A 114,747-nucleotide genomic window follows, 5' to 3' on the forward strand; every position below is an offset into this window, starting at 1 on the left:
CCTCCGAAGCGTGGGAATAGACGCCCTGCACGCCGCCATGCGACTTGGCTGCGGAGATGATCTTCATCTGCTCTGGCATATGCTTCTTCTCCGCCATTTCAAAATGCCAACCACAGTCGTTGTGTCTACGGCATCTGTCGGGATCGCGGCAACCTCGAGATGCGCAAGATCGAGCGCCTAGGCACCGGCGGGAAGAATGCCGTGAGGCTCCCCTGGCATATATCCACCTCCGGGCGGCTTGATCCTATTGATACGGGCCTCTGAAGTTCAGGTTCTCAGCCAACGTGCAAAAGCGATTTGCCAACCGGACGAGCTCCTCGCCTTGTTCGGCGATGACCTTGCCGCGCTGCTCTGGCAGCGCGATTGAAAGAGCCTTCCACAACTGGGCTTGCCGTTCACACAGACCAGCCAATTCGGCGCACTCGTCGGCGGTCAATTTCCCGAGGTCGCGTGCCGTCACCGGTCCGATGCCAGGAGGCGTGGTCACCCCCAGGGAAAGATACCCTTCCGGAACGGTGCCTTTGGCATTGGTCACCGTTTTGCGGCAGATGGCGTCGAAGATCTGGTCGACGGCCTGCCTGGCGCCGGCGACACGCGAAGGATGGTCCGTATCGGCCGCGGCATGCGGCAGAAGTTCAAGCCTGGCGCCATGCTTTTCGACGAGATCGAGATAAGGCAGCATCGGGCCGGAGAGAGCACCGGTCGAGGCATCCCTGAACAGATCGGCATCGATGGCGGCATGGCGCACCTGCCCCGTATCCAGGGCATCGCCAAGGGCGGCAACGTCGACAAGCTCGCCGCGATCGTAGTTGACCAGCACCGCGCCCTTGTTCATGCGTGACAGGACATCCGCGCCGATGAGCCCGGCATTGGCGTAGCGCCCGCTTTGCGCGTCCTGCTTGCCCAGACCCACATGGACACTCAGCACATCGGCACCTTCAGCCGCATCGCCAAGGTCTGCCGCATAGGCAAAGCCCTCGGCTTCTATCCAGTCCCGGTGTCGCGGGCGTGCGTGGATCACCACGCGCATGCCGAAGGCGCGGGCAAGCTTGGCCACCTCGCGGCCGATATTGCCATAGCCGATGATCGCGATCGTCTTGCCTTCGAGCTTTTCCGTCGGAAAACCGCGCAGGTCCCTGCCGGTGTCGAACGCGCCGCGCGCCACCCGGTCGTGAAGCGTATCGACCGGGAGATCGGGCAGCACTTTCAGGATCGCCTTCATCACCATCTGCGCGGTGGCGCGGCTGTTGATGCCAGGCGTGTTCATCAGCACGGCGGTGCCGCCCTCGCCACTGCCGCCGCCCCACGAGCGAGAGCCCATATTGCCGGTGCCGGCACCGATCCGCACGCCGGCGAGCGGAAAGACAGTCTCGGCGGGCAGGAAGGTCGCGGCGGCGATGACGGCGTCATAGCGGCCGTCGCCGGCGGCTTCAATCAGTTCTTCCCGGGTGCTGAGGTTTGGCTGGTAGAAGAAATGCACCCGCCCCTTTTCGTGGCCTGCCTTGTCGCCAAGCGCCGTTGCGTGAAAGCGGCCGCCCCTGGCTTCGATATGGGCGCGCACTTCGCTCGGATCAGGCTTGCCGTCAGGGCCGAAGCGCAGGCCGACCAGATCGCAAATCAGCACCGTGTAGGCGCGCTGCGGGTCGATTGGCTCCACAGCCTGTGTATTGGTGTTTGCGGTCACGTCGTTTCCCCATGCAAGAACGGAAAGGCCCGCCGGTACAGCAGCGCGCTCTGAATAATCAGAACCTATCCGCCCGGAAAGGCGTGAGATCGATCGTTGGCGGCAAACCGGCGGCAAGCTGCGACACGATCTTGCCGGTGACGGCGCCGCCGATCAGCCCCTGATGGCCGTGGCCAAAGGCGTAGATGACGTTCTTGGCCCGCGACGCCCGATCGATGACCGGTATGCTGTCGGGCGTGCCGGGACGATGCCCCATCCATCGGGTGACTTCGCCAACCTCCAGTTTCCTGAACATCGGCCGCGCCTGCTTGAGTAGAACATCCGCGCGGTGCATGTTTGCCGGCGCTCGCAAGCCGGCGAACTCGACATTGCCGGCGATCCGCAGTCCATCCTCCATCGGCGACGCGACGAACTTGCGGTCGGCCGAGATGGTCTGGATGCGCAGGCCCGTATCGGCCCCCTTGACCATGATGTGGTAGCCGCGCTCACTCTCCAGCGGAATGCGGTCGCCGAGCTTCCGGGCAAGGTCGCCCGACCAGGCGCCGGCGCAAAGCACCACGGTCTCGACCGGCATGCGACCGCCGCCCTCAAGCCGCAGCGCCGACGGACCGTTGGCGGCCATGTCGAAGCCGAGCACTTTTGCCCTGATGAAGCGGGCGCCCTGACGCGCCGCATGTTCGGCGAGCTTTGCAACAAGGCGCCCGGGATTGGGGCACTGCCCCTGTTCGGGCAGATAGACAGCGCTCTTGAAGATCGGCGCCAAAGCCGGTTCGAGCTGCCGGATTTCGTCGGCATCGAGTATGTCCACCTTGACGCCATGCTCGCGCCTAAGCCCCAGGCCGTAGGCGCCCTTGGACGGGCCTTCCGCCGCCTCGTGGACGAAAAGCTGTCCGCGTTTCTGCAAAAGATCCTCGCAGCCAGCAGCCTTGATCAATGGCTCGTAGCACTCGAATGTATAGCGATGCAGCGAGCGCATCGCGGCCGATATCTCCTCGACGCGGGATTTGCGGCTGGCGGCCAGGAAGCGCAGCAGCCAGGGCAATGCGTGCGGCAGATAGGCCAGCCGCACGATCAACGGCCCTTCCGGATCCATCAGCCATTTCGGCACATTACCGAGCACGCCCGGCATCGAGTTCGGGATGCAGGATCCCGGACAGATGCCGCCGGCATTGCCGAAGGAGCACTGTTCCTCCGAGCCCGGCAGAGCAGGATCGACCACCTCGACGGCAAAACCCTGCTCAAGCAGGTAGTTCGCGGTGCAGACGCCGATGATGCCGGCGCCGATGACCGTCACCTTGCCGCGCGCCGTGCTTGTCGATGTCATGACAATCGATCCGGATTATGCCGATCAGGGTGCGATCGCGCTCGGCGTGCCGGCGCGGAAGGCCGGCAGTGACCGCGACACCATCTGCTGCAGCATGCGGAAGTCGGAGAGATAGGCCATGAAGCGATAGCCCATCTTGCGCATGTCGACGCCATAGGCGACCGAGCCGCAATGGATGCCCGGAATGACACCGGCTTCCTTGCATTTGGCGGCGATGTATTCGATCGCCTCGTAGACCGCCGGATAGCGCGGATCAAAACCAGGCGCCTCGCCCATGGTCACCGCGAGGTCCGACGGGCCGACGAAGATGGCGTCGAGATTGGGCGTCTTCAAGATATCTTCCAGGTTCTTGACCGCCTGCTCGCTCTCGATCATCGCCATGGTGATGATGGTGTCATTGGCATGCTGGAAATAGTCCGCGCCGGCATAGAGCGAGGCGCGTAGCGGACCGACGCTGCGGCCGCCCTTGGAGAAATAGCGGCATGCCTTGACGAAGGCGTCCGCTTCCTCGGCGGTGTTGACCATCGGGCAGATCACGCCATAGGCGCCGGCATCGAGCACCTTGCCGATGATCGCCGGATCATTCCATGGCACGCGCACCATCGGCGTCGTGTCCGTGGTCGAAATCGCCTGCAGCATCGGCACCGCGTCGACATAGTCTGTCGCACCATGCTGGAGATCGATGGTCAGCGCGTCCCAGCCCTGCTGGGCCATCAGTTCCGCCGAGATCGACGATGGAATGCCGAGCCAGCCCGTCACCACTTCGCCGCCGGCGGCCCAGATGTCCTTCACCTTGTTCTTGCGCATAGCCTTGATGTCCTTTTCGATTATCGGGAATGCAAAATCAGGTCCGCCGCTTTTTCAGCGATGGCGATCGTGGTGATGTTGGTGTTGGCGGCGATGATCGTCGGCATGATCGAGGCGTCGACGACCCGCAGCCCTTGCACACCGCGCACGCGGCACTCGGCATCGAGCACCGCCAGCGGATCGTTGTCACTGCCCATCTTGCAAGTGCCGGAGACATGCCAGCCAGACCAGACGGATTGCTTGGCCCAATCGGCGATCAGATCTTCGTTGCCGAGCATCTTGCGGATGCGGTCGGTGGTGCCGAACTTGCGCCTGAGCAAGGTTTCGCGAAACAACGGCGCGTAGTCGAAGAGATAGGCGGCGGATGCCGTCTTGACCCAGTTCCACGGCTTGCGGACGCTGAGCGCGCGGGCCTCGTCGCTGTAGCCGGCCAGGAACCAGGTGTTCACATGCTGCTGGACGTCAGGCGTGTCCATGATCCGGCAAATGCGCTTGAAGCCGTCGACCAGGCGCATGAGGTCGCGGCCGTCGGAGGCCAGATTCAGGTCAACGATCGGCTCGTCGGTCTGGGCCGCTGTCTTCAGGGTGACGGTGCCGCGCGAATAGGATTTGTTGACGCAGACATTGAGGGCGCCCATCGCCTTTCCGAGCGGATGCCAGCCGGCGCGGTTGACGGGCATCAACAGCATGTCGCCTGGATGGCAGTCGGCATAATTCGAGGAGTATCTGACGCCGAGAAAGATGTGGCGCCGCTGGCCGGGCTTCAGGCGCGCCGATTTCTTGAAATGGGCGCCGACCGCCAGATGTGGATGATCGGTCAGGTTCTCGCCGACGCCGGGGCGATCGGCAATGACCTCGATGCCCAGCCGCTTCAACTGCGCCGCCGGACCGATGCCGGCGCGCAGCAGGATGGCCGGTGAATGCAACGCGCCGGCTGATACGATTGTCTCGCCGGCGCTGTAGGTCTTCGTCTGGCCATCGATGGTGACCTCGACGCCGGTGATGCGCGTCCCCTTGGTCACCAGCTTCTCGACGAAGGCGTTGGCGAAGATGTGCAGGTTCTTGCGGGCGCGCGCCTCGCTGTCGAGATAGCCGATGGCCGTCGACACCCGGCGGTCGTTCTCGTTCGACAAGGGAAGCGGGAACGAGCCGTCCTCGAAACTGCCATTGTAGTCCGGCCGATAGGGGTACTCGCCTTCCGTTGCCTTGAGGACCGACTTGGTGAAGCCGGCCCAGTCCTGCGGAAAGACCCGGCGGATGGGAATCCGGCCGGTCTTGTTGTGGAGGTCGCCGTCGAAGTCGAGGTCGCGCTCAAGCTTCTTGAGATAGGGCAGCATGCCGTCCCATCCCCATCCGGTGAGGCCGAGCCCCTGCCACTCGTCATAGTCGTGCGGCAGGCCACGCACCGCGAACTGGCCGTTGATGCTGGAGCCGCCGCCCATCACCTTGGCTTGCTCGAGCTTGGCGGTCTTGACCACTTGCGCGTTCTGCTTCGGCGAACGGTTGAAGACACGCAACTCCGTCCAGTGGTATTTCGGGTCGAAATAGGAAAGGCCGGGATAGCTGTCCGCGATCACCTCCGGGACATCGTCCGGAGGCGTGTCGGGCCCGGCTTCGAAAAGCGCGACCTGCCTGGTGCCGTTTTCCGAAAGACGGTTGGCAAGCACGGCTCCGGCCGAGCCGCCGCCAACGATGATGTAGTCGAATTGCATAGGCGTGCGCTCGCTTCAGGCGTAGTTGGCCCAGATGGCCTTTTGGCGCAGGAACGCCTCGATACCGGCACGGCCCATGTCCTTGCCAAAGCCGGACCCCTTGTAGCCGCCAGCCGGATAGGTGAACTCCGGGCCGCGCCCGTGCTGGTTGATCCAGACCATGCCGGCCTCGATCGAATCCGCGGCCTTGAGCGCCTTCTTCAGGTCTGTGGTGTGGACACTGGCGGCAAGCCCGTAGACCGGGTGCGCCGCCTGGGCGAGGCCTTGCTCGAGGTCGGCAAAGGTGCGCACGGTCAGCACCGGACCAAAGAACTCTTCCTTGAAACCGATATTGTCGTCGGAGACGTTTTCCAGGATCGTCGGCGCATAGAAGCTGCCCTCGTTGCGGCCTTCGAGCACTGTCGCGCCGGTGACCACCGAGGCGCCCTCATTGATGCTGCCACGGACCATCGTATCGATGCGCTCAAGCTGCTTGCGGCTGATGATCGGTGCGAAGGTCGTCGTCTCGTCCCAGGTCGGTCCCGCCTTGATCGCCTTGGTCCGGGCGATGACGCGCTCGACGAGTTGGTCCGCGATCTTGTCCTCGACGATCAGCCGCGAGCCCGCCGTGCAGACCTGACCGGCATTGTCCATGAAGGCAGCAGCGACGCGGCCGGCCACGACATCGATATCGCCAGCATCGGCCAGCACCAGCTGCGGGCTCTTGCCGCCGAGTTCGAGGGTGACGGGCTTGATGCCGGACTGGGCGGCCAGCGTCATGATCGCCGCCCCTGTCTGCGTCGAGCCGGTAAACGAGATTTTCAGGATATCGGGATGGCGCACGATCGCCGCCCCGGTCGTGTGGCCATAGCCGTTGACGACATTGAACAGGCCGGCGGGAATGCCGGCCTTGGCGGCAAGTTCAGCCAAGGCGAGAAGGCTGTGCGGGGTCAGTTCCGAAGTCTTCATCACCACCGCGTTGCCGGCGGCCAGCGCCGGGGCGAATTTCCAGGCGGCGGTGATCATCGGGAAATTCCAGGGAACGATCGCGCCGACGATGCCGTAAGGCTCATGCTTGACGATGCTGAGCGCGTTCGCCTCGGTCGAGGTGAGCGTGCCTTCGATCTTGTCGCAGAACTCGGCGTAGTAGCGCACGACACCGGCGGTGCGCACCGCGTCGCGGGCAATCGTCATCGAAATCAGCCGGCTCGACCCCATCGCCTCCAGCTGTCCGAGATAGGTGGCGTTCTGTTCGATCAATGCCGCGAAGCGCATCAGCACGGCGGCGCGATCGCGCGGCGCGATCTTCGCCCAGCGGCTCTGCGCCAGGGCCTTCCTGGCCGCATCAACCGACTGCTGCACCGCGGCTTCGCCGCCATCGGCGATCATGCCCATTAGCTGGAGATCGGAAGGCCGAAGAACCTCGATCTCCGTGCCCGGCAGCTCAACATACTGCCCTCCAATGTGATGGCCCTTGGGAATGAAGACTGTGGCGGGATCGAAACTCAGCGTCATAGATATCTTTCCTTCTGCGGCCAGCTCGAAGGGTCCGCATGGATTGGTGCGGTCCCGTTGCCGACGATGGCCACTTGACTGTTGTGCGTGAAGCGGCGTGCCTTCAGCACGCCTTCTCGGCCTCACGCGCCTCGAGGAACGGGCGAAGCAGATCCGCCGATTCATGGAAGCGTCCGACAAAACTCTTCAGACGCGGATGTTCGGGATGCAGCAGCACCTTGGACGGTGGCCCTTCCTCCGCGACCAGCCCCTGATCGAGAAACACGACCCGATCGGCGAGCTCGAAGGCAAAGCCCAGTTCGTGGGTGACGATCACCATGGTCATGCCGCTCTTGGCCAGTTCGACCATCGCCTTCATCACCTCGCCGACAAGTTCGGGATCGAGCGCCGAGGTCGGCTCGTCGAACAGCATGACCTTGGGCTGCATGGCCATGGCCCTGGCGATCGCAACGCGCTGCTGTTGGCCGCCGGAAAGCTGGCGCGGATATTTCTCCACATGCTGCGCCAGCCCCATGACATCGAGAAGCTTCAGCGCCGTTTGACGCGCCTGCTCCTTCGGCTCCTTCTTGACGATGACCGGGCCTTCCATGACGTTCTGGAGCGCCGTCATGTGCGGGAAGAGGTTGAACTGCTGGAACACCATGCCGGTCTTCGAGCGTATCCGGTTGACTTCCTGGTTGGGTATCTGTGAACGGCCCTTGCCGTCAGCTTCCTTCTGGAACAGAACGTCGTCGCCGATGACGATGCTGCCGCTGGTCGGTGTGTTGAGCAGGTTGATGCAGCGCAGCAGCGATGTCTTGCCCGATCCGCTGGCGCCGATCAGCACGACCACCTCGCCTTCGACGACCGAGAGGTCGATGCCGTTCAGCACGCGCTTGTCGCCGAACTTCAGGCAGATGCGATCCAGCCGCAGCACCGGCTTGTCGCTCTTCTCCGGCGCGGGGGCATTCGATTGGGTAATGCTCATTTTACGCTGGCCCCGCTCTTTTCGAGTTTCCGGGACAGCAGCGTCAGCGGAACCAGGATAATCAGGAAGATGACGCCAACGGCGGTGTAAACTTCCATCGGCCGATAGGTGAAACTGCTGATGTAGCTGGCCTGATAAAGAAGGTCGGGGACCGTTATCATCGACAGCAGCGTCGTGTTCTTCATCTGGATGATCGACTGACCGGCGAGCGGCGGGATCATCTTGCGAAAGGCCTGCGGCAGAATGATCCGGCGCATGCGCTGGCCATAGGACATGCCGATGGCGGTCGCCGCATCCGTCTGGCCGGGATCGACCGACTGGACGCCGGCGCGCAGGATTTCGGCGTAGAAGGAGCCGACGTAACAGCTGAGCCCAATGAAGCCGGCCCAGAATTTGGTGACATTGATGCCGGCGAAGATCGGGAAAGCGTAGTAGACCCACAACAGCGTGACGAGCAGCGGAATGTTGCGGAAGAACTCGACATAGATCTGGCCGAGGATGACCAGCGGCTTAAACGTGCTCAACTGGATAAGCCCGATGAACAGGCCGATCAGCATGCCCGCACCGATCGTGATCACGGTGAAGTAGATCGTCATCAGGAGGCCCTGCCAGAGCAGCCCGATATTGTTGGTTATGACTGTATAGTCGAACATAGCGTCCTCACTGGTTCGATGCACGTCCAGTGGTGGCCTGACCGCCGCGCTGTGCGGCGGTCAGGCTGTTTACGATCAGAAGCTGAAGCCTGCCGGAAGGATCGACAGATCGATGCCACGGGCTTCCCACGAGCGGGCAAGCTTGCCCTGGGCGAGGCCGAGCGAACGCTCCTGCAGAATCCAGTTGGTCAGGAAGTTGATGAAGCCGGCGTTGCCGGGCTTGCGCGCCACGGCAAGCGTTGCCGGATTGCGCAGGATCGGCTCGGGAAGCGACACATTGCCGATCTTCTGGTTGGTGATCTGCAAAGCGTCGAAGATGGAGAAGACGACGCCATCGGCGCGGCCAGCCTGGAGTTCCATCAGCGCCAGGCCGCGATCTTCCACCGGCGTGATTTTCGCCTTGGGCAGCAAGGCTTCGGCGACGACCTGCATGGTGCTGCCCTTCTGGACGACGACGGTCTTGTCGGGCGAGTTGAGTTCGGCCCAGGTCTTGACCGGCTTGCCGGGAGGCGTCAGCACGGCCCAGGCGTCGGTGAACAGCGGCTCCCACAGATAGTCGACGACGAGACCGCGCTTCGGGTTCGGATTGACGCCGATGGCGATGTCGATCTTGTTGGACTGGAAGTCGGCGGCCAGGTTGCCCCAGGTCGTCTCGACAGGCTCGAGCTTGACGCCGAGTTGGGTCGCGATCTCGCCGAGGAATTCATAGTAGAAGCCGCTCCACTGGCCGGTGGCCGGGTCCTTGATGTAGCCCGGCTCCTCGCCGGTCATGACCGGCACTTTCAGCACGCCGCTGGCGCGGATCTGTTCGATGACAGCGGATGGATTGTCGTCGGCCGAAGCCGCGATGGGTGCCGAGAGCAGGCCGAGGCCGATGGTCAAGGCGGCCATGAACGTACGAATGACTGTGAGTTTCATTTCATTCCCCTTTTGTTGGTTGGTTAGCGGCACAAAAATCCCTGCGAGAGAGGATCGCCTTTCTCGAAGAAGATGGTCTGGGTCGAGGTGATGAAGGCGGCGCCCTCGATCTCGACAATCATCGCCTCCCGGCCTTCGGCCCGGACGCGCTGTTGCAGGCGCGCCTCGAACGGAATGCCGAGTATGTTCCTGGCGTGGTAGGTCTGGTCGGGACCAATCAGCCCCTTCTCCAGCAGAAAAGTCAGCCGCGCCGAGGTCCCGGTGCCACAGGGCGAGCGGTCGAACTTGTTCGATTCCAGAACAAGGAAATGCGTCGCCGAGTTCTCGCTGTCGGCATCGTAGAACAGCACGCTCGGCGCAGCCGCGCCGGCAAACAGCGGCATGTCCTGCGTTGCCGCCTTGATCGCGTCCTTGATCCTGGCGCCCGCCCGCATCAGCGTCGATGCGCCGTCTGGAACAAGCTTGAGGCCGAGCGGTGCTGCGTCGACCAGCGCATACCACATGCCAGCGTAGACGATTGCGGCATCGAGCGCGCCAAGCTCTTCGACGGCAACGCTCAGATGCTCGAGCCCGACATAACTTGGGACATTGGCAATCCGCACGCGGTCAAGCGAGCCGTCTTCATTCCAGATCAGATGAACCGTCACGATGCCGGCCGGCGTTTCCAGCGTGAAACTGTTGCCCATTTCAGCGCTGATCTGCCCGGTGAAGGCCAGCGTCCTGGCAAAGCCGATCGTGCCGTGGCCGCACATGTCGAGATAGACATAGGACGAGATGAAGAACGCGCCATAGTCGGCGGCATCCGACTCAACCGGCACCAGGCCGACCATGGCCGCATGGCCGCGCGGCTCATGCAGCAGTGCCGGGCGGAGATGATCAAAGTGCTGACGAAAATGGTCCCGCTTGTCCCGCACGCTCGAACCGGCAAGCTTCGGGACGCCGCTCAGGATGACTCGCGTAGGATGACCGGCCGTATGGGAATCAATGACGCTGAACGCTGACAAAATGGTGGTCACGAACTAGCCCTCTCCGAAGGCGTCGCGAATGCCGGCCCGCATGCTTTGCCAGATTTCCCGAATGAGGTTTTCGGTCATCGCCTTGGCGCTTTCGCCATCGCCTTCGGTGATCGCGTCGTAGATGCGGGCCGTGTCATCCAGGGAGAGCTGGATGATCTTCGGATCCTTCTCGTAGGCGTGATAGCGATACCTCAAGGCCTGCTTTTCGAGCCCGCCCAGCAGGCGCGTCAGCGTCTTGTTGCCGGCAAGATCGTAGGTCAGAAAGGATCCGCGCACGTCGACGATGAAGAACTGCCGAGCGTCGTTCCTGGACTGCGCCTCCTTCAGTTCGGACAGCAGGATCTTGAACTCGGCTTTCTTCTCGATGTCGGCGGATTCGGCGGCCTGCTTGGCGACCAGTCCTTCCAGCTCGATGCGGCACATATAGACCTCATCGAAGTCTCGCTGCGACATCGGCGAAACCCAGATGCCGCGCCTGGCCTCGCGCATCACCAGGCCATCGCGCTCAAGCAGCCGCAATGCCTCACGCACCGGCGACCGGCTGACGCCGTACCGTTCGGCGACCATTTCCTCGGTCAATCGCTCCCGGGATTTGATGCGGCCGAAGATGATCTCTTCCTCCAGCATCTCGGCGAGATTCTCGGGGATGGCGACCGACAATTTCTGAATGCGCGCTAAAATCATGTCGACACCATACTGTATACAATGTACAGGTCAAGCCATCGCGGTGATTTCTTTTGACGTGCAATCTGCCGGCGGCCTTCCGCGGACCGCCGGGCTGGAAAGGGCCAGGACATGTATCCAGAGACGATCGAGCTGCTGATTGACGGCGCGTGGTGCCGGGGATCGGACGGCAAGTCCGAACCGTTGATCAATCCCGCCACCGAAGAGGTGCTGGCAACCGTGCCGCATGCCACGGAGACCGATCTCGACCGCGCTCTTCTGGCCTCGGCCAAGGGCTTCAAGCTGTGGAAGGCGATGACCGCGATGCAGCGCTGGGCGATCATGGACAAGGCCGCCGATCTGATCGAACAGCGCAAGGACACCATCGCCCGCATACTGACGATGGAGAATGGCAAGGCGCTGGCCGAGGCCACCGGCGAGGTGCAGTTTGCCGCCGATGCGACCCGCTGGTACGCGGAAGAAGGCAAACGCGCTTACGGGCGCATCGTCCCTGCCCGGCTGCCCGGCGTGCGGCAGATGGTCTTCAAGGAGCCGGTCGGACCGGTCGTCGCCTTTGCCGCCTGGAACTTTCCGGCCAGCAATGTCATCCGCAAGATTTCGGGCGCGCTTGGCGCCGGCTGCTCGATCATCCTGAAGCCGGCGGAGGAAACGCCCGGAACCGCCGTGGCCATCGCCCGCTGCTTCCAGGACGCCGGACTTCCAGCGGGCGTGCTCAACATCGTGTTTGGCGAACCCGCCCGGGTCTCGTCCTATCTGATCGCCTCACCGATCCCGAAGAAGGTCTCGCTGACCGGCTCGACCGCGGTTGGCAAGCTGCTGCAGAAGCAGGCCGCGGACACGCTGAAGCGATGCACCATGGAGCTTGGCGGCCACGCCCCCGTCATCGTCCATGAGGACGCCGATCTCGAAAAAACACTCGATACGGTCGTCGCATTCAAGTTCCGCAATGCCGGCCAGGTGTGCACCTCGCCGACCCGTTTCTATGTGCACGAGGCTGTCTATGACCGTTTCATCGACGGCTTTGCCACCCGCGCCGAAAAGCTCAGGATCGGCGACGGCCTCGACGCAAACGTGCAGATGGGGCCAATGATCGCGCCGCGGCGGCTCGATGCCATGGACGCTTTCGTCAGCGATGCAACGGCGAAAGGCGCGACTGTCGTCACCGGCGGCAAGCGCATCGGCAACAAGGGCTATTTCTATGCCCCGACATTGCTGAAGGACGTGCCTGACACGGCGCGCATCATGTCCGAGGAGCCGTTCGGGCCAATCGCCCCGACGACCACCTTCTCAACCTTCGATGGCATGATCGAGCGGGCAAACTCGCTGCCTTACGGGCTGGCTTCCTTTGTCTTCACCCGCAACCTCAGCCTTGCCCAAAAAACCGAAGCGGCGCTGGAAGCCGGCATGGTCGGCGTCAACCATATGATGGTGTCGACGCCCGAAACGCCCTTTGGTGGCGTCAATGAATCCGGCTATGGCTCGGAGAGCGGCATCGAAGGCCTCGACGCCTACCTGCGGACGAAGTTCGTGACGGAAATGTAGTTGCCGCCAGTGCTTCCGCGACAACCGCTCGCTCGACGCACCCCCCGGCAGACGGCCATTTGCGCGCAGGAAGGGCGCGGAGAGGATTCCTCATCGATCAGCGGGGCCTGGGCCTCATCAGCACATTGTCCCACCAGTTATCGGCGATGTGAGGCAGTTCGACGGCAGGTTCCCTGCCCAGCAGCAGCCCCAGCACACGCGGCGGCGTGAGCGGCATTTGCTGGACACGGCACCCGGTGGCGTTGGCGACGGCGCAGGCGACGGCTGCCGGGGGATTGAGGATGGGCACCTCGCCCGCGCCCTTGGCGCCGAGCGGGCCAATGGAAGGCGCGCCTTCGTAGAGGTCGATCTCGACAGGCACGGTATCCAACGCGAGTGGGACGCGATAGGTCTCGAGGCTGTCCTGCCGGATGCACCCGTCCTCGCCGATGGTATGCTCTTCATGCAGCGCATAGCCCAGCCCCTGCGTGACCCCGCCCTGGATCTGGCCGTGGATGGCGCGCGGGTTGAGCGCCCGGCCGACATCCTGCACCACCCTGTAGCTCAGGATTTCGACGTGGCCGGTGTCCGGGTCCACGGCGACCTCGCAATCATGGACGTTGAAGACGGGAATATCGATTGCGTCTATGAAATGGCCCGCCGCGCAGCCGGGCATCGCCGGCACGCCGGGATTGGTGAACGAGCCGCTGCCAACCACTGGACCGGTCAACCGGTGCGCGTGCTGGACCGCCTTGGCAATGGTCATCCCCGATCCCTCGATCCCGGCGATCTCAACCCGACCATTGTGCAGGACCAGCCGTTCCGGCTGGGTCTGCAGCAACTCGCTCGCCGTATCCAGGATCTTGTTGCGTACGTTCGCAGCAGCGGCGAGGCTCGCCGCGCCGACGGAGACGGTCGTGCGGCCTCCGCCGACACCGAGATCGAAACCGGCTGTATCGGTATCGGCATTGCGAACGATCACGTCATTCGGATGAATCCCGAGCTCATGGGCGACGAGCTGCGGCAACGCCTGCACCATCGTGCCCTGGCCAAGCTCGACCCCGGCGGTGATGAGCGTCGCGCTGCCGTCGGCATTGAGGTTGATGGTGGCCGTCGAGGGTCCGACGAAGATGAACCAGGTGCCCACCACGGTGGCCCGGCCGTACAGGCGCCCGCCCGCCAAGGGCTCCTTGCTGGGAGACGCTTCCCGCAGCTTGGCCATCCGATCAAGCATCGGGCCGAGCACATCGCCTTCGAAGACCTGGCCCGTTGCGCCAAGGTCTCCGTCGCCCAGCACGTTCCGCCGTCTGAATTCGAGCGGATCCATCCCGATGGCCTGGCAGATCTCATCCGTATGCCGCTCCAGCGCGAATGTGTTGTAGACACCGTTGCAGGCGCGAAAGGCCCCGTTGGGGGAGTGTTGGTGTAGACGGCACGGCTCGCCAGCTTGACCGAGCCAAGCTTGTAGTTGCCGCCCAGCGTGTGCGCCGTCATCGTCGTGAGAAAAATCTGCTCGCCGCCATAGGCGCCGCAGTCCATCAGCACGACGGCTTCGCGTCCAGCGATGTCGCCGCTTTGGGTCACCGCGGATCGGATCTTGATTTCGGCGTTTTCGCGGCAGAGGCAGGTCAGCATCTCCTCCTGCCTCGAATAGACGAGGCGCACTGGCTGCCCGGATTTGCGCGCCAGGATCGCGGCATAAGGCTCCAGCGTACAGTCGAATTTCTGACCGAACCCCCCGCCCACGGGCGGCACCGTGACATGCACCCGAGAGGCAGGAACACCAAGCAGCTTCGCCGTCATGTTGCGAACCGTCCACGGAACCTGTGTCGACGTCTCGATATGGTAGCGACCGTCCTCGTAGGAAGCGACGACGGCCCGGGGTTCGAGCGAGACATGGTTCTGCCGGCCGACCCGAAAGCAGCTCTCCACGACGACGACGTCATCGCGGGCGAATGCCGCCTCGGTATCGCCCCGGACCACCGTCGCTTCCCAGGCAACGTTGCCGCCACGAGCGCCGCCTTCGAACAGTACCTCGTAGTTCTTCCAGTCGGGGTGGACCAAGCGAGCGCCGGGCGCCAGCGCATCGGCCATGGTGAGCACGATGGGAAGGGGTTCAAGTTCGACTTCGATCGCGCGTGCCGCCGCCTGGGCTTGCTCGTAAGTATCGGCGGCCACCGCGGCGATCTGCTCGCCATGAAAGCGGATGACGCCCGAGGCGAAGAGCGGATGATCGGCGATGCCGATACCGTGCATTCCCGGGGCGTCTTCGGCAAGCGCTATGGCGCGCACGCCAGGCATTTGACGGGCGCGCGTGATGTCGATCTTCAGGATGCGGGCCGACGCGACCTCCGATCGCAGGATCGCCGCGTGAAGCATGCGCGGCAGCATGCGATCGACAGTGTAGCGGGTACGCCCGAGCAGCTTGTCGCGTGCGTCGCGCCGCGGCAGGTTCATCGTGACGTTTGACGGGTCCGCGATTGCCATTGCTCAGCTCCGCTTCGCCAACGCCACGGCCGCATCGACCAGGCGCTCGTAGCCGGTACACCGGCAGATATTGCCGACGAGCGCCGCCTTGATTTCATCCCTCTCGGCCCGCGGGTGCTCCTGAAAGAAGCTCGTGAGGACCATCAGGATACCGGGAAAGCACATGCCGCATTGGACGACGTCGTGCTCTTCCATGATCCGCTGCAGAGGCGATAGCCCGCCCGCCGTCGCAAGCGATTCGACCGTGCGGACCTCTCGTCCTTCGACCATGCCGAGTGGCACCAGGCAGGACACCACCGGCTGTCCATCGAGATGGACGGTGCAGGCGCCGCAGAAGCCCTCGCGGCATGCGACTTTCGCTCCGGTCAGATGGAACTCGTCCCTCAACACGTCGACAAGCGGCGTGAGCGGTTCGGCTCGCGAGACTCGGTCTTCACCATTGACAACGAGACGCAAGGACATCGGCTTGATCTCTTCCGGGGTACGAGCTTCAGGACTGCTCTTGAAGGGCGAGCACGGCGCGGCGCACGAGGCTGGGAAGCACCTTCACCCGATACCAGCCAGGCGCCTCGACGCCTTCCCGGCCCAAGAAATCTCCGCAAAACCGCTCGGCTTGTTCGGCCGCGCGGCGTGGATCGAGGCTATGGCCGACAAGGCTTGTTTCGAGCTGCTCCCAGCGGCGCGCAACGGGTTCGACCGAGCCGACCACCACCCTGGCGCTTTCGACGACGCCGGTCGGGTTCAAGGTCGCCGCCAAGCTCACGATTGCCACGGGGTAATCTCCCGCCTTGCGCAGCGGGAGCCTTATATGCGCCGAGCGCCGCGTCGTGCGTGGAACGATCACGCGGCGGACGAGACGGCCGGGCCCGATGCCTGCCCTCACCTCCAGGAAACGCTTCACCGTCATCCGTTCGGACCCTTTCGCACCTTCGATTTCCAGTTCGGCATCGAGGCATATCAGGGCAGGCACCAGATCAGCCGCGACAAAGGCCAAAGCACAGAGATTTCCGCCAATGGTGGCAACGTTGCGGACTGCAGGATTTGCGGAGTTGGCGGCGGCCTGTGCCAGCGCGCGGCATTCGGGCAAAGACCCAAGCGAGCTTGCCATTTCGGCATGGGTAACGCAGGCACCTATGCTGATCTCGCGTTCGAGAATATCCAGCCGCCGCAACTCATCGATCTTGGAAATCGCCACATAGGACAGGTCGCGCCGCTCGTGCCTGAGCGGAGCCCGCATGATCCAGGTCGCGCCGGCAAGAGCCGCTCCAGCCGACCCGCGATCGGCAAGAGCGGCTATCGCATCGGCCAGCGACGTCGCTGCATGGAAGCGCTCTCCATTCTCTTCGGGCACGCTATTGGGTCCCTCCTGCCGGATGGATCTGAGGATCGCTGCGCAACCTTGGCAATTCCGGTTTCAGCGATCGCCGCCGCGCGTCCGGCCAACAAATTTCCAGGCCAGTGGCAGGACCGCGGTGGCAAGCGCCAGCTTGAGCAGATCGCCGAGGACGAAGGGCGTGAGACCCCAGGCCAGGACCGGCTTGTCCCACCCAACGACGGTGCCCAGCCAGGAAAGTCCGAAGGCATAGATGACGACCGTTCCCAAAAGCATGGACAGCGCCGTCGTGACGATCCTGCGATCCCAGCCGTGGCTGGCGAGGAAGCCGCAAAGTGCCGCGGCGGGCAGATAACCGAGGAGGTAGCCGCCGGTCGGACCGATCATGTAGGCGAGACCGATGCCTTTTTCAGGCGTTCCGGCGAAAACCGGAAGCCCGAGCGCGCCTTCGATGAGATAGAGAGCGACTGTGGCAGCGCCCAGCCGCCATCCGAAACTTGTTCCGATCACCAGGACGACAAAGGTCTGCATGGTCATCGGCACCGGGTAGAACGGAACCTGCGTTTTGGCTGACAGCCACAGCGCCAGCGATCCGGCGATGGCCAGTACACCATTCCTGAGCGCCGTAGTGCGGTCGGAGAATGCCTGTTCTGCAAGCGTGGGATAGGTTGAGGAAATCATGGTCTTTCCTTTCGGTGTTGAGTGATTGCCGTCAGCGGTCGCCGACCAGCATGCGGTAGCGGAATTGGTCGAGGATGACGGCGAGCACCAGCAGCGAGCCGAGCAGCACCATCTGCATGTACGAGCCGATCTGGGCGATGTTCATGCCGTTCTGCAGCAGCACGATGAAGAAGGCGCCGAGAACGACATTCTCCACACGGCCCAGCCCTCCCCGCAGGGACACCCCGCCAATGACACAGGCGGCGATCGATTCCAGCGCGATCGTGCCGCCAAGATTGGTTTCGCCGGACTCGACCCGAGCCGTGAGCAGAAGACCGGCGAGAGAGGCCAGCAGCGCGCACAGGACATAGGCCAGGAACAGCACCTGTTTGGTGTTGACGCCCGAGAGGTTGGCCGCCCTGACATTGCCGCCGACCGCGTAGATGTGAGAACCCAGTTTCGTTCGGTTCATCAAGAGCCAGATGCCAACGATCGCCAGCAAGGCGATCATCACCGGCACGGGAACGCCGAGCACCCGCCCGAAGCCGAAGAAATTGCCGAAATCGTAGGGCAGTCCGGATATCGGAACGCCGCCGGTCAGGAACAGCGCGATGCCCGCACCGACCGACTGCACGCCAAGGGTCATGATGAACGGCGAGACGTCGAACTGGGCGATACCGAGCCCGTTCAGGCATCCGATCAGCAGCGCGGCACCCAATCCCGCACCGGCGCCAAGCAGGATCGCCAGCCAGATCATGTCCGGCATGACCGGCGCGAGCGCGACCATCGCCATCGCCGACACAACCGAAGTCATCGCGATCGCCGTGCCAACCGAGAGATCAAAACCTCCGGTAATCAGGACCAGCATCTGACCCAGCGAAACCAGAACCAGATAGACAGACTGCCTGGCGACGTTGGTCAGGTTCTGGATCGACAGGAACTGGTTCGAGATCAGTGAGAAGACGATCAGCGAAAAGACCAGGAAAAACGGCAGCACCCCGACACGCAGGAACACGAATCTTATGGCCGCCAGCAGAATGGTGGCGCGGGTTCGCGGCACCCCCGCAACCTCGGTTCGGCTGCTCTGAATGGTCATGGCTGGATTCCCGTCTCCGCAAAGAAATATTTCAGGACATTTTCCTCCGCGATCTCGGTGCCGGTGAGTTCGGCCGACACCCTGCCCTTCGAGAACACCAGCAGGCGGTGCGCAAGGTTCATACCTCCGGCAGGTCGGAGGAGATCACCACCACCGCCTTGCCGGCCTCGGCGATCTCCTTGATCAGCCGGTACAGCGCGGCGCGGGTGCCCATGTCGACGCCGACCGTCGGCTCATCGAAGATGTAGATGTCCCGCTCCTCGCCAAATCCCTTGCCGAACAGCACCTTCTGCTGGTTCCCGCCCGAAAGCTTCGAGACAATGCGGCCCATATGGGCTGAAGCAATGCCGACGCGCTCGCCGATCTTGTCGGCCAATGCCCTTGCGCGACGCGGCGCAACAATTCCGAGGCGGCCCACGATCTCGGCCCGGCCAAGCAGGCTGAGCTTGATATTCTCGCGTGCCGTCGCCGCCAGTTGCAGGCCCTCGCCCTTGCGGTCAGGCGGCAAATAGTAGACGCCGCCGCGCAGCATATGCCTCGTCGCCGCATGGGTCACGTCGCGTCCCTTCAGAGTGACCGTGCCTGACCGGATCGGCTGCAAGCCAAGAACGCTGCGCCAGATCCGCGACTTGCCGCTGCCGACCAGGCCGGCAATCCCCAGAACCTCGCCGGCACGCACATCGATATCAACGCCATGGAAGCCGGCGCCGTGCATCCGGCGCAGCGTCATCAGCGTCCTGCCATCCGGCTGGCGGCCGATCTCGGGATAGATCTGATCGATCGCCCGACCGGTCATCAGCTCGACGAGCGTCTTCTCGGAGGTGTCGCGCGCCGATACCGTCCCGATCAGCCGGCCGTCCCGAAGCACGCTGATGTTGTCGGCGATTTCGCGGAATTCCTGGATGCGATGTGAAATGTAGATGATGCCGACGCCGTCGGCCTTCGCCTTGGCTATGAAGGCGAAAAGCTTGCGCGTTTCCTTCTCGGTGAGCGAGGCGGTCGGTTCGTCGAGGATCAGGACCCTGGCCTTGCCCAGAAACACCTTGGCGATCTCAACCATCTGCTGCTCGGCACGCGACAGAGTGGAAACGCGCCGGCGGATGTCGATCTCGAAGCCCAGGTCATGGAACAAAGCGCGTGCGCCCTCGGCCATGGCGCGTCGGTCGGTCAAGGGACCGCGCTTGAGCTCGCGGCCGAGATAGACATTCTCGAAAACACGCAATGTCGGAATCAGCGAGAATTCCTGGAACACCGTGCCGATGCCATGTCTGGCGGCGTCATGCACCGAGCGCAGTTCGACTTCCTGGCCGTCGATGCGCAGCGAACCCGATGTCGGCCTGTAGAGGCCGGAGAGGATCGAGATGAGCGTCGACTTTCCGGCACCGTTCTCGCCGAACAGCACATGAACCTCTCCGCGCTCGAGCCTGAAATCGACGCCATCGAGAGCCTTCACGCCGGGAAACTCCTTCGAGATCCGGGTCATTTCCACGAGTGGAGTGTTTGCGTTGTCCATTTGCCAACCTGGTCGATCCGGTCCCGCCTTGCCTGGCGGAACCGGACAGCGCTTGTCGCGATCAGTTCACGTTGAAGACCGGCTTGTACCCATCCGGCGGCAAGATGTTCGTCGGCGAAACGTCCTTGATATTGGACGGATCGACAACAAAGATCTTCGGACCGACGTGCTTGATGTAGTCCTTGCCTTCCAGGATGCGGACGGCCTGGTCCACGGCAATGCGGCCCTGGATGACCATCGAGTCGGCAGGGGAAGCGAGAATGAAGCCGCGCTTGATGCCCTCATAGACGCCAGGCGTCATGTAGAAGGACAGAAGGTCGACCTTGCCTTGCAGGCCGCGCTCGCGAATGACGCCCTGCGCGGCTTCCGCCGTCACCGCGGTGCCCGCGATGTAGCGGATGTTCGGATTGGCCTGCAGCGCGTCCTCGACGAGCTTCAGCTGCACTTCCTTGCCAGTGTCGCCGAACTTGGGTTCCAGCACCTTGACCGCGGAGCCCTTGACGGCATCGAGGAAGCCCTGGTTCGCCGCGCCCACCCAGCCGGCACCCGCCGGTCCGGGGAACCAGCCCACCTCCACCTCTTCGCTGCCCGCCGGATGTTTCTTGGCCAGATAGGCGCCGGCTTCCGAGCCCATCGTGTAGAAGGACACCAGCGACTTCGCCGAGATGTCCGGCGATGAGATGCCGTTGATGACGTCGATCACCGGGATGTTCTTCTTGTGGATTTCCGAAACGAGATTGTTGAGGCCGTCGGCGGAGATCGCGCCGATGACGACCGCTTGCGCGCCGGCGGCGACGCAATCCTCGATCTGCGAAATCTGCTTGTCGAGCTCGGTGTAGCCGCCGGCTTCGAACAGGTTCATCTTGACGCCGAGCCGCTTGGCCTCCTCCGCCACGCGTAGTCGACACCCAGCCAGTAGGCGTCCTTCATATGCGGAAAGGAAACGCAGATGTTCCAGGGTTTCGACGCCTTGTCGAGCGGCACGTAGGTGACATCGACCGACTTGCCGTCGGCCGCAAAAGGCGGCTCGATCTTGGCCGCGTCGTATGGATACCAGTCGGCGGCATAGGCGGCGCCGGTAATCAAAGTCGCCGCCGTCACAAGCATCATTTTTCCGAGATTTTTCATGTCATTCCCCTTTCTTGTTATCGACCGCCGCCTCGAGGACGGTTCGGCCGCACTTACCCAAATGTCAGTTGAAAACGCTCCTGATCCTGTCGAGCAATGCCGCCCGGTCGGCGCGGGCTTTCAGCGCGCCGTCCATGTCGACCTTGACGAAACGCGTCGGTGTGTTCGGCTGCAGCTGGCCGATCAGGTCCATGTCGGCCGAGACCACGGTGCCGACCATGAAGTAGCCGCCGCCCGAGACCGCGTCGCGGTGCAGGATGATCGGCTCGGTGCCACCCGGCACCTGGATCGAACCGTAGGGATAGCAGCTGTCGACGATGTTGGAGGGATCCGACCCGGCTCCGAACGGCTGGTCGCGTTCGACGAATTGCAACGGCCGGCCGCCGCGGAAGCGATAACCCATGCGGTCTGCCTCGGGCGCCACCTTCCATTGGTCGTCGAAGAAGTTCTGATGCGACTGCTCGGTGACGCGATGCCAATAGAGGCCCGGCAAGACCCGCAGTTCGGCCGGCATTCCCGGTCGCCGACGCAAGGCTTCCGGGACGCTTCGGCCTTCCTTGCCGGAAGTGGCGTTGCCGACAGGCAATTCGTCACCCTTGGCGATGGCGCGGCCCTTGAAGCCGCCCAGCGCGCCGATCGGGTAGGTCGAGCGGCTGCCGAGCGCGATCGGCACGTCGATGCCGCCAGCGATTGCGATGTAGATGCGCGCGCCTGTCTTCAGGAAGCCAAAGCTCAGCACCTGGCCAGCCTTGACGTTCAGCCCGGTCCAGGACGGCTTTTCCTCGCCGTCGAGCTTGATCGGCATGTCGGCACCGGTCACCGCGATCAGCGCGTCGCGGGTGAATTCGAGCTGCGGCCCGATGAACACCGCCTCCAGACCGGCCGCACCCTCGTCATTGCCGACGATCAGATTGGCGGCGCGCAGCGCCAGCCGGTCCATGGCACCGCCGATCGGGATGCCGAGATGGAAGTAGCCGGGACGGCCGAGATCCTGAACCGTGGTCGAAAGCCCCGGATTGAGTACCTTAACGGCCATTGATCATGCCCTCCAGCCTGGCGTTGTAGCCGTCGATGTCCTTCTGGAATTCACGCAGGTCGAAGGTGACGTCACTGATTGCCGGGGCAAACCGGCCGGCGGCGACTTCCTCGACGGTATGGTCGTATTCCTCGCGGCCGATCGGCTTGAACTTGACGATGTCGCCCGGGCGGAAGAACACCATGAAGTCACGGAGGTAGCTGGTCTTCTGCTCGGGATCGAAGATCGGCATCGGCGTGATGCCGAACATCTGATAGCCGCCGGCGCCGCGCACGGAATAGATGCAGGAAAAGCAGCCGCCATAGCCAATGGTGAGCTTTGGTGTATCGGTGCGCGGCCTGAGATATTTCGGCACCTGGATCTGCCGCGGCCGGTCGACCATCTGGTACATGAACGGCAATCCGGCGACAAAGCCGACCATCGACACGAACCAAGGCGAGCCGGCATGGGCGGCGATGAAGTCGTCGACCGTGGCGTAGTTGTTGATGCGGGCGGCGTATTCGAGATCGGTGGCTTGCGGATCCTGGTGCCGCTCGCGGAACCGCATCAGCGTCTCGTGCGTCCAGGGATCCTGGTAGAACACCGGAATTTCGATGATCCTGGTGGCGATGACCGGATCGGTCTTGCTGGCCGCACTTTCGATGGCCTGCACCTCGCGCAACATGTCGTCGGGCCGGATGATGTCGGGATTGAACTTGATCTGGAACGAGGCGTTCGCCGGGCAGATCTCGGTCACGCCTCTGATCTGGCTTTCGCGCACGGCATTGGTCATCGAGAGGCTCTTGAAGAACGCCTCCAGCGACATGCTCTCGTCGCATTCGACGAAGAGATGCTCATCGCCACCGAATGAATAGCGGTTCTTCATCAGGCCACCTCCCTCGCGCCGCCTGCCGAAGCGGCGAATTTTGTTTCCAGCCAGTCCTCGAGAAAACGCGTATGGAAGCGCCCGGCCGCCACGTCGGCATCGGCGGCGAGCGCCTGATGCAGCGGCACGGTCGTTGGAATGCCGGTGATCCTGAGACCGGCAAGTGCCGTACGCAGCTTCGCCAGGCAGGCGGCGCGATCGGCGCCATGCACGATGAGCTTTCCCAAAAGCGAATCGTAGAAGGGCGGCACCGTGTAGCCGGCAAACAGCATGGTGTCGAAGCGGATGCCCTCGCCCTGCGGCACGACGAGCGTCTCGACGGTGCCAGGACCGGGCATGAAACCCTTGTGCGGGTCCTCGGCGTTGATCCGGCATTCGATGGCGTGGCCAGCAATGGAAATGTCTTCCTGCCTGACCGACAGAGGCTGGCCACCGGCGATGCGCAGCATCTCCTGCACGAGATCGAGACCAGTGATCATCTCCGTCACCGGATGCTCGACCTGGATGCGGGTGTTGACCTCGATGAAATAGAAGTCGCGGCTGGCGTCATCGTAGAGATATTCGACCGTTCCGGCGCCGCTGTAGCCGACCGAGCGCGCCAGGGCGACGGCGCTGTCGCACAGGCTCTTGCGCACATCGGCCGGCAGTCCGACGGCCGGGGCTTCCTCCCAGACCTTCTGCCGGCGCCGCTGCAGCGAGCATTCGCGCTCGTAGCAATGAACGAAATTCCTGCCGTCGCCGAGGATCTGCACCTCGACATGACGCGCCTTCTCGATCACCTTCTCGATGTAGAGGCCGCCATCACCAAACGCCGCCGCGGCCTCGGCCGAAGCTTGCGGGAAATGACGCTCGAAGTCCTCAAGGGTGTGTGCGATGCGGATGCCCCTGCCGCCACCGCCGGCGGCCGCCTTGATCATCACGGGCAAGCCGATGCGCTCGACGATCGCCGCCGCCTCGGTGATGTCGGAGACGCGCCCGTCGCTGCCGGGCACAGTGGGCACGCCGGCCCCGGCCGCGACCCGGCGCGCCGCCACCTTGTCGCCAAGCAGCCGGATCGCCGAGGCGTCCGGCCCGACGAATTTCATTCCCGCCGCAACCACGGCTTCGGCGAAGTCGGCATTCTCCGACAGGAAGCCGTAGCCCGGATGGATGGCATCGACCTTCGCCGCCTTGGCCGCCGCGAGCACCGCCTCGATGTTCAGGTAGGATTTCTTCGCCGCCGGCGGCCCTATGTCGATCGCCTCGTCGGCCAGTTGCACCGCCAGCGAGCCGGCATCGGCGTGGCTGTACACCTGCACTGTCCTCAGCCCCAGGGCCTTCGCCGCGCGGATGATCCGCACCGCGATCTCGCCTCGATTGGCAATCAGGACGGAACTGATGGTCATGCCTCGACCTCGGCAAGCGCCTGGCCGGCCATGACCGCATCGGCGTCGTCGACGAGGAAACGGATCGCCTTGCCGTCGATGCCGGCCGTCACTTCATGGAAGGACTTCATCACCTCGACAACGCCGATCACATCGGTGGCGGAAACGGCGTCGCCATCGTTCTTGAACGGCGCGCTGTCCGGCGATGGCCTGCGGTAGAACATGCCCGGCAGCGGCGACTTGATTTCGGCTTTGCTCATTTTGATCCCCTTGCGGCATGGGTCTGTTGGGCGGACACTTCCGTCACCGGTGCGATCCGGATCCCGTTCGCGACCAAGGCGGAACGCATGGTGGCGGCGATCTCCAGGCAACCCGGCGTGTCGGAATGAAAGCAGATCGACTCGAAATCGATGTCGATGTCGGCGCCATCGACGGTGCGGACCTTGCCCTCAAGACAGGCGCGCACGACCTTGTCGGCAATGCCGGCCGGATCGAGCTTGCCGACATGCCGCGTGAACACGATCGAGCCGGAACGATCGTAGTCCCGATCGGCATAGAATTCCCTGATTACCGGTTGGCCGGCTTCGAGCGCGGTGCGATAGGTCTGCGACATGCCCATGCAGAAGACGAAGGCATTGGGCGCCACGGTGCGCATCAGCTTGATGAAGGATCGCGACAACGCCTCGTCTGCGGCGAGTTCCATATAGAGAGCGCCGTGCGGCTTGACATGCTGCAGGACGGCGCCATGACGCCGAGCAAATTCCCTGAGCGCTCCGATCTGATAGACGATGTCGTTGACGATCTCGTCGCTGCTGCCATTGATCTTGCGGCGGCCAAAACCCTGCAGATCCCGATAGCCCGGATGCACGCCGATACCGACGCCGTGCTGGGTCGCGAGCCGCACGGTGGCGTCCATCAGATTGGGATCCCCAGCGTGGAAACCGGCGGCGATGTTGGCGGAGCTGATCAGTTCCATCAGCCTGGCATCGTCGGTGTCGCTCAGCCGCCATTGGCCGAACGCTTCACCCATATCGCAATTGATGTCGACAACCGTGACTGGCACGTTGCTCCCTTTGCATTCGTGCGCCGATCGACAGCGCGGTTCCCGTCTTCTTGTTTTTTTGAACGTTAACGCGGCAGCGCGACATTGGAAAATTCTATTCTCAGAATTTGACTTTCTGATTTCCAGATACCTATAAGCGATGCGGCTGGAAGAGAAAGCGCGCAATACCGCCAGAAACGCGGGCATTCATTGCGACTCGAAAAGGCAATGGCTGCTCAAAGAAATTGCGTGTATCGTATTTTCAGAAAATGCATGCCACCGATATCAGATAAACGGAAAGCCGCGTCCTTTGCCAATCAGCCTGCGCCAGATCCGCTATTTCGTCTCGACCGCAGAGCAGGGCCAGATTTCGCAAGCAGCGGTCGACCTCGCCATTTCTCAGTCGGCGATCACCACGGCGATAAAGGAATTGGAGAGCGAAGTCGGCGCCGACCTGTTCGTCCGCTCTCCCCAGGGCATGGAACTGACCGCCGCCGGGCGACAGTTCCTGTTCCACGCCTATGACATCCTCAACAAGGTCCAGGAAGCGACCAGCCTGAATGTGCCGGCGAACACTCTGGAGGGCAGCCTCACCGTCGCGGCGACCTATACGGTCATCGGCTACTTCCTGCCCAACCACCTGGAGAAGCTGAAGCGAAATTTCCCGAAGCTCGACATCCAGCTTTTCGAGCTCAACCGCGAGGCAATCGAGGAGGGTCTTCTGTCCAACCGGTATGACATCGCCGTGCTGCTCACCTCGAACGTGCTCAATCCGGATCTGACGACCGAGACATTGATGGGTTCGCGGCGACGGCTCTGGGTCGCCTCGAAGCATCATCTGCTGCAGCGGGAATCCGTCGGCTTGAAGGAAATCTCGCAAGAGCCCTACATCATGCTGACCGTTGACGAGGCGGCGCACACCTCACTGAAATACTGGAGCAAGACACCCTATCAGCCGTCGGTCACGCTGCGCACATCCTCCGTCGAGGCAGTGCGTTCGATGGTCGCCAACGGACAAGGCGTCGCAATTCTGTCGGACATGGTTTTGCGGCCATGGTCGCTGGAAGGCAAGCGCATCGAAACCCTGGTGCCCAGCGACCCGATCCCGGCGATGGATGTCGGCCTGGCCTGGCGCCGCAATGCCCAGTTCACCCCCGCCATGGAGGCGTTTCGGTCCTATTTCAGGCAGACGTTCTACATTCCGAACAGTCGTTAGCGCTCGCACGCGGACACAGATTTGAACGCCCTGACCCTCCGCGAGGCTGAACGGGATTTGCTTCGGAAGCAACGACGTCCGCGATCATCCAAGCGAATACGACGCCGGAGTTGCCGCCCCCTTCTTACCCGGCAAATCTGGGCTCGGCTATTCCGGTCACGCCGAGACCGGTGATGGCGAACAGGCTGCCGCGCAGGACACCGTCGCCGGGAAATCGCGGCAGCGGCGGCTTGGCCATCGAGGTCACATACAGGGTGTCGAGCTTCGGTCCGCCGAACATCACGCTGGTGATCTTCTTCACCGGCATGTCGATGACGCGGTCGATGCTGCCGTCCGGCGCGTAACGCACCAGCCTTCCGTCATAGACCAGCGCATTCCACAGATACCCTTCGGCATCGACGGTCGAGCCGTCGGCCGCACCGCCCCGGCTGGTGTCGACGCGGGTGAAGGTGCGGCGGTTGGTGGCCGCGCCGGTGGCGATGTCGTAATCGTAGGCCCAGATCTCGCCGGTCCAGGTGTCGGCGAAATAGAAGGTGCGGTCATCGGGGCTCCAGCACGGGCCGTTGGAGCAGATGATGCCGGAATCGATCCTGGTGACGGAGAAGTCCGGATCGAGCCTGTAGAGACCGCCGGACGGCCCCTCCTCCATCGTGTCCATCGAACCGGCGAAGAAGCGGCCGCGCCGGTCGACCTTGCCGTCGTTGAGACGGTTCATTGGCCGGTCCGGCTCGGGATCGTGGATCAGCGTCACATCACCGGTGGCGAAATCGAGCAGATGGAAGCCGCGCTGCAGCGACACCACCGCGCCGCTGCCATCCTTGCGCAGCGCCATCGAGCCTATCTTCATCGGTACGTCCCAGCAGCGGATCTCACGCCCGTCGGCGGTCGCCCGGAACACCCGCCCGTCGAAACTGTCGATCCAGTAGAGGCGCTCCTGCTCGACATCCCATAGCGGTCCTTCGCCCAGTGTGGTCTTCACGTCCACCACGACTTCGATCTTCATACCGTCCTCCTCTGTTTGATGCCGCGCGGCGATTGGCCACGCCGCGTCAGAAAGCGACCTTGTCGCCGCCTTTCAATGACAGGATCTCGCGCGCCTCGTCGGGCGTCGCCACCTCCATGCCAAGCCCCTCGATGATCTTGCGCGCGAGCAACACCTGTTCGGCATTCGACTTCGCCAGCCTGCCCTTGCCCGCCCAAAGGCTGTCCTCCAGCCCGACGCGGATGTTGCCGCCAAGCGCCGCCGATTGCGCGGCGATGCGCAGCTGGCTGGCGCCGGCGCCCAGCACCGACCAGCGGAACTGGTCACCGAACAACCGGTCGGCGGTGCGCTTCATATGGGCGACGTCTTCCGCGTGGGTGCCGATGCCGCCGAGCAGTCCGAATACCGACTGCACGAAGAAAGGCGGCTTCACCAGCCCTCGATCGGCGAAGTGGGAAAGGTTGTAGAGATGGGCGATGTCGTAGCACTCGAACTCGAAGCGCGTGCCGTTGTCGTAGCAGGTGGCCAGAATGTACTCGATGTCCTTGAACGAATTGCGGAAGACCAGGTCGCGCGTCGCTTCCAGATGCGGCTTTTCCCAGTCGAACTTGAAGGTCTCGTATTTGTCGGCGAGGTGATAGAGCCCGAAATTGATCGAGCCCATGTTGAGCGAGGCAACTTCCGGTTTGAACTGGGCGGCAGGGCGCACGCGCTCCTCGACCTTCATGTAGGGGCTGCCGCCAGTGGTGATGTTGATGGCGGCATTGGTGCCCTGCTTGACGCGCGGCAGGAAGCGGGCAAAGGCCTCCGGCGTCTGGTCGGGCTTGCCGGTTTCCGGGTCGCGGGCATGCAGATGCAGGATCGCGGCTCCAGCCTCCGCCGCCGCGATCGCCTCGGAGGCGATCTGGTCCGGCGTGATCGGCAGATAGGGCGACATGGTCGGCGTATGGATCGCCCCCGTTACCGCGCAAGTGATGATGACCTTGCCCTTGGTCTGCGCGGCACCCGGCTTGCGGCTCGTTTGCGTCATTCTCCGAACTCCTGATCCGATTTTCTTTTATGCGCCGCCAGCGCCATAAGCCGGCGATCACGCCACACCTGCCGTGCGCCGAGACCGTCGCGCGGCAGGCGCTTGCGACGGTCGGCCTCGACGGTCGCCATGACCTCGCCGGCCCAGTCGACGCGACGAAGCATCTGCGGGAAGATGTTCGAATAGATCGACTGATAGCGCTCGACATAGTCGCGCACGCCGCCAGGCGCATTGAGATCGATGGTCTCGAACGGCCCCATGAACGACCAGCGCAGCGCCAGCCCGTCGCGGATGCCGATATCGACATCCTCGACGCTGGCGTAGCCGTCGGCGACGAGCCGAAAAGCCTCCTCCAGCAATGCACCTTGCAAGCGGTTCATGATGAAGCCGTCGAGCTCGCGCTTCATCACCAGCGGGGCGTGGCCGGCATCGACGAGGAAGGCGCGGGTCCTTTCGACCGTCTCGGCGGACGTCCACGGCGCCGGTACGACTTCGGCCGCGGGAATGAGATAGGGCGGATTGATCGGATGCACGACCAGGCAGCGGTGCCGCCCCCGCAGATGATCGGTGAACTTCGACGGCAACAGCGCCGAGGTGGAACTGGCGATGACCGTTTGCGGGCCGGCAAGGGTATCGATCAGGGAGAACACCTCCCGCTTGATCTCGAGGTTTTCGGGCGTGTTCTCCTGGACATGGACTGCATCGGCCAGCGCTTCCGCCAGCTCGGCGACAATGGCGATGCGGCCGAGCACTGTGTCGACGGATTGCCCGCGCAGCAGGTCGTTCGAGGCAAGGTCGCCGAGCACGCCGGCAATGTAGTCGCGGGCACCGCCTGTCGCGGCCGGCGACTGGTCCCACATCCGCACATCATGGCCGGCACGGGCGAAGCTGATCGCCCAGGCCCGCCCGATGAACCCGCTTCCGACAATCGCGACATTGGCCATGGATCAGTTCCTCAGAGTGTTTCGACATTGCCGTCGACGCCGAGCGACTGGCCGGAAATGTTGATCCCGGCATCGGACAGCAGGAAGGCGACCATCGAGGCCACATCATAGGGGCTGGTCATGCGGCGCAGCGAGATGTTCTGCAGATAGCGCCCGGTCATCTCCTCGTGACTGATGCCGAGCTGCTTGGCGCGCGCCGAGATGACGCCCTCGATGCGCGGTCCCTCGATGATGCCGGGCAGGATGGCATTGACCCTTATGCCGTGCGGCCCAAGCTCCTTGGCGAGGCTCTGCGTGAAACCGATGACGCCGAACTTGGCCGCCGAATAGGGCGTGCGGAACGCATAGCCGTGGCGGCCGGCCGCCGACGACATCGACACGATCGAGCCGCCGCCCGCCGCCTTGATCAGCGGCACGGCGCGCCGGGCGCACAGGAACTGGCCGGTCAGGCAGATGTCGATGCAGCGCCGCCAGTCGGCCGGATCGATCTCGTCGACACCGCCTGTCGGCCCGGCAATGCCGGCATTGTTGATCAGCGCGTCGAGCCCGCCGAGCTTTTCCTTCACGGCCTCGAACAGCCGGTCGACGTCCGCGTCGCGCGAGACATCCGCCTTGATTGCCGCGACCAGATCGATCTTGTCCGGAGCGGCGGCCAGCGCCTCGTCGGAAACGTCGCAGACGACGATGCGCGCCCCGAGCCGCGACAGCGTGTCGGCTATGGCAAAACCAATGCCGCCAGCGCCCGCTGTCACCAGCACGCGCTGGCCTTTCAGCCCGCACAGAAATTCGTCCGCAGATGCCGGTGCGCTTGCACTCATGGTCCTGTCCTTCTCATTGCAGCCGCCGTTCGCGCAGCGCCATGACGGCACCCAGAACGACCAGCCCGTAAAGAATTGCCCTTGTGGCGTAGGGAAGCGTGGTGCCGGCCAGCAGCATCTGCAGCGCCGTCAGCAACAATACCCCGCCAAGCATGCCGAGATAGTGGCCGCGCCCGCCGGTGATCAGCGCACCGCCAACCACCACCACGGCGATCGACGGCAGGAGATAGTCGTCGCCCATGCCGAGGCTTGCCTGCCCTGAAAAGCCGGTCAGCATGATGCCGACGATCGCCGCGCAGACGGCCGACAGCATGTAGACCAGGATCAGCGTGCGCTCGACGCCGATGCCGGACAAGCGCGCCGCGCGCAGCCCGTTGCCGATGCCGTAGACCCGGCGTCCGAACGGCGTGCGTCCAAGCAGCAGCACCGCCACGACCACGAAGACGACCATCAGCATGACGACCGGCGTCACGAAGCCGAGCTTGGCCGTCATGAACCAGCGCAGCAGCGGCGAGGAAAACCCGGCCGGTGTTCCCTGCGAATAGAGCAGCGCACAGCCCTGCAGAATGCCGTTGGTGGCGAGCGTCATGACGATCGGCGAGATGCCGAGATAGACGATGCCGAAACCATTGGCGAAGCCGATGGCGCAGGCCATCAGCAATACGACCGGCAAGGCGTAGACGAGCGCCGCATCGGAGCCGTTGACCATGCCGGCCAGGATTATGCCGGAAATGCCGATCGTCCACGGCACGGAGAGATCAAGGCCGCCGGTCAGGATGACCGTTCCTTGCCCGAGCGCCAGGACGGCGAGGAAGGACGACAGCACGAGCAGCGAATTCCAGTAACCCGGATTGAGGATGGCGCGGCCGAGCCAGATCTGCGTGACGATGACGATGATGAGCAGGCACACATAGGCGGGCAATGCATAGCGCAGCGTCTCCGCATTGCGCAGATGGAAGGCAGGGCGCGGCGATGCCGGGCTGCCCTGGTGATGCGATGGCCCGGCGATCCTGAGACGCCGGTCCACGCGCTCGAGTTGCGAGGGCAGTATGCCGGCGCGCCAGGCGGCAAGCCGGGCACGCGCGGCGCGCAATTGCACGGCAAGCACCGATGCATGCGAGATCGAGCCGGCGAGAGCCGCCAGCACGAGAATGGTGCCTTCGGCTATGGTCGAGTAGTAGGCCGATACATTGAGCACCAGCAGGATGTTCACCACCATCATCAGGATATAGGCGCCGAAGACCGTGCCGACCGGACCGCCCTGCCCGCCGCCGAGACGCGTGCCGCCGACGACGACCGCCGCGAACATCGACAACAGCAGCGGATTGCCGACCAGCGGATCGCCGCTGCCGGTCTGGGCGCTGATGAACACGCCGGCAAGGCCGTAGCAGCCGCCGGCGATGACATAGACGGCAAAGCGCACCAGCACGACATTGATGCCGACGGAAGCAGCCGAATCGGCATCGCTGCCAACCGCGTAAAGCGCCGTGCCGAAGCGGGTTCCCTTCAGCCAGAACCAGGCGAGCAGGACGACGCCCAGCACCACCAGCGGCATCGGCAGCCAGTTGGTGATCGCGTCGCCAAGGTAGAACGTGCCGAGATCGGGCGACACGAAGCCGCCGGGCTTGTCCATCACCAGCAGCGTCACACCTTGCAGGATGAACATGGTGGACAGTGTCACCACGATGGGCTGCATGCGCAGCACGGCGATGAAGAAGCCGTTGAAGGCCCCGACTGCCATGCCGACGCCGATGCCGACTGCCGTCCACAGCAGGATGCTGGCGCCTGGTGCCATCGGGTCCATGCTCGACGCCAGCACGACATTGACCAGCGATATCACCGCGCCGGCGGACAGATCGAAGCCGCCCGAGAGGATCACGATCGTCTGGCCGATCGCCGCGAGCGCCGAGGTCGCGCCGCCGCTCGACAGGAACGATACATCGAAATAGGTCAGCGGCCCGGCGCTAATCCAGTCGACGATGAAGAGCAGGATCGCAAGGACGATGGCGGCGATCAGCGCGCCACGATTGCGCATCAGCGCGCGGCGCAGCCCGAAGCCACCGGAAACAGGGGATGGAAGTGCCGAGCTGCTCATGCCGCGGCTTCCCCGGCATGGCCGAGCGCCGGACGCATGATGGCCGGTTCGGTGATGGCGTCACCTTCGAGCTCGGCCGCGATGCGCCCGTCGTAGAGAACCAGGACCCGGTCGCATTGGTGGACGAGTTCGGGAATCTCCGTCGAGTGCAGCAGGATCGAACCGCCAGCGGCCACGTAGTTGCGCATCATCACATAGAGCTCGTGCTTGGTGCCGACGTCGATGCCGCGGGTGGGATCGAACAGAAGCAGGATGCGGCTCTGCGCCACCAGCCATTTGGCGATGGCGATCTTCTGCTGGTTGCCGCCGGAAAACGCTCCGGCCCGAGTCCACAGCGCACGGCGGTCGACCTCGACAGTGGCGAATGCCTCCTCGACGGAGCGGGTCTCGGCTTCCATGTCGACAAGGCCGAAGCGTGTAAAGCGCGACACCACGGGCAGCGTGGCGTTCTGGCTGCCCGACAGTTTCAGGAACAGGCCCTCGGATTTGCGGTCTTCCGGTACCAGGCCGATCGCCATGTTGGGCAGCAAGGCATCGGCGGGCGAACCGAGCCAGACCTTGCGACCGTCGACAAGGATGTCGCCGCGGGTGATTTCGGCCATGCCGAAGCAGGCCAGGAACAAGTCCTGCTGGCCCATGCCCTGCAGTCCGGCAACGCCGAGGATCTCGCCCCGGCGCAGGTCGAAGCGGGCGCCGTCGAGCTTGCTGCCGACCTTGAGGTCGCGCACGCCCAGAACCGGGGGGCCGAATGCCTGGGCACTGTCGGGCTTGGGCGGAAAGGTCTGCTCGATGCTGCGGCCGATGATCTTTTCGATCACGTCGGCGTCCGAGACCGCGGCAACCGGCGCGGTGACGATGTGGCGGCCGTTTCTCAGGATCGTCAGCGTGTCGCAAAAGGCGCGGACCTCGCGCATGCGATGGGTGATGAAGACGATGGTCGTGCCCGCGGCCTTCAGCCCGGCGATGATGTCGCCAAGCCAGTCGACGTCGCGGCCGGCGAGCGTCGAGGTCGGTTCATCGAGCAGCAGGATGCGCGGCTTGCGGTAGACGGCACGCGCGATCTCGATCTTCTGGCGCACCGAAAGCTCGAGCTCGCTCACTTCGGCATCGAGATCGACCGAGAAGCCGAGATCGTCGATGTGACGGCGAACTGCCTTGCGGGCGGCAGTGCGCCGGATCAGGCCGGAGATGCCCACGGGGGCGTAGGGCAGCAGCATGTTGTCAAGGACGGAGAGATCGCGCACCAGGGTCATCTCCTGGAATGCCGTCTGCACGCCCAGCGCATGCGCGGCGCGCGGTGCGCCGTAGCCTATCTCCTTGCCGAAGACATGGACATGGCCCGCACTCGGCCGGACCAGTCCGGACAGCAGTTTCACCAGGGTCGACTTGCCGGCTCCATTTTCACCCAGCAGCGCATGGACGCTGCCGGACGCGATCCGGAACGACACGCCGTCCAGCGCGACGGTCGGGCCGAATGCCTTGCTGATGCCGTCGATCTCGATGGCGGGAAGCTCGGAGTGGTCTGTCATTGTCCTCGATCGCCGGGCTGCGCACTTCTGGGCGACATGCATTAGCGCGGATCGACGATGCACGGACAAGATGTCCGCGCATCGTCGCCATTTGCCTTGGGAGGCTTAGTCTTCCGGCTGGCCGACGAGGGCAGCGCTGAGGCCGATCTCGGGTGTCTGGTCCGAAAAGATCGAAGCGAACCAGCCGGGGTTGGAGACCAGCGACGGTTTGAAGGCGTTGCAGCCGGCCTTCATCTCCGCCCAGGTGCCCTCATCGCACAGCTTGATCGTCTCGTTGGTGACGACCGGCAGCGGCAGGATGGTGGTCTTGGGCACGTCCTTGCCTTCGATCGCCTCGACGGCGAGCTTGAGTGCAAGCGCCCCGGAGTACGGCGGCGAGGCGTAGGAAATGCGGGGCGCGCCGAGCGGCGCATAAGGCGACGCCGCGCCTTCGACTTCCGTCCCCTCCGGCAGCATCTGGATGCGGCCACCATTGGAGCCTTCACCAGCGCAAGGCAGCAGTTCGCTGGTCTTCTTGCCGGCCTCGAGCTGCATGGAGTTGGCGGTGAAGCAGCCGACCTGCATCCACAGCCCGTTGATATCGCTCCAGCTGCGCGTCGCCAGGATCTTCGAAAGTTCGGTGCGAGCGACAGCCTGGCTCCACATGCCGACAGCCTCGCCGACGATCTTGATATCGGGATACTTGGCGAAGACTTCCTTGGCGGCCTTGGTGCGCAGATCGTCGACCGATGTGCCGGGGACGCCGGTCACCGCGATGATGTTGCCCTTGCCGTTGAGCTTCTTGACCAGCCATTCGGCCGTCACCCGGCCCGCTTCCTCCTGGTCGATATGCACGTTGTAGGCGCAGGGCTCGGTGATCTCCGCGTCATAGGCAAAAACCTTGACGCCCTTGTCGCAGGCATTCTTGACCACCTGGTTGAGCGCGGTCGGCGAGATCGGGAAGATCACGATGGCTTCGGCGCCCGCCTGCACCATCGCATTGACCTGCTGGATCTGACGCTGCGCGTTTGGCCCTGCCACCTGGACCTGCAGGTCGACCTTGTCGGCCAGGCTCTTGTGCGACGCCATCGCCTTGACCATGTTGGCGGCCTCGGCCTGCCAGTCATTGCCGATAAAGCTCATGCTGAGAAAGATCTTGTGCTTTTCGGCCGCTTCCGCGGCGGACAGGCCGAAGGCGCAAGCAGCCATGCCGGCCAGCAGCGCGAGCCGCCGGACTTTCAATCCGATACCCATATGAAACTCCTCCCAATCCGAACGACCGAATGCCTCCCAAGGGCACGAAACGTAACCCTTGTCATTCGACGCCAGCGACCGTAACATCATTTGATCAAAGATCAATGATGAAATCGCTTAATATCAAAACCGGCGGTCGTGGGCGCTTGACGCGGCATCCCGAACCTTGCATTCCGGGCACAGGCGATAGGGTCGCCCTTGGGCGGGAAGGTTGACGGGAGATGGCTGGATCGGCGTTCAGGAAGCCGGGGGTCGAGATCACGCCCCTGTCCCGGGAAACCTTGCAGGACAGGGTCTACCGCCACGTCACCGAACTGATCCTCGACGGCAGCATCGTGCCGGGCGAGATGGTGACTGTTCAAAGCCTTGCCGACGCTTTTGGCGTCAGCCCGATGCCGGTCAGGGAAGCGCTGCGGCGCCTGACGGCCGCCAACGCGCTGATGGTGGTTTCGGGCCGATCGATCGGCATTCCGGCACTAAGCCGAGCGCGCCTCATCGACCTCAGGAATGTCCGGTTCGAGATCGAAGCGATCGCGGCCGCATGGGCGGCGGAGCGCATGGACGACAAGGGCGTGGCGCTGCTGCGCCAGCATCTGGATGCGCTCGAACAGGCCAATGCCGCCGGAGACGTCAAATCCTATCTCAGGGCCAATTACGCCTTTCATTTCTCGATCTATCGGGCGGCCGGCTCCGAGAACATGCTCAACATCATCGAGAACCTTTGGCTGCAGATCAGCCCCTATTTCAACATGCTGCACGATTCGGGAAACTACTCGACCGCCAACGAGCACCATCAGGAGATGTTCGCAGCACTGCGCGACCGGGATGCGGAGGCGGTTCGGGCCGCGGTCCGCGCCGACATCGACGCGGCTTTCGACGTGCTGGTCGGCCTGCTGAAGTAGCAAGAATTACCTGATCCTTCTTCACGCTGACGTCGGCGTCGGGGCTTTCACCCGCGGGACCCCATGGCGACTCTGGAGTTCGGCGTAACGGGGATGCATGCATCCACCGTCAGGACGGAGCAGCAGCTTCCTTTCTAGACGAAGGCCATCACGACCACGCCACCCACGACAACCAGGGTTAGTCCAGCGACAAGCATGGGCAGCAACGTATTGCCTGCCTTTGCGCCGCTTGCCGCTTCAGTGCTGAATACAAGGCTTGGGCGCTCTTCGAGCACTTCCTGCTTCTCGATCTGGAATTTCATTTTCGTCTCACTTCGCTTTGTTAGCGTTGCAGGGAGAACCATTCGCCGCGCCGAAGCGGCGCGTCGACATGTCAATGTTCTATCCGTCAACCGATGTCGAAGAGGAGAAGCTACCGGACTTGAAGCATCGGTTCTTTGCGCTCGCGCAAACTGGATGCCACGATGCGTTCGTCGCCGCTGCCATCCGAAACCCCGATTGATGCGCATCAAAGCCGACTGAACGTATGCTGGTTAGTTGAAGCAGACAGCAGTTCGGAGGTGATCATGGCTCACAAGCAAGTGTTGTTTCGTTCCGCGGCGCGCGAAAAGATCCTTCGTGGCGCGACCCAACTCGCCGACGCCGTGCGCGTCACGCTCGGGCCGCGCTCGAAGTCGGTCCTGATCGAAAAGAAATGGGGCGCCCCCATCGTCTGCAACGACGGGGTGACCATCGCCAAGGAATTCGACTTGAAGGATCCCGAGGAGAACCTTGGCGCGCGGATGCTCAGGCAGGCGGCCGAGAAAACCGGGGACATGGTCGGGGACGGCACCAGCACGTCGACCATTCTGGCCCATGCGATATTCGCCGACGGCGTGCGCAACGTTGTCGCCGGCGCCAGCGCGATCGATATCAAACGTGGTCTCGATCGTGCAACAAAACGGGCCATAGAGACGCTCAAGCAGATATCCCGACCGGTTTCGACCCGCCGCGAGAAAGAGCAGGTGGCAACGATCTCCGCGCACAACGACCCGCTCATCGGTGAACTGGTCGGCGAGGCGATGGAGAAGGTCGGCGGCGAAGGCGTCATCACGGTCGAGGAAGCGAAGACCACGGAGACGGTTCTGGAGGTTGTCGAAGGCATGCAGTTCGATCGGGGCTTCCTGTCGCCCTATTTCGTGACCGACCCGGAGAAGATGGAAGCGGTCCTGGAAGACGCGGTTGTGCTCATCGTCGAAAAAAGATCGCTTCGCTGAACGATCTCATCAAGCTGCTGGAAGCCGTGGCAAAGTCGGGCTCGCCCTTGCTGGTTGTCGCCGAGGAAGTCGAAGGCGAGGCGCTTGCGACGCTCATCGTCAATCAGATCCGGGGTACGTTCAAGAACTGCGCCGTCAAGGCTCCCGGTTTCGGCGACCGTCGCAAGGCCATGCTGCAGGATATCGCCATCCTGACCGGCGGCCAGGTTATTTCCGAGGATCTCGGGCTCAAACTGGAAAATGTCACGATGGAGCAGTTGGGGCGCGCAAAGCGCGTGGTCGTCGACAAGGACAATACGACGGTCATCGGCGGCAACGGTGACGCCAAGGCGATCAAGGGGCGGGTGGAACAGATCCGGCGCGAGATCGACGACACGACCAGCGACTATGATCGCGAAAAGCTGCAGGAAAGGCTGGCCAAGCTTGCAGGTGGCGTCGCGGTCATAAAGGTCGGTGCGCCAACCGAGGCCGAAATGAAGTCGAAAAAGGAAGCGCTCGACGATGCCATCAGCGCCACCAAGGCCGCGGTCGCCGAAGGCATAGTGCCAGGCGGCGGGCTTGCCCTGTTGCGCTGCATCGCCACCGTGACCGACGAGGAGCAGCATTGCGAAGGCGACGAGCGGACGGGCGTGCAGATCCTCAAGCGCGCACTTGAAGCACCGGTCCGGCAGATCGCCGAGAATTCCGCGGTCGACGGTGGCGTTGTCATTGCCAAGATGATTGAAGGCACTGGCAATTTCGGCTTCGACGCTGGGCAAAAAGTGTATGTCGACCTCGTCGAAGCCGGCATCATCGACCCGACCAAGGTGGTGCGCATCGCGCTTGAGAACGCCGTCTCGGTCGCAAGCGTTCTGCTCTTGACCGAAGCAACCATGACCGAAATCCCGGAACCGGCGAAAGAACGCGCGCTCGAACCGGAAATGACGATGTAACGCGCGAAGTGTCGTTGATGAGGCGGGAAACTGACGACCGATGATGACTTCGGCGCGGCAGTGGCGCGCTGCCGGCATTCTCATCCAGGTCGACCGTTCTCTCCTGGCGACGGCGTCCGATGTCTCGCCACCAGCGATGACGATGTGCCCTGACGGACCTGCAAGAGATGCAGGCTTTGATGCGCATCAAGGCGCAGGATCGCACCTTCGGTGATCCTGGGACAAATCTCATCGGAGGGCACAAGAATGATCTTCAACACCATCATGGTTCAACTCGATGTCGATTCTCCGGCGGCACCGCGAACGACCTATGCGCTGGAGTTGGCGCGGCGCTTCGAAGCCACGCTGATCGGTTTTGCCGCGGCCGATTCCTATGTATTTGTTCCCGGCGACGATGGCGGCATGGCGGCGGCGGAAATCATGCGTCAACGCCAAACCGAGATCGAGGATCGCCTGAAGATCCTGAAGGAGGAATTCCTGACCGTTGTCGGAGACGAGGCCTCCTGGCGCGAGGAGATCGGCGATCCGACACACTTGCTCGCGATGCATGCCCGCGCGGCTGACCTGATCGTGACCGGAGCGCCGGCCTCGGGAGTTTCCGGTGACCGCCACCGGGTGGTCGATACAGGAACGCTGGTGCTGTCGGCTGGACGGCCGGTGCTGATTGCGGCCGACGGACTTGCCCCGCTCGACCCCAAGAAGGTTGTGGTGGCGTGGAAGGATAGTCGCGAGGCTCGGCGCGCAGTCATCGATGCGCTTCCCCTCCTCACCGGCGCACAGGATGTACTGGTGGCGACGGTCGAGGAGCAGAACCAGAGAAACGCGCGCGAAAGTATCGGCGACGTCGTCCGGTTCCTGATGAGGCATGGCGTCAAGGCGAGATCGGAGGTGCTGGGCGTCGGTCATGCGGACGCTTGCGAAACCGTCATCGAACTCGCCAGCGGCATGGGTGCCGAGCTTGTGGTCGCTGGCGGCTACGGTCACAGCCGGGTCCGCGAATGGGCCTTTGGAGGCATGACTCGCTCCCTGCTCAAGCAAGGCTCGGTCAACCGCTTGTTTTCGAACTGACGATATCGCCGAATACAGGTCGTTTGCCCGAGTGGCGACCGCCTTGCGCTTGCTGATTTGGGGATGCGAGGAAAGCTATGAAGATGAAGGAACTGCCGCTTGCCGAGGTCTACCGGCTGATCGAGCCTGGTCCCGTTGTTCTGCTGACAACCCGGGCCAGGGGCCGCGCCAACGTCATGACAATGTCATGGCACACCATGGTGGAGTTCACACCCCCGACAATTGCCTGTGTCGTATCGAGCGGCGACTTCTCTTTTGCCGCGTTGCGCGACACGAAGGAGTGTGTGATCGCGATTCCGGCCGTCGGGCTGGCGGAAAAAGTAGTTGAGGTCGGCAACTGCTCAGGCCGCGACAGGGACAAGTTCGCGACGATCTGGCTGACGCCACTACCCGCCGAGCATGTCGCTGCGCCCTTGGTGGCTGAATGTTTCGCCAATCTCGAATGCCGCGTCGTCGATACCCGGCTGGTCAACAAATACAATCTTTTCGTCCTGGAGGTTGTGAAGGCGTGGGTTGATCCGGGACAGCCAAGGCCAAAGACCATCCACCACGTTGGAAATGGAGCCTTCGTGGTGGATGGAGAGATCATCCATTTCGAGTCAAGCATGCCTTGAAGCCGGCCACTTGATCGGCATCAAAGAACGCAACGCCTTGCCCGGTCTAGCTTCGGTCCATCCAATCGATACAGGAAAAGAGCGCCGCCGATGAGCTACAAATCCATTCTGCTGAATGTGGACATAGACGGTCCAATCGCGCCGATCACCAAGATCGCCATCGATCTTGCCAGGCGTTCCGAGGCTCGGCTGATCGGCTTCTGCGCAGCAGACGCACCCTTGCCCGTCACAATGGCGCCCGAGGGTGCCGCGATAGCCGCCGAGGTCTGGCAGCAATTGAGGGATGACATCCAGAAACGGTTCAAGGACCTGCATGCCGAGTTTGACAGCCTGGTTGCTGGTTCGGTGGCGACGGAATGGCGCGAAGCGCTCGACAACCCCAACCGCGCCTTGGTCGCGACATCGAGGATCGCGGATCTCATCATCACCGGTGCGGCTCAGGGGGCGTCCTCCGGCGACTCCTATCGGACCGTCGATCCCGGCACCCTCGCGCTGCGCGCCGGCAGGCCGCTTCTGATCGCGTCAAGCGGCGCGGAGCACGCGCCGACAGGTAGGATCGTGGTCGCCTGGAAGGACACGCGCGAAGCGAGGCGCGCGGTGGCCGACGCCGTGCCGCTGATGGCGATGGCAGACGACGTGATCGTGGTCACGGTCGATTCCGAGCCCGGCGACCGGACGACTGCGGGCATAAAGGATGTCGCGACCTTCCTGGGAACGCATGGCATCACGGCTCGCACCGAAGTGCTGAAGGCCGACGACGAGAGCAACAAGCTGATCGACTTCCTGAGCTCAGCCAACGCCGACCTGATCGTGTCAGGCGCCTATGGACACAGTCGCATCAGGGAATGGGTATTCGGCGGCGTTACCCGATCGCTGCTCGACGACACGCGGCTCTGTCGCTTCATGTCTAGCTGATCGTCCGCCCCCCCGACGTGCCGGGGCGTGTTCGTCAGCCACATTCCAGCCACGGGCGTCGGTTTGGGGCGTCGGTTTGGCTTGGCGATGAGGATAGCAATGCCCTATGCGACCGAGGAAGATCTTCCACCGCCTGTCAGGACGCATCTGCCCCTGCATGCCCAGGAGATCTTTCGCGCTGCCTTCAACAGCGCCTGGGACGAATATGCCGACCGAGGCCAAGAGCGTGAAGAAATAGCGCACCGCGTCGCCTGGGCGGCCGTAAAGCGCCTTTATCGCAAGGAAGGCAGGGATTGGGTGCCTCTCCGAACAATTTGATTCAGATCAAACCATCAACGCCGCATTCATTCCATATGATTTGAAATCAATCACTTGACAAGTAAAATGCAGGTTCAATGACCGACATCGTTGCGAGGCTTCTCAATGCGTGTAACGCCATGAGGAACAAGGGAGCGGATTTCCCGACGATCTGGAAGGACATCCTGAAGGGGCACCCTTACGTCGCGGGATCGCCAATCCAGGATAGCGGCGAGGATGGTCCCATGCTGAGAATTCCCCTCATCACCGGCCAGGTTCTCGTCTTTCTCGGTTCAAACTTCTCTCTCCTCTAGCCGTAGCGGCGACCTAGCCGACGCCCTGGGACGTCCCCTGATCGATGCCGATCAAGAAACGTGGCAAGCGGTCTCTGGCTGTCGCAACCTGTCCGTCAAGGTCGGCGGGGCCTTGTCCATGACCTGGGACGGGACTCAATCCGCCGCCAATGTGTTCTCGATGGCCTCGATGGGATGTTTCGCGAGATCCTTGGCCAGCTCGCCAACCAGCTTTGCCTTCAGCGAAGCCTGGAAGTGCTTGCGCAGCTCGCCCAGCGTGCGCGGATCGGCGATCACCACCACATGCTTGAACGCTTCCGCCAGCGCTTCGCGATTGAGATAGGCAGCCACGGCGGCGGCAAAGTCGTCTTCCCGCAAGCGGGAGTCGTCGGGATTGGCCATTGAACTGCGATGCCGCCCGCCCGAGCCCGTGCTAGCCGAGTGCAGCACCGGTTCGGGCAATTCCACCAGGTCGATCCGGGGCTCGGGGCTCTTGTTGCGGAAGAGACGCAGCTTCTCGCCGTCGGTGACCACGACGATAGTGCCATTAGCCAGAATCATTTTATTTCTCCTTTGACATGGTTTGATCGAGGTCCAACGCACTCCCACGCCATCATTGGCGACGATTTTCGTCGCCTCGTGGACTCGAAGGGAGCGCCCTCTTCCTCCACGCGGCGCCCTGCATCGACGCGGCGGCAACTCACGGAAGCCGCCGCAGCCTTGCCGGCCTCATCAGACTATGGAAATCCGATCTTCCACCGCGCGGACGCCCGGCGAGGACCAGGCGGCACGCTCGGCTGCCTGGCGCTCGGACCACGCCCGGACCTTGCCTTCAAGGGTAACCTTGCCATCCAGAACCTTGACGCGGATCGTCTGTGCTTCGGTTTCCGCATCGCGCTTCAGGGCGTTCTCGATGCGCTTCTTGATGTCGGATACCGAGGCTCGTGGAGTGATTTCGATCTGATTGGCAACGCCGACGACGCCTGCCAGGCCGCGCACAGCCTCAGCCGCGGCATTCTTCTGGTACTGCCATTCGAGTTTCCCCGTCAGCGTGATCCATCCATCCTGTACCTTGACCTGCACCTTGTCCCTCGGGATGGAGACATTCCAGGTGATCGCATCGACCGCGCGCCTGGCGATCTCGTCGTCAGCGGTTCCTTTCAAGCCAACCAGCCGGACTTCGATTTCCTCGGCGAGGCCCTTCACACCCTTGACCCTCTTGACCACATTTTCGGCGGTTGTCTTTTCCCAATAGGAAGAAACATGCCCGGTCAGGGTGACGATGCCTTCTTCCACGGCCACCCCGATGTGGGCAGCGTCAATGCTCGGCTCGAATTCCAACTCATCGAGAATGTTCTGACGCAATGTTATATCCGTCATGGTCTGTCTCCTGTTTGTTGAGCGGGCTTTTTCACCCGCAGCGAAACAAAAAAGCACCCTTTGCGTCACTGCTCATTGATCCGGCTCAATGCCCGGTCAAATAGTCAGCTGGCTGGACGACTGGCGCGACCGTCACGAGGTCGCGGAAGTGCCTACAAGCCAATGGTGCCGCATGCTGTCCAGGGTCTCGGCGATGTCATCGGCCTCGATCTTGACGAGATCCGTGTGACCAAACCCCAGGGAATAGTCGAGTATAGAGATGATCGTGGGCCGAACCCTGAACAGTTTCACGGATGCGGCCTCACTGGGCTGGATAGCCGAAATCTGCGGGAAGCGCTGCACCATCATGCGGCCGATTTCCGTGAGTTCGGAAGGTAAGACGACCTCCGTAGCTGTCGCCGCCATCGACAGCCCCTTGATCTCCAGCCAGTCTTCATAGGGTGCGGTCATGGCGACCGAAACGCGCGGGTCGCGAGAGATATTCATAGCCTTCTGCGAGCCGGCTCCGCAGCCGAAATAGAGCAACAGACCGTCATGGACGAACGAAACCACCGTCGCCTGTGGCGCGCCGTCGGAGCGGGTCGTGGCAATCGTCATGTCCATGCAACGTGCCAGGATGGCGATCACCTTCTGCTGAAGCTTGTGTTTCATGACACTCTCCTCATTTGTTCTGGTGTGGCCGGCGTCTTGACCGGCGTCGCCTTCACGCCGCCGGGACCAGCACCGCGGTTCGCCGCAACGGCGCGAAGTCGTCAGGCGTCAGCGTTTCTTTCTCGAGCAGCAGCTTCGCACCGGCGCGCAGATCGGTGATCCGTTCGCGGAGCACATCCCCGGCACTGGCAAAGGCCTCGTCGATCATGCCTCGGACTGCCAGGTCGACCTCGCGCGCCGTGGCCTCCGAATAGTCCTTCTTGTTTGGCAGGCCAGGACCGTCACCTAGCCATTGCAGGCGCTGCTCTTCGAGGACTGCCTGTCCCACCGTCGGGTCCATGCCGAAGCGGGTGACACATTGCCGGGCAATATCCGTGACCTTGGCGAGGTCGTCGGCCGCCCCGGTCGAGACTTCGCCGAATATGACTTCCTCGGCCGCGCGGCCGCCCATGAGGACAACCATGCGGTCCTTCAGCTCACTGACCGTGATCAGAAACCGGTCCTCCGTCGGACGCTGCATGGTGAAACCGAGGGCACCGATCGAGCGCGGGATGATGGACACCTTATGCACCGGATCGGCGCTTCGCGTCGCGACCGCCACCAGGGCGTGCCCCATTTCGTGGAAGGCCACACGCTCACGCTCCTGCGGCTTCAGCAATCGGCTTTTGCGTTCCGACCCTGCGACGATCCGCTCGACCGCATTGGTGAAGTCGTCCATCGTCACCTTGTCGGCGCCACGCCGCGTGGCGATGATGGCCGCCTCGTTGACCAGATTGGCGAGATCGGCACCGGTGAAACCGGGCGTTATCGCGGCAATCTCGTCCGTGCCGACGCCAGGCGCGGTTGAGACGTTCTTGATGTGGACCTTGACGATCGCCTCCCTGCCCTTGCGGTCGGGCCGGTCCAGCACGACCTGCCGGTCGAAGCGCCCGGCGCGCAGCAGGGCTGGATCCAGGATTTCGGGCCGATTGGTGGCGGCAAGCAGCACGATACCAACACGCGGATCGAAACCGTCGAGTTCCGAGAGCAGCTGGTTCAATGTCTGCTCTTTCTCGTCACCGCCGCCATAACCCGCGAACGGACTGCGGGCACGGCCCAGCGCGTCGAGCTCATCGATGAAGATGATGCAAGGCGCGGCCTGCCGGGCCTGCTCGAATAGGTCACGTACCCTGGCCGCACCCACGCCGACGAACATCTCGACGAATTCCGAGCCAGAGATGGAGAAGAAGGGCACCCCCGCCTCTCCGGCGACGGCGCGCGCCATCAATGTCTTGCCGGTTCCAGGCGGCCCGACCAGCAGGATGCCCTTGGGAATCCGCGCGCCGAGGCGACCGTATTTGTCCTTGTCCTTGAGGAAGGAGACGATTTCCTGCAGCTCGGCCTTGGCTTCGTCGACGCCCGCCACGTCTTCGAAAGTCACACCTGTCTTGCGCTCCAGATAGACCTTCGCCTTCGACTTGCCGATATTGATCAGGCCGCCCATGCCTTGCCTGTCGGCGAACCCGCGGAAGAAGAACATCCAGATGCCGACGAAGATCAGCGCGGGCAATATCCAAGAGAGAACTGTCGTCAGCCAGTTGCTGTCGGAAGCGCCGGTGATCTTGACGCCGGCCTTCTCGAAAACCGCAACCGCCGCGGGGTCGACGCGATTGGCAAGGAACGTCTTCTTGCCATCCCGCGGCTCCTTGAACGCGCCCTCGATCATGGTCTCGGTCAGCGTGACGGACGCAACCTTGCCCTCCTCGGTGAGGCGGATCACGTCGCTGTAGGAAAGCTGGGCGGTGTCGCGATAGGCGAACCAGACCTGAAACAGCTCAATGATCAGGATGGCAGCGATGACGTAGCCTATATTGAAGGTGTGTTTGCGATCCATGACATCCAGCCGGAAATTGCATTCATCGGCAAAATGTCACGACCAGCGGGCGCGTCCTTGACGCGCATCAAAGTGCGGATCGCTGCTGGCCCGCATGGTACCGGCGATGATGGGGCACCGGCAAATTGCGGATCTGGCGGCGAAGGTGCGCTTTCTCAGCGATCCGGCGGCATACGGGAGCGGAACGACACATGTGGATGTCCGCGAGACGCATATGTCCTGGGTCTTCCTCACGGACGACCTGGTCTACAAGCTCAAGAAGCCGGTCAGGCATGCTTTCCTCGACTTCAGCACGATCAGGAAGCGGCACTTCTATTGTGGCGAGGAATTGCGGCTGAACGCCCGCCTTGCCGCCGAAACCTATCGGCGGGTCCTTCCACTTCGCCGTGACGCATCAGGCCGTTTGACCCTCGGCGGCGGCGGCCGCGCCGTCGACTGGCTGGTCGAAATGAAGCGTCTGCCGCAAGGCGACATGCTGGACGAGCGCATCGCCTGCGGTCGCTTGGACGCGGCGGATATCGATGAAGTCGCCAAGACGCTGGCGGAGTTTTATGCGCAACGCCGGGCGGAGATTGACGGCGGCGGCGCCTATCTGCGCCACCTCACAGGAGAGCAGCGCATCAACCGCGCCATCCTGCTGCGGCCCGAATTCGCGTTGGCGGATATCGTGTCCGGCGCCTTGGACATGGTGGACGGCTTGCTACAGCAATTGAGGCCGCGGATCGAAGCGCGCATCCTTCGCGGCGCGATCGTCGAAGGGCATGGCGACCTGCGCCCCGAACACGTCTGCCTTTGCCAGCCGCTCCAGATCATCGACTGCCTCGAGTTCAATCGGTCGATGCGCATCATCGATCCCTATGACGAAATCAACTATCTAGGCATGGAATGCGAGATGCTGGGCGCGCCCTGGATCCGGCCACTGCTGGTCAAGGCTCTGCAAAGCCGGCTGCCGGATAGCCCCGACGCCGAGCTGCTGGCGCTCTATGGCGGTTTCCGGGCATTGCTGAAGGCCCGTCTCGGGGTCGCGCATCTCCTCGAGACGCCAATCCGCCATCCGGAAAAATGGCGCCCGCAGGCGATCCGCTACATCAGGCAGGCGGAGCGCGAGATTTTCAGTCATCAATCCCGATCAGATCGGAAATCGAGCCCTGTGCGTGGAGACGCCTGATCGCCTTGCCGACCAGACTGCCGATCGGCAGAATGTCCAAGGGCGCTTGCGGGTAACGGGCTTTGGCGACTGCCGCCGAGTCCACGCTGTCCGTGACGATGATGCGGTCTATTGCCTGGCTGCCGAACAGCACATCGGCACCCTTGCCAAACAATCCGTGCGTGGCGATCGCATGAACAGCCCGCGCGCCGCGCTCACGACAGGCCAGGGCGGCGCGCAGAATCGTGCCACCCGTGCTGATCAGATCATCGATAATGAAAACGGCTTTGTCCGCGACGTCGCCTGCAAACAGTTCGCCGGAAACCACGTTCCGGCTGCGGCGCTTTTCCATGAAGCCGAACCCGATTTCTTTCCCGGTTTCCGCCTCCAGGGCCTCTTTGAGCAATTGCGCGCGCTTTACGCCGCCGCTGTCGGGCGAAAAAATGGTGATCGGCAGATCGCCAGCCAATTTGCCTATCAGCGCGGCAAAGAGCATCCGCGTGTCGAGATGGATGCTCTCGCACCGAAAGGCGTTCTGGAAAGCCGCGAAATTGTGGACGTCGAGCGTCACAATCCGGTCGGTACCCATTGCCTCGAAGAGTTGCGCGACATAGCGCGTGGTGACCGGGTCACGCGCCTTGGTCTGCCGGTCCTTGCGCGCATAGGCAAGATAGGGAACGACCGCTGTTACTCGCGCGGCGCCGTTCTCCTTGCATGTCGCCAGGAAAAACAGGAGCTTGCATAGTCTGTCGTTGGTGGACACGCCGCCACCTCCACCAAGGCTGTGCAGCACATAGACATCCCTGCCGCGCACGCTGACCAGCGGACGCGCCTTATGCTCGCCGTCCTCGAAATCTCGCTCTTCATGCGGATCAAGCTCGATCGAAAGCGCCCGCGCCGCGGCCGCGCCGAGTTGTTCCGAGCCTTTGAGTGCGAAGAAGCGCATGTTCTCTTCTATCCAGTTTCGAACACTAATGGATTGATGCGCGTCAAGGATGCGAGCCGTCGAATGGCCTAAGAGGGGCAATCGACAATTTTCAACCCCTGTACGGGGGAGAACCATGCCGGAGCCGCTACAGACCGCGAGACCCAACCCAGGCGTCAAGCCAATGACGCCGTTGGCGACGAAGCCGCTCCCCGAGAACATCGGGGTGGCAGCAAAATTCCGCGATTTTGCCGATCTCCTCGACAGCCAGGGCGCCGACGGTTTCCGTGCACGGGCCTACAGAAGGGCGGCGGATGTCGTCTCCAGGCTGGAACGGCCGGTGGGCGAGATCCTGGCAAGCGAGGGACGCGACGGTCTCATCGCCCTGCCGGCCATCGGAACGGGCCTGGCTGGCGCGATTGCCGAGATGGCTGCAACCGGGCGCTGGTCCCAACTGGAACGGCTGCGCGGCGAGATGGAGCCGGAGGCGCTGTTTCGGTCGATTCCGGGAATCGGACCACGATACGCGCACAGCCTCGCCGAGGACGGGCAACTCGAGACCCTCGAGGACCTCGAGAACGCGCTCCATAGCGGCGCGCTTCATATCAAGGGCATCGGTCACAGGCGCAAGGAGATGCTGGGGGCAGCCCTCGCCGAACGGCTCGGCAGGGCTCGACTGAGAACGACCCCTCAACCTCAACCCTTGCCGCCAGTGTCGATGCTGCTTGATGTCGATCGCATGTACCGCGAAAGGGCGGCAGCCGGAATGCTTCGCAAGATTGCGCCGAAGCGCTTCAATCCGAAAGGCGAGGCTTGGCTGCCGGTCCTGCATGCGCGACATGACAACTGGCATTTCACCGCGTTTTTCTCGAACACCAGGCTGGCGCACGAACTGGCAAAGACAAGCGACTGGGTCGTGATCTACTTCCAGGCCGAAGGCCAACCGGAGGGACGATGCACCGTCGTCACCGAAACAAGGGGGCCGATGGCAGGCAGGCGCGTCGTCCGGGGACGGGAAGACGAACAGCAACCGAAGGAACCGGTATGATGGAAAAAGCGGACAAGACTGGCGACGGCGAAACGGAACTTGAAGTTCCGCTCGAAACCGTATGCTTCATCATCATGAAGGCGCGCGAGCTCGATGCCAAGGATCCGGTCACCGAACCCAGCCCCGCCTCCAATCCGTCCGACGATCATTCCGCGGCGATACTCGAGGATCATGACGACGACCCGGTTCTCGAAGAATTGCAGTCGCTGATTTCCGATCTTTCCGTCGACGCACAAACCGACCTCGTCGCCCTGATGTGGCTGGGACGCGACGACCAGTCCGCAGACGAGTGGCAAAGTGTCCGCCAGCAGGCAGCTGACGAACACAATAAGCATACCGCCGACTATCTCTGTGGGACGCCGCTGCTTGCGGAGCATCTCGCCGATGGTCTTTCGACACTCGGCTACTCCTGCGTTGAATTTGAGCGTGAGCACTTTTAGTCATCGGGGCGCCCCGCACTGCGGCGTTTCGGTGTCGCCGCCGCGATCCCCGGTGGTCGCGCATCTCTATGGGGCTCCAGCAGAGGACATTTTCTGTCGCCATTGATCCCGATCAAGGAGCCTTCCCTTTGCAGCGGCTTTGATGCTGTCCTTGCCAGGCTGAGCCTGATTTGGCGACGCGGGCGCGATGAACCGCGGCAAAACCGCGGATTCGCGAAGCAATGGACCATTTCGGCGACGACATCTGGCAAGCGGGTCCGCTGACCTCCGGCTCTAGCGCCTCCTGGGAGACCTAAGGTGGAAGGGCGGAGGCGGCGGCACCTGCCGGTCAAACTCGTCAAAGGAGAAGAACCATGGTCGAAACTGCCACCAGACTACCCGTCAAGACAGAGAAGAACCCTGCGCCGGCGCCAGCCGGCAACTGGGCCACACCGTTCGAAAGCTTGCGTCGCGAAGTCGAACGCCTGTTCGACGACTTCCATCCTTTCGATTTTCGCCTGCCTTCGACGCGCTCCCTGTTCGGTCGTGAACTGCCGTCCCTACGCAATCCGGGCTGGCCGGTCGCGCCGGCCATGGATCTGGTCGAGAAGGACAAGGAGTACGAAATCACGGCCGAACTGCCGGGCATCGACGAAAAGAATGTCGAGATCAAACTCGCCAACCACATGCTGACCATCAAGGGCGAGAAGCGCGAGGAAAAAGAAGAGAAGGACAAGGACTACTATCTGTCCGAGCGCCGCTACGGCTCCTTCCAGCGTTCGTTCCAGCTGCCTGAAGGCGTCGACGCCGACAAGATCGAGGCGACCTTCGCCAAGGGCGTGCTGACGGTGAAGCTGCCCAAGACCGCTGAAGCCCAGAAGGCCGAGAAGAAGATCGCGGTCAAGCCTGCGTAACAGTCGTGACCGCTGATCACCCTCAGCGCGTCTGGTCGGCGCGCTGAGCCTCTTCAAGAGAAGACAGTTTGTCGAGCTGCGTCTATTGGGGGGCCAAGCCGGGCCGCGAAACGGGCAACGTTTCCACCTTGGGATGTGTCGCCGCGCGCCATATCAGCGCGATGGTTTGGCAATACTTGCTGGGCTGCCAGGTCGGCGGGACTGATCGCGTGCCTGGCTTTCGGCGATCTCGAGCTTCTTCTGCTCCAACGCCAGCAAGCCTTCGATGATACGCCGCTGTTCCGGATCGGTCTCGCGTGAGAGCAGATCCTGAAAATGGGCGATGTTGGCGCGAGCAATGAATCGGTCCATGACATCCCTCAACAAGGCATTCTACACCCAAGTCCCCGGCCGCCCCAAAACTATTTTTTGGTTCACGTCAATGCCCACTGGCGCCTGGGCTTTCCCACCCTCCCCCGCGCAACCCGTCGAGGCTATATCTGCCGCGGCTGTCTAGGGGGAATCCCATAAGGACCAAACCGGATTTCGCAATTTCAGATATTGCGCCATTGATCTCACAAGCAGAGGCAGATTGCCGTGTCGATCGTGGTGACATCAGCGTCATCATCGAGACCGTCTTTCCGTGCCTCCCCACCCCGAGCAGAAGGCACAATCAACATGCCGGGCCTGCGCAGCAGCGAGATCACGAAATGGCAAACCCTGCGGAACGTGGCGACCCAACAGCGGTAAACTCGAATGCTGATCGCCGTATTGCCGATCGCCGCCCGCAAGGCGTTCCCGTGCACGGCACGCGAGATGACCGGTCGTCGGATTTGACCTGCGTCAAGGATGATTTTGCCTTTCCGCCCCAAGGTGAAGTCATGTGGCACCCGGTATCGAACGCCCCCTTCGATCGAGATTTGGAATTGGCCGTCATAGACAAGGACGGTCCCCACGCACTCGTTTTTCCCTGCAGGCGTGTACTCACGGGCTGGATCAAATCGGCCACGAAGGAACGGCTTGATGTCTCACCCACTCATTGGCGAATATGGGAACCTGCCACCAAGGATGTCTAGCGGCGATATTGGCGCGTTCGTCTACTTATCGTTGTGCCCGCTTTTTCCCTTTTCAGTCGCCTCGATTTTTCTGAGCTTTTCCTCTTCCTTCGCGAGCAGATCAAGCAGTGTCTTCCGCTTGACCTCATCCTGCTCCTCGGCCAAGCGCTGCCGAAAATGCTCGATATTCAGGTGAGCGATCCGCTTATCCACTCATCACATAAGCAGCCGCAGCGGCTTCCCTGTTTGTCTGTGAACCAACATAGCACGGCCAAATTGCAGGTATCGCGACAAAATTCAGAGGTTGCCGCGGTTCGATATCTTCCAACCTGCCAGCGTGGGATCCCGCCAGCATGTGTCAGTTCCACCAAAGGCATGCTCCAGATGGCGCGGGACCCCTGGCAGCTTTGGAAACCACCCTCTCTCTACGAATGCTCCGAGCATCCGCACCCACAACGATGCCGTGCATATGGAGGCTGGCGCCCGTTGATGCAGGTCAATGCCGCCAACGTCACTGCGTGATTTACTTAGTATCTGGCAGTGCGCCCTGAAGGAGGTGCTCGATGTTCAATTTGCGCAATATTTTCGCCGCGGGCTTGATGCTGACCGTTGCAGCGATGCCTGTCGTGGCCGGGGCCGAAGACAAGGATTCCGGTTGGTGGCCCCGCTGGGGGATGGGCCGAATGATGATGGGTCAATGGGGCATGGCCGGCCCGATGGGCGGCTATGATTCAGACCAGATGCTCGATCGAATCGACGGACGCCTCGCATTCCTCAAAACCGAGTTGAAGATCACCGACGAGCAGGCGCCCTCCTGGAATGAGCTTGCCGGCGTTATCCGCAGCACGGCCGAGTCGCATAACGCGTTGATGCAGGACATGATCAAGCAATTCCAGGACGGTGAGTTCCTGAAGAAGCCCCTGCCCGAGCGACTGGCCTACCAACAGACCCATCTCGAAGCCCGTCTGGAGCAGGTGAAGACTGTCAGGGCAGCGGTCGAAAAACTATATGCAAAGCTGAGCGATGAGCAGAAGCAGGCCGCTGACGAGATTGTCCTGCCGATGATGGGCATGGGCATGGGGCGCTCGGGCGAGTTCGGTCCAGGAATGATGTTCAGATAGCCTCCATTGCAACCTGGTCGTGTAGTGCGCTGACCGAGCCGGATTCGGAGGAACTGAACGCATGTTCGTCGCGCATCGCCTTCTGACAGCTCTGCTTGGCATCGCCCAAGCCGGCTCGACGATCTTCCCGATGGGGATGGCCTACAGCAATTGGAGCGACGAGAGCGAAGAGGCCAAGGTTTGCGAGATCATCCTCGACCTCAGCAATCCGCCGTCGCGGGAAGTCGTCAAGTTCATCGCGCTTGCTGGTTACAACAAATTCGACGGGACGGTTCTGGCTGGCTTCCTCATGGCCGCAGCCGACCTCACAGCCAACAGCAAATATCAAATAGTGCGGATTTCAGACGCAGCATTCAGCGCCCGGACGTTCAGTTCGCTGGGCCATCTGGACTACGAAGCCTATGACGACGGTACGGTCATGGCGACGACACGAGATTCTCGCCTCGCCATGGCTTTCATCAACGCAGTTTTTTCTGGAACTTATGAGTTGCGTTTTGCCCGCCCGGACTCAGACACCGAATTGCGAACCTACAAAATTGCGTCCGCTCCAGGGGAACCCGTAGTCGGCAACTTCACGCACTGCCTGGATCACCTTGCCACCGAGTCCAACCGGCTTCGATCATGCGCATCGACAAAACGAAGCCCGCTGCCCGAGGGAGGGGGCAGCGGGCTCAGCCTCACGATGGGTCAGGGAGGACAGCCCCATCGCTCACCCATGTCAGGGGAGGACATGGGCAGACCACACGTAGGAATATCTTCTCATAAATCAAGGCAGGACTCGATTTTTGGGGATCGCCAGCCGTTCATTCCGACTGCTCGCCGTGCCCTCTCGCCTGGCACGCCAGGATGATTTGATCCTGCTCAATGTGAAGATTGCTCCGTACGCCAGAATAGCCAACAGATTGAAGGAGCGATCGCATGACTCACACTTCAATTACGGGATTTACTCACGCTGCCGAGCAGGCGCAGCAATGGGTGAACGAGTTGGCCCGAGACTTGGGCTGGAGCGAACAGAGCGCCTACCGCTTCCTGAAATCCGTCTTGCACACGTTGCGAGACTGGCTGTCGCCCGAGGAGATGGCCGACCTTTCCGCTCAACTGCCGACGCTCATCCGGGGTATATATTTCGAAGGCTGGAAGCCGGACACACCCGCGTGGGAACGGAAGAAGAGCGACTTCGTGATTTGTGTCAGGAACAGCTTCGGATATGAACCCGACGTCGATATCGACCAGGCGATCAAAGCGGTTTTCAAGATCCTCGACCGCAACATCTCGCATGGCGAAATCGTCCAGGTTCGGAACTCGATGAAGAAATCGCTGCGTCAGCTCTGGCCGATGGATTGACCGATGTTCCGCGATCGACAGGAGGCTGGGAAAAGACTTGGGGTCGAGGTCGGGAAACTGGATTTACATCAGCCGGTCGTCCTCGCCTTGCCGCGAGGGGGTGTCCCCGTCGCCGCGGAAGTGGCCAAAGCCCTGAACGCTCCACTCGATCTGATTATCGTGCGCAAGGTGGGTGCGCCGGGTAATCCCGAACTGGCGGTCGCAGCGATCGTCGACGGCAATCCACCGGACATCGTTCTGAACCGCGAGATCGTCGAGGCCTATGCGCTCGACGATGATGAACTTCGCGTCTTGATCGCGAAGGAGCGCCCGGAACTGGAACGGCGCCGGCTCGTCTATCGCGGCGAGCGCGCCCCTCTGTCGATCACCGGAAAGACGGCAATCATCGTGGATGACGGTGTCGCGACGGGGACAACGATGAAGGTTGCAATCCGTGCCCTTAAAAGGCGCTCACCTCGGGAGGTCGTTGTGGCAATCCCTGTGGCGCCGCCGGACACAGTGGCGGAGCTCGCCCAGGAGGCGGACTTGATCGTGTGCCTCAGCCAACCGGCGCGTTTCCACGCCCTCGGTTACCACTACCGCAGCTTCCCACAGCTTACCGATGACGAAGTCACGGACGCACTCGTCGAAGCCAGGCAAGAATACCGCGCTGGTCAGCGAACAACTCGGTCGCGGACGACCAAGCCCGGCGCGGCTTGAGCTCTCCTGGTCACTCTTGAGCAAGCATGACGATTGGTGGGAACCTGGTTCCTTGGGCCGAAGACGCCTTCGCTTGCAGACCACTCGACACATGCTTTCTTCCGGATTCCGATCGACGTTTCAGGTCGAAAAGCGAAAGAGCATAGTACCTAAAACTGGCGGCCGCGCTTCATCGCGCCATCAGGATCGGCAGCGATTGATCCTCAAGCATCGACTTGGTGACACCACCGAAAATCCGCTCGCGCAACCGCGAATGACCATAGGCGCCCATCACCATCAACTCGGCGCCGCTATCGACCGCATGCTGGCGAAGAACGTCAGCGACGGAATGGGTTGAACTCGGCAGTCGATCGACCGTGACCTTCACGCCATGCCGCGCCAGATAGGCGGCGGCATCGGCCCCCGGTTCCTGACCGTGGTGGTGTTCGTCCTCCACCGGATCGACCATGACGAGGCGCACTTCGTTGGCGCCCGTCAACATGTCGAGTGATTCACGAAGGGCGCGCGATGACTCGAGGCGGGCATCCCACGCAACCAGCACCCGCTTCGGCTTCAATGTCGGCCGCGTCCCCGGGGGAACGATCAGCAGCGGCTTTCCGGATGAAAACAAGGCGCCCTCGATCACCTTGCTCTTCAGCGTCTCGCCGGCGAGCAACTCCGGTCCGATCACCGTAATGTCGGCGTAGCGCGCGCGGCGACCAATTCGTTCATCAGCCCAGCCGACCTCCGGATATTCGCTGGAGACATCGGCCGAAAGCGCGCTCTTGGCGAGAAATGCCGACACGGCGGCGGCTCGCTTCTCCAAGAGCTTCTCATCGGCCTGCCGCTCCTTCAGCCAGTCTTCCGAGACGACCGCCGCATATTCTCCGACTGGCGGCGGCGCGGCGATGGCAACGACAAGAACAGCAAGATGGGCGCCGATTTCGTCGCAAAGGTCAGCAGCGAGTTTGAGATCGCCGTCACCCATATGCGGTCCCGTAACCGTAAGTATCGTCCTGAAAGCCATGGCGGCTGCTCCCGATCTTGTGTGAAATTCCATCGCAACGATAACCGGACGGTTCGGCATGCTCATTGCGCTGAATCAAAGATCTCGCCGTGGCCCAATTGATCCGGATCAACATGTGTGCGGGTTGACACGGTACGCTCAACCCATCAACCGGTGGATGCGCAGATGAGACTACCGATCGCACTAGCTCTCGCGACTATGGCCTGCCAAGCGTCCTTGGCGCAGGAAATGAGTTACGGCCAGGCAGAATATCTGAACTCCTGCGCCGTCTGTCACGGCGTCGATGGCAAGGGCGACGGACCCTTGCGCGACCTGCTGATCAAGCGTCCGGCAGACCTGACGCACCTTTCCGAACGCAATGGCGGGACGTTTCCCTATTCGAGGGTCTTCGCGACTATCGACGGCCGGTACGCCATACCAAGCCATGGCGGCCGCGAGATGCCGGTCTGGGGGCGCCACTTCCTTGAGGATGACGCAAAAACCTACGGTCCAAGTGGTGGTGAGGTGGTAACCACGGAACGCATCCACAACCTGACAGGGTATATCGAAACGCTGCAGCATTAGATTCAGGCAGCAAGATCGCCAAAATGACTTGCTTGTGCGATGGATTGGTACACCTCTGAGGTGCCAATCAACTTGGTTCGGGATGGCGATGACTGACATCAACCTCAGGTTGGACGCACGCCTTGGCCGGATCCATGCAAGGCAGCGTCTGGGCATAGAGGACGACCACGAAGCACAGATCTTCGGCCAGGGCTTGAACTTCTTTCACCTGGAGAATTGGTATTCGATCCATGCGGTGATCCGCAACGGGCTGCGCTTAACCGGGCTCTATGGATGCGGGTGCCGCAATGCCGAAAACGTCCAAGTCCGCGCCAACACCATCGTATCGGCAACCTTGCCACGCGGTTTCGAAGGATTCCGGATCCTGCACCTCAGCGATCTGCATACGGACATGAGCGGCACGGCCATGGATCGCGTCACCGAACTCGTCGCGGATCTCGATTATGACATTTGCGTGCTGACCGGCGATTTCCGTGCAAAGACATTCGGTCCCTTCGAAGCCGCCTTGGACGGCGTCGCCCGCGTACGCGCCTCTCTCAAGGGGCCGCTATACGGGGTGCTCGGCAACCACGATACAGTTCGAATGGTTCCAGCCCTGGAGGACATGGGCATTCGCATGCTGATGAACGAACTGGAGGTGATCGAGCGGGACGGAGAGCGCATCTATCTCGCTGGAATTGACGATGCGCATTTCTTCCGGGTCGACAATATTGAAAAGGCGGTTGCCGATGTGCCGTCCGATGCCTTTTCGATCCTGCTTTCGCATACTCCCGAGATTTATCGCCAGGCAGCTCACGCTGGATTCGACGTGCTGCTCGCAGGTCACACCCATGGCGGCCAGATCTGTCTGCCGGGAGGAATTCCGATCACCCTGGATTCGAAACTTCCACGGACCATGGGCGCCGGCGCCTGGATGTACCACGGCATGATGGGTTACACATCGGTTGGCGCCGGCTCGAGTGTCGTCGCGGTACGGCTGAACTGTCTTCCCGAGATCACACTCCACCATCTGGTCCGCGAGGATCAGTAGGGTCTGTCCCTGATGCGCAGCATGTAGAGAAGCCGGGAGACCACGAGTTCACCAATCCAGAACGCGCCGACACCGATCAGAATGTCCCAAACCGAAAATCCCACGAGGTTCTTGACCGCCAGGAAAGCCAATAGAGATTCCGGCACCTGATCGAGGCCTGGCGCCTCAGCACTCGGAGCCAGGCGCAAGCGACGTTTGATGAAGCTCGACAGCATGTCGCCGACCATGGCGGTAAAGCCGATGAGCGCTCCGATTGCAGCGTCGAGCCCCACAAGGGGGCCGCCTATCCCAGCTGCCATGATGGCGAGGACGAGACCGCGAAGGGTCTTTGACCGACCCAGGAGGGGCCGTCCGTCCCAGAACAGCCGACCACCATCGATCGGCCACGAGAGCCGCTCGCCAAGCATTTTCTTGGCGATGACAGGCACGCCGTTCGCGAGGGTCAGCAAGATGAGACACTGAACGATCGGCCAGAAATGAAGCTCAGTCATTGTGCTCTCGAAACGCAGGGGCCGGCGTCATTGCGGAAAATCGCGCGCCTGGCTGTGTGCACCTAGGCCGATCGGATAGCCTTCCTCCGGCAACCCCCCTTCTCTACCAGCTTTTCAAGCGGAGCACCGCTATGGCCGAATACAAAAGAAGCCAAACCGAACAGAAAGTCTCCCATCATCTGATTTGGCTCGGGCCGGAGTGTCGGTCACAGCACGAAAAAGCCAATTGAAGCCAGAGCCATCACCGTCGTGGCAAGCACGCCCCCGAAAACCATCCAGCGCGGCAATGTCAGGTGACCCATGATCCGCGGGTTCATGGCGATCATCATCATGATTGCCATCAGAGGCGCCGCTAGAATTCCATTGACGACAGCGCTCCAGTAGAGGGCCCTGATTGGATCCAGGCCCACGAAAGTCAGGGTCACCCCACCCAGCGTCGCCACCGCGATTACGCCGTAGAAGGCCTTGGCGTCTTCCAGGCGCCGGTCCAGGCCTTCGGGCCACCGAAACATCTCCGCAACAGCATAGGCGGCGGAGCCCGCAAGCACGGGAACGGCAAGCATGCCGGTACCGACAATACCGATAGCGAAAATGGCAAACGCAAAGTTCCCGGCAACAGGCCGGAGCGCTTCGGCCGCCTGCGACGAGGTCTGGATGTGCGTAATCCCGTTGGCATGAACCGTTGCCGCCGTCGCAGTGATGATGACGATTGCCACCAGATTGGAAAAGCCCATTCCGAACAGCGTGTCGCCACGAATGCGCGCCAGTTCCGGCCCGGCAGCGTGTGAGTTGGCGCCAAGCCGTCGACGGTGTTGCCGGTGCTGCTCCTCAACCTCCTCCCCGGCCTGCCAGAAAAAGAGGTAGGGACTGATTGTTGTGCCAAGGACGGCAACAAGCGCCATGGCGTGATCGCCGTCGAAGACGATTTGCGGCACCAGCGCACCATAGAGCGCCGCCCCCCAGGGCACATGGACTGACAGCACCACCGCCACGTAGGCAAGCAGGGACAGGGTCAGCCATTTAAGCACCATCACATAGCGACGATAGCTCACGAAGATTTCCAGAAAGATGCAGATCAGGGCGAAGAAGATCGCATACAAGTGACGCGGGCCACCTATGAGCAATTCAAGCGCCGCCCCCATTGCGCTGAGATCGGCGCCGATGTTGATGATGTTGGCGACGAGCAGGAGAAGAACGGCGAAACGCAGCAGCCAAGGCGAGTAGTGCCGACGCAGATTGCGTGCGATACCTTGGCCAGTCACAGCGCCGATCCCGGCACTGATCCCTTGAGTTACAGCCATAAGCGGATAGCTGAACAGCATGGTCCAGGAGAGGGAGTAGCCGAATTGCGCCCCCACCTGACTGTAGGTGGCGATACCGCTTGGATCATCATCGGCCGCGCCGGTGATCAGTCCTGGGCCCAAGCTTCCGAAGAAACTCGAGCGTTGGCGAAGCGTTGTAGCCGATGCCTCCGACGGTTCCATCGAATGACTCCCCTCCCACGCACCTCTGGTTTCCGCGAATTGGACTGGTTTAGCACGGACAAGCTGCAGGTCGTGAAGAGCTGGGCGCCCTTCGGAAGCCACAAGCGCCTGACATAGCGCCCTCTTCGGTCTCGGTCTTCTGATCGCGCGCGGGGACCGGGACGCACCAGCGGACCGCGTATGAGCACAGCAATCGTGGCTCAGTTTGTCGCAACGACACCGACGACATAGTTCTTTCCGTAAGCCTTGGCGCATTTCGGGCATGTCGTGTAGAAGAAATAGACGTCGCCCGGCTCCGATTTTCGATCGCGCGCGATCTGCCGCATTTCCTCATGCCACTGCCTCGCCCGGCTGTACGGGCCTTCGAACACTTTCGTTATGAAGTCACCGCTCAGCGTGGTCATCTCCTCGCCTGGGACGGTTTTCGAGGCTGAAAACAGATGTTCACTGCTCCATGGCGAGATATCGCGGCTGAGCACGATGAATCGGTCCATGTCCGAAGCACCGGCGTCATCGATATGCCTGTTAACACGCGCGAATACGCTGCCCATGTTCATCGGGACATGCATCACGCTGTGGGTTGTCGCCTTGAGAAACCGCTTGTCCTTGAAGTGCAATTGCTGACCGTCCCAGCCCTCAGGGTTGAACCTCGGGCAGCAACCAGTCGTGTTCACGCTAGCGTCATATCGCGGCGTTTCATTCGTCTGCATCACCGTTCCCCAATTTGGATCGAAGGCCATCCAACAGGGAACGGACCCAGCCCTCATTGATCCTCGTCAACATGGCGAGGGAACATGATTGACACGCGTCGAAGCCGGCTGGCCTCGGTCGCGCGACAAAGCAGGCAAACGAACTCTCAAACAGATATCGCGGCCGGTCTCGCGCGGACTCAAGCCGCCGCCAATGTCTTCTCGATGGCTTCGACGGAGTGTTTCGCGAGATCCTTGCTAAGTTCGCCCACCACCTTTGCTTTCAGCGAAGCCTGGACGTGCTTGCGCAGTTCGCCCAGCGTGCGCGGATCGGCGATCACCACGACATGCTCGAACGCCTCCGTCAGCGCTTCGCGATTGAGATACTCCGCCACGGCCGCGGCAAAGTCATCTTCCCGCAGGCGAGAGTCGTCGGGATTGGCGGTGGAACTGCGATGTCGGCCGCCAGAGCCCGTGTTGGCCGCTTGGAGGGCCGGTTCGCGCAATTCAACCAGGTCGATCCGGGGTTCGTGACCCTTGTTGCGGAAAAGGCGCAACTTCTCGCCGTCGGTTACCGCGACGAGCGTACCATTAGACACAATCATTTTGTTCTCCTTTGAAATAGATTGATCAAGGTCCAGAGCGGTCCCTCGCTGTCGCAGGGCGCTCCAACCCTGCGCGATCAGTGGCCCCATATAATCCGAGGTTCATTTCTTGATGTCGGGGTTGGCAACGCCCGTGCCCGGCCCACAATGATGGGTGCAACCGGTTTCAGTGCGAGCGGAATCCCAAGCTCCTTCTTCACCGTCGTCTCGTTGAGCCAAGGCCGAGACAACCCGATCCAGCATGTTCCCAGACCCCTGGCATGGGCTGCCAGCATGAGATTCTGCCCTGCCAGGCAGCAATCCTCGTCGGACTGCCTTTCGTCATTCGTCGCGCAGATGATGATCAGCGCCGGCGCGCCGTGGAAGATCTCGAACTCCTTATCGGCAAGATGGCCAGCAAGCGGCGAGCCCTTGGGCAGGTTGCTGGCCGCAAAGTGCTTGGCCTCGTCCGATAACGCACGCAGACGCGCGGAGCCGCTCACCACCACAAAGGACCATGGCTGCAGGTTCATGGCACTCGGCGCCAAGATGGCAGCATCGATCAACTCGTGGATCAGATCGTTGTCGATCTGCTCGTCGGTATAGGCACGGACCGCTCGCCGCGTCCGCAATGCTTCCATCAGTTCCATGGCGCACCTTCTGGATTGGTCGTTGAAAAAGGCGGTGCTTAAAGTCTCGTTGTTCTCTGGCATGTGTTCTCGTGGATCGCCTTGCCCTGAATCAATTTGCCGGCCTTCGGCATCGTCCAGGCTGGCGCTCAATTCCGGGCGCCCCGCGTGGTGAACACCGTTTCACTCTCGACCGGATTGAAGCACTTCCACCCATCAGATACGGCACCGAACGAAAGCCAAGCTCATAAGGGCGGCGTCCTCTGACGCCGCCCTTATGTCTGTCGTCAGGCGGGAACGGCCGCGCGCTCAGATACCGGCTTGCGAACGGGCTCGGAGAAATCAAGCACCATCCGTCCCTGAATCCTGCCGGCCTTGAGGTTGGCAAATATTGTGTTGATGTCCTCGAGGCGTCCCTTGGTGATTTCGGCCTTTACCTTGCCGTCAGCAGCAAAGGCGATGGCCTCGTCGAGATCGCGCCTGGTTCCGACGATCGAGCCGCGCACCGTGATGCGCTTCAGCACGACGTCGAAGATCGGTGTCGGAAATTCCCCAGGCGGCAGGCCGACCAGACTGATCGTCCCCTTGCGGCGAACCATATGCAGCGCCTGGCTGAAAGCCGGCGTCGAAACCGCGGTCACGAGAATGCCGTGAGCACCGCCGCCGGTCCCCTTGATCACCTCGGCCACCACATCGGGTGAGCGCGCGTCGAATGCGAGATCGGCTCCGGCGGCCTTGGCCAGAGCGAGCTTTTCGGGTGCAACGTCCAGGGCCACGACCTTCAGCCCCATCGCCTTGGCATACTGGATCGCCACGTGGCCGAGACCACCGACGCCGGATATGGCCACCCACTCGCCTGGCCGGGCCTCGGTTTCCTTCAGACCCTTGTATGTGGTCACGCCAGCGCAAAGGATCGGCGCCATCTGCGCGAAATCGACACCGGCAGGCAGGCGTGCGGCAAAAGGTGCCGATGCAATGACATATTCAGCGAAGCCGCCGTCGCAGCTGTAACCGGTGTCATGCTGGTGCTCGCAAAGCGTCTCCCAGCCGGTCTCGCAGTATTCGCAACGCATGCAGGCATCGTGCAGCCAAGCAACGCCGACCGGATCGCCCTCCTTGAAGTCGGTCACGCCAGGCCGAGCGCCGCGACCACGCCGGCAACCTCATGCCCGGGAATGAACGGCGGCACGGGCTTCACCGGCCAGTCTCCATCGGCGGCATGCAAATCGGTATGGCAAACGCCGCACGCAATCACCTTGACCAGGATTTCCCCCGGGCCCGGAATGGGAACCGGCACCTGTTCGATCGATAGTGGCCTGCCGAATTCATGGACCACGGCGGCCTTCATCATCTTCACCACAGCGCATTCTCCTTGTTTCTCGACTGCGTTTCTTGCTGCCCTGGCGAACAATGGGCCGTGCCACGTCCTCTTTCCTTGACCTAGCGCAATGAGGAAATCTTTCGCCGTTGACCGGGATCAATGTCCGGTCAGCCGAAAGGCGAAAGAGTTGCCCAAGCAGTCGAGGAAAAGAACGTTTCACGTCTCAGCATGGGATCGGTCAACCATGAACAGGCAATGGCACGCAGCGAACGCAATGCCCGCGAACGCGACCATGGACGATCGGATCGCGTGGCACCTGGAACACGCCGTCCATTGCGGATGCCGGGATATCCCCAAGGGCATCCAAAATGAGCTGGAACGGCGCGGAATAGTCGTGAAGGCGCACTCTCCTCACAGCTTTGTCCAGAACGGCCGGCGTCAAGCCGAGCCGGCGGAAAGGACTGGAATCCATGCTCGCACCAAATCCTGAAGCAACAAATCCCGAGATGGAAGATATCCTGAAAATCGGCGCCGGTTCGGGCTGGTGGCCGCGCAAGCGTGCATCCTTGTTGTGGCTAGCACTGGTTGTCCTTGTCCTGGCAACCGGAGGCTGGTGGTGGTCCGTGCACCAGGCTGTGTCTTCGCTCCAGTACCAGACCGTGGCGGCCAGGCGCGGTGGTCTTACCGTATCGGTTTCGGCGACCGGTACGGTTGATCCGATCACGCAGGTCCAGGTCGGAAGCGAATTGTCCGGCAGGGTGAAATCGGTCCTGGTCGACTACAACGCCAAGGTGACCGCCGGACAGGTCCTCGCCGAGATCGACACCGACAAGTTGATTGCCGAAACCAATCATACACGCGCGCAACTCGACGCAATGAAGGCCGACGTCGCGCAGAAACAGGCTGCCTTTACGCAGACCGAAAGCGACCTCGCGCGCCTGCGTCCTCTCGTGCTTCACGACTTTGCGTCCAGGCAGGATCTGGAAGCGGCAGAGTCGGCACGCGACCAGGCCGAAGCTGTCCTCAACAGCGCCAAGGCGCAGGTAAAGGTCTCCGAAGCCGACCTTGCCGCCAATCAGACTGATCTCGACAAGGCAGTGATCCGCTCACCGATCGACGGCATCGTTCTCGATAGAAATGTCGATCCGGGCCAAACGGTCGCCGCCTCGCTTCAGGCTCCGGTTCTGTTCACAATCGCGGGCGATCTTAGCCAGATGCAACTGCTTGTCGACGTCGACGAGGCCGACGCCGGGAGCGTGAAGGAAGGACAGGACGCAACCTTCACCGTGGAAGCCTTTCCCGATCGCCACTTCGCCGCGAAAGTCATCCAGCTTCGCTACGCGCCCGTGACCGTCAGCGGCGTCGTCACCTACAAATCAGTGCTGTCGGTCGACAACGCATCGCTGGCCTTGCGGCCGGGCATGACTGTCGCCGCAGAGATCGTCACCCAGAGGGTCGACGATACCCTGCTGATACCGAATGCGGCATTGCGCTACGCGCCGCCCAAGGCCGCCGAAGCCACCGACAACCGCAACTGGCTTGTCAAGCTGATGCCCCGGCCGCCCACGCAGGCACAGACGCAGCTGAGCGACAACCTTCCGCCAGGTCAAAAGCGCATCTGGGTTCTCAAGGACAATGCCGCCTCACCTCTCCTGATAACGCCCGGCGCCACCGACGGGAACTGGACGCAGGTGCTCGAGGGTGACCTGCAGGACGGCAACCTGCTGATCGTCGATTCAACCGGATCGGATTGAGACATGCCGTCCACCGGTCCCGTTCTGATAAAGCTGCAGGACCTCGCCCGGTCCTACGGGCAAGGCAGCGCGACGGTGAATGCGCTACGCGGGGTCTCCCTCGATATCGCCGAGGGCGAATTTGTTGCCATCATGGGCCCTAGCGGCTCGGGCAAATCGACCTGTATGAACATCATGGGCTGCCTCGACACTCCGACGGGCGGCCATTTCTATTTCCGTGGCCTCGATGTCGGCGCGCTTTCGAACGACCAGCGTGCCTTGCTGAGGCGGCACTATATCGGCTTCGTGTTCCAGGGCTACAACCTGCTGCCGCGCACCTCCGCGATCGAGAATGTCGAACTGCCGCTTATCTACCGCCAGATGGGCGCCCGCGAGCGGCGTACACTTGCGCTCAACGCCATGCGACAGGTCGGCCTTGCCGGGTGGGAAAACCATGCGCCGAACGAACTCTCGGGCGGGCAGCAGCAACGCGTCGCCATCGCCCGCGCCATCGTGACGGCTCCCGCCCTTCTGCTCGCCGACGAGCCCACGGGCAATCTTGATACGGCGCGCAGCCTCGAGATCATGAACCTGCTGATCCGTCTCAACCGGAGCGAGGGCATAACCGTAGTCATGGTGACCCATGAGCCGGACATGGCCGCCTTCGCGCAGCGGATCGTTCGCTTCAAGGATGGAGAGATCGAAACCGACCAATTGAACAGCAAGGCCGCCTGATGTTCCTTGAAACCATCCTGCTGGCCTTTCGCGCCATCCGCCGCAATGCCCTGAGGTCCACGCTGACCGCGCTCGGCATCATCATCGGCGTGGCGGCCGTGACGGCGTTGGTGACCATCGGCAACGGAACCACGCAAAGCGTCGTCTCCGGCGTTTCGCGCCTGGGCAGCAACCTTCTTTCGGTCAGGCCGGGCGAACCGGGCGGCGCTCCCGGCAGCGCGCGCTCGACGGCCAGGCCGTTCGACGCCGCCGATGCCGCGGCGATCGCGGATCAGATCGGCGGGGTGAAGGCCGTTGCACCGATCGCTTCGGCGAAAGTCACGTCCGTGGTCGGAAACGAGAACTGGGAAACTTCGGTCGCAGGAACGCTGAATACCTATTTCGAAGCAGGGCAATGGACAATTGCTTCGGGCCGCCTGTTCACGGACGGCGAATTGCGCGCCGGCAATCCTGTCTGTGTCATCGGCGAGACTGTCCGCCAGCATCTGTTCGGCAAGTCCGACCCGATCGGACAGGCTCTTCGCCTGCAGAGAATCCCCTGCACGGTCATTGGCCTTCTGGCTTCCAAGGGTGCTGGCGCGTTCGGCATGGACCAGGACGACATCGTCATCATTCCTCTGCGCGCCTTCCAGCGGCGGATTGCCGGCAACATCGACGTCGATTTCATCAACGTCGCGGCGCGTGCCGACACGGCGACGGCCAAGGTGAAACGCGACATCGAGAACCTGCTGCGGGAACGGCGCAGGATCGGGACCGGCCAGCGGGATGATTTTTCCGTCTTCGACATGACCGAGATCAGCAGCACGCTGTCCAACATCACCACCGTGCTGACCGGGCTGTTGAGCGCCGTCGCCGCCGTAAGCCTGTTGGTCGGGGGCATCGGGATCATGAACATCATGCTGGTATCGGTGACCGAACGCACGCGGGAGATCGGCATCCGGCTCGCCATCGGAGCGCTGCGCCGCCAGGTTCTGGCGCAGTTCCTGGTCGAGGCGGTGGTGCTATCGCTTTTCGGCGGTTTGATCGGCGTCGCCATCGGCCTGAGCGTTGCGGCCGCCATGGCCGGCTGGCTGAACGTCCCTTTCGTCTTCGAACCGACGGTCGTGGTGGGATCGTTCCTTTTCTCCGGCCTGGTCGGCGTGCTGTTCGGCTACTTCCCGGCGCGCCGCGCCGCGAATCTAAATCCGATCGATGCGCTACGCCATGAATAGCCCCCAGACCCGCGACGCAAAGGGCAAGGTGACGTGGCAGCAGCTCGGCAACGGTCGGTTTGGATCGTCTGACGCTTCATCAACATTCGCCAGAAGCTACTCGAAGGAATAGGTGAAGCCCTCCTCGGAGGCGCCGACGGTCACCTTCGTCATCTTTTCGCCCCCGAGCGACCGGTTCAGCACGCCGCGACTCAATTCCGGCAGAAGCGTGTTGGTCAGGATGGCATCAATCATCCGCCCGCCGGATTCGATCTCGGTGCAGCGGGCCTTGACCAGATCCATGACCCCGTCGCCGATTACCAATTCCGCGTCGTTGGTTGCACGCAGGCGGCGAGCGATCTTGGCAAACTGGTGACGGGTGATGGCTTCGATCATCGAATCCGAGAGCGGGTAATAGGGGATGGTCACCACCCGGCCGAGGAAGGCCGCCGGGAAGACCTTCAGCAGCGGGCTGCGCAACGACGCGTCCAGATCGTCGAGCCCTGCCCGTAGCGTGCCATTCCTGGTCCGGTCCATGATGACTTCGGAGCCGACATTCGACGTGAGCAGGATCAGCGTGTTCTTGAAGTCGATTCGCCGGCCCTCGCTGTCATCCATCATCCCCTTGTCGAAGACCTGGAAGAAGATTTCGTGCACGTCAGGATGGGCCTTCTCGACCTCGTCGAGCAGGATCACCGAATAGGGCTTGCGGCGAACCGCCTCGGTCAGGATGCCGCCCTTGCCATAGCCGACATATCCGGGCGGCGCACCCTTCAAGGTGGAGACCGTATGGGCCTCCTGGAACTCGGACATGTTGATCGAGATGAGGTTCTGTTCGCCGCCATAGAGCGTTTCGGCCAGCGCCAAGGCGGTTTCGGTCTTGCCGACGCCGGAGGGGCCGCAGAGCAGGAACACGCCCACCGGCTTTTCCGGCGCGCCGAGCCCGGCGCGGCTGGTCTGCACACGCTTGGCGATCATCTCCATGGCGTGATCCTGGCCGACCACGCGTTCGGACAGGGTCGCGGCGAGCCGCAGCGCCTTTTCGGTCTGGCTCGACAGCATCCGTCCCGTCGGTATTCCCGTCCAGTCCTGAACGACCGCCGCCACGGCGTTGCGGTCGACCGACGGCAGGATCAGCGGCGTTTCGCCTTGCGCCTCGGCCAGTTCGGCCATCAGTTCGCGCAGCCGGGCAAGATCGGCCGCCGGATCGGATGGAGGGGCGGAGGCAGCGGCCGGTGCCTCCCCGTCGGTCCCGGCGGTTTTGGTTGTGGCCGTCTTGGTCTTGGGCGTTTCGGTCTTAGTCTTAAGTGTTTCAGTCTTGGGCAGTTGGGTCTCAACCGCGTCCGCGCCTGCTGTCTCGGTGTTGGCCTCCGGCGTCTCCACCGCATCGAGCGGCACACCTTCGCCGCGCAGCCTGGCACGCAATTCGAGTATCTCGGCAACCAGCGCCTTTTCCCGATCCCAACGTTGCTGCGCGGCCGCCAGCGTGGCCTCGCTTTCGGCAAGCCCGGTCTCGACCCGTGCCTGCCGCTCAGCCACCTCGATGCCGATCGCGGCCTCGCGGCCGATGATGCCGCGCTCGACCTCCAGCGCCTGCCGGCGGCGCATGATATCCTCGACCTCGGCCGGCGTGGCGTGCTGCGATATGGCGACGCGCGCGCAAGCGGTGTCGAGAAGGCTCACCGCCTTGTCCGGCAGTTGCCGCGCCGGGATGTAGCGGTGCGACAGGCCGACCGCCGCCTCGATCGCCTCATCGAGTATCTGCACCTTGTGGTGCTGCTCGAGAACGCCGGCCACGCCGCGCAACATGAGAACGGCCACCGCCTCCGACGGCTCGTCGATCTTTACCACCTGGAAACGGCGGGTCAGCGCCGGGTCCTTCTCGATGTGCTGCTTGTATTCGGCCCAGGTCGTTGCGGCGATGGTGCGAAGTTCACCGCGCGCCAGTGCCGGCTTCAGGAGATTGGCCGCGTCGCCGGTTCCAGCAGCGCCGCCCGCGCCGATCAAGGTGTGGGCCTCATCAATGAACAGGATGACGGGCGTTTCGGAAGACTGCACCTCGTCGATGACAGCCTTCAGCCGTTTTTCGAACTCGCCCTTCACGCTTGCCCCCGCCTGCATCAATCCGACGTCGAGCATGCGCACGCTGACGCCTTGCAGTGTGGGCGGCACATCGCCTTGGGCGATACGCAAGGCAAAGCCCTCGACGACCGCGGTCTTGCCGACCCCTGCCTCGCCGGTCAGGATCGGGTTGTTTTGCCGCCGCCGCATCAGGATATCGACGATCTGCCTGATCTCCGGATCGCGGCCGACGACCGGATCGATCTTGCCGTCGCGGGCACGCTGGGTCAGGTCGGTCGCGTATTTCGCCAGTGCAGAATCCCCACCCGGAGACCGCCGCGGCGTCTCCGCGGCGGGCACGGCAGTCGAGGCGCCGGCTTCGAGCGAACCTTCCATGACATCGGCGAACCGCGCGATAACCGCGTCGGCGTCGATCTTGTCAAACTCGCCGCTGATCTTCGACAGCAGGCCTTCCAGCACCGGCGTCTTCAGGCAAGCGAGAAGAATATGCGCGCTGCGAACTTCCTCCACGCCGAATTCCAGCGTTGCCAGGTTCCAGGCTTCCTGGATGGCGTGAAAGATGTGGTCGGAGAATTCCTCGATCGACGTGGCGCCGTAAGGCAGCTTGTCGACGGCGCGGGTCATATCGGCCGTGAGCCGGCTCGCATCCACCCCCGCGTCGGCGATTATCATCTGCACATCCGAGCGGTCGGAAAGCACCAGTTGCTCGATGAAGTGGACGAGTTCGACGTAAGGGTTGCCGCGCAGCTTGGCGGTGTCGGCCGCGGCCTTGAAGGCGCGCACCCCGACAGGATTGAGCTTGCCGACCAGTTCCTTGCGTTTGAAGGTCTGCGATGACCGGCGCTGTTCCATCGAACGTGCTCCTGCGATCTGCCAGTCGATAACCTGCCACATAAGCCGTCACTTGACAAAGCGGGCGATGGACCTGGTCTCGATGCCCGGCTCGGCCGGCTCTTTCCATTTGTGGAAAGTCCCGCACCGCCGGCTGCAAATAACCACGGAATCGCACGCCTCCATGCGATGCATTTCACATACAGGGTTCGGCAATCTCGCCAAGGGTTTCGGCACCGAGGCCGCGGTCTGGTCAGCTTTCGTTAATTTTTTGAGCAGCGGTTGAATTGTGGTAAAGTGCAACGCTGTGATAACGTTGGGTCACATACGGTTTCAGGGCCGGTTGCTTGGGGGGTCGGTGTGATCGATGTCGCACTATGGCTTAGTCCGCTCGACGGTGAAAATCCGTCGGGAGAGGATTTGCGCAACGATCCGGCTTTTCACGAGTTGGAGCGCCTGACGGAACCTCAGGTCAAGGTCGTCCATGACGGCCGCAACAAGCCCACCTCGCAAAGCACCATTCCGGTCGACTGGCCCGCGGTTCTCGCAAAGGCGGAGGAATTGCGCGCGCATGGCCGGGACCTGCGCCTGCTCGTCGTCGTGACGCGCGCGCTGGCCAACGAAGAACGACTGGCCGGGCTCGCGCAAGGTCTGACCCTCATTGCGCAGACCTTCGATCAGCATTGGGAAACCATGCATCCGGCACTGCGGCCCAGCGCTTCGCCACGCGATGCCGCCTTGCGCCGTATCAACGCGCTGCTCGACCTCCAGAACGGTCAGGACGGGCTGTTGGCGAACCTGCGGCAAATGACGTTCTTTGCGCCACGCTCGATCGGGCCAATCACGGGACGCGATCTGGAACAAGGCGCGCTCGACGACCGTGTCATGCTCCAGGAAGCAGCCTCGGGGTTGAATGCGGCGGAAAAGGCCGCACTGGTCAGCGCGCACGGACAATTGTTGAACCGGGTGCGTGCCGGATGCGCGGCACAGATAGATCAAGCCGACGCCGAGATGGTCTCGCTCGTGGCCGACGCCCGGGCAGCGATCGCGGCCCTTGATGCGGTTGAGGCCGCCCTCAACGCCCGTCTCGAGGGCGGCGGTGCTCCCGTTCCGGAGTTAAAGCGGTTTCTGCAGCGTTTGCTGACGACCCTCGAACGGAATTCGACCGTCGACGCCGTGCCGAATGGCGCGGTCAAGCCGCCCTCGCCGGCAGAACAGACAATGCCTGCTCGAAACGGTCATGGAGCCGATACTATGGCAAGTATGGCAAGCTACGCGGACTCGAGCACGGGGCTTCCTGACCGGATTTCCTCGCGCGACGACGTGGTGAAATGCCTCGACCTCGTCGTCGCCTTCTATGACCGCACCGAACCGTCGAGCCCGATTCCGCACCTGGCGCGGCGCGTGCGCCGGATGGTGCATATGGATTTCGTTGAACTGATGGAAGATCTCGCCCCGTCGGGGTTGAAGGAATTCCGGCTGCTTGCCGGCGTTCCCGATGCCAAGAAGACGGCTCAGAAGGATGAAAGGTAACAGCACATGCCAGCCGAAAGCAAAGCGAAGGTCATCGAACGAAATCGCGCGCCACGGGTGCAGATCGCCTACGACGTGGAAACCTACGGTAGCCCGACGACGATCGAACTGCCGTTTGTCATGGGCGTGATGGCCGACCTTTCCGGCGCTTCGCAGACCAAGGAAGCATCAAAGTCGGTGCTGGACCGCTCCTTCGTCGAGACCGACGCGAACCGCTTCCCCAAGTTCATGGAGGCGCTCGGGCCCCGCGTCAAAGCCCGGGTGAAGAACACGCTGCCGCAGGCCGAAGGCCAGGAGCGCGACGAGGAACTGGCGCTCGATCTCACCTTCACCAAAATGGGTGATTTCGCCCCGGACAAGATCGCCGAGCAAGTTCCGCAACTGGCCGAGATCCTCAAGATGCGTCGCCAGCTCGAGGAATTGCTCGGCTTCATGGACGGCCGTGTCGACGCCGAAAAACGCATCGCGCAACTTCTGAACAACGAGCCGCTTCTTAGCAAGATCGCCAGCCAGGCAATGTCCGACGACGACAAGGAGTAAACCATGGCCGAACAGCAAAAGACCGCCGCCGTCGCCGCCGAGGCCGAAGCCATAGACCTCGGCGAATTCAGCGGACTCCTAGAGAAGGATTTCAAGGTCAAGAAGGACGACAGCGAGAAGCTGCAGCAACTCGTGCGCAATCTCGCGCTCGCGGCACAATCCCGTTCCGATACCACGACCATCTCGTCCAACGCGATCAAGTCGATCAAGTCGCTTATCGCCGGCATCGACAAGATGCTGACGACACAGGTCAACGAGATCCTGCACGCGCCGGAAGTGCGCGAAATGGAAGGCACATGGCGCGGCCTCTGGTATCTCGTCAACAACACCGAGACGGATCAGAAGCTGAAGATCCGGGTGATGAACATTTCCAAGGAGCAGCTGGCCGACACGCTCGAAGACTATGAAGGCCAGATGTGGGATCAGAGCCCGATCTTCAAGAAGGTTTATACGGACGAGTATTCGATGCTTGGCGGCGAGCCGATCGGCTGTGTGATTGGCGCCTACGAATTCTCGAACCACCCGCGCGACGTCGGTCTGCTGCGCAATATCTCCGGCATCTGTGCTTCGGCGCACACGCCGTTCATCGCGGCCGCCTCGCCGCGCCTGTTCCGCATGGACAGCTGGCAGGAATTGCCGAACCCGCAAGACCTGCAGCAGATCGTCTCCAACCCAGCCTATGCCTCGTGGCAGTCGCTGCGCGAGAGCGAGGACGCTCGCTACATCGGCCTGACCATGCCCCGCGTTCTGGCACGACTGCCATATGGCACCGATACCGTTCCGGTGAAGGGCTTCACCTTCGAGGAAGAGGTGCAGGGCGATCACAACAAATATGTCTGGATGAACGCCGCCTTCCCGATGGGCGTGAACATAAACCGCAGCCACAAGCTCTATGGCTGGGGCACGCAGATCCGCGGCGTCGAGAATGGCGGCACGGTCCTCAACCTGCCGGTGCACAGCTTCCCGACCGATGACGGGTCGATAGCGATGAAATGTCCGACGGAAGTCGCCATCGACGACCGGCGCGAGGCGGAACTGGCCAAGCTCGGCCTGATGCCCATCCTGCATCGGAAGAACACCGATCTCGCGGCCTTCATCGGCGCACACTCACTGCAGGACGACGAGACACGGGCGGGACGGCTGGTCGACCCCGACGCGCAGTCCAATGAACGGCTGAGCGCCAACTTGCCCTATCTGTTCCCGGTCTCGCGCTTTGCGCACTACCTCAAGGCGATTGCACGCGACAAGGTCGGCTCGTTCAAGGAGCGGTCCGACATGCAGATCTGGTTGACCGAATGGATCAACCGCTACGTGCTGGCCAACCCGGCCTTTGCCGACGACAAGGCGCGCGCCAAGCGCCCGCTTGCCGCCGCCGAGGTCCAGGTGGACAGCGTGGAGGGGCGGCCCGGCTACTACAATGCCCGCTTCTATCTGCGCCCGCACTACCAGCTGGAGGGCATCAATGCCTCGCTCCGACTGGTGTCGGAACTGCCGTCCGTGAAGACTTGATCAACAGCAACAACATCTTGGTTTTTGAAAGCGGTGGAGAAAGACAATGCCCACAACCATGAAGATTGATGGCTTTCTAAAAGTTCCGGATATCAAAGGCCCAAGCGTTCGAGACGGCCACGAGGATGAAATCGAAATCCATGGGGTCGACTACAAGATGGTCGCTCCATACGATCCAAATTCGCTCTCGCGCCGTGGCCGCGTTGCCCTGGGCATGATCAAGTTCACCAAGCACTATGACAAGTCCTCGCCCTATCTGAAAAAAGCCCTGTTCGAGAACAAGGCGCTGGACGAAGTGGTGTTCTCGGCACGCCGGACCATCGATGGCGAGACCAAGGACTACCTGGTCGTCACCCTCACCGACGCCTCGATCATGGAATATGACATGTCGCAGGCCGAGGATGAGGAAGACCTGATCGAGGAAGAGGTCAGCTTCGCCTACAAGAAGATCAAGTTCGTCTACGACGACAATGACGAAATCGAAATGGATGTCTATGTCGGCAAGTGAGGGCCGGCGGCCCGGCGCGGACAAGCTGCAGGTTACCGGCGGTTCGCGAGCAAAACGCGAGGCGGTCCAACCCTCTCTCTGGGACCGCCTCGTAAACGACCTGCCGGGCATGGTCTCCGAGATAGACGGGCTGCGCCAGGCCTTGCAGGACGAACTCGGCGTGGACCGGCTGGAGACCCTGGTCGCCGGCAGCGCTCGGCTCATCGATGCCGATGCGGAGCTGACGGCCGATCAGAAGCGGCGCCTGCACCGCCTGGCCTTTCAGACCCAACACCGCGCGGAGATGGAAAGCCGTGGCGTGGTCGTGTCGGCCCGTGTGCTCAGGGAGGCCGTGCGGCGCGACATCGAGGCTCTGTTCAACACCGAGCGTTTCGAGGCTGTTCCGCTTCTGTCCGATCTTGAAAGCGAGCAGGCGGCGGACAACCCGCCGTCGCTCGCCGATTTTCCGGAGGTGCGCCGAAGCGTGGTCAACTACGGCGTGCCTTCCTTCTCGGGACGTTCGTCCCGCGACTTTGATCGCGAAGCCCTGGCGCGCGAGATCCGCTCGGTGCTTGCCACGTTCGAGCCACGTCTCAAGGAAAGCGCGACGAAGGTCGCGGTGACGCTTGGCGACAAGAGCGTGGGGTTGAAGATCGAGATAGACGCGGTGCTGATCATGACGCCGACGCCGGAACGCATGCGGCTGCGCACCACGATCAATCTCGATAACGGCCTGGCGCGGACCGAATTTAGGGAAGCCTGAGATGGATCGGGTCTTCGTAGAATATTACGAGGAGGAACTGACCCATATCCGTGCACTCGCGGCGGAATTTGCCGACATGCATCCGGCGGTGGCTCGCAACCTGTCACTCGACACGGTCCCGTGTCCGGACCCGTATGTCGAGCGGTTGCTCGACGGCGTCGCTTTCCTCGCCGCGCGCACCCGGCTGAAGGTCGATGCGGAACGCTCGCGGTTTTCACGCAGCGTGCTGGACGTCCTCTATCCCGACCTGGTCACGCCGGCGCCGGCAACGGCGATGGTGGTGCTGAAACCCGGCCAGCAGGTCCAGACGATGGTTACCGGCCACGTCGTCAAGCGCAACACCCGGCTGGTCTCCAGCCTGCAGCCCGGCCTTTCGACGCGCTGCACGTTCACCACGGCCCAGGACATCACGCTGTGGCCGATAGCGGTCACTTCGGTAAGCTATTTTCAAGATCGCAGCGCGCTGGCGGCGGGCGGCATAGCGCCGATCGGCGGTGTCGGCGGCGAGGCGGCGCTCCGCATCGTGCTGGCTCGGACCGGAAAAGGCAGGCTCGACGAACTGTCGCTCGACCAGCTTGATCTCTACTTTGCCGGGCGCACCAAGGCACCATTGCTTTTCGACGCGATCTTCGGCGCGTGCTCGGCCGTTGGCGCACGGGCGGAAGGCAAGACCAATCCCATATCGCCCTTGCCGGAACCCGAAATGATCGGCATCAGCGACGACGAAGCGCTGATGCCTCGTACCCGTCCGACGTTCGAGGGGTACCGTCTGCTGCGCGAATATTTCATGATGCCCGAGCGCTTCCACTATGTGCGGATATCGGGGCTGCAACCTGTCGTTCGCAAATGCGCGGCCGGCCTCGAGATCATCTTCATGTTCAGGCGTCCAGTGCCCGAGCTTGCAGACCTGACAGCGGCCGATTTCGAGCTTTTTGCAACGCCGATCATCAATCTCTTCGAGCGTGAGTGCAACGTCATCGAGCTTGACCCGCGCAAGACGCGCCAGGTGCTGCATGCCGACCGCACGCGGGCGCGCGACTTCGAAATCTATCGGATCCTCCGCGTCGAGGACGCCGACACGGAAGGCAACGACGCCGAAATTCCCGAGCTCTTCAGCCTGGGGCAAAACCGCGGCAGTGGCTGGGTCTATTCCACCGAGCGGCGCCCACGGCGCGCGACGGAAGAGGAGCGGCGCGACGGACTGACCCGCACCTCCTACACAGGGGACGATGTTTTCCTGGCGATTTCACGCCCGGTGGAAAGCCAGGCGAACCGGCCGCTGAAGCGTGTCGACATCGTGGCGCTTTGTACCAACCGCGATCTTCCGATCCTCGATGACAATCCCACCTTGACGCTGGAGGCCGGCGACCCGGTCGAAACGGTCCGGCTTCTCGGCGCGTTGCGTCCCCCTCGCCCGGCTATCCCCGCGGCGCTGCCGGCCGGCGCGGCGGGCGAATCCCGCGCCGACAATCTCGCCTGGCGGCTCGTGGCGCAGCTGTCGCTCAACTTTCTTAGCCTTGCCAAGGAAGGTCGCGGCGTCGATCCGCTGCATGCGCTGCTCGATCTTTATGCCGACCGGGGCGATCCGAGCCTTGCCCGCAATGTGCATTCGATCGTCCGCATCGACTCGCGGTCGGTCATCGAACGGCTGCAGATCGACGGGCCAATGTGCTTCGGGCGCGGCACGGAAGTGACATTGCATGTGGACCAGTCGGTCCTGGCAGGGCAGAGCACATTGCTGCTTTCGGCCTTGCTTGCACGGCTGTTTGCCCGTCATGCCGGTATAAACGGCTTTGTGCGAACCCGTACGCGGCTGTTACAGAAGCAGGAGGATGTGCCATGGCCGATGACGCCCGGCAATCGCTACCTGATCTAGACACAGTCGACCCGAAGCGGGCCGAGGAACTGTCCGAGACGTTCGACTTCTTCGAGCTGTTGCGCCGGCTCGAACGCAGGGGCGGGCTGTTCGGCCATTCCGGCTCGCCGGAGCGCGAGCCGGCAAGGCTCGGACAGCATGTGCGTCTCAGCTTTTCGGCCAGGGACGTGGTTGAGTACCGCGAAGCGAAGGACAAGGCCCCGGCCAGGGTTACGGTCACAAATCTCGGCCTGATGGGACCTGAAGGCCCGCTGCCGCTCCATTTGACGCGCTGGGTGCTCGATCGCCTGTCACAGCGCTGGTTCACCGGCGCCGATGCGCAGCAGACCAGTGACACGACATTCCTGGATTTCGTCAACATTCTGCAGCACCGCTTGATCGCCCTGTATTATCGGGCGTGGGCGGATGCCCATCCGGCCGTACAGGTCGAACGCGCGGTCGGTGGGCGCGTTCGCGCCATGCTTGAAGCCATGGCTGGGATCGGACTTCCCGGCACCCAGAACGCCGATCTCGATACGGTGAAGCTTCGCCAGGCGGCATCGCTCGCCAACCAGGTCGACGGCCCGGAACGGCTGACGCTGTTCCTGGCCGAAGCGTTCAAGGTGCCGGTTCAGATCAAGGAGTTCATCGCAGCCTGGATGACCATACCAACCGGGCTCCAGACCCGCCTTGCAAAAGCCTATGCAGGGCTCGGCCGGGGGGCGACGATCGGCCCGCGCGTTTTCAACCGCCAAAGCAGGATCGAACTGCGTGTCGGCCCGCTGGGCTATGAGGACTTCAAGGCTTTCCTGCCGGGAGGCCCACGGCTCAAACTGTTCAAGCAGGCCGTTCGCGACATGGTCGGGGAATCGCTCGACGTCGACCTGCGCATCGTGCTGGCGCGTGAAGCGGTGCCGCCGCCGCGTATCGGAGCGGTCCAGCTCGGCCGGACCGCCTGGCTTGCGCGGCCCGCTGAAAGGGGCGATGCTGACGACATGCGGCTGCGGACAATCGTCGGATGGCGGCCGGAAATGGCGGGGGTCGCGGCATGAGTCTGCTGCTGACGCTGGAGCAAGGGCCACGCACCCAGGCGGTACGGCAGACCCGGCTGGACGAGGGCGAGCTGGTGATCGGCCGCAGCGCGGACGCGGGCTGGCAGATCGACGACCCCGACATGTTCGTTTCACGGGCTCATTGCAGGATCTCGGGCGGGCGAGATGGATATTTCGTCACCGACACATCGAGCAGCGGATTGTTCATAAACGACTCTGACAGCCCGCTCGGTGCCGGCAAGTCGACGCGCCTTCAAAGCGGCATGCGGCTGAGACTGGGCGACTACATCGTATATGTCGACCTGCAGACGCCAACCGCCCAAGCGCCGACAGCCGGCCAGGCGGTTCCCGAACGCCTGCCGCCGGCATCGCGGGTGCCGGTGAGCATCGGCCGCGACGACTTCTTTTCCGCCACGGTCGAAGAAGAGCCGCGGCGGCCACGTCCGGCCGACCTGCCGAACCCGTTCGAGCAGCCGGTCCCGGGCGCGTTCGAGCGGGCCATTTCCAGCCAGCGCAGCTCGCCTGCTTTCGATGATCCGTTCAGCCTCGATCCGGTTTCAACGCCTGTGTCGAAAGGCGCCGCCTATCCCGAACCGGGCGGCGCGGCGAACCCGGCGGACCCCTTCAGCCTCGACCCGGTGCCATCCCCCGGCCGCGCGGCCGACCTCGCTCGTGGAAAGCTGTCCGATTTCAATGATGATTTTGGCTTCGGACCCGCCCCGGCGCCCAGTTCGGCGAACGGCGCCGGCTCGACCGGACAGCGCGAGCACATCGCCCAGCGACCACAATCCGCCAATCCCTGGGATTTGCCCATGCAAGCGGCGGAGGTCCCGGCTCCAGCACGGACAGGTGCCGCTCCCAAATCCAACCGCCCGTCGGCAGCGCCGCCGCATGCGGAGATGGCGCTTCGCACGGCATTCCTGCGCGGCATGGGCGTCGAGGAGGCCGATTTCCCGGGACGCGACAGCATCGCGGAAATGGAGAAGTTCGGTCGCGAATATCGGCTGATGATGGAAGGCCTGATGCAGCTTCTGCGCAAACGGGCGGAGGAAAAGGGAAACGCTCGCGTCGCCCAGACCATGGTCGGCGCCTCCGAAGTCAATCCACTCAAGTTTCTGCCGACGGTCGACGACGCCATCGTGACGCTTATCGCCGAGCGCAGCCCCGGATTTCTCGCCGGCGAAGCGGCAATCGCCGACGCGGTTCGCGATCTGGCGCAGCATCACGTGCGCGCCTGGCGCGGCGTACAGGGCGCCTTGCGGCGGATGATCGACCGTTTCGACCCGGCGGTGATCGAGGAAGAGCTGAAATCGAATTCCGCGATCGGCACCCTGCTTTCGGGGGGCGTGGCGCCAAGCTGTGGGAGCTTTACCAGAAACGCCATCGTGAAATCGCCGAGAGCGCGGAAAAGAGCTTTCTTGGCGAAATCGGCGCTGATTTTCGAGATGCATATGAGGAGGAGTGAGACATGATCGATCGACGCGAATTTGTCATTGCCCTGGGCGCGACGGGGCTGCTTGCGGCTTGCCAGAGCGGTCCGCCAAAACCATCGGTGATCACCGTCAACGTGACCGGCGGGACAGGCATGAACCCGGGGCCAGGTGGCGGCGACCGGCCGGTGACTGTCCTCGTCATGCGGCTGCGCGGCACCGGCAAATTCAATTCAGCCGACTACTTTGCCCTGCAGGGGGATGCCGGCTCCGCGCTGGCCGGTGATCTCATCGGATCCGACCAGATCGCCGTCGGCCCGGGAAAATCCGCGTCCAAAACCATCACCGTCGAGCCGGACGCGACGGCGCTGGGCTTCGTTGCGTTGATCCGCGAGCCTGGCGGCAGGAACTGGCGGACGACCAAATCGGTGTCGCCGGGATCAAAATTCACGATCAATGTCACGCTTGGCAGCGGCGGCATTTCCGCCTAGCGGCCAGAGCAAGGGGAGCTCAATGCAGAGAGTAACGGCATGAGCGATGCAAACAGGGTGCTATGGTCCGAAGGCCTTTTCCTGCGGACCCAGCATTTCCAGCAGCAGGATCGTTTCTTCGAGGCGACGGTGCGCGGCGCGTTGCAGGCCGGGCAGTTGCATACGTTCGGCTTTCAGCAGCTGACGCTGGACCAGGCATTGCTCGACGCCGGCCAGATCTCGATCCTGTCGGCACGGGGCATCTTCCCGGACGGCACACCTTTCTCCATCCCGGACATGATGGATGCGCCGCGACCGCTGCCGGTCACCCCGGACACGGGCGCCGGGCCGGTGCTGGTCGCCTTGCCACTGGAGCCTCCCGGCGGTGTCGGCTTCGATCCGGCACACGCGGCCCCCTCGGGAGCACGATATCATGGGCGGATCGTTTCCGTGCGTGACGCCGTCCAGGGTGGTTCGGACCCTGAGGAAATCGAGATCGCCCGTCCGCAGGCTTTGCTGCTGGCGCCCGGCAAGTCGGTCGGTGGCTACACAGCCTTGCCGATAGCCGACCTCAAGGGGGTTCGAGCCGATGGCGGCGTTTCTTTGGACGAGACCTTCCTGCCGCCGACACTGGTTACCGGCGCGGTGGCCTGGTACCGGCAGTTGCTCCTGGAAGTTGTCACGGGCCTCGACCAGATCGCCGAGGCACATGGCAAGATGGTCATGGGCGGACCAGGGCGCAGCGTCGAAGATCTGCTGATGCTCAATCTCGCCAATGCGGCGCGTCCGCGGCTAGCCCACATGCTGGCGCAGGATGTCTTCCATCCCGCCGAGCTCTACCTGGAACTTGCCGGGCTCGCCGGTTCGATGGCGACCTACGGATCAAGCGCGCGGCGGCTGGGCGAGTTGCCCGCCTACGATCACATGGCGCCTGGCCCCGCCTATTCGGCGCTGGCGGATGCGTTGCGCTCGCTCATCCTCAGCCTGCGTTACATCGAGCCGAAATCGCGTGCGCTGCCTGTCATGCGGCATTCGACCAATGTCTGGAAAATCCGCATCGACAACCCGAAGCTGCTGGTGGCCAGCCGGATCGTCATCCGGGTCGGTTCGGAGCTGTCGGAGGACGCGCTGCGCAAGATATTCGTCAATCAGGCGACTGTCGGCTCGGCCGACCAGTTCGAGGGCCTGTGGAAATCGCGTCTGCCCGGCATTCCGCTGAAACCGCTTCATTCCCAGCCGCGCGAGATCCCTTACGATGGCGATCGGCTTTGCCTCGAGCTGGACCAGAAAAGTGAGCACTGGGCGTCGCTGCTCGATGCCCCCGGCTTCGTCATCGGCGTTTCGGGCGTCTTGCCGAGCGAGCCACAAGTGGACTGCTATTCGGTGAACAGGTGAGATCATGAGCCGCGATGATCCTTTCGGACTGTCGGAGGATCGCGAACGCACCCGCATACGGTTGACCGGCGCGCCGATGCCGCGACCGATGGCGACGCTCTTGCCGGGCGCGGCGGTAAAGCGGTCTCGCACTCACCCGAACGCGCTTGTCAACGCATTCGCGCCCTTGCTCGAATTCGCGCCCGAGCTTGAAAGCGCGCTGCCGCCGGAGAATCCGGAAGCGTTGCGGACCCGATTGCTCGAAGAACTGGTCCGGGCACGCGACACGGCAATGTCGACTGGGTCCTCGATGGAGCGGGCCGACCAGGCAGCCTGGGCCGTGGCGGCGTTGCTCGACGACCTGGCCCTGAACACGCCATGGGGCGGGGCCAGCGCCTGGCCGCGGCAGCCGCTTGTCGTCATGCTGCGCGGCGATGTCGATGCCGGTACGCAGTTCTTCACGCGCCTCGACGAACTGGAACGCCATCCCAACCGCGATCGCGAATTGCTGGAACTGCAGTATGCTTGCATGGCGCTCGGCTTTCGCGGCAAATATCGCGTGCCCGGCCGCTCGGGCGACCGATCGCTCAATGCCGTCCGCGTGGCGGCGGCGCGCTTCCTGCGCGATGCCGACGCCGAAGGCGCGCCATTGTCGCCAAACTGGAAGGGCGTGATCGCATCCGACGAGCCGCAGCGCTTCATCGTTCCGATCTGGGTCATGGCGCTCGGTGCGGCGGTTGTCGCCACCGCAATCCACATCGGGCTCTCGATGGGACTGAGCAGCCAGGCGGTCGAGCTTTCCGCGCTCGTTCGCGCCTTGCCGCCGCCCGCGCGCGGCGACATCAGCCGGGCATCGCCCAAGGTCGATGCCCCGCCACCGGAGAAAGTGGATTTTGCGCTGTTGCCGGAATTTCAGGCCGGGGCGCCGGCCGACCTCAAGTCCGCCCTCAGCGGCACCGAGAGCGTTTCGCTGGCCAAGCTGATCATCCAGGCCTCCAACCCCGAACTGTTCCAGTCGTCACGGCCACAACTGACCGAAGGCTTCGAACCCCTGATCGGTTCGATCGCCAAGGTGATCCTCGCCAATCAGGAGCTGATCGGGAACATCACGGTGATCGGTCATACGGACAGCGTTCCCCTGCAAAAGACCAATCCGCTGTCGACCAACCAGCGACTGTCCGAGGCTCGCGCCCAGACGATCGCCGACATGCTGGTGCAGAACGGAGTGCCGCAGGACCGCGTCCATTCCGAGGGCCGCGCGGCCACCGATCCAGTGGCCAGCGACAGCACGCGCGAGGGGCGGGCCTTGAACCGCCGCGTCGAGGTGCTCGTCGAAAAGAGGCTTTGACATGTTCATCCTGCGCTTCCTCTGGGCGGTTCTGACATCGCGCTGGCTCTGGACGCTGATCGGCATCACGCTGCTTTCCCTGGTCATCTGGGTGTTCGGTCCGATCGTCAGGGTCGGTCCCTACGAACCGTTCGCCTCTGAAAATGTGCGCATCGTCATCATCGCGCTGCTGGTTATCTTCTGGCTGATCTGGCTGATCGTCGCCCAACGCCGGGCGATCCGCGCCAACCGCATGTTCGTCGCCGAGATTGCAGCACCTGTGGCGGAAAAACCGCTCAGCCCCGGCGAAGAGAACGTCGCCGCCGTGGGTGCCAAGTTCGCCGAGGTGATGGCCGAACTGAAACGCCGCAAGCTGGGCGGACGCAAGTTTCTGCGCGAGATGCCATGGTATGTGATCGTCGGGCCGCCGGCCACCGGCAAGACCACGGCCTTGCGGCAGTCCGGGCTGAATTTTCCGATCGACCTCACCGACGACCTGCAGGGGGTCGGCGGCACGCGCAACTGCGACTGGTTCTTCTCCGAAAACGCGGTTCTGATCGACACCGCCGGCCGCTATGTCCAGCAGGAGAGCCAGCCCGATGTAGACGCCGCGGAATGGCTGGGCTTCCTCGACCTTTTGAAGAAGCACCGGGGCCGCCGCGCCCTCAACGGCGTGATCGTCGCGCTTTCGATCGACGTGCTTTCGGAGGGCGACGAAGCCATCAAGGCCCACGGCCGCAAGATCCGCCGCCGGTTGGCCGAGCTCAACGACCGGCTTGAAATCCGCCTTCCGGTCTATCTGATGCTGACCAAGGCCGACCTGATCAAGGGTTTCGAGGCTTTCTTCGGCGGCTTGTCCACCGCCTCGCGCGAGCAGGTATGGGGAACGACCTTCGCGCTGGATGCGCGCGTGGATGCCAAGACCATCGAACGAGAGATCTCGACGCTGGCGACGGAACTCGAACGACGGCTGGTGCCGCGCCCGGAGGACGAGGACAAGCTCGCCGCCCGCGCCGAGATCTTCAGGTTTCCCGCCCAACTGTCCAGCCTGTCCGAACCGATCCAGGTATTGGTCGAGGCGATGTTCGGCGAAAGCCGGTATGAAGAGGCTGCCTGGCTACGTGGCCTCTATTTGACATCGGCGACGCAGGAAGGGGCGCCCATCGACCGCCTGACCGCGGCGCTGTCGTCGTCCTTCGGCCTGCCGCCACGACGAGCCCTGCCCGCGCCAAGGGTCGAGAAACGCAGCTTCTTCCTGAAGAACCTGCTCACCGAAGTCATCTTCAGGGAAGCCGGCCTCGGTACGTTCGACCCGCTGGCACAACGCCGCCGGGCCTGGATCTGGCGCGGCGCCGCCGCCGCATGCGCGGCGGCGGCCTTGCTGGCCGGCGGGCTGTTCACCTGGTCCTATTTCGACAACCGCAACGCGATCACGGCCCGGGCAAGCCAGTTCGAGGCACTGCAAACGCCGCTGACATCCGTGGCCGCAATCCCGGCATCGGTGGAGCAGCCCGCCATGGACAGCGCCCTCGAAGCCATGGACGCGGTGGCAAATGCCCGGACAGCACCGCCGGGCAGCGCCCAGGATCTGCTGGGTCCATCGGCTTCGGCGGAGTTGGTGCGGGCACAGACCGACACCTACGACCATGCCCTGCGCAACGTGCTCGAGCCACGCATGGTCGCGCTGCTCGAGGCTACCATGTGGCGGCAGATCCGCGATCCGGATTTCATGCTGGGGGCACTGAAGACCTATCGCATGATGACGGGTCTGTCGCAGATGGATCCCGATTTTGCGCAGAACTGGTGGGTGAACAGCCTGCCCGAATTCGCGGCCGCAGCACCATTTCCGACCGCCGATGCCGAAGAGCATCAGCTTGCCGCCATCCGCCGGATGGCGGTCGATGAAAGCTATATCGCGCCCGACCAGGCCCTAGTTGCCGAAGCGCTGAAAACGGTGTGCACGATCTCGTTGCCGGCGCGTGCCTACAAGCAATTGCTGGCCGATCCGGCAGTGGCCGGGCTCAAGGAGTGGATCCCGGCCAATTTCGCCGGCCCCAATGGCGGCAAGGTGTTTGCGCGGCGTTCCGACAAGACACTTCGCGTCGGCATTGCCGGGGCATTCACCTATTCCGGCTTCCACGACGCCATTCTCGACCGCATCGACGATGTCGCCGCCCAGGCGGCGCTCGATCGCGCGGTTTTCGCCGGCGGCTGCTCGGAAAACGCCGAGACCTCGGTCTCGGCGCTGTCCGAGGATATCCTGAAGCTCTACTATGACGACTACATCGCTCAATGGGACAGCTTCCTGCGTGACATGCGGCTCGCGCCATTGACCGATCTCAACGTCGCCAGCGAAAATCTGAAAGACCTATCTAGTGCCGATTCAGCGCTGAAGCGGCTGCTGACGGCGGTCGTCCAGGAGACCGAACTGACGCGCTCCGACGAGGCGCCCGCCGACGACAAGGCGGCAGCCAAGGGCGCATCCAAACTGCTCGGCAAGCTGGGCAAGCTCGGCAAGCTGGCGACAAGCGGTGCGAAGCTGCTTCCCCGCGCCGGATCGGCAACCGAGGTGGACCTGACCGGCAATCTGGTGGCCGAACATTTCAAACCGCTCAAGAGCACCATTGCCGAGGTCGACGGCCAGCCGCCGGCACTCGATGCCGCCGTTGTCGCGCTGACCGCGCTTTCGAACGTGCTGCAGACGGTCACCGCGAACCCCAATCCGCAGGATGCCATCAAGAAGCAGGGCGGCCTTGCCGAACTGACGGGCGCGGTCGCCAGGCAGGCACAGATCCTGCCCGACCCGATCAACGCCTGGCTGGGCGGGATTGCCGGCGACACCAGCAATTTGACCCAGAAGGCGGTCACTTCGGAGCTCAACGCCATCTGGCGGGCCGACATACTGCCTTTCTGCCAGGCAGCGCTGAACGACCGCTATCCATTCAGCCCCGACAGCGCGGTGGACGTCAATGTTCGTGATTTCGCCCGCTTGTTCGGACCGGCCGGAATGATCGACGGTTTCATCAATGACCACCTAATCAACTATGTCGACACCACCAGCCAGCCATGGAAATGGCGCGCCGATTTCGGCCTCGATCCTTCGGCGCTGGCGGCGTTCGAGCAGGCCAGGCATATCCGCGACGATCTCTTTCCCGGCGGTACAGGGCCTGTGATGAGCTTCACGCTCGAACCGAAGGACCTGTCTCCCAACGTCACGCGGGTCACGCTCAACCTCGATGGCCAGACCCTCGTCTATTACAACAACGCAACGCGACCACAGCCGATGACCTGGCCCGGCAAGGATGGCACCGGGGTCATCTCGCTCGCCTTCCAGCCGATCGATGGATCGCCGGAAATCATGCTCAACGAGACGGGCAGCTGGGCATGGCTGAGGATGTTGCGCAGCGGCCGCTTCGCCGGCACCTCGCTGTCCGATGTCTACAGCCTGCGCCTGGGAACGAAAGGCATGTACGCCGATTTCGAACTCAAGGCCGCCAGCGTCGAGAACCCCTACAATTTGCAGATGTTCAAGAAATTCTCATGTCCGCCGCAGATATGACCTTGCCCGGCTTTTACGGCAAAATGCCCGCCACCGGCGATTTCGTGACGCGGCGGCTGTCGGGCGACTTTGTTCGCGGCTGGGACCGCTGGCTGGCGCAGCATCTCGTCCCGCTGTTCGGCTCGGAAATCTGGCCAAGCACAACCGCGCTGCGCTTTCTGGCGGGTCCGGCATCCTTCGGCGCATCGGCCGGCATCATCTTGCAGAGCTCCGACAGGGTTGGCCGGAAGTTCCCCTTGAGCGTCGTTGCGCAGCTTTCTGAAGCCCCCATTCTGCTGGCCGACGCCGAGGCGTGGTTTTCCAGCATCGAAGAGGCGGCCATCGCGGCCCAGAACGGCGGGCTGACGCCCGACGAACTGGATGCCGCGCTGGCCGGACTGCCGGTGCCGCCCGTCGAGGCGGGCGAAGAGATCATCAGCGACCTGGTGATGTGGACAGCCCGTTCGGACATTTTCGACATCGATCCGCAATCGCCGCAAGCGACGCTGGAGCAAGTTCTCGCCGCCAGTTGGGAAGCCCAGTCGATGCAGGGGCAAATCTGATGTTCGTCAGCCAGAACACTACGCCCTTTCTCGCCGAGACCTTCCCCTACCAGGACAAGCATTGCGTGAAGTTCTGCGTTGCCGTGATCCGGGCGACATACGACGTCGATGAACAAGGCAACTGCACACCCAGCAAGGAGCAGTCCCCTTTCGTCTACGCCGACACCCATTATGGCGACCCGGAAGTCACCTCCATTCGCGTCGAGACCGACTTCGCTCCGATCAAGCCAAAATGCGAGGTTTTGCTCGACGCAATGGTGGTCGCCCCGCAAGGGAGGCCGGCGGAAGCGATCGAAGTGCGCCTGGTCGGGCCGGGATTGGACAAGCGCGCGGTGGTCACCGGCCAAAGGCGCTGGTTCCGGGGCGGGCTCGGCATCCAGGCTTCGCGGCCGGCGCCCTTTGTCTCAATGCCGCTGGCATGGCACCTCGCATTCGGTGGCACCGATCGCACCGATCCTGATCCAGCGAAACACCGCAGCGACGCAGTCAACCCAATCGGGTGCGGCTATCTTGTCGGCCAAAGCAACATCGATGGCACACCTCTACCCTGTGTGGAGCACCCGCAATCGCCGATGCGCATTTGGAACGATCGGCCGCGTCCCATCGGCTTTGGGCCCGTCCCACGTTTTGCCAAGGAGCGCGCGAGATATGCCGGCACCTATGACAAGCATTGGATGGACAATGTGCTGCCCTTCCTGCCGCAGGATTTCGACGACCGCTACTTCCAGGCGGCGCCCCAGGACCAATGGGTCGACAGGCTGTCGGAAGGTATGATTTTTGGCTGCTTGGGGATGAACGAAAGCGGCAAGTTCAAGGTGAAGCTGCCGGCGATGTCGGTTCCGGTGCGGTTTATGTTCGACGACAGGACCGAGCACAAGGTGGCGGCACCCGATACCCTGACCATCCTGCCGCACGAGGGGAGGATCGTTCTGGTCGGGCGAGTAAGCACGAAGTTGCCTCGGAAATTTGTGAAACTGCAGCAGGTGAAGGTGGGGAGGGAGCCGGAGCCGATCTATCCCAAGCCGCATTACGCTGGGTTGAAGGAAGCCGTGGCGGCGTTGGCTGGAATGCGCAAGGGAAGATGACCGCGGTCTCCTGCATAAGCCTCGTCTGCCCAGTCGGTTATATGCCGGCAAGTGCCGCTGCCGCGATGCGGGCGAGCATCTCGGTGTTCGAGGAATTGCCGTATCGGGACAGCGGCGGACAGCCGATTCGCGGGGCTATGGTCGACGCTATTCCGCCTCAGGCGCGCGGCCGAAGTCGTTTTGCGGCGCTGGCCCGGCTCGCTGTCGAGCATATCGATGAGAAGGTTGGGGCCTCTCTTCCCTGGGGCGAGATGCCGTTTCTCCTGTGTACGCGCGACGCCGGCATGCCCGGCGCGCGCTTCAACGGAATTCTGTCTGGGCTTGCGGTTCCGGGCGGGAAGCCATTGGTTGGGGCGCGCGCATTCCAGGTCACCCATGGCCAGATTTCGGTTTTCGTCGCGATGGAACAGGCGCGCAGGCTGCTGGATGAGCGCAATGTGGAAGCCTGCCTCATCATGGCGGTAGACAGCCTGATCGACGCGCGTGCGCTCGGCTGGCTCGACAGCCGGATGCGACTGAAGACGAGCAAAGTAACGGATGGCCTCATCCCTGGCGAGGCGGCTTGCATTCTGGTCGTCAGCAGACGTCCTATCGTTGACGGGTCCTTGCGGCTGCGAGGGTTGGGCCTCGCCGCCGAAACCGCAACCGCCAGCAATGAGGAACCCTTCCGGGCCGATGGCCTCAGCGCGGCACTGAAAGCCGCACTCGGCGAGGCTGGCGTCCGGATGCACGAAATCGCGTTCCGCCTCAGCGATGTCGGGGGCGAATCTTACGCATTCGAAGAGCTTGTGCTGGCGCAGATGCGCAACATGCGCCAGACGCGACCGGAGCAACCCGTGTGGCACGCGGCCGACTGCATGGGCGATTGTGGGGCTGTCGCTGGCCTGATTCAGTTTGCCTGGGCGGAGCAGGCATTCAAGCGCGGCTATGCGCCCGGCGCACTCGCGGCGCTGCACGGGAGTTCGATGGCGTTCAGTGGCCGCGCCGCTGCCGTGGTCTCGGCGTAGGAGTTCCAGATGACGAAGAATGTCTTTGCCGGAATGTGGGAAATCGCCGCCGAGAATGGCATGAACAAGTCCATCGCGCGGTTCCCGGACGTCTGCATGTCGCCGCCCTCGCCGCCGGCCGGGCCGATCCCGATCCCCTACCCTGATACCTCGTTCTCCAACAATCTGAAGTCCGGTTCCAGCACAGTGCTGATCGGCGGCAAGGGCGCAGCACTGGCGCAGAAGTCTTATTACAAGGAGTCGGTGCTCGGCGACGAGGCCGCGACGCGCACCTTCGGCGCCAATGTCGTGACGCACCAGATTACCGGCAACACCTACTTCCAAGCCTGGTGCATGGATGTGAAGTTCGAAGGCAAGAACGTCTGCCGGCACGTCGACATCACCACCAGCAATCATGCGTCGCAAATGACGACAACGCTACCTCTTCCGACAATCGAGTTTGCAAACCTGGCTGCGGCTCAAGCACAGATCGACGCTGACAAGTGCCCCTGCTGCGGCGAAGCCCTTCACGAGTGGCAAAGAGATCCGAACAGCCCAAATACACCGAAGTCGGGTTTCAAGGCGATGACCTCAAGCCAGTTCTGGCAAAACCGCGTAGGCCGCATGCCTTCTGCTACGGATGCTCAGAAGGCTCTCAAGACGAATATGCAAAATGCTCTCGACGGTTTGAAGCGTGCGCAGCGTCAGTCAAGACAGGCCCAGAAGCAAGGCAAACCAGGGTGTCCGAACGTCCCCGAGAATGAGACCGACGGTTGCGCCATACATTTCGACTTCCCCGTGGGGACAAGATACCCGGACGGACAAACGGTCGCCCAGAAGTGCGAAGCCAATTTCGGACCGTTGCTGAAGGAACGAACGCGGGACCAATGGGCAAAAGCGAATCGTCGGAAGGTACCGGCGGGCACGACGCTCGATCATGTCACGCCGAAACAAGCTGCGGGATGCAATAGTGCGAACAACACAGTTCCCAGGAACTTTGTGCAAGGCCAAAACTGCAAAGACGTTGAAGCAAACCAAACCCTTCTGGAGCAAGGTACACCGCTTTGAATGACGAAATCCCACTCGAAGACATGCCCTACCGCGAGTTGGCACTCGGATTCCATCCTCCGGAACTAGACTTCGGGTCGCTTGATCCGGAGCAACTTCTGCGAAGCGGAAGGGATTGGAAGATCGTTGCCGCAGTCAACATGCTATGTCGATCAGGAGATTTCTCGAAGATCGATTACCTGGTACCGATCCTCAAGCGGGATGACGACTCTCAGATGTGGGACGCCGTTGTAAAGATTGCTGGTTTTGGCGGGAGCTGGATGCAGGTGAGCCGAACAACCCAGCAGCTCGTTGGGATATTGGACCGACCGGGAGTGCGATATTACATAGCCCTGCTCCTGGGTGCTGCCTGCGACACCCGAGCGATTGACCCACTGTTGGACCTGTACCGCACATCCGAGGACTCCGAGGAGGCCCGCAACCAAATCATGCGCGAGCTTTCCGTTCTGCTGGAGCCTGCCGACGAGACCATATTTCTTGCCCGTCAGGATAACCTGCCATACCGCGAAGTCGTGGAGCTTGCGAAATCCCGCCTGGAGACAATCTCGAACATGCTCGATGGCTACACGCTTTTCGAAGCGCAAAACCTGGACATCCCTCGATTAGCCAGACGGCTTTGGGACCGGCTCGACTTGGAGCAACTGCAAAGCGAGCGCTTTTATCGCGGCAGGCTTGTCTTCGAGGCGGCGACAGGGGTTAATTGCACCGCCTTCTACGACCAACTGGGCCGTCTAAACCGCCTTGCCGCCATGGGCATCCTTGAAGAATTCCTGGAGAGCGATCAGGTCAACCGGTTCGTTCCCGGCCAGCGCTACTTCTTCGGGCATCCCATACCGGACTGAAGGACTACCGCGCCCGCGGATTCCGGCTATCGCGCGCCACCCTCCGGCTGCCACGTCTCCACCTTGTCCGGCAGTGCTAGCCTCACCACGTCATCCTCGAAGTGCTTGGCGAAGGCCGGCCCCAGTTCCGTCGGATCGGCGGTGAACAGCTTCGTCTCCACCCTGGCCTCGGGATAGAGCTCCAAGAACGTCGCACAGGCTGCGACAGCCACGTAGGGCTCGCGCATACGCTGGATGAGCCAGGTCAGCGCCGACCTATCTCCCAGCATCCCGATGCCACGCACAGCGATGGGAGCGGTAGCGGGCGATTTCATCAGACTGCCCATCCAAGTGCGAACGTCTTTCTCAGGCCCGGCCTTGACCAGCGCACGCATCGCGACCATGGCGTCCGGCCCGCCGGCGGCTGCGATTTTCCTGAGTTCCTGGCGCGTGAGATCGCCTGCCCCCAGTTCGACGAGAGCCCATGAGGCCCACAACCGGACACGCTCATCCTGGTGATCAAGCGCGGATTGGACATCCCGCCCCAGATCGAAGCGTCGAAGCTGGCCTGCAAGACGCAAGGCGGCGGCACACACCCTTGAATCGTCGTCTTTGACCAACCGGGCCAAAGTCGCGCTCGGGTCGACATGGTGCACGATACATGACGAGACGCCGAGGAACCGGATGAAGGCATCGTGGTCGCCGATCCAGCTGCGCACAAAAGGTCCGATGGCCGCTGGTTTGTGCCATGCCAGCGCGCCGATCAAGCCCTTGGCATCATCGGCCGTAGATCGTCCAAACTCGACCGCTTGTGCCACCTTCTCGCCGTCAGCCAGTTCCAGTGCTGTCCATGCGAAGGCGAAAAGCTCTCCCTTCTCTGGAAAATTCTCGTGCTGCGCGACCAGAAACGGCCATGTGGAGGTGCCCGCGATGCGCAATCCGTCGAGGTTTATCTCCAGCCGCTCGTCGATTTCGGCGATAACCTTGGCGTCGGGCGGATCCTCGGCGGACCAGTTGTCGCGCTGCGCCCACAGGAAGGCGACGAGTTCCGCGTGTTGACGCACGACCTCCATTGCGATCCGGACGGGGCGTGGTCCCTCTGTCTTCGACGAGGTTCGCATCAGTTCAGGTTGATCGAGCCGCCGCGAATGCGCTGCGCGCCACTGGCATGACTGGTGATGTGAACGCCGCGAATGGTGATGCGGCCGTCCGCCTCCATCAGGATCGTCGCCTTGCCGCATCGCAGTTCCAGGTATTCCTCGGCGGTGATACGCACACGCTGTCCATCCCGGATTACGTGTGGAGCCGCCTTGGAGCGGCTGGGCTCGACGATCCGCCCGACGATCAGGGGCCTGCGCGGATCGCCCTCCTGAAACAGCAAGGCCACTTCACAGCCGATCATGTCCGACGACAATTCGCACAAGCTACGCGCAGGCAACGCCGTCTTTTCCGGATTGCCGGGAAAAACGACCAGCGGGGACTCCTCCCCGAATCCCAGGAAGGCACCGATCACCACGCCGTCGATCCTGTCCCTGACCTTACTCATCGTCGCCCTCAATTCTCGTTGATCTTCGAGCCTTTGATGATCACGTCACTCGAGGCCTTGATGTTGATCTTGCCCGAGCCCTTCACGGTAATATCCTTGCCCTCGATGATGATCGTTCCGTCTTTTTTCATCACGATCTGTGCGCTGCCCGATTTCAGCGTGATGCTCTCCTTGGCGTCGAGCGTGAAGTTCTTGCCAACATCGATAACGCCGCTCTCGCCGACGTCGATCTTGCTCCCCTTGGCGATCTTGAGCATATGCCCGCCGCCGACGTCAGTGCTGTCATTCGATTTGATGTTGGCGACGCGTGAGGCGCCTACATCGGTCGCCTGTGACGCGGCGATGGCGACGGTCTGTCCGGCACCGATGCTGATGCTCTGATCGGCGCCTATGGTCCATGTATCACTGGTGCCTATGCTGTGCGTCTGGCTGATGCCCACGCTGACAGACCTCGTCGCGCCGATGGTGTTGCTCTGGAGTCCGCCGACGGTACGCTGTTCCGCCGCTCCGACGGTGTCGACGCGAGCCGCCCCTACAGTAACGGTCTGCACAATCCCCACCGTCTGCGAATGGTTGGCGTCGATATTCTCCGTCGAATTCGCAACGACGTGGATCGTCTCGTTGGCACCGACCGTCAGCGACCTGTTCGTGCCCACCGTCTCGGTATCGTTCGAACCGATGTTCGTGGTCTGGTCGACGCCGACCTTGACCGTCTTGTTGTTGCCGACGTCCTCGTCGAGGTTGTGGCCGACGGAATGCTTGGCATCGTGGTCGATGCGGTCCGACTGGTCGTGCTGCACCAGCTTGGTCCGGTCATGCTTTATCAGAAGGTTGTGGTCCTTCTGCGCCTGGAAGTTGACCAGTTCGGAGCCGGCCTTGTCCTCGAACATCAGCTCGTTGTAGCCACCGCCGCCTTTGGAAGAGTTGGATTTCCAGCCCGATTGCGTTGCGTTGCCCGGCAGGCCGTAGGGCGGCATCTGCGAGGCATTGTAGACCCTGCCGGTGATGATCGGCAGATCAGGGTCACCTTCGAGGAAATCGACAATCACCTCCTGGCCAATACGCGGTATCTGGATGAAGCCCCAGCCGCTGCCGGCCCAGGTCTGCGAGACACGGACGAAGCAGGAACTGTTTTCGTTCTTCTTGCCCAGGCGGTCCCAGTGGAACTGCACCTTCACCCGGGCATATTTGTCGGTGAATATCTCCTCGCCCGAAGGACCGACCACCGTTGCGGTCTGCGGCCCGCGCATGATCGGCCGCGGCGTGATGCGCGGCGGGCGGTAAGGCAATTTGGTAGGGGCTACGCCCAGCACGACCTTGAAATTCTCGCTGTGGGCCTCGTTCTGGGTACGGTAGCCGGGATCGAACAGCCGGTATTCGGCGCTCACCACCAAATATTCCTGGTTCTGGTCGTCGCGCGGAAAGCTTTCGAGCGTGAACTTGCAGCCGGAAAACAGGCCGCGCACGGTGCCCACGGCGGTGTTGCGCTGGTGCACCGCCTGAAGTTCCTCGCGCCGGATACCGGCAAGGGTGTCGCCGCGCCCCACATCAAGATGCGCCCCGGGCTGGCGATAATTCTCGCCGGAGGCTTCCTTGTGGCTGAACGGCTGGGCCGACTTCGCCATCAGATCGGCGCCCGGCTTCTGGAAATCATAGTCGGTGTGGGCATAAGCCCCCGGCCGCACCGAACTGCCCGGGATCCATTCGGTGATGTACTCGACGTCGCGCCGCGAGCCGTGTCCCTCGAAATTATAAGGCACCTTCTCGTAGCCCGGCGCCGGCTTCAGCTTGCTCATCGCGTCGCAGAGCACGAGCGTGTGCTTGCCCTCGTCGTGCTCGAAGAAATAGAAGATGCCTTCGTGCTCGAGCAGGCGCTGCACGAAATCCAGATCGGTCTCGTCGTACTGCACGCAGTATTCGCGCGAGGGGTACGACCCTTGCAGCCGCTTCTCGAATTTCGCCGTTCCGTATTTCGAGAAGATCTTTTCGACGATCTCGACAGCGGTCATGTTTTGAAAGATCCGGCAATCGGTCGCATTGCCGAGGAACCAGAGCCACGGCCTGACGACCGCTTCGTAGTAGGCCAGCCGGTCTTCGATGCGGGTCAGGCGAAACTCGGACACCAGGCCGCTGAACCACCGTTTCGGATCGGATTCACCTTCGACCGAAACCATACCCCCCAGCATCTTCAGCGGATCGATATCGGAGTTGGGGCTGACGAACCCGACCGTATAGGCAAAGCAACGGCTAATCTCGTCGCGCCCGACAAGATGCGTGAAGGTCAACAGCTCGCCGCCAACCGGCGTCTGCACAACCGTGGCACGTTCGTTCGGCATGGGTCGTGCCCCTCCTGGACGCGGCCGCCAACGTGGTGGATTTGAAGTTCCCGCTATATTAACAAGATCACGCTCGGGAACTTTTCGATCCGCCACACCAGGCCATGTTGAGCCTACCACATGTTTTCCTGCCGACCAAAGAGGGCGGGGGGCGACAGAACCTTGCCCCGTCGATGGGTCGGCTTGAAACGCGTCTGTCCTGTTGCACGCGCAAGCTGCTAGAATGACGCAGTATCAACCGGCGTTCGACGGCGATCTTGGATGTATCTCAGTCTGCAAATCAACAATATCGACTCCGTGCCCGCAGGCTTCCCGACCGGCTATGCGGCGCGCGATCGCGGCTTCGAAATCGGTCGCGAGGCTTGTGACTGGACCTTGCCGGACCCGGACAAGTTCATCTCCGGCCGGCACTGCGAGGTTCGATACGAGGCAGGCGCGTTTTGGCTGCACGATGTCTCACGCAACGGAACCTACATCAACGGATCGAGCCAGCGCATGACCGGCCCACATCGGCTGGGTCACGGCGACCGGGTGCTGATCGGCCGCTATGTCATCTTCGTATCGATTGACGACGAGCGCGCCGCGACAGGTCACCCAAGCCACGGTTCGACCCAAAGAGAAATGCCGGCCGCGACGGGCAGGCCGCTCGAATTCGCCGACGAGCCGTTCTTCGCCCCGGCAGAGCAACGGTCCGGGCAGCGCGTTCCAGCGTCGACTTTCCCGTCGCAACCCGCGGCTCTCCCCTCGACCAGAGACGAAGTGCTGCGGGAGATCGCGATCGGGGCCGGAATCTCGCCGGAATTGCTTCAATCGCGCGACCCGCATGAAGCCGCTGCCGAAATCGGCGCGGTCCTGCGGACAGTGGTCGAGGAACTGGCCTTGCTGCTGAAAGCGCGCGCAGCCGCGAAGATGTTGGCCAAGAGCACACAACGAACGATGATCAGCTCCGCGGACAACAATCCCCTGAAGTTCGTTCCAGGAACCGATGACATCCTCGAAATCATGTTCGCCCGCCGCAGGACCGGCTATCTTGATGCCAGGCGCAGTATCGAAGATGCATTCCGCGATCTCAAGACGCACGAGTTCGCCACCTATGCGGCCATGCAAGCTGCGCTATCGCGGCTGCTTGACGACCTGTCGCCCGAGGCGATCGGAAGGAAACTCCCGCCTGCGTCGTTTACGTCGAAGAAGAGCCAGGCCTGGGATGCCTATGTCGCGACATGGCGGACCATGGAGGAGGCGCACGAAAACGGCATGCTGGACATATTCCTGGCCTATTTCAGCGAGGCCTACGCCAAAGCCGACAAGCAAAAATAGGCGATCCAACAGAGGCATGCAGATCAGTCGGCGAAGAAAAATCTCCTCGACGCCGGCATCCGGTTCCAATCGACAATTTCTGAGATTACGATCACATACGACAGTTCGCCAAGCGGGTAAGGCTCATTGACCTGGGGGTCTGCGGCAAATGTCATGTTACGGCGGGAAAGCGTTTTCTGGCCAACCTTCCTCCGGAAACTGCCAAGGTCGGCGGGGCCTGTTCCTTAACCTGACGACAAACCGTTTTGCGCCTGTCTCGCCCAACCGCGGGCACACCGCCTGCACGGATGACCGGCGATGAACTCGAAGGACGATCCCTTCGGTCCGGCGGGCAAGACCGTCATTCGCGCAAATCCACGGCGCGAACGAAAATCACCGCCAGCTGCTCAGCCACCTGTCGCGGCCAGGGGCCAACCCTCTCAGGTCAAGGATTCAACGGTGTTCGATCCTGGTGTCGGACGGCATACACCGCCGGGCTGGACATCCGGAACCGTGATTTATCAAGCAGCACCTTCCGCCGCGGCTGGAGTGGGGGGCGCTTCCGTGGCGGCGCCCGCCGCAGCCCTGCGGCAGGAGACCCTGCTCAGCGCCACGGACAGCGTCAGATACTCCGCGGCAAACCCGATCCTTGCCGCTGCCGCGCCGTTGCTGATGCTGTTGGGCCAGCTCAGGCTTGTCTCGGTCGAGAGACAAGCGGAACCATTGGCGGAACATGTCGCCGAAGCGATCGACAAGTTCGACCGAACGATGGAGAAAACCGGCGTCGCGGAAGAGGATGCGCGGATTGCAAAATTTGCCCTCTGCGAAACCGTCGACGATCTCGTCGGCAAGCTGCCTTGGCCACAAAAAGACGACTGGGCGCGGCACAGCATGCTGTCGCAGTTCTTTCACATCGAGCCCCGCGGCACAGGCTTCTTCGAAGCGCTGAACAAGATACTGGCCAGCCCGGAGGCGCACTACGATCTGCTCGAACTGATGCATGCCTGCCTGTCGCTGGGTTTCGAGGGCCAGTACCGGGGCCTGACACGCGAAGACACCAATCTCGAACGCGTGCGACGCGACGTCTACGAGACGCTTCGCTACTTCAGGGCGCGTGCCAGCGAAGACATCTCGCCGCATTGGCAGGGCCTAGCGGCGACGATGGCGCAGTCGTCGGCTCGCCTGCCACTCTGGGTCGTTGCGGCGGCGGCGTCGGCGCTGCTGACAGCGGCGTTCTTCGCCTTGCGGGTCTTCATCACCAATGAAGGCGACGCCGCCGCCGGTGAATTGCTGGCACTCAACCCATCGACACCAGTCGCCATCGAGCGCGCCAGCGTGGCGCCATTGGCCGAGCCGGCGAAAGCCACCCCACCTGCCGCCACAACCACGCAGATCGATCGCATCCGCTCGGCACTGGCCAAGGACGTCGAAGGCGGTGGGCTGACGATCGGCACGAAGGGCGACTTCATCGTGGTGGAAATCAACAATCTCCTGCTGTTCCAGTCCGGCCGGGCCGAGGCGAAGCCGGAATTCCAGCCCATTGCCGCCGACATCGCCGCGGCCCTGGAAGCCGAGCGCGGACCAATCAGGATTGTCGGCCATACGGACAATGTGAAGCCGCGAAAATCGAGCCCGTTCAAGTCCAACTTCGATCTTTCCGTCGCCAGGGCGAAGGCCGTCGAAGCGTTGATGGCACCGAAATTCAGCGATCCCTCGCGACTGACGGTCGATGGCAAGGGCGAGGACGAACCGATCGCCGACAATGCGACGCCAGAGGGCCGCGCCAAGAACCGCCGTGTCGATGTGATGATCGCCAGGGAGGAAACACTGTGAGCACGGCCTTTTGGGAGCGCCCATGACGCGTTGGCCGCTGCGGATATTCAGCGTGACCGCGCTGGCCGGTTTCGCGGCGGCCGTGTGGTTCGCGGGACCGTTGGTTCGCTTCGCCGACACCCGGCCTCTCGGACCTGTCTGGCTGCGCGCGACAATCATTGGCGTGATCGTGGCGGTGCTGGCGATCTTCTACGGGCTGCGTTTCTGGCAAGCGAGAAAGGCACAAAAAGAGCTCGAAACTGTCGTCGCACACAACGACGACCGGAATGATGACTCGCGGGTGCTCGAAGCCCGCATGAACGAGGCCATCGCGGCGCTCAAGCGGGCGAGCGGCAGGCGCAACTTCCTCTATGAGATCCCCTGGTACATCGTCATCGGCCCGCCCGGCGCAGGCAAGACAACGGCACTGGTCAATTCGGGTCTGAATTTTCCGCTGGCCGGTTCGGGGGACGCCCAACCTGTGGCTGGCGTCGGCGGAACACGCTCCTGCGACTGGTGGTTCACCGACGAGGCCGTGCTGATCGACACCGCCGGACGCTACACGACGCAGGATTCCAATGCTGAGAGCGACAAGAAGAGCTGGCTCGCCTTCCTGTCGCTGCTCAAGAGATACCGCACCCGCCAACCGATAAACGGCGTCATCCTGGCCATCAGCCTTGCCGATCTCATCAGCCTCGACGATCAGCAGCTTGACGCTCACGTCGTCGAGATACGCAGTCGCCTGCGGGAAATCCACGAGACGCTGAAAATCCAGTTTCCGGTGTATCTGCTTTTCACCAAGGCCGATCTCGTTTCCGGGTTCATGGATTATTTCGGCGGTTTCGACGAGCAGCGCCGGCGCAAGGTCTGGGGGGCGACATTCCAGACCACGGATCGCAACAAGAACATGGCCGCCGAGGCCCCTGCCGAATTCGATGCACTGGCAAGACGCCTGGTAGAGGAGATGCCTGACCGCCTTCAGGAAGAAGCTGATCCCGTCGCGCGCATATCCGTCTTTGGCTTTCCGGCGCAGTTCGGCGCGCTGAAGAGCCGAGTTACGAATTTTATCGCCAGCCTGTTCGATCCGACCCGCAGCCAGGTGAATGTCAGCCTGCGTGGAGTCTATTTCTCGTCAGGGACGCAAGAGGGAACGCCAATCGATCAGGTGTTGGGCGCGATCGGCCGCAGCTTCGGCAGCAATTCCCGCGCCCACCTTTCCGGAACCGGCAAGAGCTTCTTTTTGCATGATCTGTTGACCGGCGTCATCTTTGCTGAATCCGGATGGGTTTCGTACGACAAATCGGCCGCAAGACGTGCTGCGATCGCCAGATTTGGGGGGCTTTGCGCCATCGCGTTGATCGCCGCGGCGGCTCTCGGCACCCTGGCGCTGAGCTTCACGGCCAACAGGTCGCTGATCGCCTCCACCACGCAGGCCATGAGCCAGTATCGGGAGACGGCGGGCGCGCTGCTCAAAAGCACGGAGGTGACCGATGTCGACCTCGAAAACGTCATTGGCCCGCTCGACCAGTTGCGCGATCTGCCGACCGGGTTCGAGACCAGCGACTTGCCGACACCGATCGAGGAGACGTTCGGCCTCAGTCAGCGGGAGAGACTTCTTTCGGCTTCCAAGACGGCCTATCGGCAAGCGCTGGAACGAATGTTCCGATCGCGCCTGCTGATCCAGGCCGAGCGGACGATCCAGGCCAGGATGGCTGATCCGGTCGCGCTCTACGAACCATTGAAGATCTATCTGATGCTTGGCGGCAAGGCACCGAAAGTCGACGACGCGCTGATCGTTTCCTGGATGAAGCAGGATTGGGAGCAGAACCGGTATCCAGGCGAGAACAACCGTGACGGACGCGAGCAACTCGAAAGGCACCTGCGCGCCATGCTTGCCTTGGACGATGCCTATGATCCGGTTTTCGAACTCAACCAGCCGCTCGTCGAAGCCGCCCAACGCTCGCTCGGACGCATGAGCCTTGCCGACCGCGCCTCCGCATTGATCAAGTCCGCCGTATACGCGGCAGCGCTGGACGATTTTTCCGTTTCGCTGAAAGGTGGCCCGGAAGCGCAGCTGCTGTTCGAGCGTGTCGATGGCGGCGATCTGTCAGGCCTTCGTGTTCCCGGCATCTACACCTATGCCGGCTTCAACCACTTCTATCTCGGGCAACTGTCGCGCATCGCGCAGACGCTCGTCGACGACCAGTGGGTCCTCGGCGGTGGCGGCGAGCAAGGCGGCATCGATCAGGAATTGCTCAAGCTCGGCCCCGAACTTCTCGATCGCTATGGGAAGGAGTTCGCAACGGCGTGGAACAGCGTTCTCGACCAGCTGAAATTCAAGGCGATGCTGACGGACAAGCCGCATTACATCGCGCTTTCCGCCGCCGCCTCGCCGACCTCGCCGATCGAACAGCTGTTCACGGCGATCGCCAACGAGACGGCTTTGACGCGAGACCCTGCTTCCGGCACCGGGGCGGAAGCCGGCGCGGGTCAAGGCCAATCACAAGACGCCACGGACATGGCCAGGGGGCTGGCTCGCATCGGCATTCAAATTGCCACTGGAAAATCGCAAAGCCGAGCCGGCACAGGGTCCGCAAGCTCACAGAACCAGAATCCCGGGGCCAACATCGAAGCGCAGTTCAGGTCGTTCCAGGCTCTGGTCAACGGTCCTGCCGGACGCCGTCCCATCGATGCCTTGACCCAGAATTTCCGCGACATCCACCAGAGCCTGCAACTGGCGAACGACGTGCCGTCGCAGACTGAACGCGTCAACGCAAATCTGCAGCTCCAGATAGCCACCCTTCGCGCCAACGTCTCGCGCCTGCCCAAGCAACTGGCCAGAATGGTCAATGCGACGGCGGACGAGTTTGAAGGCAACGTCGCGGAGACTTCGGTGGCGAATTTGAACCAGATGCTCGACCAGACGGTCACGGCTCCCTGCGAGGCGGCGGTCAACGGACGTTATCCTTTCACCGGCAATGGCACGGATGACATTGCGATGGCGGATTTCGCGAAATTGTTCGCTCCGGGCGGATTGATGGACCGGTTCTTCGCACAAAACCTCGCATCGCTGATCGACATGACCGGCCAGGACTGGAGCTGGAAACAGGATGCGCGCTTCGGGCGCGACCTGTCGAAGTCGACGCTGAAAAACTTCCAGCTGGCGGCGGAAATCCGCAACGCCTTCTTTCCATCGGGCGGTTCGGTGCCCTCGGTCAACCTCACCTTCACGCCATTCTCACTGCATGGCGATGCCGATGCGGCGGTGCTCGATGTCGATGGTCAGACCATCCAGAGCAACCAGGCGGGCAACGCGCCAAGCACCGTGACCTGGCCGAGCGGCACGTCCTCGGGGTCCGCCAGTCTGAGCCTGACGCCGGAGATGCCAGGCCGCGAATCCACCCTCAAGTTCGAAGGGCCGTGGGCGCTCAAGCGGCTGCTCGACAAAGCGACCATCACCGGCAGCGACAGCGACAGCGATGTCACCGCGCGCTTCCTGATCGGCGGGCGCGACGTCACCTATACGATCCAGACCGGTTCCGGCCCCAGCCCCTTCTTCCTCCCGGCGCTTTCCGGCTTCAGCTGCCCGAAGGCATTTTGAGATGACTTTCCAGCTTTTCCGTTTGGTGAGGCTATCCGCGGGCGCCAGGCGCGCGGACCCTGATTTCGATACTCTAATGGTCGAGCCTGTGGCAAAGTGGCTCGAGCGGGCGCGCGGCGGTGCGCCGCAGAGGGCGCTTGAGAAGCGCTTGGTGGCAAATTGAACGACGTCGCCCTTCCCTTTGAGAGCTTCGGCGTGAGCCACAAAGGCTGTGTCCGCGAGCACAATGAAGACAACTATCTGGTCGAGCCGCGAACCGGCCTTTGGGTGGTGGCCGACGGGATGGGCGGGCATGAAGCCGGAGAGGTCGCCTCAGCCAGCATTGTCGACCATCTGGCAACGATCGGCATCGCAAGTTCCGCTCCGGACCTGCGGGCGCGTTTCGAGGACAGGCTGAGCCGGGCCAATGCCGATATCCGCAGGATATCGGAGGCACGCGGCATAACCATCGGCTCCACCGTAGCCGCCCTGTTGGCGATGGACGGACGGTTTGCCTGCCTGTGGGCGGGCGACAGCCGGATATATCTGGTCCGCAACGCCTCGATCTCGCAGATTTCGAAAGACCACACCGAAGTGCAGGAGCTCCTCGACCGAGGCATGATCAGCGCGGCCGAGGCGCTCACCTGGCCACGCCGCAACGTCATCACGCATGCGGTGGGCGTCAGCGATGAATTCGTCATCGACTTCCAGCAAGGCGAACTCATGCCTGGAGACATTTTTGTGTTGAGTACCGATGGGCTGACGGCGCATGTCACCGATGCGGAGATCGAGGCGGCGGTGGTGTCGGCAACGCCTCAGGCAGCGTGCGAAAATCTCCTGGAAACGGTCCTGGCGCGAGGCGGAACAGACAATGTCACCATCGTGCTCGTGAAGATCGGAAACGGGCGCAATGGACGACCGCTCCACCCTGATCTGTCCGGAGCGGAGGGCAGAGGCTGATGAGCGCCGACGACAAGACGCGAATATCGCCGCAGGTGGCCAACACCGCCGTAGGCACGCAGCTCAGCGGCATCTACGAACTTGACGAGCGGATCGCATTCGGCGGCATGGGCGAGGTCTACCGTGGCCACAACATCCAGACCGGCGACCACGTCGCGATCAAGATCGTCCTGCCCGAGTTTGCCCGTGACCAGACGATCCTGTCCTTGTTCCGCAAGGAGGCCTCGATCCTGAACCACCTGTCGCACGACGCGGTCGTGCGATACCACGTCTTCACGATCGATCCCGGGATTGGCCGTCCCTACCTTGCCATGGAATTCGTCGACGGCGAGTCGCTGTACGACATCATGCGGCGTGGCCCGATGCCGACGGAGGAGGTGCGCAAGCTCTGCCATCGCCTCGCGTCCGGCCTGAGCGCCGTGCATCAGGCGGGAGCAATCCATCGCGACCTCTCGCCGGACAACATCATCCTGCCAGGGGGCCGGGTCGACCGCGCAAAGATCATCGATTTCGGTATCGCGCGATCGGCGACGGTGGGCGGGGAGACGCTGATCGGCGGCAAGTTCGCGGGAAAGTACAACTACGTTTCACCCGAACAGCTCGGGCTGTACAGCGGCGACGTCAGCGAACAGTCCGACATCTACAGCCTTGGGCTGGTGTTGGCTGCCGCCCTGCGCGGGAAACCGATCGACATGAGCGGGTCACAGTACGAGATCATCGAAAAGCGCCGGACCGTGCCTGATCTCTCCGGCATCGACGATGATTTTCGTGGCATTGTTGAAGCCATGCTGCAACCGGATCCGCAAGACCGGCCGGTCAGCATGGCGGAAATCGCCAGGATGACGCGTGACGAAGACGAAGCAACAACGCCGCCGACATCCAAGACACCCCGCGAACGGCCGGCTTTGCCGCGCACCGGGGAAACTTTTGCACCTGATTCCCGGATCCAGACGCAGCCAACCAGTGCCGAGGGGCCCGCAACAGCAACGGGTCCAGGTGGGCAACGCTTCGTCCAGCATGTGCGGCCCGCGCATTTGTCCGAACCGCGGCCTTCGCCGGTCGCCGGCCCTCCACGCGCGGTCACGGCGGATGCGCCTGGAAAACCCACAAAGACCCGAACCATAGCGATTGCTGCCTTGGCGACGCTGGCTGTCGCCTCAGGTGCCGGCCTTTATCTCAGCGGCTTCATGACGCCCGCGACGCCGACTGCCGGCAAAATATCGCTTTCCGCGCCGGAACCATCAAAGTCTGCACCGGAAATGTCGAAGCCGGCTCCCACGGGCGATCTCGCGAACGTCCCTGAGCCGGCAAAGGCAGCTCCGACCGCGCAGCCGAAAACGGAAGCCGTCGCGCCGCCGGCTGACAATCAGCCAGATGCCGCGGCGGCTCAAAAGCAACAGCCGGCCAAGCCGGCCCAAGTCCCCTCGCAGGCCGAGGAACGCCCGAAGCCGCCGACAATGGAAGCGCAACCGCGAACCGAGGCGAGCGCGCCGCCCGCTGCAAGCCAGGCAGATGCCCAGGCCGTGCAAACGCCGGAGCCGGCGAAGCCCATTGTCCCCCCGCAAACCAAGGAACCTCCGAAGCCATCCGCAACCGACACGCAGCCGCCGCCCGAAAAGGCATCGCCGGCAATCCAGCCGGATACGATGGCCAGCGACAGTCAGAAGCCGGCTCCGATGCCTGATACAACCGCTGCAGCCCCACCTGCCGCCGAGAAAATCACAACGCCGCCGCCGGCCCAGCCAGAGGTTGTGGAGAGCCAGAAGCCCGAGCCACAGATCAGCCAGCCGGCAACGCCCAAGGCGGCCGCGCCGGCGCCCAAGGCGGCCGCGCCGGCGCCCAAACCCAGCCAGACGGATGTCGCGAACACCGAGAGCCAAAAGGCGGTGTCACCGGCAGCCAAACAGCCGGACCAACCTGTCGTCGCGTTGAACGTGCCCAAACCAGCTATTCCGCCGGTCGCCGACGACATCGCGCAACGGGTCTCCTGGGTTCGCGACTTCGGCGGCGGCGACTGTTTTTATGCGACCATGACGTCCGGCAAGGCCGCCGCGATCGAAGGATTTGGAACGGCGGTCCAGCCATTCGAGCGGATGCTCAGCGATTTCCAGGCAAAATTCCATGTCGAGCCGGACATCAGCGTCCGCCTCATTGAACCAAGCCAATGCGAGGTCACCAACTTCCTGCGCTTTCTGGGGCAGACCGCGGCCGAGAAGCCGCAGCTTGTCCTCGATCGGACGTCGGTGCCGAACGGTATGCCGATCAGCGGCACGCTGGTGACGCGTGGCGGGCTCATTTCCAGCGTGCTGCTGATCGATCACAAAGGCATGGTGTTCAATCTCGACGACCGCATCGTCGCACAATCGGACAAGGCCACCTTCAGCATCCCGATTGCTCTTGGCGCCGCCGACAAGGCCGCCGGAAAGGCGGTGCCGCAGATCATTATGGTGATCACGGGCCCCCAGGATATTCAGGCGGCTGCGTTCTCGACGCCCACGCCAGCCTCGGTTCTGCTGCCCAAAATTCTCGAGGAAATCGAGACCGACGGATCCCAGTTCTCAGCCACAGCCAAGTATTTCCGGCTCGGCGGGTAGCATGGGCGCCCGATGGAACTCCGCCGCGCGTGTTTGCCCCACTCGTCCGCCGACCTGCCCACAAGGCAGCGTGATCCGGTTCGAGCCCTGCCTGCCCTGACGGGCCGCATGAAGCTCGCGGTCATGGCGGGCGCCGCCCTGCTGGCCGTGCTGACATCCAGCGAAGCGCGCGCCGAATTCACGGTCTGCAACCAGACACTCGACGTCGTCAATCTCGCCGTCGGCCAGAGGGTCGACAATGCGGACCAGACCGACGGCTGGTGGACCATCGGCGCAAATCAATGCGTGAACGTCATCCGCGAGGAACTGACGAACCGCTACATCTACATCTATGCAACGGATGTTTTCGGCCACGCGATCCTCACCGGATCCACCGAAATGTGCATCGAGCGGCGACGTTTTTCGATCCGCGGCATCGACGAATGCTGGCAGCGCGGCCATATCGCGGCGCAATTTCTCGAAGTCGATACGCTTGAACAGGTGCGGTGGACCTTCTTCCTGACCGGAAGCAATCCGTGACGCACAGTATCGACACGAGCTTCAAGCAGAAAAAGCAGGCGCGCGCTGCGCTTCGCAGGCGCACGCTTTGGCGCAGGCTCCTTGCCGGTCTCGCTGTGATTGTCCTGCTTTCCATCGCCGTCGGTTTCTACCTCACCGCGGACTATTGGTCGTTCGGCGATGAAGACGAGGAGTTGCACGCGGTAGAAGGAGTGGACGATGTGCCGGCCGATGCATCCGTCTATGTGCCCGCCATCATCGACCTGGCCGGGGACCCGATGTGGATCACGCTTGCACCTGATGCCGGCGCCGCAACGAAAGGCCGCGAGATCCCGCGCCCGGCGGAACTCGACCAGGCCGGGGTTTCGCCCCAGATCGAAATCCTGTCCGACGTCATGCTTAGCGCCAGCGAAAAATTCATGACGACGATACCGTCGACGCAGGAGGATTTCGCATTCTTCCAGGCGCAACGAAAGAGCGCTGCCGCGCCATCCAGCGATCTGCAGAATGATCTTCAGCCACCGCCTGCCGCCGGGCAACCCGCGGCGGCTTCGGGCCAGAAGGCGGACGCCGACGATCCCGAAGCCGGCTGGGGTGAGACAATCGATGCAGGCGATGCGGCCCTTCCCGCATTCCAGAAGACCCAGATCGAAAACAACACGAGTGTCGCGGTCGTCACGAATGAGTATCAGCGGTTCGAGGCGACCCAAGACACGTTCGTGAAGATCCTCAACGACCGCAGTTTGGACAGCGTTGCGCTCGATGCGCATTTCTCCGCCGACGATGCGAAGCTGGCCGGTGAAGCCCTGAAGGCGCTCTTCAACCGGGACGGTCTGGAGGCGGGTTATGTCGTTGCGATGCGCGGATACCGGCCGAACCGCGAGACGACCACGATGTCCCTCATGCAGGTTTCGATCTACGCCAAGAACGTCTTTGTCGGCACGCTGACGCGCAACGCGGCGGGCGCGTTCGTGTCGGGTGTCGACCCTTGGGTCCGCGAAGATCTGTTCAATTATTCGGGCGCGCAGGAGGAAGGCACGCACAAAAGGCAATATCGTCTGCTCGACGCGATCTATTCGACGGCGGCCCGCAACAATGTTCCGACCGGTGTGATCGGCGAAGCGATCATGTATCTCTCGAGAGGCCAGGATCTGGACGCCTTTGCAAGCGAGGACCAGCGTCTTGTGCTGATCTATTCGCAGACGCCGCGCGGCAAGGACGAGGGTGCCGGGCGGGTGCTGTATGTGGGCGTCCAGGGCGCCGAAAAAAGCCTCGAGTGTTTCGTCTTCCAGCAGAGCGACGGCCAGTTCGCCTGCGTCACCGGCAATGACGAGGTGCGCTCGCTGACTGTCGCCAACGGCATGGTCACGCCTGTGAGCGGGGTCATGACCTCCACCTTCGGCCCGCGCAAGCACCCGATCCTCGGCGTCGTTCGTATCCACAAGGGTGTCGATTGGGCAGCCCCTGTCGGCACGCCGATCATGGCGGCCTTCGACGGCGAGATCAGCTTCCAGGGCGATGGCGGCAGCTATGGCAATCTGGTGAAGATTTCGCACGGAAACGGGCGCGAGACGCGCTATGCGCATATGCAAAAATTCGCCATTGCGAGCGGCGTCGGTACCAAGGTGAAGGCCGGCGACGTCATTGGCTATATCGGCACCACCGGCCTTTCAACCGGCCCGCACCTGCATTTCGAGCTCTACCAGAACGGCGAGGCGATCGATCCGCTGGGGACGGTCACCGCGGTCGCCACCTATGATACTGGCAATTCTGGCACTTCCGGCGATGTCGCTGTCGAGACGCTTACCGAGCGTATCGTTCATGTCGAAAGTGGTGGCAGCGCTCGCGCCAAGAATCCGAATTCTTCAGCCACCGGCGCCGGCCAGTTCATAACGAAGACCTGGATCAGGATGATGAATACGTATCGCCCGGACCTCGCGCGCACGCTGTCGACCGCCGACCTGCTCGCTCTGCGCTACGACGCCACGATCTCGCGTGAGATGGTGCGCAATCTGGCGCGCGAAGGCGAAGCCTATCTTCGGGCGCGTGGTCACCAGATCACGGCCGGCCGACTCTATCTCTGCCATTTCCTGGGAATGGAAGGCGCGCACCAGGTGCTGTCGGCGCCAGGTTCGGCGCAACTGAGCGTCGTGCTGGGATCGGCCGTCATCCAGGCCAACCCGTTTCTCACCGGCAAGACAGCCAGCTATGTGGTGGACTGGGCCGAAAGGAAGATGGGGCAGAAGCTGAGCCGTGTGGCCACCGACGCCAGCCCGCAAACAACGACCACGGAGATCCGCCAGACATCGCCGGAGTTCGAAAAATACAAGCAGGCCGTCACGACCCTCATAAGCTCGATTCAGAATACGATTTGAACCTGCCCGTGACGGCATCAGCCTCTCGGACCATTGGTGGTCCTGCTGCCAAGTGTTACCATAGGCAACTTTTTTCGGGCCCTTGTGAACCAAGACTGTGGTCAAGATCACATACGCCCAGGAGCCATTTTTGGCACAAGCGACTTTGTCGCTGACGAAATTTAGCATGCGCAGACATCAATAGTGCGCCCTGGTGGGCGGAGGGCTGGTCCATGAAAGCGTTTGCCGTCTTTCTGAGCGGGATGATCCTGCTTTTCCTTGCCGCGCTCGGCGCCGAGGCTGCCGGGTCTGACACCAAGCGCGTCGCGCTGGTCATCGGCAACAGCAAATACGTCCATGCGGTCACCTTGCCCAACCCCGCCAACGATGCCCACCTCATCGCATCGACGCTGCGCAATGCCGGGTTCGAGGTGATCGAGGGGGTCGATCAGGACAATGCAGGCATGCACAGCCTCATCAGCCGGTTTACCGAGCAATCCTACGACGCGGACCTCGCGGTCATATTCTATGCCGGTCACGGCATGCAGGTCGACGGCAAGAACTACCTGATACCGGTCGATGCCGAATTGACGTCGCCGGCCTATCTCAAGACCCGCACCATCCAGATCGATGACTTCATGGCTGCGTTACCGCCCGACCCGGCGGTTGGCGTGATCATCCTCGATGCCTGCCGCGACAATCCGCTGGCAAGAACACTGGCCGCCTCCCTGCCGAAGAGCCGCTCCACCTCGTTGGGCACCGGCCTGGCGCCGGTCGAAGCAAAATCGGACGGTGTCGGAACCGGCGGCCTCCTGATAGCCTATGCAACGGATCCGGGCGCCATCGCGTTCGACGGCAACGGGGTCGACAGTCCTTACTCGACGGCGCTCGCCGTGCATCTCACCGAACCCGGTGTCGAAATCCAGAGCGCGCTGACGCGCGTGCGCGGCGAAGTGACCGAAACCACGCAAGGTCGCCAGAGGCCCTGGCATAATGCATCGCTGGGACGCGAGGTCTTCCTGGGAAAACCCGTCGCGGCGGCGGCGCCTCCCGCAAAACCCATGGCCGACGCATCGAACGCGGCGGCAACATCCGCTCCTGCGCCCGTTGCCAGTGATGCTCCTTCCTGGGAAGTCGAGCAACGCCTTTGGGATGAGGCTTCGAAGCGCAATTCCATTCCGTTCTACGAGGCCTATCTCGACCAGTTTCCGAACGGTCGCTTCGCCACCGTGGCGCGGCTGAACATCGACGAATTGAACGACCCGAAAGCCCAGAACCGGCAGGTCGCGGCACTCGACACGGACCAGGCGAACGCCAGTTCCGGCTCCGCCGTGCGCACCTCGGTCGGTGTTCCGGACGAGGTGAAGCAAACGCCTGGCACCGAGTTGACGGAAAGCGCGATCGGCCTCGATCGCCAGGGGCGCATCGACCTGCAATTGCGCATCGAAGCGCTGGGCAACGAGCTTGGGCGCATCGACGGAAACATAGGCCCGCAGACCCGGCAGGCGATCGGTGTCTGGCAAGTGAAGAACGGCTTGCCGCAGACCACCTATCTGACGCGCGAACAACTGGCGTTCCTCGTGATCCAGACAGATCCGATGATGGAGTCCGTGCGCGCCAGATACGCCGCCGATCAAGCCCGCGCGACGCAGCCGAAAAAGCAGGTGGCACAGAAGGTCCGCACGCAGAGGCCGGTGGCGCAGAGACCCCGCAAACAACAGCAGGTCGTTCAGAAGCGGCGCAACCGCGAGACCGTGGTGCGGCAGGATGATCCGCCGCCCCAGGACAACAACGACTTCCTCACCAAGGCGCTGATCTTCGGCACCGGCGTGGCGGTGGGCGGAGTGCTCAAGAACTGACAGGTCGGCGTTTGCAGGCCTGTTCGACCTGAACCCTACGCCTGGAAACGCAGTCGTCGCGACGCTCGCGACAGCGACCGCGTTCGGCGTCCTTAAATTTGTTCTTATGCATGTCGTCGTCCCACAACCGCTGTTCGGTTTTGGGAGGCATGCATCAACGCAAGCTATTGCGTCTTTATCCGCATTTCCACACGGCGGTTCACTGGGTCATACGGGTTGGGGCTGCGCGGATTCTTTTCGCCCATGCCGATCGCGTTGATGCGGGCTGGCTCGATACCGCTGGCCGTCAGGAAGGCAGCCACCGATCGCGCGCGCCGTTGTGACAGGCCTTCGTTGTAGTGCACCGTGCCGGTGGCGTCGGTGTAGCCTTCGACGACGAAGTTGAACGTGCTCAGCCGGCTGTCCTTCAGCGCCTTGGCGAACTCGTCGAGTTCAGCCCGCGCGGTGGAGTCGAGCTCGGCCGAATCCAGTCCGAAATTGATCAGCATGTCGAGGCTGGATTTTTCCGCCGGCGCATCTTTTGCCTTGGTCTTGCTTTTGCACTCCTCCTCGGTGCCGACACAAATTCCCCGCGACTTGCCGAGATCGGCCGCGCCGGTAAAAAACTTCACGATGTCTTCTGATTTCTGAACAGGGTCGGCGGAAGCGTGGGTCGAGAAAAACACGACCGCCAACACAAAGGCTGAACTGCGCCACTGCATAGCGGCTCCTCCTGTTTGAGCATCCGGTTTTGATGCTACCAAATTCCGAGGCAATTGTCTGTCGATAAACGCTGGCGGATACGGCGGCGCCGGCAGTTGTCGCCATGTCACCGGTTGAGACTTGACCCGCGCCGCGCCTAAGGCTTGAGTGGCCAAGGCTCCTCGATGAAAGCGTGGCGATCATGGCCAATGGGCTCCGATTCAAAACGGCACGGGATCTTTTCATGGCTTGTCCCGCTGTTGCCCGGGACATGAGTACCCTTCCAACCGAACAGCACTCGATCGCGTTTTGCCGCGACCTCCTCGCCGGGCGCGTTCCCGAGGAGGCAATCACGTTCTGTGCCTACCTGCTTCCCGATCGGGCCGCGGTCTGGTGGGCGCATGAATGCCTGAGCCATCTGAGCGAGCTGCTCGATGGGACCGATCACGAGTTGCTCGCGCTTGTTCGCGACTGGGTGGGAGAACCGGACAGCCCACGCCATCGCGCGGCAGTCAGCACGGCCGCGGCGACGCCGCCGACAACGCCGGTCGGGCTGGATTGCGCTGGCTGCGGGATGGCGTGACAATGGTTCGGCCATGGCCGCGACGACGGTATCGGCCTTGCACCCATTTCCCGCCGCCCATGCGGTCAACGCCGGTGTTCTGGCCGGGCTGGCGCGTGTCGCGCTCGCGGACCGCTTTGCCGTTCTTTCCGCATTTGTCGAGATGGGCATCCAGATGGCCGAGATCGAGGCGCTGCGCCAATCAGCGGATGCGTATTAAGCCTCCATCCAGACACTAACCGGGATGGATGCCCCACCCTCCTGCCCTACTTGCAGCCGCCTTGGGCCCATTTGGCGAGCGCCACCTTGAAGCGTGTTCCCAGCGGATGTTGCAGGCGCAGGACAGAGACATCGTTGGCGGCGAAATTCTTCGCCTGATCGCACAGCCGGGCCTCGTCCCATTCATGGCAGCCGTCGCAGTGCTTGCCCTCCCACACCGACTTGTCCAATCCCTCCACAGGGCTGAAGAGGGGCTTACCCTTGATCAGCTGAGCAATGCTCTTGCCGTCGATTGCCGGATCGCCGAAATCGATCGGATGGTCGAAAAAGATCGGGGCGTCCGACGCCAGCCTGGGGATCTTCTGGCGCAGCACATCGAGCGCCAGCTGGTCGTCACCCTGGCCTGATGCACCTGCTGCGCCGGTGTTGCGCGCGTCGGAGGCGCCTTCGGCCGGAAGTGGGCTCGCCTCGCCTACGATCAATGGCGCGTTGAGATCGATCCTGTGCAGGACGACCTCGGTGGTCAGCGAGACATTGATCCAGGGACGCTGCTTGCCGGCGGTTGCCTTGAAGACGTCGCTGGTCACCCTGTTCATCGCTTCGGTGATGGAGACGTTGGATTCGCCGATGCGCTGGAGCAGCGCCGCGGTGAAAGGCGAATGTTCGCCCGAGCCGTCATAGGCGACTTGATTGGGGCTGGCAGCGAAGGCGACAAGCGTGCCGGCGCCACCATTCTCTATCGGAATCTCGGCAAGGCCGCTGCTTGCACCGTTGACGCCCGCGGTCTTGGCCAGCACCTCGGCGAGGGGATTGTCGCGGCAGGCGTCGAGAAACACCAGCCTTATGCTGGTTTCCCGCGACATCTGGCGCAAAACAAAATCAACCGATACGGCCTCGAAGTCGAGGGAGGTCTCATCCTCAAGCGCGGCGTCGACCGGAAGCAGATAGTTATTGCCCGAAACCTGCAAGCCGTGGCCGGCGTAGAAGAAGAGCGCAATGTCGGCACCGCGCACCTGTTTTGCGAACTGGGCAATCGTTGCCTGCGTCTGCGATTTGGTCTGGTCGAAGCCGGAAACGACCTCGAAGTCGAGCTTCTTCAAGCGTTCAGCCATGGCCTGGGCGTCGCGCACTGGATTGGTGAGCGGCACCGCGTGCTGGTACTGGGAGTTGCCAAGGACAAGCGCGACGCGGCGCTCGGCATTGGCGATGGTCAAAGTCAGGAGCAAGGCGAGCGCCGCAAGGCCGGCGGCGCGAAAGAGGCCAGCGCAACGGGCGATCAGATGGGACCTCACCGGAACCTCAGTTCACGAGCTTGCTGGCGGAAAACTCGATCCGCCGATTGAGCGCCTTGTTCTTGGGCGTGTCGTTGGCGGCAACCGGCCGCTCCTCGCCGTAGCCGGTCGCCGTGATCTGCGTGCGAGGAATGCCGGCGGCAACAATGGCGTCGGCAACCGCCTGGGCCCTGCGCTCCGACAAACGCTTGTTCTCGACAGGCGACCCGTCGGAGTCAGTGTGTCCGGAAACCTCGACCTTCAGGCCGGGACACTTGCTGACGACACCGACGACCTCCGCAAGCAGCGGGCGACTCTGGGTATCGAGCCGCGCGCTTGCCGGCCGGAAATAAATGGCGCCGGTGCGCGAGAGCACGGCGAACCTGTTCAGGCATTCCTCGTCGCTGAAATTCGCCTTGGCGGCATCGGTGGCAACCGGGCCCACCTCGGCGGAACTCGCCGCGGCGGCCTGGGTGGCGGCCGGCTTGCTGCCGTCGGCGGTGAAGACGAAGTCGAACGACACCGACGCGGTGGGCACGATATTGGTGACATTGGCCGCCTGCTGCAGCTTGTCGACGTTGGGCAGCAGGCCGAAGTCTTCCACATGAACGGCGACCGGGGCCTCCGAGGCGACCGAGACCATGTTGTCGCTGATCATGGTGACGACGATGCTGGCCTCGAGGTCCTTGTCGACGCCGTGCAGATTGAGACGGAAAGGCAAGGTTGCCTTCACCCTGCGCTTTGTCGCGAGATCGGCGAACGCGGCGGGGTCCACCTTCGCCGTCAACTCGGCCGTCGGGAACTTGAATGTCTCGAAGAACAGGAAGCGCATGCGGACATTGCGCAGGTCGACGCCGGTATCGACCGAATTGAGATCGAACGTGACCTTGGCATCACCCGCCGAACTGAGGGTGCCGGCGATGTTCCTGATCTTGTTGGTTTCGACGATCGTGTTCTTCTTGACCGATTGGTAGGTGAGTACCGAAGCGGTGGGATCGAGCGTCCAGTTCGGCGCGGCGCTGGCGGCTTGCGATCCAAGCAACAGCAACAATGCGACGATCAGGCCAGGAGCCCATGTGGTGAGGCCTCCAGACCGTGTTTTCCACCAGAATGCGACGACTTCGACCATGAAACGCCCCTGCCCAGGACACTACACCAGGCGGGAGCATAGAGCACTTCCGGCTGCTTGGCGAGCAGTTGCAGCCGGTCTTCCAGTCAAGGTCCGGAGCGCGGAATGGCGCGCCAAATGGTGGCGGGTGGCCACGGCAAGCAGCGCCAAGTCAACAGCAGTGCGCCACACGGGCCTTGGCTACTATCAAAAACTCATCACCAGCCGCCAGCACCGCCGCCGGTGCCGCCGCCACCGCTGCCGCCACCCAGGGGCGCAACGACGGGAGGGGGTGCGTCTTCAACCGGTTTGACCACTTTCTTGGCTGTCACCTTCTTCTGCTTGACTACTTTTGGCGTGGTCGTCGTGCGAATGGCCTTCGTCCGGTGTTTCGTCGTTAGTGTGGGCTCTGCTTTTGGCACTATCGAAGTACAGCCCATCATGCCCCCCAGGGCGCCGGCTAAAACTGTTGCGATGATCACATGTCTAATTGCCCTGCCCACCATTGCCTCCTTGTCGATCAAAACAAATCCCGACGCGGGTTGGCTTGTTCCCAGACCGCCCTGGCCGCATTGACCAGTTGCGTGTCGACAGAACCACTCGCCGGAGTCTTGGACTTGAGTTCCGCGCGCAGTTGCTTCAGCGCGGCGGTTTTCGCCTTCGCCCCGAATTTCGCCAGCGTGTTCTTTGCGTCCGGAATTTCGTTGCGGAGATCAAGCGCGGCCGCGAACGCAAGATAGCGCACGGCTATGGCTTGGTCGGCCTTGTCGCCCTTCTGCATCTCGATGGCCGCGCGATCATACGCGCCGGATTGATCACCCCGAGCGGTTGCCAACTCGAACAGGCGCTGCGCTTCATCAAGATTTTGCTGTACGCCGACACCGTCCCGGTACATGCGCCCGAGGCTGCCAGGCGCATAAGGTTGGCCAAGGTCGATGGCCTTCTGGAAAAGCGCCATCGCCGCCTTCGGGTCCTTCTCGACCCCTCGCCCGGTGATATAATTGCGACCGAGAAGGTTCATCGAATACATGTCCTGCCGTTCGACGCCTGCCTTGAGGAAAGCGACGGCACGGGCCGGATCGGCAGGCACGCCGTTGCGGCCTTCCGTGAAGATCGCTGCGAGATCGTTCATGGCATAGGTGTGCCCCATCGCCGCCCCCTTGAGCAGCAGGTCCAGCCCCTTGCCGGTGTCGCGTTGGACGCCGAGACCGTTGAACAAAGCGCGACCCCATGCCGTCATCCCGTAGGGGTCGCCTTTGTCGGACGCCACTGAATAGAATTCGTTGGCCTTCTTGGGATCGACGGTCATCCCTATTCCGGACGAGGCGATATATCCGAGTTCGAAGACGGCGCGCACGTGCCCCTTTTTGGCGGCGTCCTCGATGGCTGTCCTGGCTTCCGCGACCTTGCCGGACGCAAGCAGCGCGCGTCCGAGTTCGTAACGGAAGCGCGGCACGTCCGGATAAGCCTTCACCGCCGTCTGGCAGACATCCACGGCGCTGGCGCCGATTTCATTCGGCAGCAGGCCGGGGACGACGCCTTGCAGGTCGAGAGGTTCGCCGGCAGCCTGGTCGCACGGATCGACGCTTGGCGACAGCTTCATGGTGGCGGGCTTGGATGAGCTGCTGTCGGCCCGGATCTCGAAGCCGACCTCGACCGGCTTGGCGGCACCGATCTGGGGTTCGTAACGCAAATTGTCGACCTCATCCGCCATCAGGCTGGACTCCGGCGACAGGGCACGGTCCGGCAGGGACAGCGTTCCCGTTGCCGGATAGCTCGCGAGTTTCAGGCTGACGGAGGGATCCTTTGTCGGGAAATCCAGCTTCAGCGGAACCGGGCCAACTCCGACCGGGACGCTGATCTCGCGGTTTTCGATCGCCTCGGCGGCGCCGGTGATATGGATGCCGCGCTCCAGGACCTGTTGCTTCTGCTCGGCTTCGAGCGAGGCCACAATCTGTTCGCCCTGAGCGCCTTCGCCGCTCTTGACGCGGAACACCAGGATGCCCTGGGTTTGGCCGCCCCAATTGTCATGCGTGGCGTAGGCGAGCATATCCACCTCGTCCTGCGCGGCGCCGCCCTTGGGCACATCCATCTGCAGACGCGGCAGGTCCTTGCCCGGGATCTGCTCGCCAACCTCGACAGGCTTGCCGTCCAGCATCAGACGTCCGAGCGCCGGCGGCCTTTCGATGCTGACGGTTATGCCTCCGCCGTCGACGTCGACCGGTTCCGGCAGATCCAGAGCGACCGGACCAACCCCGGACGGCACGACCTTCTCCAGGACCGGCGGCAGCGAGGGCCGGCTGGCGCGGCGCATCAGGACGACTTCGTCGATGAGCGAGGAGTTTTCCCACGGAACCTGCTTGCCGTCCGTGGCGTCGACCACATCGCGGCGCACCGCGGCCATGACCGTGCGTATCTCCTGGTTCGGAGCCAGGGCGCGGCGGGAGAAGGCGGATGAGAAGGGGCTGAGATCACCCGCCCCGTCATAGGCAACCGCACCCGGCTCTGTAGCGAAGGCAATCAGCGTGTTCAGCGAGCTTTTGACCTGCGCAAGGCCGGTGTTGCCGGCTGCGATCAACTGGTCCCTCAGCCAATAGTCCTTGCGCGGAAACGGATTGTTGCGGCAGGCATCGAGGATGATCACCTGGATCTTCGATTTCGAACGCAACTGCTCGAGCACATCGTCCAGCTTGACCGCCTGGACCTCTATGTCGGCCGCATTCTTCAGCGAGGCATCCACGGGGATCAGGAAATTCTCGCCACCGATCTGAAAGCCATGGCCTGAATAGTAGACGACGGCCAGATCGGCGCCGTCCGCCGCCGCGAGGTAGTTGCGGAACTGCTCCTCGAACTGCAGTTTTGTGAGATCCTTGGCGACGAATACCTCGAAACCGGCCAGCCGAAACGTCTTGGAAACGTCCTCGGCGTCCTTGTCCGGATTCTTGAGAGCGGGGATTTCCCGGTACTCGGAATTGCCGACCACCAGGGCGACCCTTCGATCGGCCGACGCATCAAACGCCGTAAGGGCCGCTACGACGACGACCGCAATGAATCCGCAAAGTCGGAGCATGACAACTGCCTTAACCGTCGCTACCTGACGACCACAAGCTCTCAGCTTGCGGTATCAAGGTCTGTTAAAGAGCTCACAATCCGCCGAGACACGACCAGAGCGAGGCCGTCGCGACAGCGGGCACATTCATCGTCTGATTGAGCTCTAAATTACCTCAGAGCCGGATCATCCGCAATGAGCGTCAAAATGCGCCGGCGCGGCTGTCCGGACCCGGCGGTGTGCCGAGCCCCAACAAGGGCCAGAATTTC

Annotated in this window: 101 protein-coding genes and 5 pseudogenes (1 of these 106 running past the window's edge); 49 read left to right on the plus strand and 57 right to left on the minus strand. The window is 62.6% G+C overall.

Annotated features, from left to right (window positions below; genetic code table 11):
- The 11 genes from fghA to AC56QQ_RS25995 all read right to left on the minus strand — a co-directional run.
- Positions 1-79: the beginning of an S-formylglutathione hydrolase gene (gene fghA / locus AC56QQ_RS25945; RefSeq protein WP_497123896.1), read on the minus strand. The gene continues 785 nt to the left of window position 1, outside the view; the window shows 79 of its 864 coding nt (coding positions 1-79); its start codon is at positions 77-79; its stop codon lies beyond the left edge, outside the window.
- Positions 80-244: 165 nt separating this feature from the next.
- The gene (locus AC56QQ_RS25950; RefSeq protein ID WP_497123897.1) at positions 245-1,684 is read right to left on the minus strand and encodes an NAD(P)-dependent oxidoreductase; all 1,440 of its coding nucleotides are present in this window, start codon (positions 1,682-1,684) and stop codon (positions 245-247) included.
- 58 nt (positions 1,685-1,742) lie between these two features.
- A complete protein-coding gene (locus AC56QQ_RS25955; protein ID WP_497123898.1) occupies positions 1,743-3,008 on the minus strand; it encodes an NAD(P)/FAD-dependent oxidoreductase in 1,266 nt (421 codons plus the stop codon).
- Positions 3,009-3,032: 24 nt separating this feature from the next.
- A complete protein-coding gene (locus tag AC56QQ_RS25960; protein ID WP_497123899.1) occupies positions 3,033-3,815 on the minus strand; it encodes an HpcH/HpaI aldolase family protein in 783 nt (260 codons plus the stop codon).
- A 20-nt stretch (positions 3,816-3,835) separates the two neighbouring features.
- Positions 3,836-5,527, minus strand: a complete 1,692-nt coding sequence (locus tag AC56QQ_RS25965) for a GMC family oxidoreductase (RefSeq protein WP_497123900.1) — start codon at positions 5,525-5,527, stop codon at positions 3,836-3,838.
- A gap of 15 nt (positions 5,528-5,542) precedes the next feature.
- Complete coding sequence (locus AC56QQ_RS25970) at positions 5,543-7,021, minus strand: aldehyde dehydrogenase family protein (RefSeq protein WP_497123901.1); 1,479 nt, start codon at positions 7,019-7,021, stop codon at positions 5,543-5,545.
- A 103-nt stretch (positions 7,022-7,124) separates the two neighbouring features.
- Entirely contained in the window at positions 7,125-7,988 is an 864-nt protein-coding gene (locus tag AC56QQ_RS25975; RefSeq protein WP_497123902.1) for an amino acid ABC transporter ATP-binding protein, read from the minus strand.
- Positions 7,985-8,641: an amino acid ABC transporter permease gene (locus tag AC56QQ_RS25980; protein ID WP_489860157.1), complete on the minus strand. Its 657-nt coding sequence runs from the start codon at positions 8,639-8,641 to the stop codon at positions 7,985-7,987. The genes AC56QQ_RS25975 and AC56QQ_RS25980 overlap by 4 nt, the downstream gene beginning before the upstream one ends.
- A gap of 75 nt (positions 8,642-8,716) precedes the next feature.
- Positions 8,717-9,559 (minus strand): transporter substrate-binding domain-containing protein, encoded by an 843-nt coding sequence (locus AC56QQ_RS25985; protein WP_256750041.1) that lies wholly within the window; start codon positions 9,557-9,559, stop codon positions 8,717-8,719.
- Between the two features lie 23 nt (positions 9,560-9,582).
- Complete coding sequence (locus AC56QQ_RS25990; RefSeq protein ID WP_497123903.1) at positions 9,583-10,575, minus strand: proline racemase family protein; 993 nt, start codon at positions 10,573-10,575, stop codon at positions 9,583-9,585.
- Positions 10,576-10,578: 3 nt separating this feature from the next.
- Positions 10,579-11,259 (minus strand): GntR family transcriptional regulator, encoded by a 681-nt coding sequence (locus AC56QQ_RS25995; protein WP_489860154.1) that lies wholly within the window; start codon positions 11,257-11,259, stop codon positions 10,579-10,581.
- A gap of 111 nt (positions 11,260-11,370) precedes the next feature.
- Between AC56QQ_RS25995 and AC56QQ_RS26000 the strand changes: the two genes are divergently transcribed.
- Positions 11,371-12,801 (plus strand): NAD-dependent succinate-semialdehyde dehydrogenase, encoded by a 1,431-nt coding sequence (locus AC56QQ_RS26000; protein ID WP_497123904.1) that lies wholly within the window; start codon positions 11,371-11,373, stop codon positions 12,799-12,801.
- A gap of 97 nt (positions 12,802-12,898) precedes the next feature.
- Here AC56QQ_RS26000 and AC56QQ_RS26005 read toward each other — a convergent pair whose 3' ends face one another.
- The 14 genes and pseudogenes from AC56QQ_RS26005 to AC56QQ_RS26070 form a co-directional block, all read right to left on the minus strand.
- Positions 12,899-14,107 carry a xanthine dehydrogenase family protein molybdopterin-binding subunit gene (locus tag AC56QQ_RS26005; RefSeq protein ID WP_497129126.1) on the minus strand — a complete coding sequence of 403 codons (1,209 nt, stop codon included), beginning with the start codon at positions 14,105-14,107 and terminating at the stop codon, positions 12,899-12,901.
- Between the two features lie 27 nt (positions 14,108-14,134).
- Positions 14,135-15,267 (minus strand): annotated as a pseudogene (locus AC56QQ_RS26010) (xanthine dehydrogenase family protein molybdopterin-binding subunit); the annotation flags it as partial.
- Between the two features lie 3 nt (positions 15,268-15,270).
- Positions 15,271-15,729, minus strand: coding sequence for a (2Fe-2S)-binding protein (locus AC56QQ_RS26015; protein WP_497123905.1), 459 nt, complete (start codon positions 15,727-15,729; stop codon positions 15,271-15,273).
- 28 nt (positions 15,730-15,757) lie between these two features.
- On the minus strand, positions 15,758-16,618 hold the full coding sequence (locus AC56QQ_RS26020) for an FAD binding domain-containing protein (RefSeq protein WP_497123906.1): 861 nt from the start codon (positions 16,616-16,618) through the stop codon (positions 15,758-15,760).
- A 63-nt stretch (positions 16,619-16,681) separates the two neighbouring features.
- Positions 16,682-17,281, minus strand: a complete 600-nt coding sequence (locus tag AC56QQ_RS26025) for a biotin transporter BioY (protein ID WP_497123907.1) — start codon at positions 17,279-17,281, stop codon at positions 16,682-16,684.
- Positions 17,282-17,312: 31 nt separating this feature from the next.
- A complete protein-coding gene (locus AC56QQ_RS26030) occupies positions 17,313-18,356 on the minus strand; it encodes an ABC transporter permease (protein WP_497123908.1) in 1,044 nt (347 codons plus the stop codon).
- Positions 18,353-18,478 carry a hypothetical protein gene (locus AC56QQ_RS26035; RefSeq protein ID WP_497123909.1) on the minus strand — a complete coding sequence of 42 codons (126 nt, stop codon included), beginning with the start codon at positions 18,476-18,478 and terminating at the stop codon, positions 18,353-18,355. Before AC56QQ_RS26035 ends, AC56QQ_RS26030 begins: the two co-directional genes overlap by 4 nt.
- Complete coding sequence (locus AC56QQ_RS26040) at positions 18,475-19,869, minus strand: sugar ABC transporter ATP-binding protein (RefSeq protein ID WP_497123910.1); 1,395 nt, start codon at positions 19,867-19,869, stop codon at positions 18,475-18,477. Before AC56QQ_RS26040 ends, AC56QQ_RS26035 begins: the two co-directional genes overlap by 4 nt.
- Before the next feature lie 61 nt (positions 19,870-19,930).
- Positions 19,931-20,979: pseudogene (torT, locus tag AC56QQ_RS26045) on the minus strand (TMAO reductase system periplasmic protein TorT).
- An 82-nt stretch (positions 20,980-21,061) separates the two neighbouring features.
- Positions 21,062-22,033, minus strand: coding sequence for a 5-oxoprolinase subunit C family protein (locus AC56QQ_RS26050; protein ID WP_489860145.1), 972 nt, complete (start codon positions 22,031-22,033; stop codon positions 21,062-21,064).
- On the minus strand, positions 22,023-22,898 hold the full coding sequence (locus AC56QQ_RS26055; RefSeq protein ID WP_497123911.1) for a 5-oxoprolinase subunit B family protein: 876 nt from the start codon (positions 22,896-22,898) through the stop codon (positions 22,023-22,025). Before AC56QQ_RS26055 ends, AC56QQ_RS26050 begins: the two co-directional genes overlap by 11 nt.
- Positions 22,898-24,283, minus strand: a complete 1,386-nt coding sequence (locus tag AC56QQ_RS26060; protein ID WP_497123912.1) for an acetyl-CoA carboxylase biotin carboxylase subunit — start codon at positions 24,281-24,283, stop codon at positions 22,898-22,900. The genes AC56QQ_RS26055 and AC56QQ_RS26060 overlap by 1 nt, the downstream gene beginning before the upstream one ends.
- Entirely contained in the window at positions 24,280-24,522 is a 243-nt protein-coding gene (locus tag AC56QQ_RS26065) for an acetyl-CoA carboxylase (RefSeq protein ID WP_256750055.1), read from the minus strand. The genes AC56QQ_RS26060 and AC56QQ_RS26065 overlap by 4 nt, the downstream gene beginning before the upstream one ends.
- Entirely contained in the window at positions 24,519-25,325 is an 807-nt protein-coding gene (locus AC56QQ_RS26070) for a 5-oxoprolinase subunit PxpA (protein WP_497123913.1), read from the minus strand. The genes AC56QQ_RS26065 and AC56QQ_RS26070 overlap by 4 nt, the downstream gene beginning before the upstream one ends.
- Before the next feature lie 289 nt (positions 25,326-25,614).
- Between AC56QQ_RS26070 and AC56QQ_RS26075 the strand changes: the two genes are divergently transcribed.
- Positions 25,615-26,520 (plus strand): LysR family transcriptional regulator, encoded by a 906-nt coding sequence (locus AC56QQ_RS26075; RefSeq protein WP_256750057.1) that lies wholly within the window; start codon positions 25,615-25,617, stop codon positions 26,518-26,520.
- A 124-nt stretch (positions 26,521-26,644) separates the two neighbouring features.
- On the opposite strand, the gene AC56QQ_RS26080 is transcribed toward AC56QQ_RS26075, so the two are convergent.
- From AC56QQ_RS26080 to AC56QQ_RS26110, 7 genes are all read right to left on the minus strand, one after another.
- A complete protein-coding gene (locus AC56QQ_RS26080; RefSeq protein WP_256750058.1) occupies positions 26,645-27,523 on the minus strand; it encodes an SMP-30/gluconolactonase/LRE family protein in 879 nt (292 codons plus the stop codon).
- 46 nt (positions 27,524-27,569) lie between these two features.
- A complete protein-coding gene (kce, locus tag AC56QQ_RS26085; RefSeq protein WP_497123914.1) occupies positions 27,570-28,532 on the minus strand; it encodes a 3,5-dioxohexanoate:acetyl-CoA acetone transferase in 963 nt (320 codons plus the stop codon).
- Positions 28,529-29,476 (minus strand): 3-hydroxyacyl-CoA dehydrogenase, encoded by a 948-nt coding sequence (locus AC56QQ_RS26090; RefSeq protein ID WP_497123915.1) that lies wholly within the window; start codon positions 29,474-29,476, stop codon positions 28,529-28,531. Before AC56QQ_RS26090 ends, kce begins: the two co-directional genes overlap by 4 nt.
- Before the next feature lie 11 nt (positions 29,477-29,487).
- Positions 29,488-30,294 (minus strand): SDR family oxidoreductase, encoded by an 807-nt coding sequence (locus AC56QQ_RS26095; RefSeq protein ID WP_497123916.1) that lies wholly within the window; start codon positions 30,292-30,294, stop codon positions 29,488-29,490.
- Between the two features lie 13 nt (positions 30,295-30,307).
- Positions 30,308-32,389: an ABC transporter permease gene (locus AC56QQ_RS26100; protein ID WP_497123917.1), complete on the minus strand. Its 2,082-nt coding sequence runs from the start codon at positions 32,387-32,389 to the stop codon at positions 30,308-30,310.
- Positions 32,386-33,918, minus strand: a complete 1,533-nt coding sequence (locus AC56QQ_RS26105; protein ID WP_497123918.1) for a sugar ABC transporter ATP-binding protein — start codon at positions 33,916-33,918, stop codon at positions 32,386-32,388. The genes AC56QQ_RS26100 and AC56QQ_RS26105 overlap by 4 nt, the downstream gene beginning before the upstream one ends.
- Positions 33,919-34,023: 105 nt before the next feature.
- Entirely contained in the window at positions 34,024-35,151 is a 1,128-nt protein-coding gene (locus AC56QQ_RS26110) for a sugar ABC transporter substrate-binding protein (RefSeq protein ID WP_497123919.1), read from the minus strand.
- Positions 35,152-35,372: 221 nt separating this feature from the next.
- Here AC56QQ_RS26110 and AC56QQ_RS26115 point away from each other — a divergent pair, with 221 nt between their 5' ends.
- Complete coding sequence (locus AC56QQ_RS26115) at positions 35,373-36,053, plus strand: GntR family transcriptional regulator (RefSeq protein WP_489860136.1); 681 nt, start codon at positions 35,373-35,375, stop codon at positions 36,051-36,053.
- A 134-nt stretch (positions 36,054-36,187) separates the two neighbouring features.
- Here the strand turns inward: AC56QQ_RS26115 and AC56QQ_RS26120 are convergent, their stop codons facing one another.
- Entirely contained in the window at positions 36,188-36,355 is a 168-nt protein-coding gene (locus AC56QQ_RS26120; protein WP_489860135.1) for a hypothetical protein, read from the minus strand.
- 264 nt (positions 36,356-36,619) lie between these two features.
- On the opposite strand from AC56QQ_RS26120, the pseudogene groL reads away from it, so the two are divergent.
- The 6 genes and pseudogenes from groL to AC56QQ_RS26150 all read left to right on the plus strand — a co-directional run bounded on the left by groL (position 36,620) and on the right by AC56QQ_RS26150 (position 41,449).
- Positions 36,620-38,241 (plus strand): annotated as a pseudogene (gene groL / locus AC56QQ_RS26125) (chaperonin GroEL).
- 246 nt (positions 38,242-38,487) lie between these two features.
- Entirely contained in the window at positions 38,488-39,309 is an 822-nt protein-coding gene (locus tag AC56QQ_RS26130; RefSeq protein ID WP_497123920.1) for a universal stress protein, read from the plus strand.
- Between the two features lie 83 nt (positions 39,310-39,392).
- Positions 39,393-39,923, plus strand: a complete 531-nt coding sequence (locus tag AC56QQ_RS26135; protein ID WP_091576939.1) for a flavin reductase family protein — start codon at positions 39,393-39,395, stop codon at positions 39,921-39,923.
- 90 nt (positions 39,924-40,013) lie between these two features.
- Positions 40,014-40,838 carry a universal stress protein gene (locus AC56QQ_RS26140; protein WP_497123921.1) on the plus strand — a complete coding sequence of 275 codons (825 nt, stop codon included), beginning with the start codon at positions 40,014-40,016 and terminating at the stop codon, positions 40,836-40,838.
- Between the two features lie 99 nt (positions 40,839-40,937).
- Positions 40,938-41,156, plus strand: a complete 219-nt coding sequence (locus tag AC56QQ_RS26145) for a ChaB family protein (protein ID WP_489860132.1) — start codon at positions 40,938-40,940, stop codon at positions 41,154-41,156.
- Positions 41,157-41,233: 77 nt separating this feature from the next.
- The gene (locus tag AC56QQ_RS26150) at positions 41,234-41,449 is read left to right on the plus strand and encodes a hypothetical protein (protein ID WP_489860131.1); all 216 of its coding nucleotides are present in this window, start codon (positions 41,234-41,236) and stop codon (positions 41,447-41,449) included.
- 135 nt (positions 41,450-41,584) lie between these two features.
- Here the strand turns inward: AC56QQ_RS26150 and AC56QQ_RS26155 are convergent, their stop codons facing one another.
- The 4 genes from AC56QQ_RS26155 to ftsH all read right to left on the minus strand — a co-directional run bounded on the left by AC56QQ_RS26155 (position 41,585) and on the right by ftsH (position 45,332).
- The gene (locus AC56QQ_RS26155) at positions 41,585-41,962 is read right to left on the minus strand and encodes a host attachment family protein (RefSeq protein ID WP_497123922.1); all 378 of its coding nucleotides are present in this window, start codon (positions 41,960-41,962) and stop codon (positions 41,585-41,587) included.
- Positions 41,963-42,160: 198 nt separating this feature from the next.
- A complete protein-coding gene (locus AC56QQ_RS26160) occupies positions 42,161-42,808 on the minus strand; it encodes a BON domain-containing protein (RefSeq protein ID WP_497123923.1) in 648 nt (215 codons plus the stop codon).
- A gap of 132 nt (positions 42,809-42,940) precedes the next feature.
- Positions 42,941-43,459 (minus strand): pyridoxamine 5'-phosphate oxidase family protein, encoded by a 519-nt coding sequence (locus AC56QQ_RS26165; RefSeq protein ID WP_489860128.1) that lies wholly within the window; start codon positions 43,457-43,459, stop codon positions 42,941-42,943.
- Positions 43,460-43,511: 52 nt separating this feature from the next.
- Positions 43,512-45,332 carry an ATP-dependent zinc metalloprotease FtsH gene (gene ftsH, locus AC56QQ_RS26170; protein ID WP_497123924.1) on the minus strand — a complete coding sequence of 607 codons (1,821 nt, stop codon included), beginning with the start codon at positions 45,330-45,332 and terminating at the stop codon, positions 43,512-43,514.
- 214 nt (positions 45,333-45,546) lie between these two features.
- On the opposite strand from ftsH, the gene AC56QQ_RS26175 reads away from it, so the two are divergent.
- Positions 45,547-46,500: a hypothetical protein gene (locus tag AC56QQ_RS26175; protein ID WP_497123925.1), complete on the plus strand. Its 954-nt coding sequence runs from the start codon at positions 45,547-45,549 to the stop codon at positions 46,498-46,500.
- Here AC56QQ_RS26175 and AC56QQ_RS26180 read toward each other — a convergent pair.
- On the minus strand, positions 46,445-47,542 hold the full coding sequence (locus tag AC56QQ_RS26180; RefSeq protein ID WP_497123926.1) for a ribose-phosphate diphosphokinase: 1,098 nt from the start codon (positions 47,540-47,542) through the stop codon (positions 46,445-46,447). The genes AC56QQ_RS26175 and AC56QQ_RS26180 overlap by 56 nt on opposite strands.
- Here AC56QQ_RS26180 and AC56QQ_RS26185 point away from each other — a divergent pair.
- From AC56QQ_RS26185 to AC56QQ_RS26195, 3 genes are all read left to right on the plus strand, one after another.
- Complete coding sequence (locus tag AC56QQ_RS26185; protein ID WP_497123927.1) at positions 47,541-48,452, plus strand: DNA-binding protein; 912 nt, start codon at positions 47,541-47,543, stop codon at positions 48,450-48,452. The genes AC56QQ_RS26180 and AC56QQ_RS26185 overlap by 2 nt on opposite strands.
- Complete coding sequence (locus AC56QQ_RS26190) at positions 48,452-48,892, plus strand: DUF3775 domain-containing protein (protein ID WP_497123928.1); 441 nt, start codon at positions 48,452-48,454, stop codon at positions 48,890-48,892. The genes AC56QQ_RS26185 and AC56QQ_RS26190 overlap by 1 nt, the downstream gene beginning before the upstream one ends.
- Before the next feature lie 353 nt (positions 48,893-49,245).
- On the plus strand, positions 49,246-49,785 hold the full coding sequence (locus AC56QQ_RS26195) for an Hsp20/alpha crystallin family protein (protein WP_497123929.1): 540 nt from the start codon (positions 49,246-49,248) through the stop codon (positions 49,783-49,785).
- A gap of 153 nt (positions 49,786-49,938) precedes the next feature.
- On the opposite strand, the gene AC56QQ_RS26200 is transcribed toward AC56QQ_RS26195, so the two are convergent.
- The 3 genes from AC56QQ_RS26200 to AC56QQ_RS26210 all read right to left on the minus strand — a co-directional run bounded on the left by AC56QQ_RS26200 (position 49,939) and on the right by AC56QQ_RS26210 (position 51,032).
- Positions 49,939-50,136: a hypothetical protein gene (locus AC56QQ_RS26200; protein WP_497123930.1), complete on the minus strand. Its 198-nt coding sequence runs from the start codon at positions 50,134-50,136 to the stop codon at positions 49,939-49,941.
- A 203-nt stretch (positions 50,137-50,339) separates the two neighbouring features.
- Positions 50,340-50,720 (minus strand): hypothetical protein, encoded by a 381-nt coding sequence (locus AC56QQ_RS26205; protein ID WP_497123931.1) that lies wholly within the window; start codon positions 50,718-50,720, stop codon positions 50,340-50,342.
- Between the two features lie 141 nt (positions 50,721-50,861).
- Entirely contained in the window at positions 50,862-51,032 is a 171-nt protein-coding gene (locus AC56QQ_RS26210; protein ID WP_489860120.1) for a hypothetical protein, read from the minus strand.
- Positions 51,033-51,382: 350 nt separating this feature from the next.
- Between AC56QQ_RS26210 and AC56QQ_RS26215 the strand changes: the two genes are divergently transcribed.
- The 4 genes from AC56QQ_RS26215 to AC56QQ_RS26230 all read left to right on the plus strand — a co-directional run bounded on the left by AC56QQ_RS26215 (position 51,383) and on the right by AC56QQ_RS26230 (position 53,983).
- A complete protein-coding gene (locus AC56QQ_RS26215; protein ID WP_497123932.1) occupies positions 51,383-51,940 on the plus strand; it encodes a Spy/CpxP family protein refolding chaperone in 558 nt (185 codons plus the stop codon).
- A 61-nt stretch (positions 51,941-52,001) separates the two neighbouring features.
- Positions 52,002-52,790 carry a hypothetical protein gene (locus tag AC56QQ_RS26220; protein WP_497123933.1) on the plus strand — a complete coding sequence of 263 codons (789 nt, stop codon included), beginning with the start codon at positions 52,002-52,004 and terminating at the stop codon, positions 52,788-52,790.
- 68 nt (positions 52,791-52,858) lie between these two features.
- Positions 52,859-53,284, plus strand: coding sequence for a DUF2267 domain-containing protein (locus AC56QQ_RS26225; protein WP_256750085.1), 426 nt, complete (start codon positions 52,859-52,861; stop codon positions 53,282-53,284).
- A 3-nt stretch (positions 53,285-53,287) separates the two neighbouring features.
- Positions 53,288-53,983: a phosphoribosyltransferase gene (locus tag AC56QQ_RS26230; RefSeq protein ID WP_497123934.1), complete on the plus strand. Its 696-nt coding sequence runs from the start codon at positions 53,288-53,290 to the stop codon at positions 53,981-53,983.
- A 169-nt stretch (positions 53,984-54,152) separates the two neighbouring features.
- On the opposite strand, the gene AC56QQ_RS26235 is transcribed toward AC56QQ_RS26230, so the two are convergent.
- Positions 54,153-54,989 (minus strand): universal stress protein, encoded by an 837-nt coding sequence (locus tag AC56QQ_RS26235; RefSeq protein ID WP_497123935.1) that lies wholly within the window; start codon positions 54,987-54,989, stop codon positions 54,153-54,155.
- A gap of 228 nt (positions 54,990-55,217) precedes the next feature.
- On the opposite strand from AC56QQ_RS26235, the gene AC56QQ_RS26240 reads away from it, so the two are divergent.
- Positions 55,218-55,553, plus strand: coding sequence for a c-type cytochrome (locus tag AC56QQ_RS26240; RefSeq protein WP_497100614.1), 336 nt, complete (start codon positions 55,218-55,220; stop codon positions 55,551-55,553).
- Between the two features lie 34 nt (positions 55,554-55,587).
- Positions 55,588-56,583 carry a metallophosphoesterase gene (locus AC56QQ_RS26245; RefSeq protein ID WP_497123936.1) on the plus strand — a complete coding sequence of 332 codons (996 nt, stop codon included), beginning with the start codon at positions 55,588-55,590 and terminating at the stop codon, positions 56,581-56,583.
- On the opposite strand, the gene AC56QQ_RS26250 is transcribed toward AC56QQ_RS26245, so the two are convergent.
- From AC56QQ_RS26250 to adhP, 6 genes and pseudogenes are all read right to left on the minus strand, one after another.
- A complete protein-coding gene (locus AC56QQ_RS26250) occupies positions 56,577-57,074 on the minus strand; it encodes a CDP-archaeol synthase (RefSeq protein WP_497123937.1) in 498 nt (165 codons plus the stop codon). The two genes, AC56QQ_RS26245 and AC56QQ_RS26250, sit on opposite strands and share 7 nt — an antisense overlap.
- A gap of 206 nt (positions 57,075-57,280) precedes the next feature.
- Positions 57,281-58,558 (minus strand): NRAMP family divalent metal transporter, encoded by a 1,278-nt coding sequence (locus AC56QQ_RS26255; protein ID WP_497123938.1) that lies wholly within the window; start codon positions 58,556-58,558, stop codon positions 57,281-57,283.
- Positions 58,559-58,758: 200 nt separating this feature from the next.
- The gene (locus AC56QQ_RS26260; protein ID WP_497123939.1) at positions 58,759-59,268 is read right to left on the minus strand and encodes a hydrolase; all 510 of its coding nucleotides are present in this window, start codon (positions 59,266-59,268) and stop codon (positions 58,759-58,761) included.
- Between the two features lie 179 nt (positions 59,269-59,447).
- Complete coding sequence (locus AC56QQ_RS26265; protein ID WP_497129129.1) at positions 59,448-59,852, minus strand: host attachment family protein; 405 nt, start codon at positions 59,850-59,852, stop codon at positions 59,448-59,450.
- A gap of 77 nt (positions 59,853-59,929) precedes the next feature.
- On the minus strand, positions 59,930-60,613 hold the full coding sequence (locus AC56QQ_RS26270; protein ID WP_489860110.1) for a nitroreductase family protein: 684 nt from the start codon (positions 60,611-60,613) through the stop codon (positions 59,930-59,932).
- A gap of 134 nt (positions 60,614-60,747) precedes the next feature.
- Positions 60,748-61,808 (minus strand): annotated as a pseudogene (gene adhP / locus AC56QQ_RS26275) (alcohol dehydrogenase AdhP).
- Between the two features lie 443 nt (positions 61,809-62,251).
- Between adhP and AC56QQ_RS26280 the strand changes: the two are divergent.
- From AC56QQ_RS26280 to AC56QQ_RS26290, 3 genes are read left to right on the plus strand one after another with little or no spacing between them, the layout of a single operon-like run.
- Positions 62,252-63,535 (plus strand): efflux RND transporter periplasmic adaptor subunit, encoded by a 1,284-nt coding sequence (locus AC56QQ_RS26280; RefSeq protein ID WP_497123940.1) that lies wholly within the window; start codon positions 62,252-62,254, stop codon positions 63,533-63,535.
- A gap of 3 nt (positions 63,536-63,538) precedes the next feature.
- A complete protein-coding gene (locus AC56QQ_RS26285; protein ID WP_497123941.1) occupies positions 63,539-64,249 on the plus strand; it encodes an ABC transporter ATP-binding protein in 711 nt (236 codons plus the stop codon).
- Positions 64,249-65,460, plus strand: a complete 1,212-nt coding sequence (locus tag AC56QQ_RS26290) for an ABC transporter permease (RefSeq protein ID WP_489860107.1) — start codon at positions 64,249-64,251, stop codon at positions 65,458-65,460. The genes AC56QQ_RS26285 and AC56QQ_RS26290 overlap by 1 nt, the downstream gene beginning before the upstream one ends.
- Positions 65,461-65,556: 96 nt before the next feature.
- Here AC56QQ_RS26290 and tssH read toward each other — a convergent pair whose 3' ends face one another.
- Positions 65,557-68,373: a type VI secretion system ATPase TssH gene (gene tssH / locus AC56QQ_RS26295; RefSeq protein ID WP_497123942.1), complete on the minus strand. Its 2,817-nt coding sequence runs from the start codon at positions 68,371-68,373 to the stop codon at positions 65,557-65,559.
- A 339-nt stretch (positions 68,374-68,712) separates the two neighbouring features.
- Here tssH and tssA point away from each other — a divergent pair, with 339 nt between their 5' ends.
- From tssA to AC56QQ_RS26380, 17 genes and pseudogenes are all read left to right on the plus strand, one after another.
- Positions 68,713-69,885: a type VI secretion system protein TssA gene (tssA, locus tag AC56QQ_RS26300; RefSeq protein WP_497123943.1), complete on the plus strand. Its 1,173-nt coding sequence runs from the start codon at positions 68,713-68,715 to the stop codon at positions 69,883-69,885.
- Positions 69,886-69,891: 6 nt separating this feature from the next.
- Positions 69,892-70,425 carry a type VI secretion system contractile sheath small subunit gene (tssB, locus tag AC56QQ_RS26305; RefSeq protein ID WP_256750102.1) on the plus strand — a complete coding sequence of 178 codons (534 nt, stop codon included), beginning with the start codon at positions 69,892-69,894 and terminating at the stop codon, positions 70,423-70,425.
- A gap of 3 nt (positions 70,426-70,428) precedes the next feature.
- A complete protein-coding gene (tssC, locus tag AC56QQ_RS26310; protein WP_091583629.1) occupies positions 70,429-71,934 on the plus strand; it encodes a type VI secretion system contractile sheath large subunit in 1,506 nt (501 codons plus the stop codon).
- 46 nt (positions 71,935-71,980) lie between these two features.
- Positions 71,981-72,442 carry an Hcp family type VI secretion system effector gene (locus tag AC56QQ_RS26315; protein WP_489860103.1) on the plus strand — a complete coding sequence of 154 codons (462 nt, stop codon included), beginning with the start codon at positions 71,981-71,983 and terminating at the stop codon, positions 72,440-72,442.
- Entirely contained in the window at positions 72,429-73,184 is a 756-nt protein-coding gene (tssE, locus tag AC56QQ_RS26320) for a type VI secretion system baseplate subunit TssE (RefSeq protein WP_269904036.1), read from the plus strand. Before AC56QQ_RS26315 ends, tssE begins: the two co-directional genes overlap by 14 nt.
- Position 73,185: 1 nt before the next feature.
- Complete coding sequence (gene tssF / locus AC56QQ_RS26325; RefSeq protein ID WP_497123944.1) at positions 73,186-75,060, plus strand: type VI secretion system baseplate subunit TssF; 1,875 nt, start codon at positions 73,186-73,188, stop codon at positions 75,058-75,060.
- Positions 75,024-76,091: a type VI secretion system baseplate subunit TssG gene (gene tssG / locus AC56QQ_RS26330; protein ID WP_497123945.1), complete on the plus strand. Its 1,068-nt coding sequence runs from the start codon at positions 75,024-75,026 to the stop codon at positions 76,089-76,091. Before tssF ends, tssG begins: the two co-directional genes overlap by 37 nt.
- Positions 76,088-77,556: pseudogene (tagH, locus tag AC56QQ_RS26335) on the plus strand (type VI secretion system-associated FHA domain protein TagH). Before tssG ends, tagH (AC56QQ_RS26335) begins: the two are co-directional and overlap by 4 nt.
- 3 nt (positions 77,557-77,559) lie before the next feature.
- Positions 77,560-78,012 (plus strand): type VI secretion system lipoprotein TssJ, encoded by a 453-nt coding sequence (gene tssJ, locus AC56QQ_RS26340; RefSeq protein ID WP_489860100.1) that lies wholly within the window; start codon positions 77,560-77,562, stop codon positions 78,010-78,012.
- 39 nt (positions 78,013-78,051) lie between these two features.
- The gene (gene tssK / locus AC56QQ_RS26345; protein WP_497123946.1) at positions 78,052-79,386 is read left to right on the plus strand and encodes a type VI secretion system baseplate subunit TssK; all 1,335 of its coding nucleotides are present in this window, start codon (positions 78,052-78,054) and stop codon (positions 79,384-79,386) included.
- 4 nt (positions 79,387-79,390) lie between these two features.
- A complete protein-coding gene (icmH, locus tag AC56QQ_RS26350) occupies positions 79,391-80,713 on the plus strand; it encodes a type IVB secretion system protein IcmH/DotU (RefSeq protein ID WP_497123947.1) in 1,323 nt (440 codons plus the stop codon).
- Between the two features lies 1 nt (position 80,714).
- Positions 80,715-84,251: a type VI secretion system membrane subunit TssM gene (tssM, locus tag AC56QQ_RS26355; RefSeq protein WP_497123948.1), complete on the plus strand. Its 3,537-nt coding sequence runs from the start codon at positions 80,715-80,717 to the stop codon at positions 84,249-84,251.
- Positions 84,248-84,793, plus strand: coding sequence for a type VI secretion system-associated protein TagF (gene tagF, locus AC56QQ_RS26360; RefSeq protein WP_497123949.1), 546 nt, complete (start codon positions 84,248-84,250; stop codon positions 84,791-84,793). The genes tssM (AC56QQ_RS26355) and tagF overlap by 4 nt, the downstream gene beginning before the upstream one ends.
- Positions 84,793-85,878, plus strand: a complete 1,086-nt coding sequence (locus tag AC56QQ_RS26365; RefSeq protein ID WP_497123950.1) for a DUF2169 family type VI secretion system accessory protein — start codon at positions 84,793-84,795, stop codon at positions 85,876-85,878. The genes tagF and AC56QQ_RS26365 overlap by 1 nt, the downstream gene beginning before the upstream one ends.
- Positions 85,875-86,885, plus strand: coding sequence for a hypothetical protein (locus AC56QQ_RS26370; protein ID WP_489860094.1), 1,011 nt, complete (start codon positions 85,875-85,877; stop codon positions 86,883-86,885). Before AC56QQ_RS26365 ends, AC56QQ_RS26370 begins: the two co-directional genes overlap by 4 nt.
- 9 nt (positions 86,886-86,894) lie before the next feature.
- A complete protein-coding gene (locus tag AC56QQ_RS26375) occupies positions 86,895-87,932 on the plus strand; it encodes a PAAR-like domain-containing protein (protein WP_489860093.1) in 1,038 nt (345 codons plus the stop codon).
- Positions 87,929-88,774 (plus strand): hypothetical protein, encoded by an 846-nt coding sequence (locus tag AC56QQ_RS26380; RefSeq protein WP_497123951.1) that lies wholly within the window; start codon positions 87,929-87,931, stop codon positions 88,772-88,774. The genes AC56QQ_RS26375 and AC56QQ_RS26380 overlap by 4 nt, the downstream gene beginning before the upstream one ends.
- Before the next feature lie 26 nt (positions 88,775-88,800).
- Here the strand turns inward: AC56QQ_RS26380 and AC56QQ_RS26385 are convergent, their stop codons facing one another.
- Genes AC56QQ_RS26385 through AC56QQ_RS26395 form a run of 3 tightly spaced genes read right to left on the minus strand, consistent with a single transcriptional unit; the run spans position 88,801 to position 92,635 of the window.
- The gene (locus AC56QQ_RS26385; protein WP_489860091.1) at positions 88,801-89,826 is read right to left on the minus strand and encodes a hypothetical protein; all 1,026 of its coding nucleotides are present in this window, start codon (positions 89,824-89,826) and stop codon (positions 88,801-88,803) included.
- 47 nt (positions 89,827-89,873) lie between these two features.
- A complete protein-coding gene (locus AC56QQ_RS26390) occupies positions 89,874-90,299 on the minus strand; it encodes a DUF6484 domain-containing protein (RefSeq protein ID WP_489860090.1) in 426 nt (141 codons plus the stop codon).
- An 8-nt stretch (positions 90,300-90,307) separates the two neighbouring features.
- On the minus strand, positions 90,308-92,635 hold the full coding sequence (locus tag AC56QQ_RS26395; protein ID WP_497123952.1) for a type VI secretion system Vgr family protein: 2,328 nt from the start codon (positions 92,633-92,635) through the stop codon (positions 90,308-90,310).
- A gap of 261 nt (positions 92,636-92,896) precedes the next feature.
- Between AC56QQ_RS26395 and tagH (AC56QQ_RS26400) the strand changes: the two genes are divergently transcribed.
- The 8 genes from tagH (AC56QQ_RS26400) to AC56QQ_RS26435 all read left to right on the plus strand — a co-directional run bounded on the left by tagH (AC56QQ_RS26400) (position 92,897) and on the right by AC56QQ_RS26435 (position 107,588).
- Positions 92,897-93,952 (plus strand): type VI secretion system-associated FHA domain protein TagH, encoded by a 1,056-nt coding sequence (gene tagH, locus AC56QQ_RS26400; protein ID WP_497123953.1) that lies wholly within the window; start codon positions 92,897-92,899, stop codon positions 93,950-93,952.
- A 297-nt stretch (positions 93,953-94,249) separates the two neighbouring features.
- A complete protein-coding gene (gene tssL / locus AC56QQ_RS26405) occupies positions 94,250-95,764 on the plus strand; it encodes a type VI secretion system protein TssL, long form (protein ID WP_497123954.1) in 1,515 nt (504 codons plus the stop codon).
- A gap of 22 nt (positions 95,765-95,786) precedes the next feature.
- Positions 95,787-99,344, plus strand: coding sequence for a type VI secretion system membrane subunit TssM (gene tssM, locus AC56QQ_RS26410; RefSeq protein ID WP_497123955.1), 3,558 nt, complete (start codon positions 95,787-95,789; stop codon positions 99,342-99,344).
- Positions 99,345-99,503: 159 nt separating this feature from the next.
- Positions 99,504-100,283, plus strand: coding sequence for a PP2C family protein-serine/threonine phosphatase (locus AC56QQ_RS26415; protein ID WP_497123956.1), 780 nt, complete (start codon positions 99,504-99,506; stop codon positions 100,281-100,283).
- The gene (locus tag AC56QQ_RS26420) at positions 100,283-102,877 is read left to right on the plus strand and encodes a serine/threonine-protein kinase (RefSeq protein WP_497123957.1); all 2,595 of its coding nucleotides are present in this window, start codon (positions 100,283-100,285) and stop codon (positions 102,875-102,877) included. The genes AC56QQ_RS26415 and AC56QQ_RS26420 overlap by 1 nt, the downstream gene beginning before the upstream one ends.
- 108 nt (positions 102,878-102,985) lie before the next feature.
- A complete protein-coding gene (locus AC56QQ_RS26425; protein ID WP_489860083.1) occupies positions 102,986-103,396 on the plus strand; it encodes a DUF1036 domain-containing protein in 411 nt (136 codons plus the stop codon).
- Entirely contained in the window at positions 103,393-105,750 is a 2,358-nt protein-coding gene (locus AC56QQ_RS26430) for a M23 family metallopeptidase (RefSeq protein WP_497123958.1), read from the plus strand. Before AC56QQ_RS26425 ends, AC56QQ_RS26430 begins: the two co-directional genes overlap by 4 nt.
- 212 nt (positions 105,751-105,962) lie before the next feature.
- A complete protein-coding gene (locus tag AC56QQ_RS26435) occupies positions 105,963-107,588 on the plus strand; it encodes a caspase family protein (protein ID WP_497123959.1) in 1,626 nt (541 codons plus the stop codon).
- Between the two features lie 164 nt (positions 107,589-107,752).
- Here the strand turns inward: AC56QQ_RS26435 and AC56QQ_RS26440 are convergent, their stop codons facing one another.
- Positions 107,753-108,289 carry an OmpA family protein gene (locus AC56QQ_RS26440; RefSeq protein ID WP_489860080.1) on the minus strand — a complete coding sequence of 179 codons (537 nt, stop codon included), beginning with the start codon at positions 108,287-108,289 and terminating at the stop codon, positions 107,753-107,755.
- 182 nt (positions 108,290-108,471) lie between these two features.
- Between AC56QQ_RS26440 and AC56QQ_RS26445 the strand changes: the two genes are divergently transcribed.
- Together AC56QQ_RS26445 and AC56QQ_RS26450 are read left to right on the plus strand one after the other, a co-directional pair.
- On the plus strand, positions 108,472-108,852 hold the full coding sequence (locus tag AC56QQ_RS26445) for a DUF6931 family protein (RefSeq protein ID WP_497129132.1): 381 nt from the start codon (positions 108,472-108,474) through the stop codon (positions 108,850-108,852).
- A complete protein-coding gene (locus tag AC56QQ_RS26450) occupies positions 108,833-109,051 on the plus strand; it encodes a hypothetical protein (protein WP_497129134.1) in 219 nt (72 codons plus the stop codon). The genes AC56QQ_RS26445 and AC56QQ_RS26450 overlap by 20 nt, the downstream gene beginning before the upstream one ends.
- A 46-nt stretch (positions 109,052-109,097) precedes the next feature.
- Here AC56QQ_RS26450 and AC56QQ_RS26455 read toward each other — a convergent pair whose 3' ends face one another.
- The 4 genes from AC56QQ_RS26455 to AC56QQ_RS26470 form a co-directional block, all read right to left on the minus strand.
- On the minus strand, positions 109,098-110,342 hold the full coding sequence (locus AC56QQ_RS26455) for a caspase family protein (protein ID WP_497123960.1): 1,245 nt from the start codon (positions 110,340-110,342) through the stop codon (positions 109,098-109,100).
- A gap of 7 nt (positions 110,343-110,349) precedes the next feature.
- Positions 110,350-111,450 carry an OmpA family protein gene (locus AC56QQ_RS26460; RefSeq protein ID WP_497123961.1) on the minus strand — a complete coding sequence of 367 codons (1,101 nt, stop codon included), beginning with the start codon at positions 111,448-111,450 and terminating at the stop codon, positions 110,350-110,352.
- Between the two features lie 197 nt (positions 111,451-111,647).
- A complete protein-coding gene (locus AC56QQ_RS26465) occupies positions 111,648-111,953 on the minus strand; it encodes a hypothetical protein (protein WP_497100608.1) in 306 nt (101 codons plus the stop codon).
- Positions 111,950-114,499, minus strand: coding sequence for a caspase family protein (locus AC56QQ_RS26470; RefSeq protein WP_489860076.1), 2,550 nt, complete (start codon positions 114,497-114,499; stop codon positions 111,950-111,952). Before AC56QQ_RS26470 ends, AC56QQ_RS26465 begins: the two co-directional genes overlap by 4 nt.
- Between the last annotated feature and the right edge of the window lie 248 nt (positions 114,500-114,747).

It is taken from the genome of Mesorhizobium sp. RCAM 05099, from assembly GCF_059683685.1.

Excerpts from the sequence above, each read along its gene's own strand:
- AC56QQ_RS25955 (WP_497123898.1), bottom strand. The coding sequence starts at position 3,008 with ATGACATCGACAAGCACGGCGCGCGGCAAGGTGACGGTCATCGGCGCC.
- AC56QQ_RS25960 (WP_497123899.1), bottom strand. The coding sequence starts at position 3,815 with ATGCGCAAGAACAAGGTGAAGGACATCTGGGCCGCCGGCGGCGAAGTG.
- AC56QQ_RS25965 (WP_497123900.1), bottom strand. The coding sequence starts at position 5,527 with ATGCAATTCGACTACATCATCGTTGGCGGCGGCTCGGCCGGAGCCGTG.
- AC56QQ_RS25970 (WP_497123901.1), bottom strand. The coding sequence starts at position 7,021 with ATGACGCTGAGTTTCGATCCCGCCACAGTCTTCATTCCCAAGGGCCAT.
- AC56QQ_RS25975 (WP_497123902.1), bottom strand. The coding sequence starts at position 7,988 with ATGAGCATTACCCAATCGAATGCCCCCGCGCCGGAGAAGAGCGACAAG.
- AC56QQ_RS25980 (WP_489860157.1), bottom strand. The coding sequence starts at position 8,641 with ATGTTCGACTATACAGTCATAACCAACAATATCGGGCTGCTCTGGCAG.
- AC56QQ_RS25985 (WP_256750041.1), bottom strand. The coding sequence starts at position 9,559 with ATGAAACTCACAGTCATTCGTACGTTCATGGCCGCCTTGACCATCGGC.
- AC56QQ_RS25995 (WP_489860154.1), bottom strand. The coding sequence starts at position 11,259 with ATGATTTTAGCGCGCATTCAGAAATTGTCGGTCGCCATCCCCGAGAAT.
- AC56QQ_RS26000 (WP_497123904.1), top strand. The coding sequence starts at position 11,371 with ATGTATCCAGAGACGATCGAGCTGCTGATTGACGGCGCGTGGTGCCGG.
- AC56QQ_RS26005 (WP_497129126.1), bottom strand. The coding sequence starts at position 14,107 with ATGGATCCGCTCGAATTCAGACGGCGGAACGTGCTGGGCGACGGAGAC.
- AC56QQ_RS26015 (WP_497123905.1), bottom strand. The coding sequence starts at position 15,729 with ATGTCCTTGCGTCTCGTTGTCAATGGTGAAGACCGAGTCTCGCGAGCC.
- AC56QQ_RS26025 (WP_497123907.1), bottom strand. The coding sequence starts at position 17,281 with ATGATTTCCTCAACCTATCCCACGCTTGCAGAACAGGCATTCTCCGAC.
- AC56QQ_RS26030 (WP_497123908.1), bottom strand. The coding sequence starts at position 18,356 with ATGACCATTCAGAGCAGCCGAACCGAGGTTGCGGGGGTGCCGCGAACC.
- AC56QQ_RS26035 (WP_497123909.1), bottom strand. The coding sequence starts at position 18,478 with ATGAACCTTGCGCACCGCCTGCTGGTGTTCTCGAAGGGCAGGGTGTCG.
- AC56QQ_RS26040 (WP_497123910.1), bottom strand. The coding sequence starts at position 19,869 with ATGGACAACGCAAACACTCCACTCGTGGAAATGACCCGGATCTCGAAG.
- AC56QQ_RS26050 (WP_489860145.1), bottom strand. The coding sequence starts at position 22,033 with ATGGCCGTTAAGGTACTCAATCCGGGGCTTTCGACCACGGTTCAGGAT.
- AC56QQ_RS26055 (WP_497123911.1), bottom strand. The coding sequence starts at position 22,898 with ATGAAGAACCGCTATTCATTCGGTGGCGATGAGCATCTCTTCGTCGAA.
- AC56QQ_RS26060 (WP_497123912.1), bottom strand. The coding sequence starts at position 24,283 with ATGACCATCAGTTCCGTCCTGATTGCCAATCGAGGCGAGATCGCGGTG.
- AC56QQ_RS26065 (WP_256750055.1), bottom strand. The coding sequence starts at position 24,522 with ATGAGCAAAGCCGAAATCAAGTCGCCGCTGCCGGGCATGTTCTACCGC.
- AC56QQ_RS26080 (WP_256750058.1), bottom strand. The coding sequence starts at position 27,523 with ATGAAGATCGAAGTCGTGGTGGACGTGAAGACCACACTGGGCGAAGGA.
- kce (WP_497123914.1), bottom strand. The coding sequence starts at position 28,532 with ATGACGCAAACGAGCCGCAAGCCGGGTGCCGCGCAGACCAAGGGCAAG.
- AC56QQ_RS26090 (WP_497123915.1), bottom strand. The coding sequence starts at position 29,476 with ATGGCCAATGTCGCGATTGTCGGAAGCGGGTTCATCGGGCGGGCCTGG.
- AC56QQ_RS26095 (WP_497123916.1), bottom strand. The coding sequence starts at position 30,294 with ATGAGTGCAAGCGCACCGGCATCTGCGGACGAATTTCTGTGCGGGCTG.
- AC56QQ_RS26100 (WP_497123917.1), bottom strand. The coding sequence starts at position 32,389 with ATGAGCAGCTCGGCACTTCCATCCCCTGTTTCCGGTGGCTTCGGGCTG.
- AC56QQ_RS26105 (WP_497123918.1), bottom strand. The coding sequence starts at position 33,918 with ATGACAGACCACTCCGAGCTTCCCGCCATCGAGATCGACGGCATCAGC.
- AC56QQ_RS26110 (WP_497123919.1), bottom strand. The coding sequence starts at position 35,151 with ATGGGTATCGGATTGAAAGTCCGGCGGCTCGCGCTGCTGGCCGGCATG.
- AC56QQ_RS26115 (WP_489860136.1), top strand. The coding sequence starts at position 35,373 with ATGGCTGGATCGGCGTTCAGGAAGCCGGGGGTCGAGATCACGCCCCTG.
- AC56QQ_RS26120 (WP_489860135.1), bottom strand. The coding sequence starts at position 36,355 with ATGAAATTCCAGATCGAGAAGCAGGAAGTGCTCGAAGAGCGCCCAAGC.
- AC56QQ_RS26130 (WP_497123920.1), top strand. The coding sequence starts at position 38,488 with ATGATCTTCAACACCATCATGGTTCAACTCGATGTCGATTCTCCGGCG.
- AC56QQ_RS26135 (WP_091576939.1), top strand. The coding sequence starts at position 39,393 with ATGAAGGAACTGCCGCTTGCCGAGGTCTACCGGCTGATCGAGCCTGGT.
- AC56QQ_RS26140 (WP_497123921.1), top strand. The coding sequence starts at position 40,014 with ATGAGCTACAAATCCATTCTGCTGAATGTGGACATAGACGGTCCAATC.
- AC56QQ_RS26145 (WP_489860132.1), top strand. The coding sequence starts at position 40,938 with ATGCCCTATGCGACCGAGGAAGATCTTCCACCGCCTGTCAGGACGCAT.
- AC56QQ_RS26150 (WP_489860131.1), top strand. The coding sequence starts at position 41,234 with ATGACCGACATCGTTGCGAGGCTTCTCAATGCGTGTAACGCCATGAGG.
- AC56QQ_RS26160 (WP_497123923.1), bottom strand. The coding sequence starts at position 42,808 with ATGACGGATATAACATTGCGTCAGAACATTCTCGATGAGTTGGAATTC.
- AC56QQ_RS26165 (WP_489860128.1), bottom strand. The coding sequence starts at position 43,459 with ATGAAACACAAGCTTCAGCAGAAGGTGATCGCCATCCTGGCACGTTGC.
- ftsH (WP_497123924.1), bottom strand. The coding sequence starts at position 45,332 with ATGGATCGCAAACACACCTTCAATATAGGCTACGTCATCGCTGCCATC.
- AC56QQ_RS26175 (WP_497123925.1), top strand. The coding sequence starts at position 45,547 with ATGTCCTGGGTCTTCCTCACGGACGACCTGGTCTACAAGCTCAAGAAG.
- AC56QQ_RS26185 (WP_497123927.1), top strand. The coding sequence starts at position 47,541 with ATGCCGGAGCCGCTACAGACCGCGAGACCCAACCCAGGCGTCAAGCCA.
- AC56QQ_RS26180 (WP_497123926.1), bottom strand. The coding sequence starts at position 47,542 with ATGGTTCTCCCCCGTACAGGGGTTGAAAATTGTCGATTGCCCCTCTTA.
- AC56QQ_RS26190 (WP_497123928.1), top strand. The coding sequence starts at position 48,452 with ATGGAAAAAGCGGACAAGACTGGCGACGGCGAAACGGAACTTGAAGTT.
- AC56QQ_RS26195 (WP_497123929.1), top strand. The coding sequence starts at position 49,246 with ATGGTCGAAACTGCCACCAGACTACCCGTCAAGACAGAGAAGAACCCT.
- AC56QQ_RS26200 (WP_497123930.1), bottom strand. The coding sequence starts at position 50,136 with ATGGACCGATTCATTGCTCGCGCCAACATCGCCCATTTTCAGGATCTG.
- AC56QQ_RS26215 (WP_497123932.1), top strand. The coding sequence starts at position 51,383 with ATGTTCAATTTGCGCAATATTTTCGCCGCGGGCTTGATGCTGACCGTT.
- AC56QQ_RS26220 (WP_497123933.1), top strand. The coding sequence starts at position 52,002 with ATGTTCGTCGCGCATCGCCTTCTGACAGCTCTGCTTGGCATCGCCCAA.
- AC56QQ_RS26225 (WP_256750085.1), top strand. The coding sequence starts at position 52,859 with ATGACTCACACTTCAATTACGGGATTTACTCACGCTGCCGAGCAGGCG.
- AC56QQ_RS26230 (WP_497123934.1), top strand. The coding sequence starts at position 53,288 with ATGTTCCGCGATCGACAGGAGGCTGGGAAAAGACTTGGGGTCGAGGTC.
- AC56QQ_RS26235 (WP_497123935.1), bottom strand. The coding sequence starts at position 54,989 with ATGGCTTTCAGGACGATACTTACGGTTACGGGACCGCATATGGGTGAC.
- AC56QQ_RS26240 (WP_497100614.1), top strand. The coding sequence starts at position 55,218 with ATGAGTTACGGCCAGGCAGAATATCTGAACTCCTGCGCCGTCTGTCAC.
- AC56QQ_RS26250 (WP_497123937.1), bottom strand. The coding sequence starts at position 57,074 with ATGACTGAGCTTCATTTCTGGCCGATCGTTCAGTGTCTCATCTTGCTG.
- AC56QQ_RS26255 (WP_497123938.1), bottom strand. The coding sequence starts at position 58,558 with ATGGAACCGTCGGAGGCATCGGCTACAACGCTTCGCCAACGCTCGAGT.
- AC56QQ_RS26260 (WP_497123939.1), bottom strand. The coding sequence starts at position 59,268 with ATGCAGACGAATGAAACGCCGCGATATGACGCTAGCGTGAACACGACT.
- AC56QQ_RS26265 (WP_497129129.1), bottom strand. The coding sequence starts at position 59,852 with ATGATTGTGTCTAATGGTACGCTCGTCGCGGTAACCGACGGCGAGAAG.
- AC56QQ_RS26280 (WP_497123940.1), top strand. The coding sequence starts at position 62,252 with ATGCTCGCACCAAATCCTGAAGCAACAAATCCCGAGATGGAAGATATC.
- AC56QQ_RS26285 (WP_497123941.1), top strand. The coding sequence starts at position 63,539 with ATGCCGTCCACCGGTCCCGTTCTGATAAAGCTGCAGGACCTCGCCCGG.
- AC56QQ_RS26290 (WP_489860107.1), top strand. The coding sequence starts at position 64,249 with ATGTTCCTTGAAACCATCCTGCTGGCCTTTCGCGCCATCCGCCGCAAT.
- tssH (WP_497123942.1), bottom strand. The coding sequence starts at position 68,373 with ATGGAACAGCGCCGGTCATCGCAGACCTTCAAACGCAAGGAACTGGTC.
- tssB (WP_256750102.1), top strand. The coding sequence starts at position 69,892 with ATGCCAGCCGAAAGCAAAGCGAAGGTCATCGAACGAAATCGCGCGCCA.
- tssC (WP_091583629.1), top strand. The coding sequence starts at position 70,429 with ATGGCCGAACAGCAAAAGACCGCCGCCGTCGCCGCCGAGGCCGAAGCC.
- AC56QQ_RS26315 (WP_489860103.1), top strand. The coding sequence starts at position 71,981 with ATGCCCACAACCATGAAGATTGATGGCTTTCTAAAAGTTCCGGATATC.
- tssE (WP_269904036.1), top strand. The coding sequence starts at position 72,429 with ATGTCGGCAAGTGAGGGCCGGCGGCCCGGCGCGGACAAGCTGCAGGTT.
- tssF (WP_497123944.1), top strand. The coding sequence starts at position 73,186 with ATGGATCGGGTCTTCGTAGAATATTACGAGGAGGAACTGACCCATATC.
- tssG (WP_497123945.1), top strand. The coding sequence starts at position 75,024 with ATGGCCGATGACGCCCGGCAATCGCTACCTGATCTAGACACAGTCGAC.
- tssJ (WP_489860100.1), top strand. The coding sequence starts at position 77,560 with ATGATCGATCGACGCGAATTTGTCATTGCCCTGGGCGCGACGGGGCTG.
- tssK (WP_497123946.1), top strand. The coding sequence starts at position 78,052 with ATGAGCGATGCAAACAGGGTGCTATGGTCCGAAGGCCTTTTCCTGCGG.
- icmH (WP_497123947.1), top strand. The coding sequence starts at position 79,391 with ATGAGCCGCGATGATCCTTTCGGACTGTCGGAGGATCGCGAACGCACC.
- tssM (WP_497123948.1), top strand. The coding sequence starts at position 80,715 with ATGTTCATCCTGCGCTTCCTCTGGGCGGTTCTGACATCGCGCTGGCTC.
- tagF (WP_497123949.1), top strand. The coding sequence starts at position 84,248 with ATGACCTTGCCCGGCTTTTACGGCAAAATGCCCGCCACCGGCGATTTC.
- AC56QQ_RS26365 (WP_497123950.1), top strand. The coding sequence starts at position 84,793 with ATGTTCGTCAGCCAGAACACTACGCCCTTTCTCGCCGAGACCTTCCCC.
- AC56QQ_RS26370 (WP_489860094.1), top strand. The coding sequence starts at position 85,875 with ATGACCGCGGTCTCCTGCATAAGCCTCGTCTGCCCAGTCGGTTATATG.
- AC56QQ_RS26375 (WP_489860093.1), top strand. The coding sequence starts at position 86,895 with ATGACGAAGAATGTCTTTGCCGGAATGTGGGAAATCGCCGCCGAGAAT.
- AC56QQ_RS26385 (WP_489860091.1), bottom strand. The coding sequence starts at position 89,826 with ATGGAGGTCGTGCGTCAACACGCGGAACTCGTCGCCTTCCTGTGGGCG.
- AC56QQ_RS26390 (WP_489860090.1), bottom strand. The coding sequence starts at position 90,299 with ATGAGTAAGGTCAGGGACAGGATCGACGGCGTGGTGATCGGTGCCTTC.
- AC56QQ_RS26395 (WP_497123952.1), bottom strand. The coding sequence starts at position 92,635 with ATGCCGAACGAACGTGCCACGGTTGTGCAGACGCCGGTTGGCGGCGAG.
- tagH (WP_497123953.1), top strand. The coding sequence starts at position 92,897 with ATGTATCTCAGTCTGCAAATCAACAATATCGACTCCGTGCCCGCAGGC.
- tssL (WP_497123954.1), top strand. The coding sequence starts at position 94,250 with ATGAACTCGAAGGACGATCCCTTCGGTCCGGCGGGCAAGACCGTCATT.
- tssM (WP_497123955.1), top strand. The coding sequence starts at position 95,787 with ATGACGCGTTGGCCGCTGCGGATATTCAGCGTGACCGCGCTGGCCGGT.
- AC56QQ_RS26420 (WP_497123957.1), top strand. The coding sequence starts at position 100,283 with ATGAGCGCCGACGACAAGACGCGAATATCGCCGCAGGTGGCCAACACC.
- AC56QQ_RS26425 (WP_489860083.1), top strand. The coding sequence starts at position 102,986 with ATGAAGCTCGCGGTCATGGCGGGCGCCGCCCTGCTGGCCGTGCTGACA.
- AC56QQ_RS26435 (WP_497123959.1), top strand. The coding sequence starts at position 105,963 with ATGAAAGCGTTTGCCGTCTTTCTGAGCGGGATGATCCTGCTTTTCCTT.
- AC56QQ_RS26440 (WP_489860080.1), bottom strand. The coding sequence starts at position 108,289 with ATGCAGTGGCGCAGTTCAGCCTTTGTGTTGGCGGTCGTGTTTTTCTCG.
- AC56QQ_RS26445 (WP_497129132.1), top strand. The coding sequence starts at position 108,472 with ATGGCCAATGGGCTCCGATTCAAAACGGCACGGGATCTTTTCATGGCT.
- AC56QQ_RS26460 (WP_497123961.1), bottom strand. The coding sequence starts at position 111,450 with ATGGTCGAAGTCGTCGCATTCTGGTGGAAAACACGGTCTGGAGGCCTC.
- AC56QQ_RS26470 (WP_489860076.1), bottom strand. The coding sequence starts at position 114,499 with ATGCTCCGACTTTGCGGATTCATTGCGGTCGTCGTCGTAGCGGCCCTT.